Raw genomic sequence first — 112,661 nt, 5'->3', positions numbered from 1 at the left:
CCCGCCACCGCGGGGCCACTCGACCACCACCGACACACCTGATCAGCCGGTCCACGAGGCACGACCCCGTCACCGGGCCGACCTTTCCCCCGATCAGTCCTCCGCCGGCTCGCCCGCCGGCCGACCCATCCCAGGAGCCCATGTGCTTCCCCGCTCTGGTGACGTACTGCACGTGACTCGCGCGGCGAGTGTCCAGTTCTTCCGACCGATCATGTTCCGGGTGATCCGGGTACTCGACTGGCCGACCTACGACGGTTGGCTCTGGCTCGACGGCTACGAGTTGAACGCGGCGGGGGACGCGGTCAACCGGCGGTCGATCTTCGTACAGCAGGACGGGCTGCGGCAGCATCAGGCCGCGCCGGCACCACGTCAGCACACCGTCCGGACCAGCCGCCGTCCGGTCGTCCGCACCCCGGTCCGGGTCGGCTGACCCCACGAATTACCCGGTCGGGGGGCGTGCCGCCGCCATAGAATCGGTACGCCCACCCCGGCGAAGTCTCCACCCCGTGCGTCCCTGACCCTGAACCTGGGATGGTCATGGTCAATCTGCCCGCAGCACGGCGGCACCACCGGTCCCCAATCACCTACGCCCTCGGGCTCCTGGCGCTCCTCGGCACCGCGACCGCGCTCGCGCTCCTGGTACGCCATCCCGCCTTCTCCTCCACCGAGCAGTTGAGCGAACCCGTGCCCGCTCCGGAGATCACCGTGGTCGGGGAGGGCACCGACCCGCCGGCCACGCCGACGGACGAACGCGGCTGGGCCGGGGCGCCGGAGGACGACAGGCTCGGGGCATCATCCAGCCCGGACGAGGCGGGCGCCGGCGCCGGGCAGGGCGCGCTGGCCGACCCGGAGGGCGTCGGCGGCACCGAGGACGTGACGAGGTCGCTGTTCTACTCGGGGCTGCTCGGCCTCGCCATCTCGCTGGCCGGGTTGGGCCTGGTCGGCACGAGACGTCGGCAGTGGTGACGGTCAGGGCGTGGCGGTGGCCGTCGGGCCGGCGGTCGCCGTGCCGGCACCGGTCGTCGGCGCCACAGGTTCGGCCACCACGAGGGTGACCTGGTCCCCGTCCCCGATCGGCTCGCCGGCCGCCGGGTCGGTCTCGAGCACCGTGCCGGCCGGGCGGTCGGACTCCCGGGTCTCCACCCGGTAGTCCACGCCGAGCCGGTCGAGGATCGCCCGGGCGGCGGACTGGGGCAGCCCCACCAGGGGCGGCATGGCAACTCCGGCACTGGTCGGGCTGGCTGGCGTGGTCGGCGGGGAGGTGCTTGGCGCCGTGGTGGTCGGTGCGGCGCTGGTCCGCGGGGCGGTGGTCGGCACGGCGGTGAACGACGGCGCGGGCCCCGGGTTCCGCTCGGCGGCGCGGAGCGCCAGCCACACCCCCAGGCCGATCAGGGCGATCAGCAGCAGGGCGAGGATTCCCAGCAGGATCGGCATCCACCAGCGCCGGCCCGCCTGCTCCTCGGCGTACCACTCGGCGCCGGGCTCCTGGTAGGCGGCCGGTCGTGTCGGCACCCCGGCCCGCCCCGACCAGGCCGGCGGGGTGGGCGGCAGCGGAGCGGTGGCGCCACCGGGCTCCCGGCGAGTGCTGGCCTCGCCCTGGCCGGCACCGGGCATCGTCCGGGTCTCGTCCTCCCGGTCCGACCCACCCGTCGCCGGCATCGCCCGGGTGGCGTCGGCGTCCGGGCGGCCCGCCGGGGGCATCGCCCGGGTGGCGTCGGCGCCACCGGTCGGCGGACGGTCCGGCGGCAGTGCCCGGGTGGCGTCCGGGTCACCGCCGGGCGGCATGGCCCGGGTGGCGTCCGGGTCGCTGTCCCCGCCCGTCGGACGCTCGGGGGGCAGCGCCCGGGTCGCGTCGGCGTCCCCGGCGGGTGGCTCCTGGCGGTCGTCGCTCATCGCACGTCCTTTCCCCGCCGGGGTCGGGCGGCCTGGCCCTCGGTCGTCCACGGTATCGGCCCGGGCAACCATCGGCGCGGATCAGCGCGGTGAGCCGCCTGTCACGCAGTCGGCGACGGGGTTTCCACCGGCCCCGCCGATGGCGCGGCGCCGCAGGTGAGGGCGACCGGGTCGTTCCAGTGCGCCGGCGCGCCCGCGACCGGATCCTGGGCGGTGACCTCGCCCTTCCGGCCGGCGCGGTAGCGCGGATAGAGGCCCGCCTCGACCAGGTCGTCCGCGGCGTCGCCGCAGTCCAGCGCGGCCAGATCCGGTACGGAGACGGCCGGCGCGGACCCGGCGACCCAGAGGGTGACGGTGACGCCGCGCCGCACCGGCGTACCCGGCTCCGGGGAGGTGCGCAGGACCGACCGGTCGGAGCCGGTGCCGAAGACCAGCCGCCAGCCGAGCTTCCGGTCGCGCAACTGCTGGCGGGCGTCCTCGAAGTCGATGCCCACCAGTTCCGGGACGGTCAACCCGGCCGCGGTGGTGGTCCGCGTACCGGTGGGGCGCTCCGACGGCGTGCTGGGGGGCGCGGCGGTCGAGACCTCCGCAACGGGGGCCGGCGGCGTGCTGGCGGTCGACACCGGACGCTCCGGTTCCCCGGCGAGCATCCAGCCGCCGCTCGCCCCGATCACCGCGAGCAGCACCACGGCCAGGCCACCGCCGAGGAGCAGCCTCGTCCGGTCCGGCCCCTGCTCGTCGCGTACCCCGGCCTGCTGGTCCGGGTGCCCGTCGTCCGTCAATGCGTCCACCGCCTCAGTCACCGGCGACCGTATCCGCCGCCACCAACCAGTCGTCGGCCCGCAGCAGGCGTCCCGCCGAGGCTCGCCGCGCCGACCCTGGGACGCTACGCTCCCCGGCATGGCCAGACTGGGCTGGGGAGGATCGGTCGCCACCGCGCTCGGCGTCGCCGCCGGAACGGGAGCGGCACAGTTGGGCTTCGGCTACGGCCTGGGCATCATCAACTGGGCGTCGGCGGGCGGCACCCGGGTCGAGGCGGCCTGGGCGGCGAGCCTGGCCTGGGCCACCTGGATCTCGGCCACCTCGGTGGTCGCCGGCGCCGTCTGCGCCCACCGGCTCCGCGCCGACGACGACGAGCCCGGGCGTACGCTGCGGAATCTCGCCCTGGCGGTGGCGGCCGGAGTGGGTGCGCTGATCACCGTGCTGCTGGTCGCCGTGCCGGCCCGCGCCGCCCGGGTGCCGGACACCTCCTCCCCACAGACCGTCGCCGCCGGGTACGCCGCCGTCGGGCTGCTCGCCGGGGTGCTGCTGGCGATCTGGGCGCTGCACTCCGGGGCGGCGGCCGGCAATCTCGTCGCCACCAGCGGCTGGCTCTGGCTGCTCGCCGTGGTGTCGGTGGTGGACGGGGTGCTCTCCGGCCGGGGCCTGACCACCGCACAGCTGGGCATCTGGCAGATCAGCGCGGACAGCGACCACTTCTGGATCCGCGACTACTTCTACTGGCCCGGGGCCCTGCTCGCGCTGGGCTCCGCCCTGGTGATCGGCGTCCTGGCCGCCCGGCGTACCGCCCGGCTGCCGGAGCGGCGGGTCGGGGCGGCGGCCTCCGGTGCGGCCGGCCCGGTCCTCGTCGCGCTGGCCTACCTGCTGGCGGTGCCGAGGCTCGCCGCGATCGCTCCCGAGCAGATGTCCGCCCACCTGATCGCCCCGTACGCGGTGATCGCCGGGTTCGGCGGCTCGATGCTGGTGGCCGCGCTGGCCCAGCGGGCCGAGTTGCAGGCCGCCGTGCGGGCCACGGTGGCCCTGCCCCACCAGCGCACCGACGAGCCGGCCGACCTGCCCGGCCCGGATGCCGACCAGCCGGCCGCCGTGGCACCGGTGGACGAGGTGCCCGCGGTGGGGAAGCCGGCCCGAGCGATCCCGCCCCAGCGAACGCCGTCGGACCCGCCGGTCCTCGCCGGCACCCCCGGAGACGACGTCACGGCGGACGCACCCGACGCCGCTTCGGAGAGCGACGCGACGCCGCCGACCACCGGGGCCAGGGCGCGCCGCCGTAGCCGCTGACCACCGGCGACGGCTCGCGCCGCGCCGTTCCGCACACTGCGACAGGAAAGTAGTGGTCTCCCGGCGCACTGGAGGCGACTACTTCGAGGATCGAGCGCGACCTTGCGGGGGCGGCACGGGCGGTGGGCGCAACAGGTCAGTCGACCGGCCAGGTGTGCACGGGCTCGTTGCTGCGCTGGAGTTCGGCGTAGCGCTGGACCATGTGGTGCAGCGCGGCCTCCCGGTCCATGCCGCGGTGCCGCTCGGCCGCCCAGACCGTCTCGGTCTGCCAGACCGCCCCGTTACGGCCGGTACGGCAGCGCTGCTCGATGACGCCGAGCAGGCGGTCCCGCTCGGCCGGGGCGACACCGAACCGGTCGAGGCCCTGCGCGGCCTTCGGCAGCAGGACGTCGAGCACCAGCTTGGTCACCGGCACCTCGCCGAGCCGGGGCCAGTGCAGCACCGCGTCCATCCCCCGCCGGGCGGCGGCGTGGAAGTTCTCCTCGGCGGAGCTGAAGGTGAGCTGGCTCCAGATGGGCCGGTCCGCCTCGGCGAGACCGCGGGCGAGCCCGAAGTAGAAGGCCGCGTTGGCGAGCATGTCCACCACGGTCGGCCCGGCCGGTAGCACCCGGTTCTCCACCCGTAGGTGGGGACGGCCGTTCATGATGTCGTAGACCGGCCGGTTCCAGCGGTAGACGGTGCCGTTGTGCAGCCGCAGCTCGGCGAGCTCGGGCACCCCGCCGGCGTGCAGCACCGCCACCGGGTCCTCGTCCTCGACGATCGGAAGCAGCGGCGGAAAGTAGCGGACGTTCTCCTCGAAGAGGTCGAAGATCGAGGTGATCCAGCGCTCCCCGAACCACACCCGGGGCCGTACGCCCTGGGCCTTCAGCTCGTCGGGACGGGTGTCGGTGGCCTGCTCGAACAGGGCGATCCGGGTCTCCGCCCAGAGTTGGCGGCCGTAGAGGAACGGCGAGTTGGCCCCGATGGCCACCTGCACCCCGGCGATGGCCTGGGAGGCGTTCCAGTAGTCGGCGAAGCTGTCCGGCGCGACCTGGAGGTGGAACTGGAGGCTGGTGCAGGCCGACTCCGGAGCGATCGAGTCGGTGGCCGTACGGAGCCGCTCGACGCCCCGGATGTCCAGCTCGAAGGCCTCGCCCCGGGCGCCGACGATCTGGTCGTTGAGCGCCCGGTAGCGCTCGTCGGTGGAGAGGTTGTCCGCGACGAGGTGGCGCTCGGTGAGGGTGGGCAGGATACCGACCATGACAATCTTGGCGTCGGACTTGGCGGCGCGCTCGTCGGCCCGCGCCAGGCTGCCGCGCAGGTCCTGCTCGTAGTCGGAGAAGCCGGTGCCCTCGATGAGCCGGGGCGAGGCGTTCAGCTCCAGGTTGAACTGCCCCAGTTCGGTCTGGAAGAGCGGGTCGGCGATGTCGGCGAGGATCTGGTCGTTGCGCATGGCCGGCTCGGCCGCCGAGTCGACCAGGTTCAGCTCGATCTCCAGGCCGGTCATCGGGCGGTCGGCGTCGAAGCCGAAGTCGTCCAGCATCAGCGCGAAGACGTCCAGGCACCGCCGGACCTTCTGCCGGTACCGGACCCGGTCCTCCCGGGAGAAGGCGCCCTGCTCGACGTCTCTGCCCATCTGTCCTCCCGGCGCGAGGCGCAACGGAACCGTACCGTTCCGGAACGCATTGTGAACCATTCACGTTAAGTGCGCCCCACCCCGCGGGCCAGAGGGGCCGGGCGCAGGTCTGCACTCCTACCCAGCCGGCCCAGGTCACACCACAGGTGACCCGCGAACAAGCCGTGACAATTCGCACCCGAATACGCCGAACGGGCCCGGGCCGTCGGGTGACGGCACGGGCCCGTGTGACGTACGGGGAGATCAGGCCTGGCGGACGGCCTCGCCCTCGATCTCGATCTTGATCTTCTTGCCGACCAGGACGCCGCCGGTCTCCAGGGCGACGTTCCAGGTGAGGCCGAAGTCCTCACGGTCGATCTCGGTGCTCGCCGAGAAGCCGAAGATGTCCTGGCCGAACGGGCTGCGGCCGACGCCCTCGAACTCGACCTCCAGCTCCACCGGGCGGGTGACGTCCTTGATCGTCAGGTCGCCGGAGAGGATGAACTGGTTGCCGTTGCGGGACTTCACGCCGGTGCTACGGAACTCCAGCGTCGGGAACTTCTCCACGTCCAGGAAGTCCCCGCTGCGCAGGTGCGCGTCGCGGTCGGCCATCGCGGTGTGGATGCTGGCCGCCTGGATGGTGGCCGTCACCGAGGACTCCATGGGGTCCTCCGCCACGGTGATGGTGGCGGCCGCCTCGGCGAACTCACCGCGTACCTTGCTGACCATCATGTGCCGGGCCACGAACCCGACGCGCTTGTGAGCCGCGTCCAGCAGGTAGGTGCCGGCGGTCGGGATGGTGAGGCCCTCCCAGTCGCGGGTAACGGCTTCGGTGCTGCTGGTCATGGTGCTGTCCTCCAGGGGAGATTGTTTAGTAGGCCAACGGCTGCCTCAGCAACTATAGGCATAGCAATATTCCCTGTGTCAAGGACTGCTAGGATGGTGACGTGGACCAAAACGTGTTCGACGACCCCCGGATCACCGCCGTCGGCCTGCTCTTCGAGGCGTCCGCCGGGCTGTCGGCCCGGTTCGCCGCCCAGTTCGAGGAGCACGGCCTCTCCCCGGTCGAGTTCGAGGTGCTGACCCGACTCGCCCGCTCACCCGGCAACCAGCTGCGGATGACCGACCTCGCCGCCCAGACCTCCCTCTCCACCAGCGGGGTGACCCGGGTGGTGGACCGGATGGAACGGGACGGCCTGCTCCGCCGCCGGGCCTGCCCCTCCGACCGACGCAGCTCGTACGCGGTGGTCACCGCCGCCGGCCTGGCCCGGCTGGACGAGACCCTGCCCGGGCATCTGCAGATCATCGAGCAGTGGTTCACCGGTCAACTCGATCCGGCCGCCCTGGACTCCCTCCTCGACGGCCTGCGCCGGGTCCGCGACGCGGTCCACCCGGGCGCGACCGCCGGCAGCACCGAGCCGGCCCCGACCGCCGCCGGCTGCTGATCCGACCGGCAGCCCGGGTGCCGTACCCATCGGTGACCGGCAGAACGACCGGCAGAACGCACCAAGCATCCGCGCATAAGCCCACGGAATCGACCAAATCGCCTAGCGGCCCTGGATAGGCTTCCGGACGAGCGGGGGCGCACCGGGGGGTGCCGGCGCGAGCGATGAGCGAGGGGCAACACCAGGGGGCTTCTTCGCTCGCGCCACCCCCGCTCCCCTCGCCGGGCAGCCGGCGGCCGGATCAGCGGCGTCCGCGACCGGCCACCAGCGCGTAGAGCAGTTCCTCCTCGCGGGGCAGCAGGCTGATGCCGCTCGACCGGCGCGCCCGGTCCAGCCGATCGAGCACCGCCATGTCGGCGGTGCTCGCCGCAAGGCCCACCAACGCCTCGATCAGGTCCCGCCGGTCCCGGCCCTCGACCGCCGCCGCGGCGGCCGCCTCGAACCACTCGGCCGCCAGCTCCCGGTCACCCCGGCGCAGCGCGAGCTGCCCCTCGATCAGCGCACAGACCGCGTCCTCCGGCCGACGGGTCCGGGCCTCCTCGGCGGGGGTCACCCCGGCCGACGACCGCTGCCGGGGCACCGCGAGGGCGGGCCGCAGCTCGGCCACCACCGCCAGCGCCTCCGCCGCGCGGCCCTCCTCGGCCAGGGCCAGCCCGACCGTGCCGAGCGCCCGCCGGCGCTGCCCGGGGTCGCCCAGCTCGGCCAGGGCCGCCGCCACCCGCCGGCCCTGCTCGACGGCGTCGACGTGCCGGCCCTCGAGGCGGGTGACCTCGGCGAGGCTGGCCCGGGCCTGCAACCGGAGCCGCTGCTCCCCGCACTCGGCGGCCAGGCGGTCCACCGTGGCCAGTCGCCGGCGCGCCCCCGCCAGGTCGGCCACCCGTACGTCGTGCCAGGTCAGGTGCGTCTGGGCGACCGCCATCTCGCGTACCCGGCCGTGCCGGGTGGCCACCTCCAGCAGCGCCTGCGCCTGCTCCCGCGCCTCGTCGTGGGCACCGGCGGCGGGCAGCAGCGCACAGAGCACCGAACGGGCCGACAGCTCGCCGGTCACCTCCCCGGCCGCGCCGAAGACGGCCAGCGCCTCCCGTGCCCCCGACAGTTCCTCCGGACCCGCGCCGTGCTCGGCGGCCAGCCGGGCCGCCCCGAGCATCGCCCAGGCCCGGAGCACCGGGTCGGCGTCGGCGGTACGCGGGTCGGCCAGCAGCCGCCGCAGCCACCGGCGGCCGGAGACGTCCCGCCCGCGCAGCCGCCACCACCGGGGTAGCGCCGCCGCCAGCCGCAGCGCGGTCACCGGGTTGTGTTCGGCGGCGTACCCGAGCGCGGCGATGATGTCACTGGTCATCTCGTCCAGCACCCGCACCGCGCCGGGCACGTCCGCGCCGACCAGGTTCGGGGCGGTCCGGCGCACCAGCCCGGCGACGACGAGGGCGTGCCGGCGCCGGATCGGGGTGAGTTCACCCTCGCCGGCGGCCTGCTCGGCGGCGAAGTCCCGGACCGCGTCGATCAGGCGGAACCGGAACGGGCCGGTGCCCCGGACGCTGAGCAGGCCGAGTTCCCGCAGCCGGTCGAGCAACGGGACCGCGTCCTGCCGTTCGCCGCCGTCGGCGAGCACTTCCTCGGCCAGCTCCACGGACCAGCGGTTGCGGAACGCGGAAAGCCGGCGCAGTGCGGCCCGTTCCTCCCGCGCCAGCAGCCGGTAGCTGGTCGCCACCGCCTCCCGCAAGGTCACCGAGGCGGCGGGCCGGTCGGCGGGTCGCCAGCCGGGGCGGCCGCCGGTGGCGAGGTCGAGAACCCGGTCGCCGTACCGGTCGAGCAGCTCGTTGACGTCGAGGATGCGGCCCCGGGCCGCCATCAGCTCGATGGCCAGCGGCAGGCCGCCGAGGCGGCGGACCAGTGCGGCGAGCGCCGGCAGCTCGGCCGGAGTGGGTGGCTCGGGCCGCACCCGGGCGAGCCGGGCGGCGAAGAGCGCGGTGGCCGGCCAGCGGGCCAGCTCCGCCGGGTCCGCCGGGGCCACGCCGACCGGCGGTACGTCGAGCGGCGCGACCGGGCGCACCAGCTCGCCGGGCAGGCCGACCGGACGTCGACCGGTGACCAGCACCCGCAGGGTCGGCGCGGCGGCGACGAGCGCCGCGAGGGCGTCCGCCACCGGCTCCGGCGCCCGCTCCACCGCGTCCACCATCAGCAGGGCCGGCCGGTCGGCGAGGTGGCAGGAGAGGTCGGCCAGCCGGTTCACCCCGAGGACCGCGACCGAGGCGGCGAGCACGTCGGTGGCGTCGGAGCCCTCGCCGACCAGCACGCCGGCGACGCCGGCCGGGTAATCGGCGGCCGCCGCGTACCCGACGGCGAGGGCGAGCGCGGTCTTGCCGACCCCGGCCAGGCCGACCAGGCTCACCACCGGGTGCTCGCCGAGCAGGGCGGCCACCTCGGTGACGTCCCGATCCCGGCCGAGCAGCGGGACCGGCTGGGGCAGCATGATCGGCGTACCGGACCGGGGGGCGGGCGAACCGGCGGCCGGGAGGTGGGGCGCGGCCGCCGGGCCCGGCCGGGCGGCGGCGAGGAACTCCTGCCGGGCGGCGTCGGTCAGGCCGAGGGCCCCGGCGAGCAGGTCGACCGTGGTGCGCTGGGGACGCGCGGACCGGCCCCGCTCCAGATCGCGGACGGTCCGCACCCCGACGCCGGCCCGGGCCGCCAACTCGGCCTGCGTGAGCCCGGCGGCGAGCCGGTGCCCCCGCAGCAGATCGGGCAGCCGGCTTGGACCACCCGGGCTCCGCGAACGATCATGATCGGGAGTCATGGGCACGAAGAGTACGGATCGGGTCCGACGCCTCACAGGCGATCGTCGGCCAGCCGACCGTCCGGTGCGGATATCCGACAGACGGATGACCCGTCCGGGCCTGGACGGGCCCGGCCGGGTGCACCTCACATGCCCAGGTCGCGGGCGATGACCATGCGCTGCACCTCGCTGGTGCCCTCGCCGATCTCCAGGATCTTGGCGTCCCGCCAGAAGCGGGCCACCGGGTACTCGTTCATGAAGCCGTACCCACCGTGGATCTGGGTGGCCTCCCGGGCGTTGTCGACCGCGATGGTGCTCGCGTGCAGCTTGGCGATTGCGGCCTGCCGCTTGAACGGCTCACCGGCCAGCATCCGGGCCGCGGCGTCGTAGTAGGCCAGCCGGGCGGTGTGCGCCTTCAGCTCCATGTCGGCGATCTTGAACTGGATGGCCTGGTAGTTGCCGATCGGCTGGCCGAAGGCCTCGCGTTCCTTGGCGTACTTGATCGACTCGTCGACGCAGCCCTGGGCGAGGCCGACCGCGAGCGCGGCGATGGCGATCCGCCCCTCGTCGAGGATGCGCAGGAACTGGGCGAAGCCCCGGCCGCGCTGGCCGAGCAGGTTCTCCGCCGGGACCCGGCAGTCGTCGAAGGTCAGCTCGTGGGTGTCCGAGGCGGTCCAACCGACCTTGGAGTAGCCGGGCGCGACGCGGAAGCCGGGCGTGCCGGACGGGACGATGATGGTGGACAGCTCCTTGCCGCCGTCCGGCTTCGTCCCGGTGACCGCGGTGACCGTGACCAGCGTGGTGATGTCGGTGCCCGAGTTGGTGATGAACGCCTTCGACCCGTTGATCACCCACTCGTTGGTCTTCTCGTCCAGCACGGCGCGGGTCTGGGTGCCGCCGGCGTCCGAGCCGAAGCCCGGTTCGGTCAGCCCGAAGCCGGCGAGCGCCTCGCCGCTGAGCAGCTTGGGCAGCCACTGCGCCTTCTGCTCGTCGGTGCCGAACCGGTAGATCGGCATCGCGCCGAGCGAGACCGCCGCCTCCAGGGTGATCGCCACGCTGGAGTCGACCCGGGCCAACTCCTCCAGGGCCAGGCAGAGCGCGAAGTAGTCGCCGCCCATGCCACCGTGCTCCTCGGGGAAGGGGAGGCCGAACAGGCCCATCTTGCCCATCTGGCGGATGATCTCGTACGGGAAGGTGTGCCGCTCGTAGTGCTCGGCGATGGCCGGTGCCACCACCTCGCGGGCGAATTCCCGCACGCTCTCCCGCAGCGCCTCTTGTTCCTCGCTGAGCCGGAAGTCCATCTGCTCCTCCTGGTGGGACGCCTTCGTGGATCGGCCGCCGGGCGCTCGTGACGCCGGGACGGGTCGTGCTGCGGGATGTTCAGACCGGGGTGACGCCGTGCCGGCGCTTCGAGAAGTGCCGCTCCTTGCCACGGGCGGCGGTGAACCGGCGGATCAGTTCGGCGCGGAGCTCGTGCGGCTCGACGATCGCGTCGACCACCAGCTCGCTGGCGAGCCGGACGATGTCGATGTCCCGCTCGTACTCCTCGCGCTTCGCGGCGACGAAGGCGGCCCGTTCGGCCTCGTCCTCGATCGCGGCGATCTTGTTGGCGTAGACCGCGTTGACCGCGGCCTCCGCGCCCATCACCGCGATCTTCGCGGTGGGCAGCGCGATCGTCGCGTCCGGCTCGAAGCCGGGGCCGGCCATCGCGTAGAGGCCGGCGCCGTACGCCTTGCGGACCACCACACAGATCTTGGGTACGGTCGCCTCGGAGATCGCCGTGATCATCTTGGCGCCGTGCCGGATGATGCCCTGCTTCTCCACCGCGCTGCCGACCATGAACCCGGGCACGTCGCTGAGGAACAGCAGCGGCACGTTGAACGCGTCGCAGAGCTGCACGAACCGGGTGGCCTTGTCGGCCGAGTCGACGAAGAGCACGCCGCCCTTGAACATCGAGTTGTTGCCGACCACGCCGACGACCTCGCCGTTCAGCCGGCCGAAGCCGATGGTCAGCTCCTTGGCCCAGAGCGCCTGGATCTCGAAGAAGCTGTCCTCGTCGAGCAGGCCCTTGACGTACCGGCGCATGTCGAACGCCTGCCGCTCGCTGGCCGGGACCAGCGCGGCCAGGTCGGCCTTCTCCGGCGCGTCCTGGGCGGGCGCCGTCGGCGGCTGCTGCTGCCAGTTCGCCGGCAGGTACGACAGGTAGCGCTTGACCACGTCGAGCGCCTCGGCCTCGGTCTTGCAGAGGAAGTGCCCGACGCCGGACTCGGCGCAGTGCACCTTGGCCCCGCCCATCGCTTCGAGGGTGGTCTTCTCGCCGGTGACCATCTCGACCATCCGGTCGGAGCCGAGGTACATGCTGGCATTGCCGTCCACCATGGCGACCACGTCGCAGAACGCCGGGATGTACGCCCCGCCGGCCGCGCTCGGCCCGAAGAGGGCGCAGACCTGGGGGATGGAGCCGGACGCGCGTACCTGATTCCAGAAGATCTTGCCGGCGCCGCGCCGGCCGGGGAAGAGCTCGACCTGGTCGGTGATCCGGGCCCCGGCCGAGTCGACCAGGTAGACCATCGGCACGCCGGTCGCGTACGCCCGCTCGATGATCCGGATGATCTTCTCGACGGTCCGTGCGCCCCAGCTGCCCGCCTTGACCGTCGAGTCGTTCGCCATCAGGCAGACCTGCCGGCCGTCGATGGTGGCGGTGCCGGTGACCACGCCGTCCGCGGGCAGCCCCTCGGCCAGCGCGTTGGCGTAGAGGCCGTCCTCGACGAAGGAGCCCTCGTCGACCAGGAGCGCGACCCGCTCGCGGGCGAACAGCTTGCCCTTGGCGGCGTTCGCCGCATGGTACTTGTCCGCACCGCCGGCCTTGGCGCGCTTGCGCAGCTGCTCCAGTGCCTCACCGTCGAGCGTCACGCCGACTCCCTCGCCACCCGCGCCTCGTGAGCGCGCCGAACGACCTGAACGATCGTTAGGCTAGCGCATCGGCGCCTCCTCCGGCGAGCCCGCCGGGGTCAGCCGGCGAGGGCGTCGGCGAGGGCCAGCACGGCGGCCCGCAGCCGCTCGTCGCCCAGTTCCTCGCGTACCCCGCATACGTGCTCGGCGGCGAGGGGAGCGAGCAGGGTGTGCGCGTCGGCCCCCGGGTCCGCGCGCCCCGCCAGCAGCAGCGTGACGTGCCGGTGCCAGAACCGGTAGGCGCCGATCCGGTAGCGCGCGCCCGGTGCTGCGGTCTCCGATATCCGGACCAGGTCGAGGTGGGCCAGCAGGTAGTCGAGGTAGGCGGCGACGAAGGCCCGGAGCCGGTCGCGGGCGGGCGGCGGCGCGCCGGCGGGGCCGGGCCCGAGCGGGGGCGGGCCGAAGAGGATCGCCTCCTGAAGCGCCCGCTCCTGCTGGTCGAGGAGTGCCACGGCAAGACCGGCCTTGTCCCCGAACCGGCGGAACAGCGTCCCCTTGCCGACCCCGGCGGCGGCGGCCACGGCGTCCATCGAGACGGCTGCCACGCCCCGCTCCCGGAACAGGACCGCCGCCGCGTCCAGCACGGCCGCCCGGTTGCGCGCCGCGTCGGCCCGCTCCCGGGGCGGTGAGCTACGCAACTCCAGAAGTTCCGGCGGCGGGGTGGCAGAAGCGGACTGCGGTCCGCTAACGTCTTGAGGCATAACCGGACTGTAGTCCACTTCCCTAGGAGGATGCCATGACCGCCCTCATCACCCGGGACGAGTTGCGCGCCGCGATCGACGCCGGCACGGTGACCGTCGTCGACGCGCTCGGCGGCGAGTACTACGCCCGGCAGCACCTGCCCGGCGCGATCCCGCTGGTCGAGGCCGAGGTGGCCGAGCGGGCCGGTGAGCTGCTGCCGGACCGGGCCGCCGCCATCGTCACGTACTGCTCCAACCCCGCCTGCCCGAACAGCGGGCGGGTCGCCGACCGGCTCACCGCCCTCGGCTACACCGACGTCCGCAAGTACGCCGCGGGCATCGAGGACTGGGTCGCCGCCGGCCTCCCCACCGAGTCCGGCGCCCTCACCCGCTGACCCGCATCAGCGTTGTCGATCAAGGGGTTTGCGTCTCTCCGGGCCCGGATCCGGACGCAAACCCCTTGATCGACGCAGCTCTACGCGGGGAGGGGGGTGAGGCGGGTGCGGGGGCCGGCCCGGAGGACGCCGCTGGGGAGCTTCTTGCCGACCAGGTCCTCGGCCAGCTCGGCCGCCTCGATCAGGGCATCCAGGTCGATCCCGGTGTCGATGCCCATGTCGTGCAGCATGTGCACCGCCTCCTCGGTGGCCAGGTTGCCGCTGGCCCCGGGGGCGTACGGGCAGCCGCCCAGGCCGCCGACGCTGGCGTCGAACTCGGTGATCCCCAGCTCCATGGCGGTCAGCATGTTGGCCAGGGCGGTGCCCCGGGTGTTGTGGAAGTGCAGCAGCACCGGGATGTGGGCGTTCCGGTCCCGGACCGCGGTGACCAGTTCGCGGACCCGCCGGGGCGTACCCATGCCGGTGGTGTCGCCGAAGGCCACCCGGTCGGCGCCGTCGCGGACCACCCGGTCGACGATGCCCGCCACCCGCTGCGGGTCCACGTCCCCCTCGTACGGGCAGCCGAAGCTGGTCGCCACGATCACCTCGGCCCGCGCGCCGGCCCCGTGCAGCAGGTCGATCAGCTCGGCGATGTCGTCCAGCGACTCCTCGGTCGAGCGGTTGACGTTGCGCCGGTTGTGCGTGTCGCTGGCCGACACCACCACCTCGATCTCGGTGAACCCCGCCGCCAGGGCCCGCTGCGCGCCCCGGGTGTTCGGGACCAGGGCCGAGTAGCGCACCCCGTCGGCCTTCGTGGCCCGCTGCCACACCTCGTCGGCGTCGGCCATCTGCGGGATCGCCTTCGGGTGCACGAAGGAGACGGCCTCGATCCGCTGGACGCCGGTACGCGACAGCGCGTCGAGCAGCCGTACCTTGGCGTCCGTCGGGATCGGGTCCTCGTTCTGGAGCCCGTCCCGCGGCCCGACCTCCCGGATCGACACCGAAGCTGGCAGTTGAGTCATGGTCACCTCACTGTGACGTCGTGCTGTCCCCGACCAGCCTCCCACTCACCCGCCGCCACCGGCGAGTGGACCGGCCCGCCGCCGGCGGCCGGGAGCCGTTGGCGGAAACTTCGCCGGTCCGTGCAACCCGTCGGCGTCCGGCCGCACACCTACCGGTGAAGGGAGCGGGATGCGACGCGACGAGGACGAGGAGCGGCGCCAGTTCAGCGAGTACTTCGCGGCTCGGCGTGAGCTGGTGCGGCGGACCGCCTACCTGATGTGCGGGGACTGGCACTGGGCCGACGATCTGGCGCAGGCCGCCTTCATCCGGCTGGCCGCGAACTGGCACCGGATCCGGGATCCGCAGGCGGTGGACGCATTTCTGCGTACCTGTCTGGTCCGGGCGTACCTGTCGGAGACCCGGCGGGTGTGGCGGCGCCGCGAGCGCCCGGTCGCCGAGCCGCCCGACCTGGCCGGCCTGGACGACGACGCCGAGACGATGGCCCGCCGGCTGGCCTTCACCCAGGCGCTGCGGCAGGTGCCGCCGCGCCAGCGGGTGACCCTGATCTGCCGCTTCTACCAGGGCCTCGACGTGGCCGAGACCGCCGCCGCGCTGAAGTGCTCCGAAGGCACGGTCAAGAGCCAGACGGCCCGCGGTCTCGCGGCGCTCCGAAAGATCCTCGGCGATACCGTGCCGAGCCTCGTCAACGTGGCGGAGGGAAGGGCATGAGGGACCTGCGTGAGCTCTTCGAGGACGCCGTGGACCCGGCCCCGCCGCCGAACCGGCTGACCGCGGCGGAGGTGTACGACGCCGGCCGACGCCGGCACCACCGGCGACTCACCGCGGCGGCCGCCGCCGGCGCCACCGCCCTCGCGGTGGCGGCCGTCGCCGTGCACGTGCTGTCTCCGGCACCGCTGACCGGTGACCGGCCCCCGGTGGCCGGCCGGGCCACCACGACCGGGGAGACCGGCCCGATCCCCGCCGGTCTGATCGTGTGGGCCGGCGCCGCCGACCGGGACCACCTCTACCTCGCGCTGTCGAGCTGCCGCCCGGGCCCGCCCTGCCAGAAGCAGGACCTTGTGGTGGTGGGCTCCACGGACGGCGGACGGACCTGGCACGGGCGGGGGGAACCGGTCCCGGCCGGCCCGATGACGGTCGTCGGTCCCGACACCCTGGTCGCCGCCCCGATCACCGGCGCGGCGGGCACCGAACAGCAGCTGCTGTCCAGCCGGGACGGTGGTCGTACCTGGGTCCCCGCCCCGGCCGGCGCGCCGGTCGAGGCGGTACCGGACGGTGACGCGGTGATCTGCTGGTCCCCGCAGGCCGCCGAGCCGTGTGTCCTGTACGCGGTGGACCCGGCGACCGGCGCGGTGGGACCGCTGGCCAACCAGCCGAAGCTGGCCATGCGACGGGACGAGTTGCGGATCGACGAGGCCGCCGGCCGGCTCCAGGTCACGGGCACCGACTCGGCGACCGGCCGGCCCGCCGTCTCGACGAGCACGGACGCCGGCCGTACCTGGTTCACCCACGTCTTCACCGACGCGCCGCCCTGCGCCAAACCGCAGTGCGTGCCGCTGTTGCTGGCGGTGGCCGGGACGGCGACGGCCTACGCGGTGACCGCCGTCGGCCCCGACCGGATCGTCTACCGCTCCGACGACGCGGGCACCCGGTGGCAACGGTTGACGGCCGTCGTTCCGCCGGGTGCCGTGGCGAACACGTTCGTCACCGCCGACGGCAGCCACGTGCTCTGCCATCTCGTTGACGGCCGTGACGCGGACGTCCGTCGCTGCTGGGCGTTGCGGGGCGGCGGCGCGTACCAGGCGGTCGAACTCGACGGCCTGCCGACGAGCGCCGGGCCCGTACGCCGGGCGCCGGACGGCTGGTTCTACGCGCCCGATCCCGGCGGCGTCCTGTACGGCTCCACCGACGGCTGGCACTGGTCGCCGCTGACCCGCCGGTAGCACGCACATCCCCCACGGGCGTTCGGCGATGAGTCGCGCCCTCCGCAGCGCCAAAATGAGAGGAAAAGAGATGGTACGTCCTGTCTGGTCTCCCCGCCGATGGCCGTGGTTCGCCGGCCTCGCGGCGGCCACGTTGGTCGTCACGCTCGCCGGCTGCGCCGGGGACGAGCCGCCGGTGCGGGTCGCCACCGCGGGCGGCCAGAGTGCCCACCCGTCCGCATCGGAGACCACCGGCGTCGTCGCCGAGTACGTGGCGGCCCAGCGGCAGTGGGTCGGCTGCCTGCGCGAGCACGGCTTCCAACTGCCGGACCCCGACTCCCGGGGCAACGTCGATCTGCGCGCGCCGGGTGGCCCGAAGAAGTCCGACCCCAAGTGGACCGCCGCCCAGATGGCCTGCGCGAAGTACGCCGTGCCGGTGCCCGCGGAGCTGGAGGAGAAGCCGGAGCCGCTGACCGAGCAGGAGATCCAGTACCAACGGGCGTACGCCAGGTGCATGCGGGAGAGCGGCGCCACGAACTTCCCCGACCCGGACCCCAGCGGCTACTTCCCGCAGGGCAACAACGAGGGCGGCCCGGGGATGAGCGAGCAGGAGTCGGAGGCTCAGCTCCGCGCCAGCCTGATCTGCGAACCGGTCCAGCACGGCCAGCCCAGGAAGACGGCTCCCGGCCCGCTCCCGAGCGCCAAGGGGTGAGCGGCCCGATGGAACCGAGCACGCCGCGCCGTCGCCGGCCGGGTCGCCTCCGGGCCGTGGCCGTCGGCGGCCTGGTGCTGGCGACGCTCGCGCTGGCCGTGGTGGCGACCCTCGGCCTGGGCGGGCGCGACGGCAGGCAACCGGCGGCCGCCCGCAGCGCGCCCGCCGCGACCGCCCCGGTGACCCGGCAGACCCTGACCCGGTCCGTGACCCTGGCCGGCGAACTCGGCTACGGCGCGCCCGTCCCGCTCACCTCGCTCGCCACCGGCACGGTGACCTGGCTGCCGCGGGTGGGGGCGACCGTCCGGCGGGGCGAGGAACTGCTGCGCGCCGACGAGCAGCCGGTGGTGCTGCTGTACGGCGCACTGCCGATGTACCGGCCGTTGACCGTCGGCCTGCAGGGCACCGACGTACGGCAGTTCGAGCGGAACCTGGCCGCCCTCGGCTACCGGGGGTTCACCGTCGATGACGCCTTCTCCGCGAGCACCACGACGGCGGTGAAGCGCTGGCAGCACGACCTGGGGCTACCGGAGACCGGCACGGTCGACCGGACACGGGTGATCTACGCCGCCGGCCCGGTCCGCGTCGCCCAACGGCTGGTGCCCGTCGGGGCGAGCGCGACCGGCGCGGTGCTGGCGTACACCGGCGGCACGCGGGTCGTGACGGTTTCCGCGAGCGCCGGTGAGGCGAGCTGGGCGAAGAAGGGCACCCGGGTCACGATCACCCTGCCCACCGGCGCCTCCGTCACCGGCCAGGTCAGCACCGTGGCCGCGCCGGCCGCGCCGACGGCGCCGACCGCCGGTCAGGGACCGGCCGACGCGGAACGGCCGGGCACCGGCAACGCCACCGTGCAGGTGACCGTCGCGGTGGCCGACCAGCGCAAGCTGGGCCAGCTGAGCTACACCCCGGTCGACGTCCGGTACGTCGCGCAGCAGCGCAAGGACGTGCTCACCGTGCCGGTCGACGCGCTGCTCGCCCTGGCCGAGGGCGGCTACGGCGTCGAGCTGGCCGGGCCCGGCGGCAGCCGGATCCTGCCGGTCCGGACCGGACTGTACGCCGACGGCCGGGTCGAGGTGCAGGCCGACGGCCTGGCCGAGGGGCTCCTCGTGGGGGTGCCGGGATGAGCGGGTACGTGATCGAGCTGGCCGGGGTCGGCCGGACCTATCCGGGCGGGGTGACCGCGCTGCGCGGGGTCGACCTGCGGATCGGGTACGGCGAACTGGTCGCCGTCCTCGGGCCGTCCGGCTCCGGCAAATCGACCATGCTGCACCTGATGGGCACGCTGGACCAGCCGACGTCCGGCTCGGTACGCATCGACGGCCACGACGTCTCGACCCTCACCGACCGGCAACTGTCCGCCCTGCGCGGCCAGCGGATCGGCTTCGTGTTCCAGCAGTTCCACCTGGCGGCCGGCATGCCGGTGCTGGACAACGTGGCCGACGGCCTGCTCTACGCGGGCGTACCGCTGCGGCAGCGACGGCGGCGCGCGGCGGACGCGCTGGGCCGGGTCGGTCTCGACCACCGGCTCGACCACCGCCCGCACGAGCTGTCCGGGGGCGAGCGGCAGCGGGTGGCCATCGCCCGGGCGGTGGTCGGTGCACCGGCGGTGCTGCTCGCCGACGAGCCGACCGGCAACCTGGACTCGGCGTCCGGGGCGTCGGTGCTGGCGCTGTTGCGGGGGCTGCACGGGCAGGGCACCACCGTCGTGGTCATCACCCACGACCAGCAGGTCGCTGCCGGCCTGCCCCGCCAGGTCGTGCTGCGGGACGGCCGCGTCGTACACGATTCGGGCCGGACCCCGGCGGTGCCGGCGTGACCGGCCGCGCCGGCGCCGGGCCGGGCCGGCCACGGCCGGGTCGGCTCGGCCCGGCGGACGTCCTGCGGGTGGGCTCGGTCGGGCTGCGGACCCACCCGCTGCGAGTCGTGCTCACCGCCCTGGGCATCACCATCGGCATCGCGGCGATGCTGGCCGTGGTGGGCATCTCCACCTCCAGCCGGGCCGAGTTGGACCGGACCCTGGACCGGCTCGGCACCAACCTGCTCACGGTGTCGCCGGGCCGGAATCTGGCCGGGGAGAAGGCCGTCCTGCCCGAGCAGTCCGTGCCCATGATCGGCCGGATCGGGCCGGTCGAGTCGGTCAGCGCGACCGCCGCGCTCGACCGGGCCGTCTACCGGAACGACCTGGTGCCGCCCGGCCAGACGGGCAGCCTCGCGGTGCTCGCCGCGCAGCCGGACCTGCTCCGCACGGTCGGCGCCAGCGTCAGCTCCGGTTCCTGGTTCACCGCCGCGACCGCGGCCTTCCCGACCGTCGTCCTCGGGGCCACCGCCGCCAGGCGGCTCGACGTGCCGAAGGTCGGCTTCCGGGTGTGGCTGGGTGGCGAGTGGTTCACGGTGGTCGGCGTGCTCGCGCCCGTGCCGCTGGCCGAGGAACTGGACTCGGCCGCGCTGGTGGGCTGGCCGGCGGCCCGGACCTACCTCAGGTTCGACGGCCGCCCGACCCGGGTGTACGTCCGCAGCACGGAGAGCCAGGTCGCGGCGGTCCGTGCGGTGCTGGGCCGGACCGCCAACCCGTCGGCGCCGGAGGAGGTGTCCGTGTCCCGCCCCTCCGACGCGCTGGCCGCCCGGCAGGCCACCAACACCGCGCTCAACGGACTGCTGCTCGGCCTGGGCGCCGTCGCGCTCCTGGTCGGTGGCGTCGGCATCGCCAACACGATGGTCATCTCCGTGCTGCAACGGCGGGCGGAGGTGGGACTGCGGCGCGCACTGGGCGCCACCCGGGGGCAGATCCGCCTCCAGTTCCTCGCCGAGGCGCTGCTGCTCTCCGCCCTCGGCGGGGTCGGCGGCACCCTGCTCGGGGTGGGGATCACTGGGCTGTACGCGTACAGCCAGCGGTGGCCGACGGTGGTGCCGGCCTGGGCGCTGGCCGGCGGCCTGGGCGCGGTGGTGCTGGTCGGCACGGTCGCCGGTCTCTACCCGGCGATCCGGGCCAGCCGAGTCCCGCCCACCACGGCCCTGGCCGCGAGCTGATCGGGCCGCCCTGAGGTCGGCGGTGCGGTCCGCACCGCCGACCTCGGGTCGGGTCAGCGCATCCGGGAGACGATGCCCGTGTCGTAGTCGCCGGAGAGGAACTCCGCGTTCTCCAACAGCTCGGCGAAGAACGGCAGGTTGTTCTTCGGGCCGGCGATCTCGAACTGGGCCACCGCGGCCCTCGCCCGCTCCACCGCCTCCTCGCGGGTGGCCCCGCTGACGATCAGCTTCGCCATGAGGCTGTCGTAGAACGGGGTGACCGTGTTGCCGGCGACGTAGCCGGAGTCGACCCGTACGCCGGCACCGGCCGGCTCGTTCCAGGTGGTGATCGCCCCCGGACCGGGGAGGAACCGCTTCGGGTCCTCCGCGTTGATCCGCAGCTCGATGGCGTGCCCGTGCGGCGCGAGCGCGTCCGGGTCGAAGGTCGGGGCCAGGCCGGCGGCCACCCGCAACTGCTCCTCGACCAGGTCGACGCCGTAGACGTACTCGGTGACCGGGTGCTCGACCTGGAGGCGGGTGTTCATCTCCAGGAAGAAGAACTCCTGCGTAGCAGGATCCAACAGGCACTCGACCGTGCCCGCGTTGCGGTAGTTGACCGCCTCGCCGGCCCGGACCGCCGCCGCGAGGAAGCGCTCGCGCAGCTCCGGGGAGACCGCCGGCGAAGGGGACTCCTCGACCAGCTTCTGGTTGCGCCGCTGCACCGAGCACTCCCGCTCGCCGAGGGCCACCACCCGGCCGTCGGCCAGGCCGAGGATCTGCACCTCGACGTGGCGTACCCGGGGGAAGTAGCGCTCGATCAGCACCGAGCCGTCGCCGAACATCCGCTCGGCGAACGAACGGACCTTGTCGTACTCGGTGCGCAGCGCGGCCTCGTCGGTCGCCACGCCCATGCCCATGCCGCCGCCACCGGCCGCCGCCTTGACCATCACCGGGTAGCCGATCTCCGCGGCGGCGGCAACCGCCGCGTTCAGGTCCGCCGCCGGGTCGGTGGTGCCGGGCGCGACCGGGACTCCGGCCGCCGCCATCAGGTTCCGGGCGTTGATCTTGTCGCCCATCGCGGTGATCGCGTCCGCGCCGGGTCCGACCCAGATCAGGCCGCTGGCCTCGACGGTACGGGCGAAGTCCGAGTTCTCCGACAGGAAGCCGTAGCCGGGGTGGATCGCCTGGGCGCCGGTCTTCTTCGCGGCGGCGAGGATCGCCTCCACGTTCCGGTAGCTCTGCGCCGGGTTGGCCGGGCCGACGCAGACCGCCTCGTCGGCCTCGGTCACGAACGGCAGGCCGGCGTCGGCCTCCGAGTGCACCGCGATCGCCCGGATCCCGAGCTTCTTCGCGGTACGGATGATCCGGCGCGCGATCTCGCCACGGTTGGCCACCAACAGCGATTCGAACAAGGCAGGGTCCCTTCTTGACGCTTCTTGCATAGCAGGGGCCCCTTCTTAACACGCGGACGGCGCGCGCGCTTAACGGGCGTTAAGGAGCGCCGGGCGTCAGGCCGGGTCCGTGGGGGCGAGGAGCGCTGCCAGCGTCGCGCCCCGCAGCAGCTCGGCACGGCGGCGGCGGTCCACCTCGCCCCCGAGGAACGGGGTGGAGTTCATCAGGCCGAAGGCGGCGTGCGCGAGCACCCGCGCCTCGCCGTCCGGCAGCCCGGGGTGCAGCGCGGTCAGCACGGTGACCCACTCCTCGACGTACATCCGCTGGAGCCGGCGGATCCGGCGGCGCGGCTCGTCCGGGAGGCGGTCCAACTCGTGCAGGTGCAGGGCGATCACCGCCGGGTTGGCCAGCGCGAAGTCGACGTGGAAGTCGATCAGCGACTCCAGCGTGCCGCGCGGGTCGTCCGGGTGGTTGGCGGCCCGTTCCCGGCCGCCCGCCAGCAGCCCCTCGCTGACCGGGATCAGCGCGGCGACCAGCATCGCCTCCTTGCCGGCGAAGTGGTGGTAGAGGGCCGGGCCGGTGACGCCGGCGGCGGCGCCGATGTCGTCCATCGACACGCCGTGATAACCGCGGGCGGCGAAGAGCCCGACCGCGATCTCCAGGATCTCGTCCTTCCGGGACCGGCGTCGGCCCGCACCCGTCGCGCCGTGCGCCGCGCCCCGCGCCTGCTGTTCCACCGCCACCGGGCCAGCCTAGACCTCACCCGCGACGGGGTGGAGCCTCGGTTACCCGTCGGTCGCCCCACACCGGGTGCCCGGTCGGGCCCGCCCAGGGCCCCGACCGCCGCGCCAGCCCCGGTCAGTCCTCCTCGATGCCGTGCTCGGCGCGGAGCTTCGCCGCCTCGGCGGTGCGGCCCAGCTCGTCCAGCGCGCGGGCGAGTAGCCAGGCGGCCTGGGCGGCCGGGCGGGAACCGGCCGGCAGCCCGCCCAGCACCGGCCGCAGCAGCCGCTCGGCCGCCTCGGGCCGGCCGTCCCGCAGCAGCAGCTCGCCCGTGAAGACCTCGACCTGCGCCGCCTCGCCGAACGCCTCGATCGACCGGAGTCGCTCCGGCACCCCGGCCACCCGGTCCAGCGCGGCGGTCAGCCGGTCCTCGGTCATCAGCACCCGGGCCACCGCGTCGGCGGCCACCGCCCGCTCGTACGTCACCACGGGCGGCTCGTCGGGCAGGTTGGCGAGCGCCGCGCTGGCCTCGTCGACCCGCTCGATCGCGGCCACCGCGGCCGGCAGGTCACCCGACCAGTGCAGGGCGAGCAGCTCCCGCCGCCGCGCCCGCAGCTCGTCCACCGGGTGCCCGGCCAACCGCCAGGCGGACGCTGCCGCCGCGAACTTCTGCGCGGCCACCGCGTCCCGGTCGGCGTCGTAGAGGATCCCGCCGGCCTCCTCCAGCACCTGCGCCCGGTGCGGGAGATTGTCCGGCCCGTCCAGGTTCTCCGCCAACTGGTCGAGCAGCGCGAGCGCCGGGTCGATCTCGCCGAGCCCCTGGTAGACGCCGGCCAGCAGGTGCCGGCAGCGGTCCGCCTCGGCCTGCGCGCCCGCCCGGTCCAGCCCGAGCACCGCCTCCTCGGCCACCTCGGCGGCCTCGCCGAGCCGGCCGGCCAGCCGGTACGCGTTCGCCAGCTCCCAGCGGAGCAGCGCGTCCCCCGGCAGCCCCTGCTCGACGCAGAGGGTGACCGCCTCGGCGAGGTCCTCCACCGCCTCCCCGGCCCGGTCGGCGGCGAGCAGCGCCCGCCCCCGGGTGACGCGTACCGGGAGGCGGGCGTCGGCCGGGGCGGACGCCAGCGCCTCGTCGCAGGCGGCGACGGCCTCGGCCGGGTCGTCGACCGAGCGGGCGTACGCCAGGCACGCGGCGGTGATCATCTGGCCGTCACCCAGCTCCTGGGTGAGCCGACGGGCGTGCGCCGCCGCCTCCCGGAACTCCTCGGCCCGCTCCAACTGCTCCAGCACGTGTGCGCGGTGCAGCGCCACCCGGCCGGCCAGCCACGGGTCGACGGCGACCTCGGCGGTGGACCGGTCGAGCGCCTCCAGCGCGTCCGCCCAGCGCTCGCGGTGCGCGTACGCCATGGCCAGCCGGTCCCAGGCGGCGGCCCGCTCCCGCGGGTCGTCGTGGGCGGCGAGGCGCTCGGCCGACTCCTCGGCCAGGGCCAGCCCCTCCTCGGCGCCGTCGTCGGTGGTGCAGAGCAGGACGCCGAGCCGGCCGGCCACCACCTGCGCCCGGAGCGGCTCCGGCACCGCCCGCCAGGCGGCCAGGGCCGCACGGTTGGCCTCGATCGCCGCGCCCACCTCGTCGCCGTCCCGCTCGGACAGCTCGCCGGCCCGCAGCTCCAGCCGCCAGGCGCGGGTGGCCGCCGGCAGTTCGGCGTCGCCGTACCGCTCGTCGTACGCGCGCAGCGCGGCGACCAGCCCGTCCCGCCGGTGGGTACGCCAGCACTCGTCGGCCAGGGCCAGCAGCTCGTCGGCGCCGGCCTGGGCCGGCACGGTGACCGGCACCGGAGCCGCCCCACCGGCCGGGGCGGGCGACGACCCGCTGCCGGCGGCGGGCGACGATCCGCCGCTGCGCGGGGCGGGCACCGGCCGGCGGCGCAGGCTGGCGGAGAGCGGCAGGTGCTCGCCGACCGGGCCGGTCGCCAGCCGCCGCGCGACCAGCCCGGACTGGTGGTGGGTGTCGTTGCGCGCGTCGAACCGCTCGGCCAGCGCCGTGGCCGTGCCGGCCAACTCCTCGGCCAGCGCACCCGCCGGCACGTCGGCGGCCGGCCGGTCACCCGAGGCCCGCCGGTGCACGGTCAGCTCGGCCGGCACCTGACGGAGCGCCGCCGAGGCGGTGGCCGCGAAGTGCATGGCCGCGGCCGGCGTCGGCGCCCGGTCCAGCCAGTCCAGATGCCGTTCGACCAACTCCAGGGCGCGTGCCTCGTTGCCGGTCACCGTGCAGAACTCGACGTGGTCGGCGATCTCCCACAGGTCGGAGAGCCGCCCGCGCAGCCGCCGGTACGCCTCCCGGTGCGCGTTCCGCGCGGCGTCCTGCCGGCCGGTCTCCCGATAGGGCGTGAGCAGCGCGGTGAGGATCGCCTGCGGCTGCTCGGTGCAGCTCAGCCGGCCGGCGAGCACCGGCTCGGCGAGCGCCACCGCCTCGTCGTACCGGCCGCTGCGGGACAGGTGCTCGACCTGCGTGGTCGGGTCGCAGCCGGCGCAGTCGGAGAGGGCGTCCCGGGGCGTGGTCATCCAGCGCCGGTACCACTCCGCCGCCTCCTCCTCCGCGCCCAGGTGCGAGGCGACCAGGTAGCGGTGCTTGTACACGGCCTGGAGGGTGTGCCCGGACTCGCGGTAACGCCGTTCCATGTCGTCGAGGACCGCGTAGGTGCGGTCCAGCGGCAGCTCGGGGAACTTCAGCATGGCGGTGACCATGTACTTGAAGAACCAGAGCAGCTGGTGGGTGTAGCGCTGGTGGTAGGGCTGCGGGTCGCGGTCGTACTCGGCCAGGCACCAGGAGAAGGTGACGAAGGACTTCGCCGGCTCGCCGCCGTAGACGTACGCGGTGGTGCCGGTGATCCGGGCGGCGAAGGCCAAGTGCCGGTCGTCGCTCACGTCGGCCCGGCGCAGCAGTTGCTCCAGCGCGGCGATCTGCCCCGGCCCGTACGGCATGTTGTCGATCTGGTCGAGCATCCGCCAGAGGTCGTCGTCGCCCACGGCTCACTCCCGTCCCGGTACGGCCCGGCCGAGCAGGCCGAGGAAGGAACTGTTCAACAGGGCGGCGTCGGCCGCCCGGATCGGATGGTGCCCGAGCAGCAGGGCCTGCCCGTAGAGCGCCTCGACGGCGAGCCCGACCAGCTCCGGGTCGGTCAGCGTGGTGACCCGGCGCACCAGCGGGTTGCGGTGGTTGAGCACCAGCTGCGGCCGATCCGGCGGGGCGGAGGCGGCCAGCGCGTCGAGGACGCCGCCCCACAGCTCATCGGCCTTGTCACGGCTCGCGGCGAGCTGGTCGTGGAACGCGGCCGACCGGGAGACCAGGTAGAGCGCCGGCAGCGACACCGGGTCGTACGCCCGGACCACCACCTCGCAGCCGAGCCGCTCCAGGGCCCGCTGCGCCCCGGCGAGGAACGGCCGCAGGGCCAGCTCGACCTGCGGGTCGAGCACGTCGAAGCGGGTGGTGAGGTCGCTCGGCTCCAGCCGCTCGATGAGCACCGACCGGTCCACCGTGGGCAGTCGCTCGATCAGCTCGGTGTCGTACGTGTAGCCGCCGTTGACCACGGCCAGGTCCTGCGCGGCGGCCACAGCGGCGAGCTGGCGGAACTCGTCGAGGCTGGCGGCGTAGCGGATCAGGCCGTGCCGCTGGCGGAACTCGGCGAGGGTGAGCGTGCCGACGTTGGTGTCCATCGGCCACCACTGGTCGACCAGGCGGAGCATCTCGTCGTCGTGCAGGGCGAGCGCCTTGACCCCCAGGTGGTGCACCTGGAGGAACTCGGCGAGCCGGCGCGGGTCGTGCTTGGCCAGCCGGACCAGCCAGCCGCGGACCTGGTCGCCGAGGGCGTCCCGGGTGGCGGTGAGCAGGGCGTCCTCGTAGAGCGCCTCGCGGCTGGCGGTGGGCCGCAGCTCGCTGGCGTCGATCACGCAGTGGGCGAAGAACGCCCAGTCGGGCAGCAGCCCGTCGGCGTGCTCGGTGAGCAGCATCCGCTTGAGGTAGACCCGGTGCCCGGGCCGGGCCGCCGGGTTCACCGGGGTGGGCAGGATGAAGGCCACGCCGGTGAGCCCCGCCTCGGGCACCGCCAGCGGCACCACGTCGAACGGGATGAAGCCGAGCATGTCCTGCGCGTACCGCTGGAGGGCGGCGCGGTCGACCGGCGCGCCCGGCGTGGTCGGCCACGGCGGCGGGCCGGCGGTGGTCGGGGTGTCGCCGACCCGGACGTCGACCGGCAGCAGGCTGCCGTAGAGGCGGGCCAGCTCGGTCACGGTCGGCACGCCGAACCACTGGTCGGCGTCGCGCCGGGGCACCAGCGTCACCGTGGTGCCGGGCTCGTCGCGGGCCTGCTCGGGTGCGGCGACCTGGACCGAATACCGGCCGTCGGACCAGCCCGTCCAGAGCACGGTGGGCTGGTCGGCGTGCCGGGTGACCACCCGGATCTCGTCGGCGACCAGGAAGCAGGAGAGCAGGCCAATGCCGAACTGGCCGAGGAACTCGTGCCGGGAGAAGCCCAGCTCGTCCCGCTTGGAGCTGCGGCCGATGGTGGCCAGCAGCTCGTGCACCTGGGCCTCGGTGAGGCCGATGCCGGTGTCGTGCACGCGCAGCGTGCCGTCGCCGGTCAGCTCCGGCGGCTCGATCCGGACCCGGGCCGGGGCGTCCGGCTCGGCGGCGCGCCGCGCGGTGATCGCGTCGACGGCGTTCTGCAGCAGCTCCCGGACGTAGACCCGGGGGCTGCCGTAGAGGTGATGACTGAGCAGGTCGACCACGCCACGGAGGTCGACCTGGAAGGTGCGGTCCAATCGTGCTCCCCGTTCGATTCCGGCGCTCACCGTACCGGCCGCCGCCGACACTGTCCGTCCCCTTTCCGGCCGCTTGACCCTCGACCCGGTTCAGGCCGCAGGGTTCGTCGGCATGACCGCTCCCGCACTCGGCCGGCACTACCGGCTGCTCTGGTCCGCCGCCGTCTCCTCCCGGTTCGGCGACGCCCTGCGTACGCCGGCCCTGGCCCTGCTGGCCGCCACGCTGACCCGCGACCCCCGGGCGATCGCCGCGGTGACCGTGGCCGGGCAGCTTCCGCCGCTGCTGTTCGGCCTGCTCGGCGGCGCGTACGCCGACCGCTGGGACCGCCGCCGGACGATGGCGGGGGTGGACGCGGCGCGGGCGGTCGTGGTGGCCGGCCTGGCCGTGCTGGTCGCCACCGGCCGGGCCGGCGTCGCCGCCCTGGTGGCCGTCGCCTTCCTGCTCGCCGCCCTCGGCACGCTCTTCGACGCGGCCTCGTTCGCGCTGCTCCCGTCGCTGGTGTCGCCGGCGGCCCTGCCCGCCGCGAACGGCCGCCTCCAGGCCGGCACCGCGGTGGCCGGCGGCTTCCTCGGCGCTCCCCTGGCCGGCGTGTTGTTCGCCCTGGCCGCCGCTCTCCCCTTCACCGTCGACGCCCTCACCTTCGCCCTCGCCGCCCTGCTCGTCCTGGCCCTCCCCGCAGCTCCAACCCAGCCGGCGCCCACGGCCCGGGGTTCGGTGTGGGCGGAAGCGTGGGAGGGGGTGCGGTGGCTCCGCCGGGACCGGGTGTTGTGGGGGGTCACGGTGGCCACTGCCGGGTCGAACCTGGCGATCAGCGGGTTGATGGCGGTGCTCGTCCTCTACGCGCTGGAGGTGCTGCGGGTGCCACCGGCGGCGTACGGGCTGTTCGCGGCGGGGGCGGTGATCGGCGGACTGGTCGGTGCGCTCGCCGCCGGCCGGGTGGCGGCCCGGTTCGGCACGGTGCCCGCCCTGCGCGCGGTGCTTTTCTGGCAGACCCTGGCGCTGACCGGGTTCGCCGTGGCCCGGCACCCGCTGGCCGGGGGCGTCGCGCTGGCCTGCTTCGCCGCCGGCACCACGGTCTGGAACAGCCTCTGGGCCTCCTACGGCCAGCGGAACGTCCCGCCGGAGTTGCTCGGCCGGGTCGGCGCGGCGCAGCGGGTGGTCGGCCTGGCCAGCGCGCCGGTCGGTGCGGCGCTCGCCGGGTTCGCCGGCCAGGCGTACGGCGTGGCGCCGGTGGGCTGGGCGGCGGCGGGGATCTTCGCGCTGGTCACCTTCGCGGCGTGGCGGGTGCTGCGCCCTGCAACGTCAGCATCGACGGGCACCGACGCCGAGCCGGCCGCGGCGGTCACCGGTGGACTAGGCCGGACAGCCGCCAGGCCAGCCGGCGGCGGAACGCCGGAGCAGTAGCGAGCAGCCGGAGCGCGGCGTTGCGGAGCGGGCGGAGGGCAGCCGGAACGGTAGCCAGCCGGGTGAGCCGCCCGGCGAACTGGACGACCTCGCGGGCGACCGGGCGGCGGGCCGCGGCGTAGTCGCCGAGCACCGATTCGGGCTGGCCGGTCAGCACGCCGGCCAGCGCCTCACCGAGGGCGACGGCATCCTGCAGGCCGAGGTTCATGCCCTGTCCACCGGCGGGGCTGTGCACGTGGCCGGCGTCCCCGGCGAGCAGCACCGGACCCGCGTGGAAACGGTCCGCGACCCGGTGGTGGACGCGGAACCGGGAGCCCCAGACGATCCCGGTCACCGTGCTCCGGGCCGCCGCCGGGCCGCGTTCGTCCAGCAGCGCCTGTACGTAGTCCACGGTGGGCTGTTCCGGAGCGTGGTCGACGGCGGCGACGATGCGGACACTGCCGTCCGGCAGCGGCGCCCAGACCAGCACACCCGCGCCGGAGAAGAAGAGCGCGACCTCGTCACGCGGGAGCGGGCTGTCGACCCGGATGTCGGCCAGCGTGAACGACTCCCCGCTGTCCTCCCCGCTGAAGCCGATCCCGGCCAACTGCCGGACCGTGCTGTGCATCCCGTCGGCCGCGACCACGTACCGGGCGCGGATCGTCTCGCCGCCCGCGAAGCTGACCAGGCTGCCAGCCCCGTCCGTGGTCAGGCCGACCACCTGATACGGCCGCAGCACCCGACCGCCGAGCGTGGTGAGCCGGTCCAGCAGCACCGCTTCGGTGACCGACTGGGGGACCATCAGCGCGTAGGGAAACCGGGTGGGCAGGGTGTCGAAGCGTACCGGCACCAGGGTGCGGTCCCGGTCGCGGATGGTGAAGCGGGGGGCATGGATGCCCCGCTCGGTCAGGGGTTCGGCCGCGCCGATGGTGTCGAGGACCTCGAGCGTGCGGGCGTGCACCACGGCGGCGCGGGAGGTGTTGGCGCCCTCGGGGGCCTGGTCGACGACGGTCACCTCGATGCCGCGCTGGACGAGGGTGACGGCGGTGGCGAGCCCGACCGGGCCGGCTCCCACCACTAGGACATCGGTGCGCTCGGGCAACATGACCCACCTCCTGGATGCCAACAACTGTTTGCCAACGCCTGTTGACAACATTAGGCCCGGGTCGGCTTCGACGTCAACACTTGTTGGCCTACAGTTGTTGGCATGACTCAGACGCCGCCCGGCAGCCGTCGCTCGGACGCCACCCGGGCCGCCATCCTCCGCGCCGCCCGGGAACGCTTCGCCGCCGACGGCTACGACCGGGCCACCATCCGGGCCATCGCCGCCGAGGCCCGGATCGACCCGTCGATGGTGATGCGCTACTACGGCAGCAAGGAGGGCCTGTTCGCGGCGGCGGCCGAGTTCGACCTGCGCCTGCCCGACCTCGCCGACGTGCCGCCCGAGCGGCTCGGCGAGGCGCTGGTCCGGCACTTCCTCGACCGCTGGGAGGGCGACGAGACCCTCGCCGCGCTGGTCCGGACGGCCAGCACGAACCCCGTCGCCGCCGAGCGGATGCGGAGGGTCTTCGCCGACCAGCTCACCGCCGCGGTGACCCGGCTCGGCGGCGACCCCGCCGAGGCTCCCCACCGGGCCGGGCTGGTGGCCAGCCAGATCCTCGGGCTGGCGCTGACCCGGTACATCGTCCGCCTGCCGCCGGTGGTCGAGCTGGACCGGGCCGAGCTGACCGCCTGGGTCGGCCCGACCGTCCAGCGCTATCTCACCGGGCCCGCCCCGGCCTGACGCACGGTGGAAGAACGCCGACGGCCGCGGTCGCGCAAGGCGACCACGGCCGTCGGCGTGGCGGGCGGGACTCAGCCGGCGAGGCCGCCCGGCTGGTCGCCCTTCACGACGGGAGCCCGGACCAGGTTGCCCCACTCGGTCCACGAGCCGTCGTAGTTGCGGACCTGCGGGTAGCCGAGCAGGTGGTGCAGCACGAACCAGGTGTGGCTGGACCGCTCGCCGATCCGGCAGTACGCCACCACGTCGTCGGACGGGCTCAGCCCGAGCTGGTCGGTGTAGATGGCGCGCAACTCGTCGGCGGACTTGAAGGTGCCGTCGTCGTTCGCGGCGGACTTCCACGGCTTGCTCACCGCGCCCGGGATGTGCCCGCCGCGCAGCGCGCCCTCCTGCGGATAGTCCGGCATGTGCAGCATCTCGCCGGTGTACTCGCCGGGCGAGCGGACGTCGACCAGCGGCCGGCCGGCCGCGACGTGCGCCATCACCTGCTCGCGGTACGCCCGGATGGGCGTGTCGTTGCGCTCCGGCACCGGGTACTCGGCGCGCGGCCGGGTCACCTTCTCCCTGGTCAGCTCGCGCCCCTCGGCGATCCACTTCTGCCGGCCGCCGTCCAGCAGCCGTACGTCCGGGTGGCCGAAGAGGGAGAAGACCCAGAGGGCGTACGCGGCCCACCAGTTGAAGTTGTCGCCGTAGAAGACGACCGTGTCGTCCCGGCCGATGCCCTTCGCGGCGCAGAGTTCGGCGAAGCTCTTGGCGTCCAGGTAGTCCCGGGTCACCTGGTCGTTCAGCTCGGTGTGCCAGTCGACCTTGACGGCACCGGGGATGTGGCCGGTGTCGTAGAGGAGCACGTCCTCGTCGGACTCGACCACCACGAGACCCTCCTCGCCCAGGTGCTCGGCCAGCCACTCCGTGGTGACCAGGCGCTGCGGGTCGGCGTACGACTGGAGGCGGGGATTCGGATCGCTCGGCACAGGCATGATCCCCAAGGTACGCCCGATGCCGCCCGACGGCCCTCGAACGGGCGGCAGAACCCGGCGTCAGAAGCTCGGAAATCGATTGCCGGGGCCGCCGACGTGGACGGCCCCGGCAGAGCTGATCGTCAGGAGATCGTCACGTCGTCGATCTGGATCCAGGTGTCGGTCCCCGGCGCGACGAATCCGGCGTAGACGGTGAGGCTGGTGACCCCCGCCGGCACGGTGACCTGCACGGACCGTTCGGTGTAGTCCGCGGTCGCCCCGAACCGGCTCTCACCCAGCACCTCGCTGCCGTCCGGGCCGAGGCGTACCCCGAACCGGCCGTCCGTCAGTGCGGACGAGGAGCGTACCCAGGAGGCGAAGGTGTAGGTGCGGCCCGGCACGACCGGGACCGCCTGGCTGATCGCGCTCCAGCCGGTGCCCGAGGTACGGATCCAGGCGTTGTTCTGGCCGGAGTGCGCGAAGCCGAGGTTGCGGTCCACGCCGTGGTACGCGGCGCCCTCGAAGTCCCAGGCCGACGTGCCGCCGCCCGGCGCCTCGAAGCCACCGTCGACGACCTGGGTGCGGTAGGACGCGGCCAGCTCGGACACCGACGTGAAGGTCCGCGCCCCGCCCGGGAAGCCGATCACCCGCACCCCGTCCGCCACCGCCGGCTTGAAGCTGATCGTGTACGTCGTGAACGCGCCCGCGGTGCGGTCACCGGGGTAGTTCGGGCTGATCGTCTGGGCGGGGGCGTCCACCCACTGCCCGTTCTGGCGCAGCTGCACCCTCGGGCGGGCGGTGAACCAGCCGCCGTCGTCGAAGACCTGGCCGCTGGTGAAGTCGACCCGGTTCAGGTGGTACCGCCGCGGCCAGGTGTAGCCCCACCAGCTCGCTGACTTCACCTCGTCGTCGTAGTCGTCCTCGCTGACGGTCGTGTCGCCGTCGTTGAGGATGTCCAGGCGGCCGAAGTGCGTCGACTTGGAGATGGGTACCGCGCCGGTCTCCGGCGCGGCCAGGTTGATCGAGGCGTCCGGCTGGTTGGCCGGCTCGCTCGGTGTCGCCGGGGTGACCTGCAGTTTCCGCAGGCTGTAGCGGTAGGCGCCGGTGAAGCCGCCACCGCCGCACGGGCACACGTTGGACTGCACCCACATGGTGCGGCCGTCACCGCTGATGAACTTGGACGGGATGGTGGTCGCGTAGCCGCCGTGCTTGCCCGCGCTCCAGGGGTAGCCGCCGAAGTCCTTGCTGAGGAACGGCTGCCACGGCCCCCACGGGGTGGGAGACTCGTAGAACTCGAAGGTGTACTCGGTCCACGAGGTGTAGATGTAGCGGTCCAGCGCCCGGTTGTAGGTGACGCCGCCCTGGCTCAGCACCGACATGTTTCCGATGTTGCTGGAGTACAGCTGCTGGTACACCCGGCGCTCGTCGTGCAGCACCGGGTAGCGGTCCGCGATGTTCCTGCTCCAGGTCGGCTTGTCCTTGTCGACTCCGGTGAAGAACTGCCACGCCTTGCGGTCCTGGATCTTGTCGCGATCCACCCGCGCCAGGTAGAGGTCGGTCGGGTCGGCGACCGTGTCGTCGAACGAGTCCCGCCAGTTGTTGTCCAGGCCGTACGCGTACACGTAGTCGTCGGGGGCCCACTGGCTGTCCTTGCCGAAGTCGGCGAACCAGATCGTGGTGAACACGTGGTTGTCGAACATCGGCGCACGGCGATCCCACGACCAGGTGCGCCCGTGGTCGTCGGACCTGAGGATGGTCGCCGCCGGCACGTCGTTGAAGTCGAGTGCCAGATCCTGGACCGCAAGGTAGATCGCGCCGTTCACGCACAGCATGCCGGTCGGCTTGCGGTTGTAGCCGGCACCGCTCCAGATGCTGCCCAGCTGATCGCCGCGGGCCAGCGTCTGGCCAGACAGGTCGGGTGGCGTGCCCCGGATCTGGCTGACGGCGATGTCGGCGAACGGCTGGTCGAGGCTGAAGCCCTTGCCGTCGCCGTTGGCGGCGTAGAGGTTGTCGTCGTCCGCCCAGCACGACGGCCACAGGTCGCCGTCGCTGTCGCTGGGCGCGCTCTGCGCCTCCTCGATGCGGGCCGTGGAGAAGAACGTGCTGGTCGGGGCCGCTGCGCTGACGGCCTCGGGCTTCACCGCGGCGACGCCACTGGCCGGCACGTTGAGCGCGGCCACCAGGCCGGCCGTCAGGCTCGCGGCGGCGAGCAGGGTGGTACGTCGATGTCGTGGGGCCAGTCGGTCAGCCATGAGTTCTCCCATCGCCGGGAAATCGATTTCCAGACAAGCTAGGAGAACCCGGCGGGGCCGTCAAGGTTTGTCCCGCGTCTATCGGCGATGGGTGTCTGCGGCGATCAGTCGGTGATCGGGCCGAGCGTCGGACGCTTCGCGGTGACGAAGTCGCCGGAGGAGCGGCCGGTGAGCCGGCGCTTGATCCACGGGGCCAGGTGCTGGCCGGCCCAGCGCAGGTCGGCCGCACGGGCGGCGAGCCAGGGGGTCGGTGCCGGGTGCGGCGGCACCAGCAGCCACTCCTCGTCGCAGCCCACCCCGAGCGCGTTGAGCACCTGTGCGGCGACCCGCCGGTGCCCGGCCGCCGACAGGTGCAGCCGGTCCGTGCTCCAGAGCATCGGGTTGAGGTAGGTGTCGTCGGCGTACAGGTCGACCAGGATCGCGCCGTGCCGCTCGGCGACCTCGCCGACCACCCGGTTGAGCAGGGCGACCCGGGGGGCGACCAGCCGCTGCCCTGGCAGCCGGGCCATCACGTCGGCGAACCGGAAGAGGATCACGTCGGCGCCGCTCGCCCGCAGCTCGCCGATCACCCCGTCGAAGCGGGGGACGAAGGAGTCGGCGTCGAAGGTACGCCGCAGCACGTCGTTGCCGCCGGCCGCGAAGCTGATCAGGTCGGGCTTCATGGCCAGGGCCGCCGGCACCTGCTCGGCGACGATGTTCGGGAACAGCCGACCCCGGATGGCCAGGTTGGCGTACCCGAAGTCCGGGCCGGCCTCGGCGGCGAGCCGGGTGGCGACCAGGTCCGCCCAGCCCCGGTACGTGCCGTCCGGGTACGCGTCGTCCATGCCCTCGGTGAAGCTGTCGCCCACCGCCACGTAGCTGCGCCAGCGCACTGCGCCTCCCATTGACATCCCGGCAGAACCGCGTCGTTCAGTCTGTCACCGCCCCCGGTGTCACCGTGCGGCCCTGGAGTACGACGTGGCGGAGATGACAGCGGATACGAGAAGGGGGCGGACCACCGGTCGGTGGTCCGCCCCCGCTTTCCGCAGGTCTCAGGCCGCGTACGCCAGCAGCGTCAGATCCCGCACGGCGGCCGGCTCCTGCACGGTGCCGGCCGGCTGGAAGCCGGCGTCGAGGACCGTGATGCCGGTCGCCCGCTTGACGATGACCTTGTTGTCGGCGGTGAACAGGATGCTCCGGACCTCACCGGCGCCGGACAGCTCGACCACCTCGCTGGTGGTGGTGTCCACGATCGCGACGCTGCCGTCGACGCGGGACGGGTCGGTGCCGAGCCAGCCGACGGAGACGTACCGGCCGTCGGTCGAGATGCCGCGGGCCTGCCAGCCGTCGTGCTGCACAGCCTCGGCCTTCGGCGGGGTCCAGGTGTACTCGCGCGTCTGCGTCCCGTCGGTCACGTACGGCTTCCCGTCCCGGGTCGAGGCCAGCCACTTGCCGTCGACGGACCAGACCCCGCCGGTCACGTACCCCTGCGCGCCACCGTCGACCGGCTTGCCGGACGTCAGGTCGATCAGCACCGGCTTGCCGCCCTGGTGCGACATCAGCCGGTCGCCGCCCTGCCAGACCAGCGCCCGGGCACCGAGGCAGTTGATCCCCTTGCCCAGAGTCCGCCGCTGCGAGCCGTCGATGGCCGAGGTCATCAGGGTGCCGCTGTCGTCGCCGTTCTGCACCCAGGCGATCCGCTTGCCGTCCGGCGACACCGTGACGGTGTTGCCGGTGCACTCGCCGGTGCCGAGCGGGATGCGGGCGGTGACCTGGTCCGAGTCATCCCGGACAGCGTGGATCTCGGCCTCCTTGGCCGTGGTGCCGAGGTAGTACCGGCTGCCGGCGAGCGGGCTGGCGTCGGCGTTGCTGACCGGAGCCGCGGTGGTGACGGCGGCCGGGGCGGGGGAGGTGGGGGCAGCGGCCGGTGCCGGCTTGTCGTTGCCGCAGGCGCTGAGGCCCACCGTCGCGAGCGCGGCCGCGGAGAGAGCGAGCGCTTGGCGGAGGGTACGGAGGCGAGCGGTGCGGGCGGCGGGGGTGGCGGCAAAGACGCTCATGATTCCGGTCCTTGGGGGTGGCGGTGCGGTGTTTGACGCACTCCCAGACGTCAGGTTCCGAATGGAGGGTTGCCGCCCGGTCGAGAAAATTTCCGACGATGTTCAGCGATACGCCACAGGCCCCCGGCACCGAGTGCCGAGGGCCTGTGTGGATCGATGGATGGGCAGGTCAGGGCACGTACGCCAGGAGCCACTGCCCGCGCACGGAGGCCGGCTCGGTTACCGTCCCGACCTGCTGGAAGTCCGCATCGAGCACGGTCAGGGTCTTCTCCCGTTGGACGATCACCTTGCCGTCGAGGGTGAACAGGATGCTGCGCACAGTTCCGGAGCCGGGCAGGTCGACCAGTTTGCTGGTGGTGACGTCGACGACCGCGAAACTGCCGTCCTGGCGCGACGGGTCGGTGCCAACCCAACCGACGGCGACGTACCGGCCGTCAACTGAGACGCTGCGCGGCTGCCAGCCGTCGTGCAGCGCGGCCTCGTCCTTCGGCGGCGTGTAGGTGTACTGGCGCACCTCACCGTTGCCGGTCACCCAGTGCTTGCCGGCGTCGGAGTCGGTCGACGCCAACCACTCTCCGTCGGCGGACCAGCATCGATCCGTCTCCTGACCCGGGTCGCCGTTGTGCGGCTTGCCGGCCACCATGTCCATGAGCAGGGAGCGGGTGCCCGTGTTGGCCATCAGCAGGTCACCGCCCTGCCAGACCAGTGGCCGGGGTCCGAGACAGATGATGCCGGTGGCGACGGTCCGCTGCCGGGTGCCGTCGATCCGGGAGGTGACGAGCGTGCCGTTCATCCCGTCGGCGTTGGCGTCCTGCACCCAGGCCAGCCGCTTGCCGTCCGGGGAGATGGTGATCGAGTTGGCGACGCAGTCGTCCTTACCCAACGGCAGCACGTTCACCTCGTGCCGCCCGCTGCGGACCACGTGGATGCGGGCCTCGTTGTCGGTGAGCTCCAGGTAGTAGCGGGTGCCGCCGAGGACGGCCGGCTTGGCGGGCGGGGTGCTGTGGCTAGTGCTCGCCGAGGCGGTGGCGGACGACTCGGGGGTCGGGGTGACCTCGACCGGCGGTGAACTGCTGGTCACCGAGGTGGCCGGGGCGGGCAGGTTCGCCTGCCCGTCGGGGCGGATCGCCAGGGCGGTGCCGGTGGCGGCGGCGATCATCACCAGCGCGGCCACCGAGGTGGTGACGGTCCGCTGGATGCCCAGCCGCCGGGACGTACGCAGGGCGCGGTCCCGCAGGTCGACCGGGGTGACCTCGTCGGCCAGGTCGGCCAGGTCGAACCGGAGACGGTCCTCGTTCATCGGGCGCTCCCTTCCATGACGTACAGCTCGGCGAGTTCCGGGGCGACGGTGCGCAACTTGGCCAGGGCCTTCGAGGTCTGGCTCTTGACGGTGCCGACGGTCACGCCGAGCAGGTCGGCGGCCTCGGCTTCGGTGCGGTCCTCGAAGAACCGCAGGACGAGCACGGCCCGCTGCTTGGCGGAGAGCTTCGCCAGCGCGGCCCGCAGGGTGAGCCGGAGCGTGGTCTGGTGGGCGTGGTCGGGGGCCGAGTCGCCTCCGCGCGGCTCGGGCAGGTCGCCCGGCATCGACTCGGCCACCTTCCGGCGCCGCCACCACGACACCTGCAGGTGATACATGATTTTGCGGGTGTACGCCTCGGCGTTGCCGCTCTCGTGCAACCGGTTCCACGAGCGGTGGGTGCGGGCGAGGGCGGACTGGACGAGGTCCTCGGCCAGATGCTGGTCACCGGTCAGCAGATAGGCCGAGCGCAGCAGTGCGGGGGTACGGGTTCGCACGAACGAGTCGAACTCACTCAGGAGAGGGTCCACACGAGCCGATCCTTGGGGTCAGGTGGTGCATCAGCGTGACGCCTCCCCAGACGCCACCCCGTCGCTCCATGGTTGCCGTCGGGGTCACTGATTTCTCGGGCTCCACTTGACGCGTGACGGTTTCCAGCGCGGTGGACTGCCGCTCGTTACACCTAGTTACTCGTCAGCCGGACGCCGGGAAGGACTCGACAGTCCGTCACAGGCGCGGTCAGCGGTAGATGAGGATGCCGTGAGTCGCGGACCGCGGGCCTAGGCGGCCTCGCCGACCGATGGGAGGCGTCCCGGGGGCTATCGTGAACCATGCCCTGGTGCCGGATTCAAGGGCACTTCCTTCGCCAGTTCGGCAATCCGTGCCCAGGCCGGTGAGGAAGCGCCGGACGCCACGCCGGCCAGCCGGGTGATTGTCGGGTCGGGCGGCGGCCCGGCGTCGGCGCTGTCGTCCTGTCCGGCGTACCATCGCCGGGTCCGTTCGGCCACCGCGGGCAGGCGCGGATCGTCCGATGACCAGTCGAACGCGGCGTCGTAGTCCAGATACAGCGCGCGGAACTCGGGATCGGCGATGGCCGCCAGTTTGTCGGCGATCCATGCCGCCGCCTGCTCCGGCGCCACCGACTGCAGCAGAATCCACAGGTCGCGCTCGAGCAGTACGCTGCGCTCGCTGACGCCTATCTGGCGCAGCCGCTCCAGATAGCCGGCGACCTCTGCCGAGACGAACAGCCGGTCCCCGCTGTGGAGCTGGGCGATCCGCTGCCGGGTCCGGCGGATCTCCTCGGCTCGCTTCCGTAGGTTGCGGTCGATCTCGTCGATCGCCGCGGTGAACCGCTCCGGGCCGGCCCCGAGCAGCTCCTTGATCCGGGCCAGCGGCACCCCGGCCTCGACCAGCGTCCTGATCTTGACGAGCTGGATCGCGTGCTCGGCACCGTACCGTCGGTAACCAGACGAGTCGCGTGGCGGCTCGGGCAGCAGACCCCGGTCGTGATAGACCCGCACCGCCTTGATCGTCACGCCGGCGTAGTCGGCGAGCTGGCCGATGGTCAACAGGTGCCGCCCGTCGGCCAGCTCGTCGCTCATGAACCGCATCGTGTCAGACGGACGCGCTGCGGGTCATCCGGCCGCCGGCGCACCGATACGCTGCCCCGCCGTGGAAGGACACCAGATAGTGCGACGGCAGCCCCTCCAACGGGATCCCGGCCGGGGCGAAGAGATCCTTCCCGACCGGCACGTAACGCAGCGGCGGCGCCGTGAACGAGCCACCAACGAAGCCGGTGAAGATCCGCTCCTGCACCTCGTCCGCCGGCTCGTAGGTCACCTGCTCCTCCAGTCCGCCGTCCACGACGCGTACGTCGACCCGGAGCTGGTTCGAGCGGTACGTCCCCGCGTACGGCTGAAGATCGACTGCGTCCGGTGCGTAGGCCGGCGTCTGCACCGTGCCGAACAGCCCGGCGAGCCAGAGCAGCAGCTCGTCGTGCAGCGCAAGCGCCCGCGAATCGTTGCCGTACGCGGCGAACACCAAATCGTGCTCCGGCACGACGACCAGCACCGCCACTCCGCCAGGCGAGCCCCCGGACATGGTCAGCACCGTCGTGCCGCCGAGTGACCGCACCAGCCAGCCGAGGCCGACGGGCGACGTGTTCGGCGTACCCAGGTCGTGCGTGACCGACTGCATACGCGCGACCGACCTCGCCGACAGCACCCGCGTGCCTGACGGCGCCAAGCCGTCGCCGAGATGGACCCGCCCGAAGGCGAGCAGGTCCTCGATGGTGCCGATCGGCGTGCCGCCGGCCGGCCCCCACGTCTGGGGCAGCATGAACATGTCGGTCGGCCGGACGCCACCGGTGGTCGGATCGGGAAAGTGCCCGACCGCGGTGGAGCGCAGGATCGCCCGCTCAGCGGAGGTGCAGGCGCCGGTCATCCCGGCGGCGGCGAAGACGTCACGCTCGAGCAGCTCGTGGTACGGCAGGCCGGTCACCACCTCCAGCAGCCGGCCGGCGACGATCATGCCGCCGTTGGAGTAGCTGACGTACTCGCCCGGCTCGAAGAGAACGCCGCACTCGCGACTGAGCCGCTCCAGGTAGATCTTGAGGGCGTCGCGGCCGACCGCGTCCGGGAAGAACAGGTCGGCGTCGATGCCGCTGGTGTGGGTGACGAGGTGGCGGACACGGATCTTCTCGGCCGCGCCGGGCGTGGCCAGCCGGAACTCCGGCAGGTAGTCAACGACCGGCGCGTCGAGGTCGAGAGCGCCCCGCTCGACCTGCTGGAGCACCAGCGTCGTTGTCATGATCTTGGTGATGGACCCGAACAGGAAGCTGGTGTCCTCGCTCATCGGCGCTCCGGTGGCGGCGTTCGCCACACCGTGAGCGACGACGGCCTGCTCTCCGGCGTGGTACATGCCGGCGAGGAATCCGGGAACCTGGGTGGCCTCGCAGAAGTCGGCGGCCCGCTTGCTGATGTGTGCGATCTCGTTCATGTCATCGATCCTCGAACCCTGCCCCAGGGGCAAGGTCAAGCCCCATTTTTGGCGGCGTCGCCGTGCTGGTCGCGCTCACTTGGCCGAACTACGGGTCATGCCTGGAGCCCTCTGGGTCACCGTTTTTCGGTGATGCTTTTTCGGTACGGCCCCCAGCCCACGAACCGCTCGAACAGCTCGCGCGGAGTGGGCCCGTCGTGCGGGTTCAGCCGGAACAGGTCATGGGTCGCCTCGTGGTAGAGCCCTGACAGGTAGATGGCCAGGTCAACGTGGCTGTCCTCGTACTCGATCTTGAGCAGCAGGCGGGCCTCGGCGCACGGCCACGGCGCCCCGCAGGCCCGGCACACCCACAGCGGCCGGATCGGCAGATGCGGCGGGTGGTCGGGCGGATAGGCCCGCGGCCGATCGGGGTACGGCCCGAGGCGCGGCACCGGAAGCATGGTGCCCCGCCGATCACCAGCGACCGCCGTTGGCCCGCCACTCCTGCGCCCGGGTCAGCCGGCCGGGACTGCCCGCCCGCATGGTCGGGATGACCCGGGTGGGCTCGCGCATCCAGTCCGGCAGGTTCTCGCCCTTGGCCCGGCGGGGCAGCGGCGGCGGGGGCACGGTGGTGCGGCACCGGAACCAGCGCAGCGGGTTGCGCATCAAGACCTTCCTTCACGGGTACGGGCCGGGGCCGCCCCGGCACCGGGGGATACCGGGGGCGGCCCGGCAGCGGGCCGGACGGGAGGCGGCCCGCTGCGTGACAGTCTGCTGAGGACGTCACTACCCTCGGAAGGCGTTGACGCCGGCTCGGGCGAGGCCAGGTCGGCTGTTCCGTCCACACGAGAGAGTCGTGGAGACGCCGGGAGAAATCGTGGAGGAAGCGTTGGATGGTGAGCCGACCGTCGAGCTGATCCGGGCGCAGCTGCGCCGGCTGCGGATGAATGCCGGGCTGAGTCAGGAGGAGTTCGGGAAGCTCGTCCACTTCTCGGGTTCCCAGGTGTCCGCCATCGAGCTGGGGCAACGGCCGTTCGACCGGTTCTTCCTCAAGCGGGCCGACGAGGTGCTGAACACGGGCGGGCTGTTGATCGCGCTACTCAAGATTGCCGAGCGCGACAAAGAGCCGAGCTGGTTCCTGTCGTGGCTGGACGCCGTCCGGCAGGCACAGCAGTTGCGCTGCTACCAGCCCTTACTGGTTCATGGCCTGCTACAGACGGAGAACTACGCCCGCGCCGTGATCCGCGCGAACGACATGCTCAGCGATGACGAGGTGGAGAAGCGCGTGGCGGCCCGGATGGACCGGCAGTCGATCCTCTTCAGTCCCGACCCGCCGCTGTATGTCGCAGTGATCGAGGAGACCGCGCTCCGCCGGGCCGATGAAAGCTTCCGTGGGCTGATGCTGGAGCAGATCGCGCGAGTGATCGAGTACGCCCAGCACCCGCACATTCACGTCCACGTCATTCCGGCCACCGTCGCCGTGCACGTCGGGCTGTCCGGCCCCTTCTCGTTGGCCCGCTGCCGGGATGGCGGCTGGGTCGGCAGTCAAGAGACCCAACTCGGTGGCGACGTGGTCGACAAAGATGAGGATGTGGCGATCCTGCTGGCGAGGTGGGAGAGCGTCCGCAGCGAGGCATTGTCTCGTCAGCAGTCGATCGAGCTGATGAAGGAATTGATGACGTCATGGAGCTGACCGGCGCGATCTGGCGCAAGTCCACCCGCAGTTCCCAGCACGACTGTGTCGAGGTGGCTGACAACCTGCCTGGCGTCGTCGGCGTACGCGACAGCAAGGACCCCTCCGGCCCGGTCCTCACCTTCACCCCCGCCACCTGGCGCGCCTTCATCCAGCGCACCAAGCGCCACTGAGGGGATTCCCGCGCGCAGGTCGGCACCTACCCGGTCGACGCGAACTCTGGTCTTGTCGCCGTCAATCGGGATCAGATGGCGCCACCGTGAGGCCCTGGTGCAAGGGGCGTGTCAACCCGCCAGCGCGCCGATGACGTCGTCGGTGCTGGCCACCTCACCGAGCAGGCCCAACGTTGCCAAGCCCGCCTGGTGCGCGTCATCGGTTGCTGCGGTGCACGCGTCGGCGACGATCACGATGCGGTAACCGTGGTTGATCGCCTCGAAGGCGGTGCCGGTTACCGAGATGTTGGTGGCCACACCCGTGAACAGGAGCGTTTCGATGCCTCTGCCCCGCAGGACTGTGTCAAGCTCCGTGCCGAAGAAGCCGGTGAGCCGGGCGTGGGTGATGATGACGTCGCCGGCCTTCGGCGCGACCTCGTCGATGATCCGGGTTTTCGGTGTGCCTTCGAGGTAGGCCTGCTGCTCGGGGATCATGGCGAAGGTCGGTGTGTTGGGGATGAGGTCTGGATAGCCGGGTCGGTAGGCGACGCGCGTGTAGATGACAAGGCCGCCGCTCGACCGCGCGGCGGCGGAGACCCGTGCCGCGTACGTGGCGACGTGGTGTCGGGAGACCTGTTCGGCGAAGAGGGGGCCGAAGATCCCGTCGGGGCTGACGGCCTCGTGCTGCCAGTGGAGGCCGACGACGGCCGTGCGCTTCGGGTCGAGTTTTCGCATGGTCCCTCCCGTCATGGCGCGGAGAGCTGTTGCGGTGCCGGATGGTATCCGCGAACGCCGGCGGCGGCCGGCCCTCTGCCGTAGGCGTCGAGGCGCCCCCATCGGCCGGGAATGTCGAGCAGCGCCACGAAGTCGAGGTTAGCGGGAAGGGCGGGTCTGATGACGAGGTCTTCGCCGACCGGCTGGAGGCCGAGCATCGTCCTCAACAGGAGGAGCGGGGTCCCCGCGGACCACGCTTGCGGGCTGCACGCGGTGGGGTAGTTGACGGGGTACCTGGTGTCGGAGCGGTTGGATCCGGCGAACGCCTCCGGGAGCCGGCCGTCGTAGAAGGCCGCCGCGTCCAGGATCCCGGCGGCGATTCGCGCTGCTTCATCGGGGTACCCGTAGCGTCTCAGTCCCCAGGCGATGAAGGAGTTGTCGAACGGCCAGATGGTGCCTACGTGGTATCCGATCGGGTTGTAGCGGGCCTCGCTGTCGGCGAGCGTGCGGATGCCCCATCCGCTGAACATGGCTGGTGACATCAGGTGCCGTACCAGGGCTTTGGCCTTCGGCTCTTCGACGATGCCGCTCCACAGCAGGTGGCCCATGTTCGACGACAGGGCGTCCACCTGTTGGCCGTCCCCGTCGAGGGCGAGGGCCATGTACTCGCCGTCGGCGACCCAGAAGTCGTGGTTGAAGCGTTGCTTGAGGTCTGCGGCTTCCCGCTCCAGCCGGTCGGCATATGCCTGGTCGTTCCAGAAGGTGCGGGCGAGGCGGGCGGTGCGCATCTTCGCGTCGTACGCGTAGCCTTGCAGCTCACAGGTGGCGCGGGGGAAGCCCGGCAGCCGGCCGTCGCGGTACGAGATGCTGTCCCAGGAGTCCTTCCAGCACTGGTTCTCCAGGCCGTTCTTCGTGTTCCGCCGCTCATAGGAGATGTAGCCGTTGCCGGTCAGGTCGGCGTAGACATTGATCCAGTCGATCGCCGCGCGTGCCTCCTGCTCCACGGCGCGGACGAGGTCGGCGTCGCCGGTCCACCGTTCGTACTCGTCGAGGAGCACGAGGAACAGGGGAGTGGCGTCTGCACTGCCGAAGTAGGGAGTGTGCGGGGTTTCCTCGAAGATGCTCATCTCGCCGTAGCGCATCTCGTGCAGGATCCGACCGGGTTCCTCCTCCCGGAAGTCGTCGACTCGGCTGCCCTGCCGAAACGCGAGCACTCGCAGGGTGGTGGCGGCGAGCTCGGGGGCAAACGGCAGCGCCTGCAGGCTGGTGAAGATGCTGTCCCGGCCGAACAGGCTCATGAACCAGGGCAGGCCGGCGGCCGGCACGCTTCTGGCCTCGGCGAGGAAAGGGCTGAAGCGCAGCGCGGCCAGGTCGATGAGGCTCTGCCGGTACGTGGTGCGCAGTGGCTCCCACCCTGTCTCCAGCCGTGGTGCCTGGTCCAGCCACTCCAGGAGGTCGCGTTGCTTGTCCCGGCCCGTGCGAGCTGCTCGTCCAGGGATCGTCAGCCGCTCCAGCCCTCTTGGCATCGGCAGGTCCGGCAGGGCGCTGAGTCTGGCTGACCATCGGCTGTGTGGTTCGATGTGAACCTTGAGCGTCAAGCCGTCATCGTCCAATTCCGCCGGTGCTGATACGGAGACGATGGTTTCCCGTAGGAACCGCTCCCGTTCATAGCCGAGGACGAGGCGCCCGTCGTCAATTCGCCGGTAGTGCCGGCCCTTCTTCCTCGCCGCGGCGTCCTTGACCTCGAAGAGGTCCGCGAAGTCGGCGTCCACCTCGACCCGCAGAGTCAAATCGACGGGTCGCCGATCGTTGTTGAGGATGGTGAGGTCCTCGTGGAGGCCGGTGTCCAGGGTGTGCCTGCGCCGCACGGAAAGGGTGCTGTTGACATAGACGTCCTGGCGGCCCGGGACGAGGAAGAACCGGTTCTCAAAGTAGTGGACATCGTCGACAGAAAGGCAGGTCAGCCGTTCCCCGTTGACCGTCAGCACCCATTTCGACAGCAGCCGTGTGTCGTGCGCGAACAGGCCCTGGGGCGTGTCGGGCGACGCGTCGATGTCGCCCGACCGGTCGCAGACCATGAACGTGGTTCCGTCGAGGATGTCGGCTTGGTGCTCACTCATCGTCGCCTCCTCGGTGTCGGGCCTGCTGTGAGGTGGGCGGTGGCGGAAACAGCCTTCGGACGGTCGCGAACAGTCGTGGGCTGCCCTCCACGGTCGCCTCGCCGCGCAGCACGGTGGTCAGGAAATACGCCTCCCCGCCGGCGATCCGGTCGAATACCGCGCGATCCGCTCGGACCACGGCGTCTCCGCCCGTCGCCTGCTCCGAGACGGTGATGCCGCCCTTGGCGATGGAGACCAGCCAGTGGTCGGTCTGCCCGTCCTGGCTGATGTCGAAGCGAACACTGCCCTCGTGGATCGCCGTCAGCCGGCGATCGCGACCCCGCCGTGCAAGGTCGCGGAAGAATTCCTCGGTGACATCCGCCATCGCGAGCCCTCCTCAAGGCCACCATGCCCCCGCCGGACGGACTGCGCCTCATCCGGAACGGGTGAACTTCGCAGGCAGGCCCGGGCCACTGCGCCGTGGCACCGACATCCCTCAGCCAGCCAGCTGGACGGCGTCCCGTCGGATGGACAACCCACTAGCCTGAGAGTCGATGGCTCCCATGCAGGCAACGCTGCTCTTTGCCGCCGGTCTCCTCACGGGCGCCTTCAACGCGGTCGCTGGCGGTGGCTCCCTGATCGGATTTTCCGCGCTGATCGGTGCCGGTATACCGCCTCTTACCGCCAAGTTGACCAGCACCGTCGCCGTGTTTCCCGGAAATATGGCGAGCGTGGCGGGGGGCTACCGGGACCTGCCGCCACGGAGGGACGCCACCCGCATCCTGCCGGCAGCCATCCTCGGCGGCGTCGCCGGTTCTGTGCTGCTCCTGCTGACACCCCCGCGCGTCTTCGCCATGATCGTGCCGTTCCTGGTGCTCGCCGCATCCGCCGTCGTCGGCCTGCAGAACCGCCTGGAAAAAATCATCAGACGCTTCACTGGCCGTGGCCAACGACGACATCCGGCAACCCTGCAGACGCTTGTCGCCGTGGGCGGCGTCTACGGCGGGTACATCGGCGCCGGATTCGGCATCGTCCTCGTTGCTACCCTGGCGCTCCTCCAGCACGAACCGCTCACCCGAACGGTCGCGCTGAAGAACCTGCTGTCGGCCGCAGTGTCATTGACGGCTGTCGCGCTCTATGTCTTCTTCGGCACCGTCAACTGGACGGGAGTCGCGATCCTGGTCCCGGCAACCGTCATCGGCGGCTACGGCGGGGCTCGGCTTCTCCGCAAGCTCCCCGGCAGAGTGCTCAGGGCGGCGATCGTCACGTTCGGGACGATCTTCGGTCTGGTTCTCCTGTGGCAAAACCTCTCGTAGACAGATCTTGCTGCCGGGGCGGACGCGAGACGGCCAGATGATCCACGCGAATGGGATCGCCCGAGCCGATGCCTCGGGCTTACGCTGCGGCAATGCTGCTGCGTACGTCGACTCTGCTGCTCCGGACCCTGCGCGAGGACCCGGCCGACGCGGAGGTGCCGAGCCACCGGCTCCTGCTCCGCGCCGGCTACATCCGTCGCGCCGCTCCGGGCGGCTACACCTGGCTGCCGCTCGGCAAGCTGGTGCTGGACCGGGTGACCGAGATCGTCCGCGATGAGATGGTGGCGATCGGCGACCAGGAGGTGCACTTCCCGGCGCTGCTCCCGGCCGAGCCGTACCGGGCCAGCGGGCGGTGGACGGAGTACGGCGACGACATCTTCACCTTCGAGGACCGGAGGGGCGCCGAGCACCTGCTCGCCCCGACCCACGAGGAGATGGCCGCGCTGCTGGTGAAGGACCTCTTCACCTCGTACCGGGACTTCCCGGTGACGCTCTTCCAGATTCAGACGAAGTTCCGGGACGAAGCCCGGCCGCGGGCCGGCCTGCTGCGCGGGCGCGAGTTCCTGATGAAGGACGCGTACTCCTTCGACCTGGACGAGGCGGGGCTGCGGAATGCCTACGCCCGGCACCGGGCGGCGTACCAGAAGGTCTTCACGGCACTCGGGCTGGACTTCACCGTGGTGCACGCGATGTCCGGGGCGATGGGCGGGTCGGCGTCGGAGGAGTTCCTGGCCGCCACCCCGGTCGGCGAGGACACCTTCGTCGGCTGCACCGCCTGCGACTACGCCGCCAACACGGAGGCGGTGGTGACCCGCGCCCCGGCCGCTGGCGACCCCGACGCGCCCCTGGCGACCGAGGTGCACGACACCCCGGAGACGCCGACCATCGCGTCCCTGGTCGAGCTGGCGAACGAGCGCGCGCTCGCCGGCCGGACCGACTGGACGGCCGCCGACACCCTGAAGAACGTGGTGCTGACCGTACGCCGGCCGGGGGCCGAGCAGGCGGAGCTGCTGGTCATCGGCCTGCCCGGCGACCGCGAGGTGGACCTGAAGCGGGTCGAGGCGGCGCTGGCCCCGGCCACCGTGGCGGTCTTCGACGACTGGCCGGCCCACCCCGAGCTGGTCCGCGGCTACATCGGTCCGCAGATCCTCGCCAAGCACGCCGTCCGCTACCTGGTCGACCCCCGGGTGGTCACCGGCACGAGCTGGCTGACCGGCGCCAACGAGCCGGGCCGGCACGCCACCAACGTGGTCTGCGGGCGGGACTTCACCCCGGACGGCACGATCGAGGCCGCCGAGGTGCGCCCCGGTGACCCCTGCCCGGCCTGCGACGACGGTGAGCTGACCATCCGCCGGGGCATCGAGGTGGGGCACATCTTCCAGCTCGGCCGCCGGTACACCGACGCCTTCGCGGTCGACGTGCTCGGCCCGGAGGGCAAGCCGGTCCGGCCCACCATGGGCTGCTACGGCATCGGCGTGTCCCGGCTGGTCGCGTCGATCGCTGAGCAGCACCACGACGACCGGGGGCTGGTCTGGCCGGCGGCGGTCGCGCCGTGCGACGTACACCTGATCGCCGCCGGGAAGGGGCCGCAGCTCGACGCGGCGCTCGACCTCGGCGGCCGCCTGTCCGACGCCGGCCTGCGGGTGCTGGTCGACGACCGGACGAACGTCTCCGCCGGGGTGAAGTTCACCGACGCCGAGCTGATCGGCATCCCGCGCGCCGTCGTGGTCGGCCGCCGGCTCGCCGAGGGGTACGTCGAGCTGCGCGACCGGGCCTCCGGCGAGCGGGTCGAGCTGCCGGTGGCGGGTCTGGTCGAGCGACTGTCCGGCGAGGTGGTCGCGGCACGCCGCGACCGGGTGTAGCGAACGCGCCACGGGGTACCGCCCCGGGATCGACCGAAGGTGTTTCGGAGGCTCTCATGTACCGGGTCAGCGACGTGATGACGAAGCAGGTGGTCTACCTGCCGGCGGAGACCCCGCTGGACGAGGCGGCCAGGGTGATGAAGGAGTCGGACATCGGCGACGTGGTGGTCACCGACGGGGCCACCCTCGCCGGCATGCTGACCGACCGCGACATCGTGGTGCGGGCCGTGGCCGAGCGGGCCGACCCGGCGAGCACCACGATCGGCTCGATCGTCACCCGCGAGGTGGTGATGATCGAGCAGCACTGCACCGCCAACGAGGCGGCCGCGCTGATGCGCGAGCGCAACATCCGGCGGGTGCTGGTCTGCGACAACGACCGCAAGCTGGTCGGCATCATCTCCCTGGGCGACCTGGCCATGCAACTCGACCCGAACTCCGCCCTCAGCGACATCAGCGAAGCCGCCCCGAACATGTGAAAGGAGGGGCCCCTTCTTAACGCCTTCGGTAGCGAAGGGGCCCCCTTTTAACAGCCCGGGCCGAGCCTCGCGGCCCCCGCCGAGCCCGGGCGATCCGGACACAGCTGGCGGTAGCCTGGCGGTCATGCCCGAGATGCCGAGCAAGCTGGCCGAGATCGTCGACGAGTTCGCCGCCGCGCCGCGCGACGTGGTGCTGGAGATGCTGCTGGAGTTCGCCGACGTGATCCCGCCGCTGCCCGAGGGGGTGGACCGGGCCGAGCTGGAGCAGGTACCGGAGTGCCAGACGGCATTCTTCCTGCGGGCCGAGGTCAACCCGGACAAGACGGTGAGCACCATCTTCGACTGCCCGCCGGAGGCGCCCACCACCCGCGCGTTCGCCGGCATCCTCGCCCAGGGCCTGGCCGGGGCGAGCGCCGACGAGGTGCTGGCCGTGCCGGACGACCTCTACCAGCGGATGGGGCTGGCCCAGGCGATCAGCCCGTTGCGGGTACGCGGTGGCACGGCGATCCTGGCCCGGCTGAAGCGCCAGGTCCGGGAACAGATCTCCTGATCAACGGGTTGTCGCTGGTCATGGAGATCGAGATCTACGCCGACGTGGTGTGCCCCTGGTGCTGGATCGGCAAGCGCCGGCTGGAGCAGGCGCTGGAGTCGTACCACGGTGAGGTGACCGTCCGGTACCGGCCGTTCCAGCTCGACCCGACGCCGGTGACCGAGCCGAAGCCGCTCATCGAGGCGCTGGGCGCGAAGTTCGGCGGCCGGGAGCGGGCCGAGGGGATGGCCGCCCACGTCACCCAGGTCGCCGCCGGCGCGGGAATCGACATGCACTTCGAGCGCGCGGTGGCCGCCAACACCTTCGAGGCGCACCGGCTGGTCCGGTTCGCCACCGAGCGGGGGCGGGCCGCCGAACTGGTGGAGCGGCTCTACCGGGCGCACTTCCAGGACGGGATCGACGTCGGGTCGAAGGACGCCCTGGTCAAGCTCGCCACCGAGGTCGGCCTGGACGGGACCGAGGCCCGGGAGTACCTGGAGTCGAACCTCGGCCGGCGCGAGGTGGCCGCCGACCTGTCGGCCGCGCACCAGCTCGGCGTCTCCAGCGTGCCGACCTTCGTGCTCGCCGGGAAGTACGCCGTCACCGGCGCCCAGGAGCCGGAGACCCTGCTCGCCGCCCTGCGCGAGGTGGAGCAGCGCGAATCCGCCGCGTGATGTTTCACGTGGAACAAGATCGATGCGAGTGATGGCCTAGGCCGGCCTGGCCAGGTCCTCCACCACCGTTGCCCCGGGCAGCGCGCCGAGCGCGGGCCCGGGCAGCGCGATCTTGCTGTGCCGTACGCCCGACCCGATGATCACGTGCGGCGTGGCGATCACCCGCGAGTCGACCAGGATCGGCCACTCCTCCGGCAGGCCGATCGGGGTGATCCCGCCGTACTCCATCCCGGTCAGCTCGACCGCGTCGGCCATCGGCGCGAAGCTCGCCTTGCGCACGTCGAGCATCCGGCGGACCACGCCGTTCACGTCGGCCCGGGTGGTGGCGAGCACGACGCATGCCGCGTACCGGGTCTCACCGCCCCGCTTGCCGGCGACCACCACGCAGTTCGCCGACTCGTCCAGCCTCACCTCGTACGCCGCGCAGAACGCCGCCGTGTCGGCCAGGTCGGCGTCGATCGGGGCGACCAGTACGTCGTCCACGTCCACCGGCGCCTCGTCCGGCCACCGCTCGATCGCGGCGGCAACCGGCGGGGCCAGCAGGTCCAGTCGGGTACGGGCAGGCTCGGTCCTCAGCGTCCCCATCACGGGAGCGATCCTCGCACCCGCCGCCCGCCTCCGCTCGCCAACCTGCCACCGGCCCACCAGCCGGAACGGTCAGTTGTTGTTGGACAGGAAGGCGTTCTCGCGGTGGAACTCCTGGTCGTGGGCGGCGGCGAGTTGGGCCCGCCGCAGCACCTCGGGGCGGTTCGCCTCGGCGTCCTCGATGCCGTGCCGGACGCCGATCCGGATCACGCCGTAGAGGAAGACGAAGCCGAACACGTACAGGATCACCGTGGTGACGAAAACCAGCATGCGGCCACGGTAGGACGGCGAGGAATCGCAGAAGCTTTCATTTTCGGCCGGTTCCCCCGTACGTGTCGGCGAGGTGGTCGGCCCAGGTCCGGGTGCCGGTCGGGGTCGCGGTGGTGGTGAGCCCGCCGGCGCGCAGCGCCCGGCCCAGCCGGCCCGGGATCCGCACCGGCAGCAGGGGGCGGTGCGAGCGACGGGCGGAGCGCCAGGCGCGTACCGCCTCGTCGAAGCGGAGCACCTGCGGACCGCCGAACTCCTCCACCCGGCCCGACGGGCCGGCGGCCAGGATCGCGACCAGACGCGCCGCCACCTCGCCGGGATCGACCGGCTGGGCGAGCACCGCCCGGTCCCCGAGGGTCGGGCCGAACCGGCTGGCGCTGCGCAGCAACTCCTCCAGGAACTCCGGGAACTGCGTCGCCCGCAGCACGCTCCACGGCACCTCGCCGGCCGCCACGACCTGCTCGGCGGCGAGCTTGTGCCGGTAGTAGCCGAACGGCACCCGGTCCACGCCGACGATCGAGACGTACACCAGGTGCCCGACACCGGCGTGGCCGGCGGCGACGACCAGCCGGCGGGTGCCGAGCACGTCGATCTGGTGGGTCCGCCGGGTCGGCGAGGACGCCAGGTGCAGCACCGCGTCGACCCCGGCCACCGCCGCGGCCAGCCCCTCGCCGGTGGACAGGTCAGCCGCCACCCACTCCACCGTGGAGTCCGCCCGGGATCGCCGGCTGACCGCGCGTACGGCCCAGCCCTCGTCCCGCAGCCGGGGCAGCACCACCCGCCCGAGCCGTCCGCTCGCCCCGGTCACCAGCACCCGCATCGCCCGCTCCTCTCCGTAGCCTCCGATCGGACGGGACGGCGGCGCGGATCGTGACGTCGGCGCCCCGACGGCCCGACGTCCCGGCGTCCCGACGGCCCTGCGGACCGACAGTGGCCGCGAGACGCTGTCGAGCTGATGCCATCCGACCACTCGGCCACGGCCGGAAGGGTCTCTCGCCGGCACTCCGGCAGAGCGACAGTGGTCACGGGACGCTTTGGAGCTGATATCACAGACGACTCAGCCACGGCCCGGGGCTGGCCCGATCGCCGTTTTCCCGGCGAATCGTCGGGCGCTGGAGGCCGATACCGGCCCACCTGAGTCGTTGGCGATATCAGCTCCAAAGCGTCCCGAGGAACAGCGGTCGCCCGGGCAACATCGGCCACGGGTAACCGGCAGAACCAGGGCAGCAGGCGGCGGCCGCGCTGGGCGGGATCGCCCCGGCCCGCCAGTCCCGCCGGTCAGGGCCCGGATCAAACCCGGAGGCAACGCCGGGCAGCCCCGGCAACGCCCGGTCGGCGCGGCAGGACCGGCACGGCCAAGGGCGGGCATGGGCCCGGGCCGGGTCAGGCCGGGCGGACCACCACCCGGCCGGCGAGCAGCAGGCCGAGCACCGCGCAGCCGGCGGCCACGGCCAGGGTGACCGCGTAGTTCACCGGACCGGGGGCCGCCCCGGCGGCCAGCACCGCGCCGGTCAACGCCAGCACGGTGGCGACGGAGAGCGAGTCGCCCAGTTGCAGCGCGGAGCTGTTCCGGCCCTGCTCGTCGGGGGCCGAGAGGGCCAGGGTGAGCACCGACAGGGACGGGAAGAGCAGCCCCATGCCGAGGCCCGCCACCACCCAGGCGAGCACGGCGAGGACCACCGGCACACCGGGCAGCACGGCCAGCGTGACGCCCGCCGTACCGGCGGCGACGCAGGCCAGGCCGGCCCGGGGCAGGGTGGCGGCCGATCGGGGCGCATCGAGCCGGCCCTGGATCCAGGAGCCCACCGACCAGGCGAGCGCCCCGACGGTCAGCACCAGGCCGGCCGCCGTCGGCGAGAAGCCCCGCTCCCGGGAGAGCATCAGCGGAATCACCACCTCCGCCCCGGCGAACGCCGCCGAGCCCAGGCCGCGCAGGCCGATCACCGTGGGCAGCCCGCGAGCGGCGCGCAGGAAGCCGGCCGGCAGCAGGTGCGGCACGCAGACCAGCAGCCCGACCAGCGCCGCTCCAGCCAGGACGATCGCGAGCACGCCGCGCTGCTGCCCCCCGTAGTGCAGCAGTGCGGCGCTCGCCCCGGCCCCGCAGGCCCAGCCGATCCGGGCCACCGCGCCGGCCGGCGGCGGGACCTGGCTCGCCGGGCCCAGCGAGCGCAGCCCGGGCTGGATCAGCAGCGCGGCCGGCACCGCCACCACCGGCACCGCGAGGAAGACCCAGCGCCAGCCCAGGTGCTCCACGATCAGGCCGGCGACCGCCGGACCGACCAGCGAGGGCACCACCCAGGCCGCCGCGAACGCGGCGAAGATCCGGCGCCGCAACTCCTCCGGGTACGCCTGGCCGACGATCACGTACAACGCGACCGAGAGCAGGCCGGAGCCGAAACCCTGCACCACCCGACCGGCGACCAGCACTCCCATGGTCGGGGCGACGCCGGCCACGGCGAGTCCCGCGACGAACCAGGCCACGCCGTGCCACATCGGCGCGCGCGGTCCCCGGGCGTCGCACCAGATGCCGGAGAGGACCATCGCCACCACGCCCGAGGCGAACGGGCCGGCGAAGGCCAGCGCGTACAGGGGCAGCCCGTCCAGGCTGCGGGCGACCGTGGGCATCGCGGTGCCGACCGCGAGAGCCTCGAAGGCGAGCAGCGAGACCAGGGCGACGCTGCCCACGGTCATCGCCCGCAGGGACGGGACGAAGAGGTGTGCGGGTGGGGCCGCAGGCGCGGCGGTGGCGGTCGACATGGGCTCAAGCTTCGGACCTCAACCCGGATTGAGGTCAACGGTGAGCCCGGTCTCGTCAGGCCGACTCGATCGCCTCGCCGAACCCCTTCACCACCCCGGAGAGATGCTGGTCGGCCAGCAGGTGCCCGGCGGTGATCACCAGGGCCATCGGCCACTCGATCACCTTGAGCGCGGCGAGCATCCCCAGCCCCGCGTAGTAGGCGACCTTGTCCGGCGGGGGCACCGCCACCTCGCCGAGTATCGGGATCTCCACCCGCCGGCAGTAGGTCCGCATCGACTCCCGCCCTCCGCTGAGGTGCCGTGTCAACGTGCTCATCTCCGCCTCCCCCGGTTGCGACCACGACATCGAGTCCGAGCGGCATTCCACCGGCCGCCCGGTCCATGCCCCGGTCAGCGGGGAAACTTCCCCCGACCAGGGGGCATAACGGACGCCACGCTGGGAAGTCGGGCCGCCGGACGGAACGCGGGAGGCGACGATGGCGTACGGCTACGACGGGCGCACCGGGGAGCGGGGCCGACTGCTCGGCCATACGACTCGATGACCTCGCTGGGCCGGTACGCCGGTCTCCTGCTGTCGCCGGCCGCCCTGCCGGACGTCGTCGCACGGGTCGCCCGTACCGTCGCCACCGCAGTGCCGGACGCGGCCCGCAACGCGGCCTCGGCGGCCTCGGACGCCGCCCCCCGCTCGGTCGGTGAGGCGGCGGGGAGCGCGGGCGCGGCGGCGGCCCGGCTGGCCCGCCTCGCCGGGCTGACCCGCCGCCGGGTCTGGACCCGGGACGGCCGCCACCATATCGAGGTGCACGGCGTCTGCCAGGACGGCGGGGACCGGCTGGCCCGGCAGGTCGAGGAGGCGCTGGAGCGGATGCCCGGGGTGGCCTGGGCCCGGGTGAACGCGCCCACCGGCCGGGTGGTCGTCGCCGTCGAGGAGCCCAAGCCGAAGCTGCGCGACCTGATCGCCACGGTGGCACGTACCGAGCGGGTCTGCCCGCACGAACCGGACCCGGAGATCGCACCGCCGCACCCGCCCGAGGAGGGCCCGCGTACCCCCCGCACCCTGGGCGCACTGGTCTCCGACGGGCTCGGCCTGACCATCTCGGCGGCCACCCGGATCCTGCCGTTCACCCCCGTCCCCGGCGAGGTGGCCGGCTTTCTCGGCGCGGTCGACCTGCACCCGAGGCTGCACGCGCTGGCCGGCCGGGGGCTGCGCGCCGACCCCCGCGCCGACGTGCTCTTCCCGCTCGCCGAGGCGGTCGTGCAGGGCCTCACGGGTGGCTGGGCCGGCATCGTCCTGGACGGTGCGCAGCGGGTGGTGCAGTGGGGCGAGGCGCGCGCCCAGCTCGTCGCCTGGTCCCGGGCCGAGCCGAGGCTGACCGGCACGCCGGAGCGGGCCGTCGCCCGGGCGCCCGCGGACGAGCGGCCCTGCCCGGTCCCGGACGGCCCCGCCGAGCGGTACATCTCCCGGGTCCTCGCCGCCGGGGCGGTGGCCGGCGCGGCGGCGGTGCCGGTGGTCGGCCCGAAACGCGCCGCGTCGGTGGCGCTCTCCGCGCTGCCCAAGGCGCCCGGGAGCGGGCGCGAGGGGTACGCCGCCCAGCTCGGCCGGATGCTGGCCCGGCGCGGCGTCATCGCCATGGACCGCAGCGTGCTGCGCGAACTGGACCGGATCGACACGGTGCTGCTGGACAGCCGGGTGCTCGGATCGGACCGGGGGGTGCTGGCCGACCTGGCGCCGCTGCCCGGCGCGGACACCGGGCAGGTCGCCGCCCGGGCGTTCGCCCTCTTCGACCCCGCCGACCCCGACGGGGTACGCCAGGCCGACGGCTGGCGGCTCGGGCCGCTGGAGCGGATCGACGCCCGGAACCCCGGCGACACCGAGGACAGCCGGCGGTTGCGCGCGGACGGTGGCCAACTGCTCGGCCTGGCGGACGGCGACCGGCTCGCCGCGGTGCTGCGGGTGGAGCCGGAGCCCGCGCCCGGGGTGGACGCCCTGCCCACCGCCATCCGCCAGGCCGGCCTGCGGCTCGTGGTGGCCGGCGACGACGACCGGTACGGCTACGCCGACCGCCTGATGCCCGGCGGCGCCCAGCTCGCCGACTCGGTACGCACCCTGCAACGCGAGGGCGCCGTCGTCATGGTGGTCTCCGGCGATCGGGCCGCGCTCGGCGTCGCCGACTGCGGGATCGGCGTCTCCGCCCCGGACGACCTGCCGCCCTGGGGCGCCCACCTGCTGGTCGGCGACGACCTGCGGATCCCCGCGCTGCTGATCGACGCCACCGGGGTGGCCCGCCGGATGACCGAACAGAACATCCGGATCGCGATGGCCGGCAGTGGCCTGGGCGCGCTGGGCGCGTTCACCGCCGACCCGCAGCAGCTCCCCGGCCGGACCCTCGGCGCGGTGAACGGTGCCGCCGCGCTCGCCTTCGCGCACGGCGTGTGGCGGGCCCATCGGCTGCCGGACCGGACCCGTACCCCGGTGCCGGCGCTGACCGCCTGGCACCTGATGCCGGTACAGACCGTGCTCGATCAGCTCGGCACCGACCAGGACGGGCTGACCAGCGAGGAGGCGGCCCGCCGGCGACGGGCCGCGACCGGCGACCACGGCGGCCCTGCCGGGCTGCTCCGGGCGTTCGTGGCGGAGCTGTCGAACCCGCTCACCCCGGTGCTCGCCGCCGGGGCAGCGCTCTCCGCCGCGTTCGGCTCGCTGGTCGACGCCGCCCTGGTCGGCGGGGTGGTGGGCGGGTCCGCGCTGGTCGGCGCGGTGCACCAGCGCAACACCGAGCGGTCCCTGGCCGAGTTGCTGTCCCGCTCGGCGGTGACCGCGCGGGTGCTCCGCGACGGCGCCGAGCAGATCCTGCCGGCCGAGGAACTGGTGCCCGGGGACGTGGTCATGGTGGGCCCCGGCGACGCGATCCCGGCCGACTGCCGGCTGCTCAGCTCGGACGGGCTGGAGGCCGACGAGTCGTCCCTAACCGGCGAGTCGCTGCCGGTGGCCAAGAGCCCCGAGCCGGCGGTCGCGGCAGCCGTCGCCGAACGGCACTCGATGCTGTACGAGGGGACCACCGTCGCCGCCGGTCACGGCACTGCCGTGGTGGTGGCGACCGGCGAGGAGACCGAGGCCGGGCGGAGCCTCGCCCTGGCCCGGCAGGCCCCGCCGGCCAGCGGGGTCGAGACGCGACTCGGGAAGCTGACCAACGCCGCCGTCCCGCTGGCGGCCGGCTCGGCGATCGCGGTGGCGGGGGCGGGACTGCTCCGGGGCGTACCCCTGGCGGAGACGGCGGCGACCGCCGCGAACCTGGCCGTGGCCTCGGTGCCGGAGGGGTTGCCGTTCCTGGTCAGCGCCGCGCAGCTGGCGGCGGCGCGCCGGCTGGCCGAGCACGGCGCGCTGGTCCGCAACCCGCGGACGATCGAGGCGCTGGGCCGGGTCGACGTGCTCTGCTTCGACAAGACCGGCACCCTCACCGAGGGCAAGCTGCTGCTGGCCGGGGTGGGCTCCGGCGACGACCGGTACGCCCCGCCGGACCGGCTGGACGAGCCGCTGCGGCTGACCCTGGCCACGGCGCTGCGGGCCACCCCGGCGGCGGCCGACCCGGACGAGCTCCCCCAGCAGACCGACCGGGCGGTACGCCGGGGCGCGGGCACGGCCGGGGTGGTGGAGCAGACCGGCGCGGCCGACTGGGTCACGGTGAGCGGCCTGCCGTTCGAGCCGTCCCGGGGTTACCACGCCACCGTCGGGCGGGACGCCGACGGGCTGCTGCTCAGCGTCAAGGGCGCACCCGAGTCCGTGCTGCCGCGCTGCACGGCCCGGCGTACCGCCGAGGGCGACCGGCCGTTGGACGGCGCCGGCCAGGAGGCCCTGCACGCGATGCTCGCCGACCGGGCCCGGGCCGGGCACCGGATCCTCGCCGTGGCCGAGTGCCGGATCGGCGCGGAGTCGGTCACCGACGAGCAGGTCGAGGGGCTGGTCTTCGTCGGCTTCCTGGCGCTCGCCGACGGGGTACGGCGGAGCGCGGCGCCGGCGGTCCGCCGGATCCGGCAGGCCGGCGTGCACACCATCATGATCACCGGAGACCATCCGGCCACCGCCGAGGCGATCGCCGCGACGATCAGTCCCGACCACGGCGAGCAGCGGGTGGTCACCGCGACCGACCTGAACCGGCTCGACGACGAGGCGCTGGCCGCCCGGCTGATGGCCACCGACGTGGTGGCCCGCTGCACGCCGGCGCACAAGGTGCGGATCATCCAGGCACTGCAACGGCAGGGCCGCACGGTGGCGATGACCGGTGACGGCGCCAACGACGCCCCGGCCATCCGGCTGGCCGACGTGGGCATCGCGCTCGGCCAGCGGGGCACCCCGGCAGCCCGGGCCGCCGCCGACCTGGTGGTCACCGACGACCGGCTGGAGACGATCATCGCCACCCTGGTGGAGGGGCGGGCGATGTGGTCGTCGGTCCGCCACGCGCTGAGCATCCTGGTCGGCGGCAACCTCGGCGAGATCGCCTTCAGCGTGCTGACCGCCGCCAGCACCGGCCGGTCGGCGCTCAACGGCCGACAGTTGCTCCTGGTCAACCTGCTCACCGACCTCGCGCCGGCGCTGGCCATCGCGGTCCGCCCGCCCGCCTCCGACCGGGCCGACCACCTGCTGCGGGAAGGGCCGGACACCTCCCTCGGCGAGACGATGACCCGGGAGATCGCGCTCCGGGCGGGGGCCACCACGCTGGGGGCGACCGCCGGCTGGACGCTCGCCCGGTACATGGGACGGGAGCGGTGGGCCGGCACGGTCGCCCTCGCCTCGCTGGTCGGCACCCAGCTCGGCCAGACGGTGCTGGCCGGCGGCACCGGCCCGACCGTGCTGGCCTCCACCGCCGTCTCGGTGGGGGTGCTGGTGGGGGTGGTGCAGACGCCCGGGGTCAGCCAGTTCTTCGGCTGCACCCCGCTCGGTCCGGTGGGCTGGACCATCGCCACCGGCTCCGCGCTCGGCGCCACCTTCGCCAACGGCGTGCTCACCCGGCTGGTCGACCGCCTCCCGCAGCACGGCCTCCGCCGCTGAAGTGAGCCGGCGATGACCCGGCCCTACGGATCGCGGCAGGTCGTGGTGTCTCGGCTCGATGACGGCCCGACCTGCCGCGGAGCGAGTCGATCTCCGGTCCCGGACGGCGACCACCGCCCTCCCGGCAGGGCCGGAGCAGGGCGGCGGTCGGCGTCGGGCTCGCTCGTCGGGTCAGGCGCGCTCGGAGATGGCCTCGATGAGATCGCCCACCGGGCGTTCCGGCAGGGACCGGGCCACGTCGGCGACGGCCACGATGCCGACGAGGTCGTGCCCGTCGATCACCGGCAGCCGACGTACCTTGTGCTCGCCCATGGTCCGCAGGATCTCGGCCGCGTCGTCGTCCGCGCCGATGGTCACCGCCTCGCCCTGGGCCAGCTCACCCGCGGTCACGCTGCCCGGGTCGCGACCCTGGGCGAGCACCTTCACCACGATGTCCCGGTCGGTCAGCATGCCCCGGAGGCGGTTGTCGTCGCCGCAGATCGGCAGCGAGCCCACCCCGAGCTCCGCCATCCGCCGGGCGGCGGTACGCAGGTCGTCCTGTTCGCGGACGCAGCTCACATTGCTGGTCATGATGTCGCGTGCGGTCGGCATTGGGTGACACCTCACTTTCGGGGGGTTGTTACCCGTACCTCCTACCCGCGTCCCGGGCCGCCAATCCGGCACATGGCCACCGGCCTGGCGGGAACACCGTCCGTGGAGGTGATCGAAATGCCCTTCATCCAGACCGTCGAGTACCAGACCGACCGCCCCGACGAGGTGCGCCAGCTCATGGAGGAGTGGGGTCGCCAGCACCCGGCCCCAGGACCGGCCCGGCTCACCCTCGCCGAGGACCGGGACCAGCCCGGCCACATGATGGTGGTCGCCGAGTTCGACAGCTACGAGCAGGCCATGGAGCACAGCGCCCAACCCGAGACCGGCGCGTACGCCGAGCGGATGCGGCACCTGGCCAAGGGGGAGCCCCGCTACATCAACCTGGAGGTCGCCCACCAGGAGACCTGATGGGCGGAACGGTGCCGGTGGGCCGGGATGCGGCATCCCCCGGCCTGCCGCCGCGCCCAGGTGAACCGGATCCCCGCCGGGGCGCGAGGTCGATCAGTGCCAGGTGGCCGCGGCCCGCCGCAACCGGTCGTTGATCGCCCGGCCCACCCCGACCTCGGGGACCGGCTCCGCGACGATCTCGGTCACCGCGGCCGCGTCCAGCCGGTGCAGCGCGTCGAAGAGCCGCGCCGCGGCCAGGGTCAGGTCGCCGTCCGGCGACAGCACCTCGACCGCCGCCCACCCGCCGTCCGCCGGCCGCTCGCGGAAGGCCAGGAACCCGCGCCGGCCGTCGCCGGGCGCCGGCTCCGCCGTCGCCAACCGCAGCGGGGTACGCGGGGCGTAGTGCGCGGCCAGCGTCCCGGGGGCCACCGGCTGGCCCGAGCTGCCCGGCCGTACCTCGACCGGCCCGACCGCCTCGACCAACGCCTCCACCGGAAGCGCGCCCAGCCGGAGCACCACCGGGCGCTCGCCCCGAGCGTCCACGATGGTCGACTCGATGCCGCACCGGGTGGGTCCGCCGTCGAGCACCACGTCCACCGCGTCGCCCAGCCCGGCCACGACGTGCTCGGCCCGGGTCGGGCTGAGCTGCCCGAACCGGTTGGCGCTGGGCGCGGCGACGGGCACCCCGGCGGCGGCGATCAGGGCCCGGGCGGACGGCTCGTCGGGGACCCGGACCGCCATGGTGTCCAGCCCCGAGGTGACGATCGGCGGGATCGCCGCCGGCCGGTCCACGATCAGGGTGAGCGGGCCGGGCCAGAAGCGCTCCACCAGCGCGGCGACCGCCGGCGGCACCTCGCCGACCAGCCCGGGCAGGTCGGCGGCGTCGGCCAGGTGGCTGATCAGCGGGTCGAAACTGGGTCGGGCCTTGGCCGCGAAGATCCGGGCCGCCGCCTCCGCGTCGAGCGCGTTCGCGCCCAGCCCGTAGACCGTCTCGGTGGGAAAGGCGACCAGCCCGCCGGCACGCAGGACGGAGGCGGCCTCGGCGATGCCGCTGTCGGCCGGCAGGACGCGCGGGGATCCGGTGCTCACGCCCCGACGCTAGCCTGCCGCCCGGCACCCGGTACGGCCGGCCGCCGGTAACCGGTTTGCTGACCGGAGTCGCCGGGGCACAGGATGGCCGGCATGGCCCGGAAGAGGATGCACACCGACGAGGTACATACCGACGAGGAACTGGTCCGGCGACTGCTCGCCGGGCAGTTCCCGCACTGGGCCGAGCTGCCGCTGCGGCTGGTCCCCTCGTACGGCACCGACCACGACGTCTACCGGCTCGGCCCGGACCTGGCGGTGCGGCTGCCCCGGATCGGCTGGGCCACGAAGCAGGCGGCCCGGGAGGCCGAGTGGCTGCCCCGGCTCGCCCCGCACCTGCCGCTCGCCCTGCCCGTCCCCCTCGCGATCGGCCACCCCGCCGAGGACTACCCCTTCGACTGGTCGGTCTACGAGTGGCTGCCGGGGGAGAACGCCGACGGCACCCTGGCCGACCTGGACCGGGCGGCCGTCGACCTCGCCGCGTTCGTCGCCGCGCTGCGCCGGGTCGACACCGCCGGGGCGTACCCCCGTCCGGGCCGCGCCCGGGGCGGCGACCTGGCCGAGTTCGACGACGGGGTACGCGCGGCCGTCCGGGAGCTCGGCGACCGGATCGACGGCGCCGCGGCGCTGCGCGCCTGGCAGGAGTCGCTGGACGCCCCGGCGTGGGACGGCCCGGGCGTGTGGGTGCACGGCGACCTGCTGCCGGGCAACCTGCTGGTGGTCGACGGTCGACTCTCCGCCGTCATCGACTTCGGCGGCCTCAACGTCGGCGACCCGGCGTGCGACCTGCAACCGGCCTGGAACATCTTCGCCGGCCGCAGCCGTGACCGGTTCCGTGCCGAACTGGCCGTGGACGACGCCTCCTGGCTGCGGGGACGAGGGTGGTCGCTGCTCCAGGCGGTGATCGCCCTGCCGTACTACTGGGACACCAATCCCGGCATGGTCCGCCAGACCTCGCACGCGCTGGCCCAGGTCCTCGCCGACGCGTCCCGCTGACCCCTGCCCGACGGGGTAGACACGGCTTGTGTCCGCCGACCGGCGCGGACGCCGGAGGGAGGGATGATGACCGAGGACCGCCCGCGCAAGCGCGTCGACAACGTCGACGACCTGGTCACCTGGCTGCAGTGGCTCGCCGACGACGTGGCCCGTGCGCCCGACGCGGTGGTGAACCTGGAACTCGACCAGTTCCTGGCCGCCTGCGCCACCCAGCTACGCGACCGAACGCGGATGGAGCGCCGGGCCGGCCGGCCCGGTCCCGCGCAGCCGTCCTGGCAGCTCGTGGCCGACGTGCTGTACGACGCCGCCCACCACTACTGAGTTTCTTCTTGTTGACCATGTCGTGCTGGATAACGTAAGCGCCGTGGCTACGGACGAGCCGGCCCCAGCGGCGTGGGAGGCGGGATATGCCGCCGCCCTGGACACCGCGGAACGCCTGTTGGGCTTCCGCCTGGAACGCTTCCTCGGCACGACGCCCGACGAGCCGGCGAACGGCGCCGACTTCAAAAGGATCGCGACGGTGCACGCCTTCGGTGACGTCTGGCCGCGCACCGAGCATCTGGAGACGCCGACCCGAGCATTGACGTCCGTCGCCATCGCGGCGGCTCTGGGCGTCGGGGAGCCGCTTCGCGGCCAGCTCCGCATCGCGCTCAACGTCGGCGCAACCAAGGAAGCCATCGCCGAGGTCTTCCTTCAGGTCGCGGTCTACGCGGGCGTGGCCCGCGCGTTCGAGGGCTACCAGATCGCGACCGAAGTCTTCGCGGAGCGCACGGAAAGCTGACCCGCGGTGCCCTCACCCTGCCGGGGCGCCTTGCCTCGGATCTTCCACTTTCCTGAGGGCTTGGTAGCGTCTCGTCGCTCGGACCTGCCAACGGGCGTGGCACCCATTCTGTCGCCGACGTCTCTCGATTGATCAATCAAGCTCATCGGAGGTGCCGTGGACTCCTGGGCCACGAGTAGATGCCCGGAACACAGAGCTTCGGTTTGGAGGCGCATGCTCGGCCGGTCGTGGTGCCCGAAACGCCTGCGGCCAGCAGCCGATTCGGTTACGTCTCGTACCCGCTCGTGACCGCTGCGCGCAACGTGCTTCTACCGAAGCCGTCGCACCTCGTCAGGAGGGGCGTCCGGGAAGCGAGGTACGGCTTCGGCGATTTCCTCCACCCTCTTCTCACCGATCACCTGGCTGACGGCATCCCACAGGACTGTCCGCGCCCGAGAAACCTGAGGGCCGATCAGCCACTCGGTGATGAAGCGGTCGAGGGTGTCGGCGTCTGCGTCCCCGCCCGCCATCCGTGAACCGATCCGATCAAGCGAGACGGTGAGGCACTCAAGCAAGCGAGCTACCTCGATCGCCTGAGCGAGTGGGACCATCACCGTTGGTTCGCCGCTGTCCGCCTTCAAGCCTGCCCCTTCTGATCGACATGACCCGTCCAGCAGTCTGCCCCCATCCTCTCGGACAGGTGCCAAGGACTGCGGCGCGCCCGGTCGAGGTCAAGGGCGTCGCCGTAGTCCGTCGGCGCGCCGACGCGCAGCGCCCTTGACGCCGGCCCGGGGGCGTAAAGGATGGGCACCCAGGGATGGGTCACGCCCTGATCCTCGTCGCCTCGGACCGCGGGCAGTTCCCAGGAAAGCCCGGGGCAAGCAGCTCTGCTGCGCTGAAGCCGATCGCCTTAGCCCCTATGCCCCTTGGTTCCTACGCCAGCAGGCCGAGGCCGGCCGGACCTGGTCGCGAGAGTGGGCGGACTGGCGGGATGCGGCCGGCGCGCTCGCCACAAGATCACGTCTGATCTGTATTGACGTCGTACCAGTCGATCAAGCGGAACGATAAACCGCAGGTGAGAAGTGGAGATGGTGGAGCCCAGGGGACTTGAACCCCTAACCCCTGCCTTGCAAAGGCAGTGCTCTGCCAGTTGAGCTAGGGCCCCGAGGCGGGCGGAGCCGCCCGGTGCTGGCAGTCGGAGGGACGGTCAGCGAAGGTCGGGAGCGGTGGTCGCCTCGTGCCAGAGGGCGCGCTCGTCGTTCGAGGCCTTCACCTTCTTGGCCACGAGCGCGGCCACGCCGACGACGCCGGCCAGGATCAGGAGCTTCTTGAACATGGGGCGACCCCTCGCGCTCGGCTACCGTCCGACGGTGTGCGGTGGGGCTAGCTGGAATCGAACCAGCGACCTCAGAGTTATCAGCTCTGCGCTCTAACCGACTGAGCTATAGCCCCGCGTAGCGACGAGCAAGGTTAACCCATTGCCGCCGCCGCGCCCAAATCGGGGGGTCCGTGGCGGCGCTCACCCGTGCTGTCTCGAACCTACCGGGATATGCGACGCCGGGGCGACCGCTTTACGCGGTGCCCCGGCGTCGTCGGTCGTTCAGTCCCGCTCGGCGAGCGTCAGCTCGATCCCGCCGACCAGGTCGGCGCAGACGTTGTAGACGAAGGCGCCGAGCGTGGCGAGGGCGGTGAAGAGCACGACGTTGACCAGGCCGATCAGCGCGGAGCTCAGGATGACGCCCTTGGCGGTGATCCGGAAGCCGCCGCCGCCCTGGCCGCCGCCGGCGTTCACCAGGTCGGTCAGGCTGTCGTTGACGCTCTTGAACACGCCCATGGCGTCCAGGGCCAGGTAGAGCACCGAGGTCGCGACGACCACCACGATGAAGAGCACCACCGACACGGCGAACGCGAACTTCATCACGGACCACGGGTCGATCCGCTTCAGGTTCAGCCGGGCCCGGCGCGGCCCGCGGGACGCGGCGGAGGTCACCGAGGTACGCGCGGCGCGTACCGCCTCACCGACGCGCGCGGCCCCGACGGCGGCCGCGCCACTGATGCCCGGGGGCAGGCCCCCGCCGTTGGCGGGACGGCCCGTCGTGCCGGGACGGGCGCCGTCCGGCGAGGGCTTCGGCGCGGTGCCCACGCCCAGTCCCCCACGCGGCGGGGTGCCGGTGGCGCCGGGCGCCGTACCCGTCTTGATCGGCTGTGTCGTCGTGGCGGCGGGCTTGGCGGCGGCCGTGCCCCCGACGGAGGTCGGGACGTCGGCCTTGGCCTGCTCGGTCTTCTCGCTCGTCCCCGAGTCCTCCGCCGGCTTGTCCGGCGGAGGGGCCATGCCGGGGGCCCGGGTGAACTTCGGGGCAGGCGCGTCGGCGGGGACGGTGGCCCGGCCCACGGCCGCGCGGCCGGTCGCTGGTGTACCGCTCTTCGCGGCCTCCTCGTCGACCGGGTTGGCCGAGGTCCCCGTGTTCCCCGACTTCGCCTGTGTCTCCGTCATCAACTAGTCCTGTTCGTCAGGCTCGTCGGCATTGCGAGCAATCGCCACGATAGTCACGCCGTCCGGGAGGTCCATCAGCTTAACCCCCATTGTGTTCCGGTCCCGCGTACGGCGTACAGGCTTCACCGGAGTCCGGATGACGCCGCCGTTGCTGGTGATGGCGAACAGTTCGTCGTCCGGGCTGATCACCACCGCACCGACCAGACCACCGCGTCGCTCGGTGATCTTCGCAGTCAGCACGCCCTTACCTCCCCGGCCCTGGACCGGGTATTCCTCGATCGGCGTACGTTTCGCGTACCCGCCGTTCGTTGCGACCAGCACATCCATGTCCATGCCCTCGCGGACAACCTCCATGGCAAGGAGAACATCGTCCTCGCTGAAGCGCATGCCGATGACACCGGAGGTGGCCCGGCCCATCGGGCGCAGCGCCTCGTCGGTGGCGTTGAAGCGGATCGCCTGGGCGTTCTTGGACACCAGCAGCAGGTCGTCCTCCGGGCCCACCAGGGCAGCGCCGACCAGCTCGTCCTCATCGCGCAGGTTGATCGCGATGATGCCGCCGGAACGGTTGGAGTCGAACTCCTCGAGCCGCGTCTTCTTCACCAGGCCGTTCTTCGTGGCCAGTACCAGGTAGGGGGCCACCTGGTAGTTCGGGATTTCGATGATCTGCGCGATCTGCTCGTCCGCTTGGAAGGCGAGCAGATTGGCCACGTGCTGGCCCTTGGCCACCCTACTGGCTTCCGGAAGCTCGTAGGCCTTGGCCCGGTATACCCGTCCCTTGTTCGTGAAGAACAGGATCCAGTCGTGCGTCGAGCAGACGAAGAAGTGGCTGACGATGTCGTCCTGCCGCAGGGTGGCGCCGCTGACGCCCTTGCCGCCCCGCCGCTGCGAGCGGTAGAGGTCGACCTTGGTGCGCTTGGCGTAGCCGGTGCGGGTGATGGTGACGACGACATCCTCGCGGGCGATGAGGTCCTCCATGGAGACCTCGCCGTCGAACGGGATGATCTTGGTGCGCCGGTCGTCGCCCCACTTCGCGACGATCTCGCCCAGCTCCTCGGAGACGATCTTCCGCTGCCGCTCCGGCTTGGCGAGGATGTCCTTGAGGTCGGCGATCTCCAGCTCGAGCTTGGCCAGGTCGTCGAGGATCCGCTGGCGCTCCAGGGCGGCCAGGCGGCGCAGCTGCATGTCCAGGATCGCGGTCGCCTGGACCTCGTCGATCTCCAGCAGCTGGATCAGGCCCTGGCGGGCGTCCTCGACCGTGGGCGAGCGCCGGATCAGGGCGATCACCTCGTCGAGCGCGTCGAGCGCCTTGGCCAGACCGCGCAGGATGTGCGCCCGCTCCTCGGCCTTGCGCAGCCGGAACGCGGTCCGCCGGCGGATGACCTCGATCTGGTGCTCGACGTAGTAGCGGATGAACTGGGCCAGGTTGAGCGTGCGCGGGACGCCGTCGACGAGCGCCAGCATGTTGGCGCCGAAGGTCTCCTGGAGCTGGGTGTGCTTGTAGAGGTTGTTCAGCACCACCTTGGCGACCGCGTCGCGCTTGAGCACGAGCACGATGCGCATACCCGTACGCCCGGAGGACTCGTCGCGGATGTCGGCGATGCCGGCGAGCTTGCCCTCCTTGATCAGCTCGGCGATCCGCTCGGCGAGGTTGTCCGGGTTGACCTGGTACGGCAGCTCGCTGACCACCAGCGCCGGGCGGCCCCGCTTGTCCTCCTCGACCTCGACCACCGCGCGCATCCGGATCGAGCCGCGCCCGGTCCGGTACGCGTCCTGGATGCCGGCCTGGCCGACGATCAGGCCGTGGGTCGGGAAGTCGGGGCCCTTGACGATCTCCAGCAGCGCCTCGAGGGTGGTGGCCTCGTCGGCGTCCGGATTCTCCAGGCACCACTGCACGGCCGCGCCGATCTCGCGCAGGTTGTGCGGCGGGATCTTGGTGGCCATGCCGACCGCGATGCCCTCGGAACCGTTGATCAGCAGGTTGGGGATCCGGGACGGCAGGATGGTGGGCTCCTTGGCCCGGCCGTCGTAGTTGTCCTGCAGGTCGACGGTGTCCTCGTCGATGTCCCGCAGCATCTCCATGGCCAGCGGGTCGAGCTTGCACTCGGTGTACCGCATGGCCGCGGCCGGGTCGTTGCCCGGGGAGCCGAAGTTGCCGTTGCCGTCGACCAGCGGGTAGCGCAGCGACCAGGGCTGCGCCATCCGGACCAGCGCGTCGTAGATGGCCGAGTCGCCGTGCGGGTGGAACTGACCCATCACGTCACCGACGACGCGGGAGCACTTCACGTAGCCGCGGTCCGGCCGGTAGCCGGAATCGAACATGGCGTAGAGAATCTTGCGGTGAACCGGCTTGAGCCCGTCCCGGACGTCCGGCAGGGCCCGCCCGACGATGACGCTCATCGCGTAGTCGAGGTACGAGCGCTGCATCTCGACCTCGAGGCCCACCGGTTCGATGCGGTCGTGCGCCACGACCGCGGCCAGTGTCTCCGGGGTCTCCGGCTCGTTCGGGGTGGACTCGGGAGTATCGGTCACTGTTAACCCTTATCAGACTCAGAGTCGTGTTCGTGCTGTGGATAACGGCTGTGGAAACCGGCCGGACTGTGGATAACCCTGTGGAGAGCCGGGCCGCCCGGTGGATCTCCGGCCGGCCCGGCGTCCGTCAGATGTCGAGGAACCGCACGTCCTTGGCGTTGCGCTGGATGAACGACCGGCGGGCCTCGACGTCCTCACCCATCAACACGCTGAACAGCTCGTCGGCGGTTGCGGCGTCGTCGAGCGTCACCTGGCGGAGCGTACGGGTGGCCGGGTTCATCGTGGTCTCCCACAGCTCGGGGTAGTTCATCTCACCGAGACCCTTGAACCGCTGGATGTCGTCCGGCCTGGCGTTGGGCTTCTTCTGCTGGCGCAGGGCGATCAGCCCGTCCCGCTCCCGGTCCGAGTACGCGTACTGGGCGTCGTCGCCCTTCTTGTTCCACTTGATCTTGTAGAGCGGCGGCGCGGCCAGGTAGACGTGCCCCAGCTCGACCAGCGGCCGCATGAAGCGGAACAGCAGGGTGAGCAGGAGCGTCTGGATGTGCTGGCCGTCGACGTCGGCGTCGGCCATCAGCACGATCTTGTGGTAGCGCAGCTTCTCGATGTCGAAGTCGTCGTGGATGCCGGTGCCCAGCGCCGTGATCAGCGCCTGGACCTCGTTGTTCTTGAGCACCCGGTCGATCCGGGCCTTCTCCACGTTGAGGATCTTGCCGCGAATCGGCAGGATCGCCTGGGTACGCGGGTCGCGGCCCTGCTTGGCCGAGCCGCCCGCCGAGTCACCCTCGACGATGAAGACCTCGGACTCGCGCGGGTCGGTGGACTGGCAGTCGGCCAGCTTGCCGGGCATCGACCCGGACTCCAGCAGTGACTTGCGCCGGGCCAGCTTCCGCGCCTGCTGGGCGGCGATCCGGGCCCGGGCGGCCTGGGAGGCCTTCTGGATGATGATCTTCGCTTCGGCCGGGTTCCGGTCGAACCAGTCGACCAGCCACTCGTTGCAGACCCGCTGCACGAAGCTCTTCACCGGGGTGTTGCCGAGCTTGGTCTTGGTCTGGCCCTCGAACTGCGGGTTGGCCAGCTTGACCGAGATGATCGCGGCCAGGCCCTCGCGGATGTCCTCGCCGGAGAGCTTCTCGTCGCCCTTGAGCAGCTTCTTGTCCGCGCCGTACCGGTTGACGACGCTGGTCAGCGCGGCCCGGAAGCCCTCCTCATGGGTGCCGCCCTCGTGGGTGTTGATCGTGTTGGCGAAGGTGTAGACCGACTCGCCGTACGACTCGTTCCACTGCATGGCGATCTCGACCGACATGCCCTCCTCCTCGGCGCCGAACTCGACCACCGTCTTGTGGATCGGGTTCTTCGAGGCGTTGAGGTGCCGGACAAAGTCGGCGATACCGCCCTTGTAGAGGAAGGTCACCTCGCGCGGCTTGCCGTCCTCGCCCTCCGCGCGCTCGTCGAGCAGGTGGATCGTGAGGCCGCGGTTGAGGAAGGCCATCTCCTGCAGGCGCCGGTAGATGGTCTGGAAGTCGAGGTCGACGGTCTCGAAGACGTCCGGGTCGGGCCAGAAGGAGACCGCCGAACCGGTGCGGTTGGTCGGCTCGCCCTTCTCCAGCGGGCTCGGCTTGGAGTTGGTGTACTGCTGCCGCCAGACGAAGCCGTCCTTGTGGATCTCGACGGCCATCCGGGTGGAGAGGGCGTTCACCACGGAGACGCCGACGCCGTGCAGACCGCCGGAGACGGCGTACGCCTTGCCGTCGAACTTGCCGCCGGCGTGCAGCACGGTCAGCGCGACCTCGACACCGGGCTTCTTCAGCTTCGGGTGGAGGTCGACGGGGAAGCCACGCCCGTTGTCGGTGACCCGTACGCCGCCGTCGGCCAGCAGCACCACGTCGATGGTGTCGCAGTATCCGGCCAGCGCCTCGTCCACCGCGTTGTCGACGACCTCCCACACGAGGTGGTGCAGACCGCGTTCGCCGGTGGACCCGATGTACATACCGGGCCGCTTCCGGACCGCCTCCAACCCCTCGAGAACGGTGATCGACTCGGCGCCGTACTTCTTGTTGTCCTCCGCTGCCACCCTCGGCCACTTTCTCGCACCGGCCGCGCCAGGGCGCGGGGCGCGGGTTCGGCGGACAGGACGCGACGTCGGCGCGCACGGTCCGGTCCCCGGAGGTCCAGGTCACGGATCGCGTACGCCGGTCGCCGCGGTTGCCCGCGGATCGCGATCGGCTCAGACCCGATGCGGGACAATGATCAAGGGCCCTGGGGCCCTTGTCCGCCGCTCCGTGTCGGGTCTTTCGTCTTGCCGTCAATCTTACTCTGCGCAGCCGACCAAACCGCCACTCGGCACCCCTGCGCGGCGGCTGAGAACTCCGTAGCCGGCCGAACCCCGCTGTCCGCGACTCCCCCTACACGCGACCCGCGGCTTTTGGTCGCGGCGCGGCGTCAGACCGGCCTTCATCCGGTTCGGGGACGCCACCCGGCGGCGCGCCAACCGAAATTATCCCCGCCCGCCGAGCTGACGCCGTCGTAGCCCTGATCGGGGACGCTCCGGCTCGGCGGGTGCGACGCCACGCCGCGACCCGGAGCAGTCCCCGGCCACCGGATCGGTATCGGCACGTGTCCGACCGGGGGGTCGCGGCGGGATCCGCCGTGCCGTACCTTTGCGGCGCCGTCGCTGCGGTCTTGATCTTTCGCGGCCGGAACCGGGACGATCGACCCGATCGGTCCGACATCGCGCTTGGTGAGAGGTGACGCCAGATGGGGCTGGACAACGTCGCGGTGCACTGGCCGCGTACCGGCCGCTTCTACGATCCGGTCGCGCCGGCCGAGTTCGTCGACTTCGGCGAGATCGTGGACATGCCACGCATCTCCGCTCCGACGGCGGCGCTCGCCGAGTTGATCGCGAAGACCGGCACGGTGCGCGCGACCGCGTACACCGAACTGGTCGACCTGATCCTCGGGCTGGAAAATGTGCTCTACGCCACGGAGAACGCGGCCGAGGACGAGGATCCGGTGATCGACCCGGACGGCTGCTCGTGGATCGCCGACGGGGTGGAGAAGTTCGTGGCCCGGCACCGGCCGATCGGCGAGGCGGTGACCTTCGAGTCGGTCAGCGAGGTGCTGCGCTCCCTGCTGGGCGACGGCCGCCTGGCCGAGCAGCAGCTTCGCTGGCTGGACAGCCGGCTGGACAAGCTGCGCGACGAGAACGGCGATCCGCCGCAGTGGAACTTCACCTGCGCCGAGCTGAGCGTGCTCGCCGCCTTCTACCGGCGCTGCGCGGACCGCGGCTTCGCCGTCTACGCCGACGCCTGACCGGCGCCGGGGAGGCCGCGGAATGCGGCAACTCGCGGTGTCCGACGCGGGAGAGGCCGCGGATTGCCGCAGGCCGAGCCGGCCCGCGGAGGGTCAGCCGTAGGTGTCGCGCGGGCCGCGGCCGCGGACCCGGCGCGGGCCCCGCGACCAGGAGGGCGCGGCGGGGCCGTGGATGTGCAGCTTGCGCACCACGTTGTGGCCCACCTCGCGGGCGATCTGCTGGAGCAGTGAACCGGCGAGCAGCCGCAGTTGCGTGGCCCACGCCGTGGAGCGGGCCTCCACGGTCAGCTCGCCGTTCTCCAGCTTGACCGGGCGGCTGTGCTGCGCCACCTCCGGCCCGACCACCCGCTCCCAGGCGCCGAAGACCGTCGCCTCGGCCGCTGGCTGCTGCCAGCCGCGCGCCTTGACCAGCTTCTCCAGCACCGCGCCGAGCAACTGTGGATCACGCGGGTCCGGCCCGGGACCGGAGTAGCCGCGCAGCCGCCGCTCGCCGTCGCCCCGTACCGCGCTGCGCCGCCGGGCCGGGGGCGCCTGCCGGCGGGCCTTCGCCGCGTCCAGCACCGCCCGCGCCAGCTCCGGGCCGGACGCCCCGGCCGGCAGGTCACCCGCCTCGCTGCCCGCGTCCCCGCTCGCCGAGCCGCGGGCGGTGGACCGACCGCTCCCGCCGTCGGCCGGAGTGGTGCCCGATCCGCCGTCCGGGGTCGCGGCGGCGGCACCGTCCGGGGCCGGCCGGCGGCCACGACCGGCCGCAGCCGCGCCGTCGCCCCGAGCCCGGCCCGACGTGCCGGTTGAGCCGTCCGCGGCGTCCGACCCCCCAGGGGTACGGCCACCGCGTCCCGGCCCCAACCGGGCGGGCGGGAGCTGAACCTCGTCATCCGACACGGCGCACCGTCCCCTCGCCCACCTCGTACCGGGCACCGCGCAGGGCCGCCGGCACGTCGTCGTCGACCGCGCAGGTCACCAGGAGCTGGCTGGCCCCGCCGACCAACTCGGCCAGGCGCTCCCGGCGGCCGGCGTCCAGCTCGGCGAAGACGTCGTCGAGCACCAGCACCGGCTCGATGCCGTCGGCGCGCAGCAGGTCGTACCCGGCCAGCCGCAGCGCGAGCGCGAACGACCAGGACTCGCCGTGGCTGGCGTACCCCTTGGCGGGGAGCGGGCCGAGGGTGAGGGCGAGGTCGTCGCGGTGCGGGCCGACCAGGGTGGTGCCGCGTTCGATCTCCGCCGAACGCTGCTCGGCCAGCGCGGCGGCCAACGCCTCGGTGAGCACCGTGCGGTCGGTGGTCGGCTCGGGCAGCTCCACCGACGGCCGGTACGCGATCCCGGCCGCGCCCTTGCCCGCCGCCACCGCGTCGTACGCCTTGGCCACGTGCGGGGCGAGCGCGGCGACCAGCTCCAGCCGGCCGGCGAGCAGCTCCGCGCCGTGGTGCGCCAGGTGGGTGTCCCAGACGGCGAGCGTGGACAGGTCCCCGCCCCGCGAGCCACCCGTCTTGCGGGCCAGGTACGCCGTGCGCAGCAGGGCGTTGCGCTGCTTGACCACCCGCTCGTAGTCGGCGCGCACACCGGCGTACCGGGGCTGGCGGGTCACCAGCAGGTCGTCGAGGTAGCGGCGGCGCTCGGCCGGGTCCCCGCGGACCAGCTCCAGGTCCTCCGGGGCGAAGAGCACCAGCCGCAGCGCGCCCAGCACGTCCCGGGCGCGGCGGGCCGGTGAGCGGCCCAGCCGGGCCCGGTTGGCCTTGCCCGGCACGATCTCCAGCTCCACCAGGAGCTCCCGGCCCTCGTGCACCACCGCGCAACGGATCACCGCCGAGGAGGCGCCCATCCGGACCAGGGGGGCGTCCGTGGCGACCCGGTGCGAGTCCAGGGTCGCCACGTAGCCCAACGCCTCGACGAGGTTGGTCTTGCCGACGCCGTTGGCGCCGATCAGCACGTTCGGGCCGGGCTCCAGGTCGACGCCGACCCGCTCGTACGAGCGGAAGTCGACCAGTTCGAGCCGGCGGACGTACACAGGCTGTGGATACCGGTCAGCTCGTACGCTTGACGACGGCGTGCCCGCCGAACTGCTGGCGCAGCGCGGCGACGGCCTTCATCGCCGGCGAGTCGTCCTGGCGGGACGCGAACCGGGCGAACAGGGAGGCGGTGATGACGTTCAGCGGCACGGCTAGCCGGACCGCCTCGTCAACGGTCCACCGGCCCTCGCCGGTGTCCTCGGTGTAGCCGCTCAGCTCGGCCAGCTCCGGGTCCTCGTCCAGCGCGCGGTCGAGCAGGTCGAGCAGCCAGGACCGGACCACGGTGCCCTCGCGCCAGGACTTGAAGACCCCCGGCACGTTGGTCACCAGCTCGGACTTGGCCAGCAGCTCGTAGCCCTCGGCGTAGGCGTGCATCAGGCCGTACTCGATGCCGTTGTGCACCATCTTGGCGTAGTGGCCGGCGCCGACCGGGCCGGCGTGCACGAAGCCGAACTCGCCGGCCGGCTTGAGTGACTCGAAGATCGGCATCAGGCGCTCGACGTGCTCCTGGGCGCCGCCGACCATCAGGGCGTACCCGTTCTGCTTGCCCCAGACACCGCCGGAGACGCCGACGTCGATGTAGCCGATGCCCTGCTCGTTCAGGCGCTCGGCGCGCGGGGCGTCGTCGCTGAACCGGGAGTTGCCGCCGTCGATGATGATGTCGCCCTCGCCGAGGACACCGGCCAGCTCGTCGATCGTGGCGTCGGTGACCCCGGCCGGGACCATCACCCAGACCGCGCGGGGCGACTCGAGCTTCTCGGCCAGCTCCGCGAGGCTCGCGACGTCGCTCAGCTCCGCGTTGCGGTCGTAGCCGACCACCTCGTGCCCGGCGGCGCGCAACCGCTCGCGCATGTTGCCGCCCATCCGGCCGAGTCCTACCAGGCCGAGCTGCATCTGCTCCTACCTCCGTACGTCTGGGTCTTGCTGGTCGCGATCAGCGGGACACGCGGATCGGCATGATGAGGTACCGGTACCCCGGGATGACCTCGCCATCCTCGCCGGCGGGGGAAATCACCGCGGGCTTGAAGGCGTCGACGAACGAGAGCAGGGCGTACTGGGCGCCCAGGTTGGCCAGGCCGTCGATCAGGTACTGCGGGTTGAAGCCGATGGTCAGCGGCTCGCCGGTGAAGGTGGCCTCCATGGCCTCGCTGGCCCGGGCCTCCTCGGTGCCGCCGGCCTCGACGACCAGCCCGTCCGCGCTGAAGCTGAGCAGGACCGGGGTGGTCCGCTCGGCGACCAGGGCGACCCGCTTGACCACCTCGATCAGGGTGCTGACCGGGACCCGCGCCTCGGCGTTGTGGGTGGCCGGGAAGAGCGAGCGGACCGGCGGGTAGTTCGCCCCGTCCAGCAGCCGGCTGGTGGTCCGCCGGGTGCCGCCGGAGAAGCCGATCATGCCCTCGCCGGCGCCGCCCGCGGAGAGCGCCATGGTCACCTGGCCGCCGAGCGGGCCGAGGGCCTTGGCGGTGTCGTGCAGGGTCCGGGCGGGCACCAGCGCGTTGAGGCTGATCTCCGGGTCGTCCGGGTTCCACTCCATCTCGCGCAGGGCGAGGCGGTATCGGTCGGTGGCGAGCATCGCCAGGGTGCTGCCGGAGAGCTCGATGCGTACGCCGGTCATCATCGGCAGCGTCTCGTCCCGGCCGGCGGCGACGGCCACCTGGGCCACCGCGGCGGCGAAGGCCGCGGCGTCGATGGTGCCGGCGCTCTCCGGCATCTCGGGCAGCGCCGGGTAGTCCTCGACCGGCATGGTCGGCAGGGTGAAGCGGGCGCTGCCACAGACCAGCTCGAGGTGGGCGCCGACCGCGGCGATGTCCACCGGCTTGGCCGGGAGCGCCTTGGTGATCTCGGCCAGTAGGCGGCCGGAGACCAGGGCGGCGCCGTCCGCGTCACCCTGCACCTCGACGGTGACCTGGCTGGAGACCTCGTAGTCGAAGCCGGAAACCTGCAGGTTGCCGTCGGTGACCCGGAGCATCACTCCGGCCAGCACCGGTACGGAGGGTCGGTTGGGCAGGCTCTTGGCGGTCCACGCGACCGCCTCGGCGAGCGCGTCGCGCTCCACTCGGAACTTCATCAATGCCTCCGCGTCGACGTCAGCGACAACTCTCTCATGCCGACCGCTGCCACCCGTCCCGCCCGACCGTGCGGGTACCCATCGCACCTTAGGGCGCGCGGGCATCGGCTGTGCGCCCGACCCCGTGGATCCAGGCGCCGGGCGGACCGCCGACGGCGGCGCTCCGGCCCGATCCACAGGAAGTCCAACGGTGATGATTGGTTTTTGTTGTTTAGAAGAGATAACTCATCGTCTTCATCGCACCTGTGCAAACTGTGGAGAACCGACGTCCGCGCAGGTCAGACAGGTTATCCACCGGTGGTTTGACTGTGGAGAACCAGGGGTACAACCCGTGTCCCGGTCCACAGCCACCGGCTGCCCCCAGGTTGTCCACGGTTGTCCACCGGTTGTCCACCGCTAATCCACCGGGTTTCTCCCCAGCGCTGTGGACGGGCCGCGCGACGTCGATCGACGTCATCCCCAGAACCTTCAACAGGCAACCCACAGGTCGACCGTCGTCGGTGGACAACGCGCCCGTCGTCCCCAGGCGTCCACAGCACTGTCCCCAGGAGTTGTCCACAGTCTGTGGGTAACCGGCTCCGAACGGAGCGTGGTTTTCCACCGGCTGTGGAACAGGGGGTGTGGACAACGGGGTCGAGTTGTGGACGAACACGACGCCGATCGTGGGCCCTCCACCGGGTCGAGGGTCAAGCTCCGGCGGTCCGCCGGCACGAAAAAGCCCGGCCGGTGGATCCGGCCGGGCACCGCGTCAACGGGTACGAGTTACGTGGTCTGCTTGATCCGGTTGGTCAGCTCGGCGATCTGGTTGTAGAGCGAGCGCCGCTCCGCCATCTGCTGGCGGATCTTCCGGTCGGCGTGCATGACCGTGGTGTGGTCCCGGCCGCCGAACGCCTGGCCGATCCGGGGCAGCGACAGGTCGGTCAGCTCCCGGCACAGGTACATGGCGACCTGGCGGGCGTTGACCAGCACCCGGGACCGGGAGTGACCGCGCAGGTCCTCCAGGCTCACCCCGAAGTAGTCGGCGGTGGAGACCATGATCTGGTCGGCGGTGATCTCCGGGCCGGCGCCGTCGGGGATGAAGTCGCGCAGCACCTCCTCGGCGAGCGACAGCTCCACCGACGAGCGGGTCAGGCTGGCGAACGCGGTGACCCGGATCAGCGCGCCCTCCAGCTCCCGGATCGAGTTCGACACCCGCGAGGCGATGAACTCCAGCACGTCCGGCGGGGCGAACAGCCGCTCCTGCGCCGCCTTCTTCTGCAGGATCGCGATCCGGGTCTCCAGGTCCGGCGGCTGGATGTCGGCCAGCAGGCCCCACTCGAACCGGGTACGCAGCCGGTCCTCCAGCGTCGCCAGCTGCTTCGGCGAGCGGTCGGAGGTGATCACGATCTGCTTGTTGGCGTTGTGGAGGGTGTTGAAGGTGTGGAAGAACTCCTCCTGGGTCCGCTCCCGGTTCTCCAGGAACTGGATGTCGTCGATCAGGAGGATGTCGACGTCCCGGTAGCGGCGCTGGAACGCGCTGGTCTTGTCGTCCCGCAGCGAGTTGATGAAGTCGTTGGTGAACTCCTCGGTCGAGACGTACCGGACCGAGCGGGCGTTGCCCAACGTGGTGGCGTAGTGCCCGATGGCGTGCAGCAGGTGGGTCTTGCCCAGTCCGGAGCTGCCGTAGATGAAGAGCGGGTTGTACGCCTTCGCGGGCGACTCGGCCACCGCGACGCTCGCCGCGTGCGCGAAGCGGTTCGAGGAGCCGATGACGAACGTCTCGAACATGTACTTCGGGTTGAGCCGGTTGCCGCCGGTCTCCGCCCCGCCGGGCAGCCGGCGGTCGGGCGACGTGCCGGGACGGAGATCCGGGCCGCCGCGCCCGGGGCCCGAGTCGGTGCCGCCGTCCCGGGGCAGGCCGCGCAGGGGCGCGTCCGCCGGGCGGGCGGTCTCGCGGTAGCGGGGCGGCTCGTAGCCGCGGCCGTCGGGGCTCGGCGCGTCGGCCGGCTCGTCGAAGACCCGGCGCTCGGGGGCGGCCCGCAGCGGCTCGGCGAAGGCGGCGCTGAACAGGTCGTCCTGACCGTCCCGGCTGGCCGGGATGAGCTGCGGCCGGCCGCCGTCGGGCGTCCGCTGCCGGGGGGCCGGTTCCTCGGCCGGCGGCTCCGGCAGCGGCTCGGCGTACGCGGGGGTGTCCGGGCGCGCCGGGAAGCCCAGATCGGGGAAGCCGGGGGCGTCAACCGACGGGCCGGGCTGGTCGAAGCCGGTCAGCAGGTCCCGGGGGCCGTCGGGCTCGACGGGCGGCTCGGGGGTGCTCCGGTAGACGGTGCCGGCGGGGCGACCCGCGGGGTCCTCGGCGACCCGTACGGTCACGGCCACCTGGATCGGCCGGCCGAGCCGCCGGCTCAGCGCCTCGGTGATGGCCGGGCGGAGGCGGGACTCGATCACGTCCCGGGTGAAGGCGTCCGGTACGGAGAGCAGGGCGGTGTCCTCGACGATCGCCCGCAACCGGGTGAGCCGGAGGTACGCGCGCTGCTGCGCGGAGATGATCTCGTCGGCGAGTTCCTCGGTCGTCGCCGTCCACACCGCGGCAAGGTCGGTCGCTCCGGTCACCGTCGTGCCACCCCCTCGCCTACTCACGCCCGCCCGGACGGCTGACCGGTCGTCATCCACAAGTTATCCACAGCCTGTGTGTACCGACCGATTGTGGCCGCCCACCGGACGCGGGTCGGACCTGCCCCCCTGATTCCAGAGGCGTTGAAGCGGGTTCACCGTGCCGAACGATTCACTACCTTGTCCGGTCTTGCCTGTCAGCGACAACCGACACTCCAGCTCGGCGCGTCTGACGCCGCGCTGCGACCTGGAGCCGTCGTCCCGGACCCCCGACGCTGACCGCAATCGGGCACGCTAACAGCGCGGACCCCGCGCCATCAACCGTCGACACCGGGGCAGCCTTGTCAACATCAGTGAAAAGCGCCCCTTCGGTCGTGCTTCGGGCGGGATCATGGCCCGGGGTGTGATGTTTGACGGTCATTGCCCCCCTGCGTAGGCTGGAGCGGCTGCTCTCTCGCCCTCTGCTAGGGTGATGGGTGCTTGCTGTCCGCGGTCGCTTCCCCGCATCGCCGAGGACCCGCGTCGTCGGGCAGCACCGATCGGAGGCCACCGCCGAGGTGGCCTGGACCACCACACCCCGGGCGATCCGCCGCGCGGGGCGTACGACAACGGAGAGCCTGACGTGAGCAAGCGCACCTACCAGCCGAACAACCGCCGGCGCGCGAAGACCCACGGCTTCCGGCTGCGCATGCGCACCCGTGCCGGCCGCGCCATCATCTCGACCCGTCGCGCCAAGGGCCGCGCCCGCCTGTCGGCCTGAGGCCGACCGGTCCGGTCCGGGGACGTGGGCAGTCGTGCTGGCCGCCGCACAGCGACTGCGGCGCAGTAGTGACTTCGCCGCGGCGGTCCGGGGTGGCCGACGCGTCGGACGTGGTGCCGTCGTGGTCCACCTGACCATCCCCGAGCAGACCGGACACCCCGCGACAACCTCGCCGGAGCCGGCGCGGAAAAGCGGTGCGGAGACCTCCGTGCCGAGCCGCGCCGGCTTCGTCGTGTCCAAGGCCGTCGGCAACGCCGTGGTCCGCAACAAGGTCCGGCGCCGCCTCCGCCACCTGGTCCGCGAGCGCCTGGCCGACCTGCCCGCCGGGAGCACCCTGGTGGTCCGGGCCCTGCCGCAGGCCGCCGAGGCGTCGTACGCCCGACTCGGGGCCGACCTGGACGCGGCCGTCGCCGCCGCGCGGGCCCCTCGGGGTCGGCGGTCCCGGTGAACGGTGGGACCGCGCCGCGGCCGACAACCGGTGCCCGCATGCTGCTGGTGGCCATCAACGGGTACCGTCGGTGGATAAGTCCGGCACTGCCGGCCCGCTGCCGGTTCTACCCGTCGTGCAGTGCCTACGCCGTCGAGGCGGTGTCCCGGCACGGTGCGCTCCGGGGGGCCTGGCTGACGGTCCGGCGGCTGTCGCGCTGCCACCCCTTCCACCCAGGTGGACACGACCCGGTGCCGGAGCCGGGCGACCGCCGCCGTGCCGACGTGACTGGAGCCTGAGTGTTTAGTCTCGACTGGATCTACTACGCGATCTCGTGGATCCTGCTGACCTGGCACTCGGCCTGGGACGCCATCGGAGTTCCGGTCGAGGCCGTGATCGGTACGAACTGGTCCTGGATCCTCGCCATTATCTTCCTGGTGGTCACGGTCCGGGTGATCCTCTTCCCGGTCTTCGTCAAGCAGATCAAGTCCCAGCGGGCCATGCAGGCGCTCCAGCCCAAGGTCAAGGAGCTCCAGGAGAAGCACAAGGGCGACCGGGAGACGCTCCAGAAGGAGATGATGGAGCTCTACCGGAAGGAAAAGGCCAACCCGCTGATGGGCTGCCTTCCGATGTTCCTCCAGATCCCGGTCTTCCTCGGTCTGTTCCACACGCTGCGGCGGCTCGACCCCGGCAAGACCCAGAAGACCCTCTACGGCTGGACCGTGGAGCAGTTCGACAGCGCCGCACACGCCAAGCTCTTCAGCGCCCCGATCGCCGGCAAGTTCGGTTCCACCGCGGACGAACTGGCCCGGCTGGGCGCCAACGGGCACACCGTCAAGATCGTCGCCGGTGTCCTGGTGCTCATCATGATCGCCACCACCTACCTGACCAGCCGCCAGATGATCCTGAAGACCGGCTGGGCGGAGGACCCGCAGCAGCGCATGGTCCAGCGGCTGATGCTCTACGGCATCCCGGTCTCGCTGCTGGTCTCCGGCTCGATCTTCCCGATCGGTGTGATCATCTACTGGGTCACCAACAACCTCTTCACCCTCGGCCAGCAGCAGTGGGTGCTGCGCAAGTTCCCGCCGCTGGTGCCCCAGAAGACCGGCACCGCGGCCAAGAACGGCCAGCCGGTCGCCAAGAGCGGCGGCCTGCTCGGCCGCAAGACGACCCAGCCGGCGGCGAAGGCCCCGGCGACCGCCCCGAAGGTTGCCGCCCCGAAGCCCGGCGCCAAGCCGGTCAACCCGAAGAAGGGCCGCCCCGCCAAGCGGCAGGGCTGAGCCTCCGGGCCGCCGCCGGACTCCCGGTGGCGGCCCGTTCCGGCCCCCGAGCTGCCGCCGTACGGTCGGCGCCGGGCCGGAACCGCCGCGCGGAGCGCGGTCACGGGCGAAACTGGCCCGTACAGACGTGCCCGAGGGCACCGGCGAAACCTCCCGCCGGCCCCCGGGAGACCAGCGGACCCGACGGTCCGGCCGAGCGAGTACGGAGATGACACCGTGACCGACACCAGCATCCCCAGCGCCGATCCGTCCGTGGACGAGGAGAGCGCGCCGGCCGCCACGGACGAGGCCGAGGAGACCGAGGCCGAGTCGGGGGCCCGGGAGAAGAAGGCCCCGGCGGACAGCGACCTGTTCCGGCAGAGCGAGATCGCGGCCGACTACGTCGAGGGCCTGCTCGACATCCTCGACTACGACGGCGACATCGACGAGTTGGTCTCCGGCGGCCGCCCGGTCGTCGAGGTGGTCGGCGGTCGCCTGCAGAACCTGGTCGGCCAGCGCGGCGCCACCCTGGAGGCGCTCCAGGAGCTGGCCCGGCTGGCGGTCTTCCGGCAGACCGGTTCGCCGAGCCGCCTGTTGCTCGACGTCGGCGGCTACCGGGCCGCCCGGCGCAAGGAGCTCGCGGCCGTCGCCCGCAACGCGGTGGAGAAGGTCAAGGAGTACGGCGAGCCGGTGCGCCTGGAGCCGATGTCCGCGTTCGAGCGCAAGTGCGTGCACGACGTGGTGAACGCGATGAGCGGTGTGGAGAGCGAGTCGGAGGGCGTCGAACCGAACCGCCGTATCGTCGTCCGGCCGGTGGCGGACTGACTTAGGTGGCCTCCGACGAGACGACGGCGGGTGCCGGCTCCGGCCCGGGCGGTACGCCGCCCGGGCCGTCGCCTGTGCAGCCGGATCCCGCCGTCGACCCGGTCTTCTCCGACGTCGACCCGGCCCCGCCGGCGGACCCGTCCTTCGCCGGCACCCCGTCGACGTCGGTCGACCCTGCCTTCTCCGCCGAGCCGGCGGCCGTGACCCCGGTCGCCCCGGTGGGCTCTGTGGATCCGGTGTTCGCCGAGCCGGACCCGGCCGCCGCCGTGGCGGCTCCGTCCTTCGTGGACGGTGCCGACCGGCCCGCCGGCCCGGAGCCGGGCGACCGCCCCGCTCCGGCCGATGTGACCTTGCCGCCGGAGTTGGCGGGCGCCGCCCGTACTCTCTTCGGCGACCGGCTCGACGTGGCCGCCGCGTACGCCGAACTGCTGGCGACGGAGGGCGTGGTACGCGGCCTGATCGGCCCCCGTGAGACGCCGCGGATCTGGGAGCGGCACCTGCTCAACTGCGCGGCGATGGCCGAGCGGGTCCCGGAGGGCGCGAGCGTCATCGACGTCGGCTCCGGCGCCGGGCTGCCCGGCCTGGTGCTGGCGATCGCCCGGCCCGACCTCACCGTCACGCTTGTCGAGCCGCTCGCCCGGCGGACCGCGTTCCTCGTCGAAACGGTGGAGCAGCTCGGGCTGACCAGGTCGGTCCGGGTGTTCCGGGGGCGGGCCGAGGAGGCCGCCGCCGGTACGCCCGACACGGAACCGCTCAGCGCCGACATCGTGACCGCCCGCGCGGTGGCCGCGCTGGACCGGCTCGCCGCCTGGTGCCTGCCGCTGGCGGTGCCGGGCGGGAGACTGGTGGCGCTCAAGGGCGCCTCGGCGGCCGAGGAGATCGCGGAGCACGGCGCGGCCGTGGCCCGGCTCGGTGGCGGTGAGCCGGAAGTCCACCGGTGCGGGGTGGGCGTGATCGACCCGCCGGCGACGGTGGTCGAGGTGGTCCGGGAGCGGGTGGTCGGGCCGGTACGGAAGAAGGGCTCGAAGAAGCGCTCGCGAGGCGGTCGCCGCCGGGGCGGCCGCGACCGGGATCGCTGATCCCGTAACGGCTTCCACGCGCCGGCTCGGCCGTGGAACCGGGTGCGAAAACGCGGACCGATGAGAACCCGACGTGGACCGGCTGCGCCCGTCCGCCGTAGGCTGACCGCGCGTCGATAGTGTGGAACGGCGGTGCCGGGCGGCACCCGAACCCGACCGTTCCCACCGGGCCGTGACGCCGCGCCGAGAGCGCGGGGGCCCTGATTGGCGGGTGCGGACCGACCATCCGGAGCGGGCAGGGATGACAGGTGCATGACGACGGCAGGTATGACGATCCACGGGTGACCGGACCGGAAGGGCGACCCTCCTCGGGCGATCCCGTTTCACGTGAAACCAACTACCAGGGCTGGCCGGTGAGCGACGACTCGCGGGGCCCGTCCACGCGTTCCCCGGAGGGTGATGCGATGGCCCGCCAGGACGTGCCCGGCCGGCCGACCTCCTCCGTGCCGGCGAACGTCCCGCTGTCGCGCGAGCCACACGACCCGACCGGTGGACCGGCGAACGCGCCCAGCGCCCGCCCGGCCCCGGTGCGCGGCAACGCGGCCGTCCCCGGACGGTACGAACCGCAGCCGCCGGTGTCGGGCGTGCCGCACCAGCCGACGGCGCAGGCGGCCCCGGACGCGGTGGCCGGAGTGGTTCGCCCGGCCGACACGCCACCAGCCACCGGCTACGGTGCCGAACCCGCCGACAGCACGTACGTTTCACGTGAAACCCCGACGCGCGAAGAGGATGACCCACCGTTGGCTATGGAGGCTATGCGCGCCGTGCAGATCCTGAATCCCAGTGGCGAGGTGACCATGCCGCGCCCCGAACGGACCCGGGTGATGTGCGTCGCCAACCAGAAGGGCGGCGTGGGTAAGACCACGACCACGGTGAACCTGGCGGTGGCGCTCGCCCTGCACGGCAACCGGGTCCTGGTGGTCGACCTCGACCCGCAGGGCAATGCCTCCACCGGGCTGAACGTCCCGCACCACACCGGCATCCCGGATGTCTACGACTGCCTGATCGACAGCGTGCCACTGGAGGAGGTGGCCCAGGCGGTCGAGGGCATCCCCAACCTGTGGTGCGTACCGGCCACCATCGACCTGGCCGGCGCCGAGATCGAGTTGGTCTCGGTGGTCGCCCGGGAGTCCCGGCTGGCCCGGGCCATCGCCGCCTACCCGGGGCACTTCGACTACGTCTTCATCGACTGCCCGCCGTCGCTCGGCCTGCTGACGGTCAACGCGCTGGTCGCCGCGCAGGAGGTGCTGATCCCGATCCAGTGCGAGTACTACGCGCTGGAGGGTCTCAACCAGCTGATCAACAACATCAACCTGGTCCGGCAGCACCTCAACCCGCGGCTCGAGGTCTCCACCATCCTGCTCACCATGTACGACCGGCGTACCCGGCTGGCCGACGCCGTGGAGCAGGATGTCCGGAACCACTTCGGCGACAAGGTGCTCCAGTCCGTCATCCCCCGGAACGTGCGGGTTTCCGAGGCGCCGAGCTACGGCCAGTCGGTGATGACCTACGATCCCGGTTCGCGGGGGGCGACGAGCTACTTCGAGGCCGCCCAGGAGATCGCCGAGCGAGGTGTCAAGGAGCCGGTGAGCCGGAATGCGTAGTGCGAAGAAGTCGCTGGGAGGCGTCGCATGAAGAACCGTCCTCGCGGCGGTCTGGGCCGGGGGCTCGGTGCCCTCATCCCCACCGGGCCGGTGCCGGGCAGCGCCCCGACGGCCGCCGAGACCGAGAGCGGTGCGGCGACGACCGCCCCGGCCGTGCCGGTGGCCGGCGCGGCAGCCGCCATCGGGGTGCCCGCCCCGACCGCGGAGCCGGAGTCGCACCTGAGCCCGGTGCCGGGGGCACGGTTCGCCGAGATCCCGGTCGACGCCATCGTGCCGAACCCGAAGCAGCCCCGGCAGGTCTTCGACGAGGAGGCGCTGGAGGAGCTGAAGACCTCGATCCAGGAGGTCGGCTTCCTCCAGCCGATCGTCGTCCGCCAGCTCGACGGCGAGAAGTACGAACTCGTCATGGGTGAGCGGCGCTGGCGGGCCGCCCAGGCGGTGGGCCGGGAGAGCATCCCGGCGATCGTCCGGGACACCAGGGACGACGCGATGCTCCGCGACGCGCTGCTGGAGAACATCCACCGGGCCAACCTCAACCCGCTGGAAGAGGCGGCCGCGTACCAGCAGCTGCTGGAGGAGTTCGGCGCCACCCACGAGGAGCTGGCCCGCCGGATCGGCCGGAGCCGGCCGCAGATCTCCAACACCATCCGCTTGATGAACCTGCCCGCCCAGGTGCAGCGGCGGGTCGCGGCCGGGGTGCTGTCCGCCGGCCACGCCCGCGCACTGCTAAGCCTGGATGACGCCGAGGCGCAGGAGCAGCTCGCCAAGCGGATCGTCGCGGAGGGTATCTCCGTACGCGCCACCGAGGAGCTGGTGGCCCTGGCGCTGTCGGACGGCCCGGCCAAGACCCCGGCCGCCAAGCGCCGCCCGAAGCCGCACGCGCCGGCGCTGTCGGACCTGGCGGACCGGCTCTCCGACCGGTTCGACACCCGGGTGAAGGTCGACATCGGCCGGAGCAAGGGGAAGATCACCATCGAGTTCGCCACGGTCGACGACCTCGAGCGGATCGTGGGCATCATCGGCGTGGGCCAGGAGGACCAGCCCGAGCAGTGACGCCCCTTGTCGGCCTCGGCCGCGTCGTTCCCGCAGCGGGCGACGCGGCCGAGTCGTTTCCGGGGCCCGACACCGGGCACCGGTCGCGACCCTCGGAGGCACTCGGCCCGGCGAACGGCTTCTGCGGGCTTCTCCGGCGTTCGTTGTGGCGGACGCCTACTCGGGGAGCCGTTCTCTCCGCCGGGCGGGTGACGGACGCTTCAGGGCCCCTGCGGGGGTGGGGTGGTCGTCGTTCGGCTGCTGCTGCGGGCTCGGCTCTTCGAGGGAGGCTCGATCCAGCTTCACGGGCGGTACCAGGGCTCCGCCCACTCCGCCATCCAGAGACGGCTGGGGTGACGGCGAGGCTGGCGAGCCGGGGCACGAGGGCCGAGGTTTCACGTGAAACGGTGGGCGAGGCTGCCCGACTGGCTAAGGGCCCACCACGCCGACGTCGGCGCGCTGCTCCGGCCATTCGGAGAGCGGGTGCTGACGGCTCCGTTTGTGGCGGTGCCGGTGTGGTGGAGATGGGATGGCGGTCCATGCGCCGCAGTGGACCCTCGGGCGTCGTTCACGGGAAACCGCGTGGAGAGGTTGTGGTTTCACGTGAAACGGATGACCGGCTGACGGCCAGTTCCGAATGTGGCGACTGCTGCCAGGCGTCGGCTGGCCGTCAACCCCCCTGGCGTCCGTCTCTGAAGAGCCTGCCGGCCCCGGCCAAGGTTCTGCCTGGCGGCTGACCCTCAGCTTCGACCGCCGTCTCCGGCTTTCATCCCTTCTCAGCTCCGTGTCGGAGACGATCGAGGTGTGCCCGAATTCTCGGCGTCGGCCGTCGACGCCCAAGCATCTGCCCGCCGACGCCTCCCTAACCCGCCACCGCCACCGCCACTGCCGGCCGGTCGGTCACACGGGGCTGCCATGCCGTGTCGAGCCGGAGAGGGAGACCCGGCCGCGAAGGCGAGGCGCCGTTGCCCCGCAGCGAAGGGCAGGCCGGTGATGGCGGCCCGGTGCGGGGGACTGAGTCGAAGGGCCGGACGCGGGCGGCCGGAGCGGTGGGGCGCAGAACGGAAGGCGGAGAGAACGGAGGGCGGGGAGGGAGGAGAGCGGAGAGGGAGGAGAGCGGAGAGGGAGGAGAGCGGAGAGGGCAGAGGCAGAGAGAAGGAGGACGTTGTTTCCTTGCGAGCCCGACAAGTGGCGGCGAAGGACATCGGCCAGTCGGCGTACCCGGCCGGGCCGCGAGCCGAACCCGAGCGACTGCACCCGCCCGCTCCTGCCGCGGATTGTCTGGCACCCCTCCCTCGATCCGCCGCGAGGCGAGGTACCTCCGCTGACAGCTCTCCCGAGCCTTCTGCTTGGTACCGACACCCGCCAGTAGAGGCTCGACGAGTTCCGGCAACAACCGGGCTGACTCTCCCACGCACCGCACCGCGCCGACGGAAGTTCGGCGAGGGGAAGGTTCGGTGTCCCGAGGCGACCCGCCCCGGCGAGGCGATGACCGGACACGCCTGGGGACCCGGCCGACGGTCGCGGCGCACTCCCCGTTTCACGTGAAACACCGTGCCGGCACTCCGCAGCAAGCCACGCCCCCGAGGCGGTCGGCCGGACACAACGCCGCCGTATTTCTGAGGCAGAGGACCACGAGCCACCGGGGCGGCTCGCCGGATCGTCAAGCCGCAGAGACCCACGCCCGATGACAACTGGACCGGAGGTGGGCCGGAGCGGCCCGCGAGGAGACCAGAAATGCCGGTCGAGGGCCGCCGCCGATCGGCGGTTCGGTCGTTAGGAGGAGAGGGTCGGACCGGTGGACAACCCCGTCCGCCCCCCGGCAGGTTATCCACAGTTGTTTTCCACAGGGCATCTTCGTTTCACGTGAAACAGCGCGGCGAAAGCCTTGCTGAGCTGTGGATGACGCGGCGTGGTGGTGATCTCAGCGGCCTGTGGACAACCCCGTGGACAACCGCTTGGCGAGCCGCGCCGGGTCAGCCACAGCCACCGGTGATCACCGATGAATCAGGTAGGGACAGGCGTCGCCGACTCGGTTAGGGTCAGCGTCGTGCAGGACACCCCTCCCTCAGTCCCGGACTTCACGCAATGGCCCTCCTTCCCCTTCGAGGGCGACCTTCGTGTCAAGCAACTCGACGAGCCGGTCCCGGTCGAACCTCCCCGCCGTGGGGAGGGAAACCGGGAGTGCACCGCCTGCAACGCCCCGGATGAGGCGTACATCTGGGTGGGTGAGCGGTGGCGGGTACGCGCGATGGACCGCCCCACCGGTCTCCCGATGGTGCTGATCCTGGAGTCCCGCTCCCACCTTGATCTCGGCGACCTCCCGAACCTGCTCGCCGCCGAGCTGGGCGTGATGACCGTCCGGCTCGAACGCGCCATCCGGTCCCTGGACGGTGTCGCCCGGGTGCACGTGAACCGCTGGGGCGACGGCTCCGCGCACCTGCACATGTGGTTCCTGGCGCGGCCGTACGGGCGGCTGCAGCTGCGGGGCACCTTCCTGTCCCTGTGGGACTCGATCCTGCCGCCCATCTCCGAGTCGCAGTGGCGGGAGAATTTGGCCCTGGTCGCCGCCTGGCTGGCCGAGTTCGGTGGTCGTCCGCTCGCCGAACCGCCGCGGATCCAGTGGCAGGCACCGTCGAGCCTGTCCGCGTCCCCCGCGGAGAGCGCGGCGCCGGCCGCCGAGGAGGAGGCCGCCTCCGTGATCGAGGCGGCCGACGAGATCCCGGAGCCCCAGCAGGACCAGCCGGCGACGGAGGATCCGGAGACCGAGGCCGAGGCGTCGGAGACCGGGGCGGACGAGCCGAGGGCGGAGCAGCCCCAGGCCGGTTGAGGACGGACCGGGCGGAGCTACCGGCGGCGGGCGGCGGCTCGGCTCACCAGCGAGCCGAGCACCCGGCCGAAGTCCAGCCCGGCCGCCTGCACCGCCAGCGGCAGCAGCGAGGTCTCGGTCATGCCCGGGGAGACGTTGACCTCCAGCACGTGCGGCTGTCCCTCCGCGTCGACGATCAGGTCGACGCGGGACAGGTCGCGCAGGCCGAGCGCGTTGTGCGCGGCGAGCGCCACGTCGGCCACCCGGTCGGTCGTCTCCCGGTCCAGCCGGGCGGGCGCGTGCCAGGTGGTCCGGCCGGCGGTGTAGCGGGCGGCGTAGTCGTACACCCCGTTGCGGGGCACGATCTCGACCGGGGGCAGCGCCTCCGGCCCTTCGCCCAGGTCCACGACCGAGACCGCCACGTCCATGCCGGGCACGTACCGCTCTACCAGCGCCGTCTGGTCGTACGCGAAACAGCCGACCATCGCGGCCGGCAGCGACGCGGCGTCCCGGACCACGGCGGCGCCCAGCCCGGAGCCGCCCTGGGCCGGCTTCACCATCAGCGGCAGGCCGAGCCGGTCGGCGATCCGGTCCAGCACGGCCACCGCGCCCAGTTCCGAGAAACGGTCGTGCGGCAGGGCCACCCAGTCCGGAGTCGGGATGCCTGCCTCGCGCAGCACCGCCTTCGCGGACGGCTTGTCCCAGGCCAGCCGGGAGGCGCGGGCGTCGCAGCCGACGTACGGCACGTCGCAGAGGTCGAGCACGCCACGCAGCGAGCCGTCCTCGCCGGTGGCGCCGTGCAGGGCGATCACCACCGCGTCCGGCGGGTCGGCGGCCAGCGCGGGCAGCAGGGCCACGTCCGCGTCCCGCAGTTCGGCGTCGAAGCCGACCGCACGCAGCGCGTCGAGCACCCGGCGGCCGGAGCGCAGCGAGACGTCCCGCTCGTACGAGAGCCCGCCGGCGAGCACCAGCACGTGCAGCTCGTCGGTGGCGGCGGAGTCGGTCACGGAAGCGTGGGCGGCAGGGCTGTCGGCCATGCGGGAATCATGCCAAGTCGGGACCGGGCGCGTCCGAGCCGCCCTGCCGGCGCCGCGGCCCCGCGCCGCCGACCGCGCCGAAGACCTTGCGCATGGCGATCTCCTGTTCCATCACGCCGGACAGCCGGCGGATGCCCTCGCGGATCCGCTCCGGCGGCGGGAAGGAGAAGTTCAGCCGCATGTTGCCGCTGCCCGCGCCGTCGGCGTAGAAGCCGGTGCCGGGCACGTACGCGACCCGGGCGGCGATGGCACGCGGCATCATCGCCTTGGAGTCGAGGCCGTCGGGGAGGGTCGCCCAGACGAACAGGCCGCCGCCCGGTGTGGTCCAGGTGGTGCCCTCCGGCATCAGGTCCGCCAGCGCGTCGAGCATCGCGTCCCGGCGCTCCCGGTAGACCTCGCGGTAGACCTTCAGCTGCTGCCGCCAGGGCATGGTGCCGAGGTACGTCGACACGGCGGCCTGCGCGTAGCCGCTGGGGCAGAGGATCTGCGCCTCGCTGGCGATGACCAACTTGTCGCGGACCGCATGCGGGGCGAGGATCCAGCCCACCCGCAGGCCGGGGGCGAAGGTCTTGGAGAAGGTGCTCAGGTAGAAGACCCCGTCGCGGCGCCGGGCCCGCAGCGGCGCGGGCGCCTCCCCCTCGAAACCGAGCTGACCGTACGGGTCGTCCTCGACCACCAGCAGGCCGGCGCGCTCGCAGATGTCGAGCACGCGTTCCCGCCGCTCCTCGCTCAGCGTCACGCCGGTCGGGTTCTGGTACGTGGGGATGGTGTAGAGGAACTTCACCCGCCGGCCGGCCCGGGCCAGGTCGGCGATGGCCGCCTCCAGCGCCTCCGGGATCAGCCCGTCGGAGTCCATCGGCACGTGCGCCACCTGGGCCTGGGCGGCCTGGAACACCCCGAGTGCGCCGACGTACGTCGGGCCCTCGGCGAGCACCACGTCACCCGGGTCCAGGAAGAGCCGGGCCACCAGGTCGAGCGCCTGCTGGCCGCCGACGGTGACCACCACGTCCTCCGGCGAGGCGCCGCAGGACGCGTCGATCCCGGAGAGGGACATCACCTCGCAGATCCGCTCGCGCAGCTCCATGGTGCCCTGGCCGATGCCGTACTGGAGGGTGGTCGCGCCGTGTTCGGCGCCGAGCCGGCCAAGCATCTCGCCCACCGCGTCGAGCGGCAGTGCCGCGATGTACGGGGCCCCACCGGCGAGCGACACGACCTCCGGCCGGCTGGCCACCGCGAAGAGCGCCCGGATCTCGGAGGCGGTCATCCCCCGGACCCGGCGGGCGTACCGGTCGGTGTAGTCGTCGAGCGTCGTGCCGGTCATGACATCACCTCGATCGGGTGTCGGCGGGGCTGCCGCCCGGTGTGGTACCCGCGATGCCGGCATCCATGGCGGCGCGGGACGGCCGGTTGGTCGATCGTAGTCCCCGCTCACCAGGGACGGACCCGCCATGTGGGTACGTCCACATCCCGGACCGGCCCGTCCCCGCCCTGGGTGGCGGTATGCGCGTCCTCTCCCGAACCGCCCGGCGGCGGCGTACGATCGCTCGTCGGGGGCAGAAAGAGGCACGAATGTGGCTTCGCTCCGAGCCTATTGGTGGGGATGCGCTCATGTCGCGACGTCTGGTCAGTCTGACCCTCGACACCCTCGAGGACCTGCCCGGCCCGTGCCGCCAGTGCGTCTACTGGGAGCTGGACCCGGTCTCCGCCGACCGGGCGTGCGCCGCCGGCGACCCGGGGCTGGAGAAGGAGGCCTGGGTTTCCCAGACCCTGCTGGAGTGGGGTTCCTGCGGCAAGCTCGCGTACGTCGACGGCATGCCCGCCGGTTTCGTCATGTACGCCCCGCCCGCGTACGTCCCGCGCTCGATGGCCTTCCCCACCTCGCCGGTCTCCGCGGACGCCGCGCTGCTGATGACGGCCACCGTGGTGCCCGCGTTCGCCGGCGGCGGCCTGGGCCGGATGCTGGTCCAGGGCGTGGCCCGGGACCTCACCAAGCGTGGCATCAAGGCCATCGAGGCGTTCGGTGACGCGAAGTTCGGGGACGGCGCGGAGGAGGACCCCACCCGGGCCTGCGTCGCGCCGGCCGACTTCTTCCTCTCGGTGGGCTTCAAGACCGTCCGCCCACACCCCCGCTACCCCCGCCTGCGCCTGGAGCTGCGGACCGCGCTCAGCTGGAAGTCGGATGTCGAGTACGCGCTGGAGAAGCTGCTCGGCTCGATGAGCCCGGAGACGCTGCTCCGTCCGGTCCGCCCGGCCCCGGCGACCCGCGCCACGAGCTGACCGGCCGACCGCGGCCGGCCGCGCGGGTGGACCGACCCCTGACCGGGTCAGTCCACCACATTGCCGGCGGCGACGGTCGCCCGCAGCTCGCTCACGTCGATCGAACCGGTCGGGACGTCCCGCTCGACCGGGAAGTACATCCGCTGCACGGCGGCGACGATCGCCTCCACGACCCGGTCCCGGAACCGGGGATCGACGAGCCGGCCCCGGTCCGCCGGTGAGGTCAGGTAGCCGACCTCGACCCGGACGGCGGGCATCTTCGTCAGCCGTAGCAGGTCCCACGACTTCGCGTGGGTACGGCAGTCGCGCAGCCCGGTCCGGGCCACAATCTCCCGCTGCACCAGCCCGGCCAGCCGTTCCCCGGTGGCCGAGGTGACGCCGTTGTCGGTGCCGTAGTGGTAGGTGGCCACCCCGTCCGCGGCCGGGTTGGCGTGCCCGTCGGTGTGCAGCGAGATGAAGACGTCGGCGCCGAGGGAGTTGGCCAACTGGGCGCGCTCGGCGTCCGGCAGACAGGTCTGCGGGGACGGGCCGCGGGTGAGCTGCACCCGTACCCCGACCGCGGCGAGCCGCCCCTCCAGCCGGCTGGCCAGGTCGTACACGATGTCGGCCTCGGTCCAGCGCAGCGGGCCGTCGGGGACCACCTCGCCCGGGTCGGTGCCGCCGTGCCCGGGATCGATCACGACGGTCCGCCCGACCAGGGCGGGCCCGGCCTGGCGGATGGCGTCGGATTCGCGGAGCCACTGCGGGCGACCGCCGACCACCTTGCGGCCGAGGCGGCGCAGCGCGTTCATGGTGTGCGGGCCGCACGCCCCGTCCGGCTTCAGCCCCATCTCCCGTTGGAACTGGGCGACTGCGCGGGAGGTGCGGATCCCGTAGATGGCGTCGGCGCGGCCCACGTTGTAGCCCATCTCCAGGAGGCGTTCCTGGAGCGTCCGGACGTCCTCGCCGATCAGCGGCTCGGGCACGGCGTGGTAGAGGGTGCGGGCGCCGAGCCGCCACCGGGCGGCGTCCAACGCCCGCCAGGTCTCCGCGCCGACCCGCCCGTCCACGCTGAGGCCACGGGACTGCTGGAACGCCCGCACGGCCCGCTCGGTCGCGGCGTCGAAGTCGTCGCCCCGACCGCCGGAGGAAAGCAGGTCCAGGCCGGTGAGGACGGTACGGATCTCCGCCACCGCAGGTCCCCGGTCACCGGGTCGGATCGGACGCACGACGACCCCCTCTGCACGGATGCTGGCTGGCCGGAGACTCCGACGGAGGTGCTCGCCCCCCACTGGGGACGCTTACGGAGCGTACCGTGGCCGGTTACCGGCGGGCTTCATGTTCGCCCAGGTCAGGAAAAGCCGGAACCCCCGTACCCGAAACGGGCTACGGGGGTTCCAGAGGTGTCCGGCGGTCGGCTCAGAGCGCGGACTGGATGAGCCGGACCAGCTCACCCTTCGGCTTGGCGCCGGCGATGGACTGCACCGGCTCACCGTTCTTGAAGATGGTGAGGGTCGGCACGGACATCACCCGGTAGGCGCGCGCGGTCTCGGGGTTCTCGTCGATGTTGAGCTTGACGATGCTGACCTGGTCGCCCATCTCGCCGGCGATCTCCTCCAGCAGCGGCGAGACCTTGCGGCACGGCCCGCACCACTCCGCCCAGAAGTCCACCAGGACCGGCTTGTCCGACTTGAGCACGTCACTCGCGAAGCTCGCGTCGGTGACCGCCTTGGTTGCTCCCACTATGAACCCCTCCTCCGGGACCTGTTTCTGAAGATGTTTCAGCCTTGCAGGGTGGCGATGAAGCGCTCGGCGTCCAGCGCGGCGGCACAGCCGGTGCCGGCGGCGGTGATCGCCTGCCGGTAGGTGTGGTCCACCAGGTCGCCGGCCGCGAAGACACCCGGGATGTTGGTCCGGGTGCTCGGCGCCTGCACCTTCACGTACCCCTCGTCGTCGAGTTCCACCTGGCCGCGGAAGAGTTCACTGCGCGGGTCGTGGCCGATCGCCACGAACACGCCGGTGACGTCGAGCACCTTGCTCTCGCCGGTGTGCACGTTGCGGACCCGGACACCGCTGACCTTGCCGTCCTCGCCGAGGATCTCCTCGATCACGGTGTTCCACTCGACCTTGATCTTGTCGTTGCCCAGCGCGCGCGCGGCCATGATCTTGCTGGCCCGGAACGAGTCCCGCCGGTGGATGATGGTGACCGACTCCGCGAACCGGGTGAGGAAGCTGGCCTCCTCCATCGCCGAGTCACCGCCGCCGACCACCACGATGTGCTGGTTGCGGAAGAAGAAGCCGTCGCAGGTGGCGCAGGACGACACCCCGTGGCCCAGGTACTCCTGCTCGCCCGGCACGCCCAGCGGGCGCCAGGCCGAGCCGGTGGAGAGGATGACGGCCTTGGCCCGGTACGCGGTGTCGCCGACCCAGACGGTGCTGACCGCGTCGGAGCCGACCTCGCCGGTGTCCTTGAGCTCGACCCGGGTCACGTCGTCGGTCAGGAACTCGGCGCCGAACCGTTCGGCCTGCTTGCGCATGTTGTCCATCAGCTCGGGGCCGAGAATGCCGTCCGCGAAACCGGGGAAGTTCTCCACCTCGGTGGTGGTCATCAGCGCGCCGCCGGACTGTACGCCCTCGATCACGAGCGGATTGAGGTTGGCGCGCGCGGCGTAGACCGCCGCCGTGTAACCGGCCGGCCCGGAGCCGATGATGATCAGGTTGCGGACCTCGTCCACTGCCGTCTCCCGATGTGTGTGTTCGCCACCGGCGCGCACCGATGTCGATCCCGAGTGCCGACGGACCATGGCGGCGTCGGCGCCTGACTTGCAGAACGTCATCGTACGAAGCGGAGATTCCCGAACCGGTCATCCGGTGGGTCACGTCACGCGGGACGACAGCCGCCGATGACCGCGTCCTCACCCTACCCGCGTACGGAACCGGGTGTCCGCGCCGGAGCCCGGCACCCCGCACTCCGGTCCGCTCGCCCACGCCCAGCGGGCGCCCGCCGCGTCGACGAAGGTCACGATCAGGGCGGGTTGCCCCTGGAACGACGCGTAGTCGACCAGGTCGACGGTGATCGGCCCGGAGCCGTGCTCGGCGTCGATCGCGGTGAGGCAGGCGTCCAGGGCGTCGGGCGGGGAGAGTCGCGCCAGCCCGGCGAGAGCCGAGAGCCGCTGGCTGTCCGGGGCCAGCCCGGGCCCCACGCCGCTGCGTTCGGCCGAGGGCTTGGCGTACGTGGTCGCGAGGCCGCCGGACAGCCGCTCCGGGGTGTAGTCGGTACCGCTGCTCATGGCCGGTGCGCTGGTCCGGTAGGCGCCGGCGCCCTCCCGGGGGGCGGCTGCCGGTGCCCCCGCGTCCTTGCCTGACAGGTCCGCGCCGCCGGTGCCGACCAGGTTGCCCAGCCCGAGCCCGACTGCGGCGAGCGAGGCGGCCGCCACGGCCACCGGCGCGGCGATCCGGGCCCAGCGCCGCGTGCGCCGACCGGGCCCGGTGTGGCGATCCGGGCCGTCCGCCGGCCGGGTCGTCCCCCCGGTCCGTCGGCCTCCCCCGATCGCCTGCGCCGGCACCACCACCGGCGTCGCTCCCGGAGCGGTGTGGCGACCGTCGGCGGCGGCGTCGGTTCCGGGTACGACGAGCGGTACGTCACCGGTCGGGGCCGGTCCGGCCCCGGCGAGCGCCGCCGTGATCCGGTCCGCCACGGCCAGCGGCATCTCCGGTGCGGGCTCGCCCGCCCAGTCGGCCAGCTCGGCGTGGACCAGGTCGATCGCCCGCGTCAGCTCGGCGTACGCAGCGCCCCAGGCCCGGTCCGCCTCGACCAGCCGGGCCACCGTGTCCTGCTCCGGGGTGCCTTCCAGCGCCCCACCGACGTAGTCGGCGAGCAGGTCGTGGTCGACCCCGCTGAACTCCCGGGCAGTCACGTCTCCTCCTGGCTGGCGTCCCGCCGGGACCACCCCGACGTGGATCCGACGCCCTCGGGCGGCCGGGGGTTCCCCCCGGTGACCCGGCGCACGTCCGGCACCTCGTCCGACCCGGTACGCAGGTGCCCGAGGAGCACGGCCAGCCGGGCCCGACCCCGGGCGCACCGGCTCTTCACCGTCCCCTCGGCGACGCCGAGGATCCGGGCCACCTCGGCCACCGGGTAGCCCTGCACGTCCACCAGCACCAGGGCGGCCCGCTGCTCGGCGGGCAGTTCGGCCAGGGCCTGCCGGACCACCAGGGCGGTCTCGTGGTCGCGCGCCGGCGCGGCCGGCTCCACCCCGCCGGTGTGCCGGCTGGGCTCGCCGTCGGTGTGCACGCCGTCCGGCAGCGGGACGGTGGCGTGGGTCTGCCGCCGCCGGATCCGGTCCAGGCAGGCGTTCACCACGATCCGGTGCAGCCAGGTGGTCACCGCCGAGTCGCCACGGAACCGGGCGGCGGCGCGGTGCGCCGAGAGCAGCGCGTCCTGGAGCGCGTCCGCGGCCTCCTCGCGGTCGCCGACGGTACGCAGCGCCACCGCCCAGAGCCGGTCCCGGTGCCGGTGGAACAGCTCGGTGAACGCGTCCCGGTCGCCGGCGACGTGCGCGCGCAGCAGGTCGAGGTCGGAGGTCCCGGCCGGCGTGCCGTCCCCGGTCACCGGCTCGGGCGTACGCCCGCCGCGACCGGTCATCACCACGTCCGAGGGAGGCGGTGCGGACGTCGCGGCGGACGGTTCACGAGCCCTGGACCGTGATCTCCTGGACCCCCACCTTGTAGCCGCTGCCGCCTTCCTTCTGCGGCAGCTCGGTGATCCAGAAGAGGAGGTACCGGTACTTCTTCTCCGGGTCGAATCCGTCGAAGGTCATCTTGGTGCCGTCGTGCTCCTCGAACGGCTGCCCGATCGCGGTCTTGTAGCTCGCGACGAGCTGCTTGTCACCGGCGGAGGTGGAGGGGAACTCCGCGGCGCCCGCGAAGAGCTCGGCGGAGGCGCCGGTGGCGGAGAGGACGGCCTGCACCGACTTGACGGTGTGCGGGGAGCCGAGGTCGACCCAGACCCCCATGCCCTTCTTGAGCCTGCCGAACTCGGGACCCTTGTAGGTGTCGGTCTCCCAGCCCTTGTCCAGATTGCCGTCGATCACCAGCTCGGCGTCGTCCAGCTCGTCGCGGGTCTTGCTGTCCGGGTCGATGATCCGGACGTCCTCGATGGCGAGCTGTCGGACCGCCGGAGCGGCCGGCGTGGCGTCGCCGGAGGCCGGGGCGCTGCTGGAGGGGCGGGCCACCGGCTCGGTCTTCGGGTTCTTGTCGCCGCCGAGGGCGCTGATCCCGATGAGCAGCCCGACCAGGGCCACCGCCAGCAGGGCAGCGATGCCCAGGGCGACCTTGCGGCCGCCGACCGAGGCCAGCGGCGACGGCTCCTCGCCGGGCTCGGCGGTGAACCGGAGCGGGCCGGCCTGGTCGAGGAAGTGGTCCTCGACGGGGATGTCCAGCCGGCTCAGCTCGGCCGCGAGGACGTCCGACGACGGCGGGGCGATCTCCGGGTCGAGCAGGTCCATGGTGAGGTCGTCGAGGTAGGCCGGCACGCCGGCGCGTACCTGGCGGGGCGCGGCGATCGAGCCGGCGGCGTCCCGGACGGCGTCGGGGAGGGCGGCCCGGCCGTGCCCCGCGGTGGCCCCGTGCAGCGGGGCCTCACCGTGCGGCCAGTGCCCGGTCAGCGCGAAGTAGAGCACGCCGCCGACCGCCCGGAGGTCGGTCTCCTGGCTGTCCGCGCCGTCGGTACGCGCGTCGGCCAGCACCACCCGGCCGTCGTCGCTGATCATCACCGTGCCGGGGTGGACGTTGCCGTGCACCATGCCGGTGGCGTGCACCGCGGCGAGGGCGCTGGCCACCGCGTTGCCGATGGCGGTCGCCCGGCCCGGGTCCAGCGGCCCGTCCTCGGCCACCAGCTCGCGCAGGGACTGGCCGTCCACCCACTCGCGGACGACGTACGCCCGGTCGGCCTCGTCGATCGCGTCGTAGACGCCGACCAGGTTGGGGTGGATCACCCGGCTGGCCGCCACCGCGGCCTGGAGCATCTCGGTGGCGGAGTCGCCACCCGGGTAGCGGAGGACCACCGCGACGGGACGGCGCAGCACGACGTCGACCCCGCGCCAGACCAGCCGGCCCGCGCTGTCGTTGTTGATGTGCTCGACCAGCTCGTACCGATCGGCAAGGATCTCACCGGCCGTGGGAGCACCGAAGGTCATGACCGGAGGTGCGTTCTCCTCCGCCTCCTGACCCTCGCCGACCTGGGTCACCCGTCCTCCCTCGGTGATCGTGTCGATCGATGGACCCGTGCTGCTGGGCATGTGGCTTTCCGCTCTGCCTTCGAAGGAACCTGGCAGACCGGTGTCGACGCCCGCGTCGGCACCTGCCGTACCCGTCGAGAGCGACCTTACCCGGGATGCCCGGTTCTCCGACATGTCATCTTCCCGCCCGAGCCGGTGAGACGCCAGTGACCACGGCGGTCGGCCGGGTCACGGCCGTTTTCCAGCCCCGTCACTGACAACACGCTCCAGCCAATCTAGAGGTTGACGGCAAGTAGTCGGCGCAGGGGCTTCGACGACTCCAGCTCGGCTGGCGGCCATAATTTCGGCCTCCGCGCCGCTTGGCGGCGCTCCGGACCGAATGAAGGCCGGTCTGGCGCCGTCGCCCGGGTGGCGGGCCGTGCGACCTACCTGCGGATTCCCCCGGTTCGGTCAGCCACCCTCATCCGTACGGCTGGTTGTCCACAGGCCGAGAGGCTGGCTGGGCGGCGGAAGCCAGAGTTATCCACAGCCGTATCCCCAGGCTGGTGATCGTCGTTCACCGTCCGTCATCGGGGCGGGTCAGCGGCCCAGGCGCCGCCGCACCATGCCGACCACCTCGGTGATCTCGCCGATCCGCAGCACCATGGCCAGCCCGAGGTACGTCGCGCCGATCACCGCGCCGCCGATCACCAACTGGACCGCCGCGGCCGTCCAGCTCAGGTGCGCCGGGTCGCCGGGGAGCAGCTTGACCACCACGAGGCCGACCAGGGCCGCGCCCAGCGCGGCGACGACCACCCGGCCCATGGTGCGCATGATCCCGCCCAGCCCGATCCGGCCCACCCGGGGCCGGAGCAGCATCGCCGAGATCACCGCCGCGGCCACGTACGAGACGGCGTTGCCGAGCATCATGCCGGCCGCCGCGAAGGTGGCCGACAAGGCGAGGAAGAGGCCGACCTGGAGGAGCACCCGCAGCGCCACCACCGGGATGTTGACCAGGGCCGGCGTCCGGGTGTCCGGCAGCGCGTAGAAGGCAAAGGTGAAGAGCTGGCTGATCGCGAACGGGACCAGCCCGACCGCCGCCACCAGCAGCACCGTCGAGGTGGCGCGGGCGTTGTCCCCGTTGAATGCGCCGTACTGGAAGACCACCCGGGCGATCGGGCCGGCGAGCACCGCGTAGCAGACCGCGACCGGGGCGAGTACCGCGGTGACCATGCGGGTGCCCCGGGAGAGGTCGGCGGTGACGTCGCGGAACCGGCCCTCGGCGGCGGCGGCGCTCATCCGCGGCATCAGCGCGGTGATGATCGAGACGGCGATGATGCCGTGCGCCATCATCAGCAGGAGGAAGACGTTGTTGTAGATCAGCAGGCCGGCGCGGGTCTTGCCGTCCCCGCCGGACCCGGACACCCGCAGCAGCAGGTTGACCACCACGAAGAGGCCCAGCTGGTTGACCCCCACGTAGCAGAACATCCAGCCGCCGAGCCGGGCCAGCTCGCGCAGGCCCAGCTCGCGGAAGTCGAAGCGCCACTTCCACCGGAAGCCGACCTTGCGCAGCGCGGGTAGCAGTCCGGCGGACTGCACTGCCACGCCGAGCAGGGTGCCACCGCCGGCCAGCAGGATCCGGCCGGCGTCCATCTGGTCCGGCTGGAGCGCCCGCGCCCCGTAGAGGACGATGTACAGGCCGAAGGTGCCGATGACGACCAGGTTGTTCAGGATCGGCGCCCACATCGGGGCGGCGAAGTGCCCCCGGGTGTTCAACACGGCCGCGATCAGCGCGCTCACGCCGGTGAAGAAAAGCATCGGCAACATCAGGTAGGACAGGTCGTTGACCAGTCCCTTGTACGCGGCGTCCTTGCCGCTGGCGTAGATCGCGGTGATCACCGGGGCGAGGAGCACCGCGATCAGCGCGGCGGCGGCCAGGGCGAGCACCGCCAGGCTGAGCAGCCGCTGGGCGTACGCCTCGCCCCGGTCCGGGTCGGCGTTGCGGCGGCGGACCAGCACCGGGATCAGCACACTGGTGAGCACCCCGCCAAGCAGGAACTCGTACACCTGGTTCGGCAGGAACTGGGCGGTGGTGTACACGTCGCCCACCGCGTTGCCGAGGGCGGCACCGACCATCAGGTTGCGGATGAAGCCCGTACCCCGGCTGACCAGGCTGCCGACCGCCATCACCGCGCTGTTCGCCGCAGCGCTGGTCTCCGCCACCACCTCCTGCGGCGGCGCGGTGGCCTCCACACCCGGCTGGTTGAGCGGCTCGGCCGAGATGAAGGTCGCCCCGTCGTCCGGCGGCAGGCCGCCGCCGTGCGCGTTGGCGCTGCGGTAGAGCCCGCCGCTCATCTCCAGCCTCCCAGGGGTACGTCCGAGCCGGACCTCCGGGCCCGCACGCCCAAGACGATAGTCAACCTCGGTGGCTTACCCGCGCCCGGCGCGGTTGACCCCGCTCCGGCCCGATAGGCTGGCGATCCCATGTCCGAAGCCTCCGCATCCCACGCCGCCGAACGCCGTGAGCTGACCGCCGCGCAGCGCAACGCCGTCGCCGAACTGCTCCGCGTCTCGCCGGTCGCCGACGAGCTGGGCCGGCGCTTCGCCCGGGCCGGTCACGAACTGCACCTGGTGGGTGGATCGGTACGGGACGCGCTGCTCGGCCGGCTCGGCCACGACCTCGACTTCTGCACCGACGCCCACCCGGACGAGACCTTGAAGATCATCCGGGGTTGGGCGGAGTCGATCTGGGAGACCGGGCGGGAGTTCGGCACCATCGCCTGCCAGCGCGAGGGTCTCAGCCTGGAGATCACCACCTTCCGCGCGGAGGCGTACGACCAGGTCAGCCGGAACCCGGTCGTCGAGTACGGCACCAGCCTGGAAGAGGACCTGAAGCGCCGCGACTTCACCGTCAACGCGATGGCGGTCAGCGTCCCCGACCACCGGTTCACCGACCCGTACGGCGGCCTGGCCGACCTGGCCGCCAAGATCATTCGTACTCCCGGCACGCCGCAGGAGTCCTTCCGCGACGACCCGCTACGGATGCTGCGCGCGGCCCGGTTCGCCGCCCAGCTGCGCTTCACGGTGCACCCCGAGGTCCGCGAGGCGATGACCCGGATGGCCCCGGACCTCGACCGGATCACCGCCGAGCGGATCCGGGACGAGTTCACCAAGCTGCTCTGCGGCGCCGACCCGATCACCGGGCTGCGGCTGCTGGTCGACACCGGGCTGGCCGAGCGGTTCATCCCGGAGCTGACCGGGCTCAAGCTGGAGATCGACGAGCACGCCCAGCACAAGGACGTCTACGAGCACACCCTGACCGTGGTCAGCAACGCCATGTCGATGGAGGAGGACGGCTGCGACTTCGTGCTGCGGATGGCCGCGCTGATGCACGACGTCGGCAAGCCGGCGACCAAGGCGGTCGGCCCGGACGGCCGGGTCAGCTTCCACCACCACGAGCTGGTCGGCGCCCGGCTGACCAAGGCCCGGATGAAGGCGATGCGCTACCCCAAGGACGTGACGTCCCAGGTGGTCAAGCTGGTCGGCCTGCATCTGCGTTTCTACGGGTACGGCCGGGGCGAGTGGACCGACTCGGCGGTCCGCCGGTACGTCACCGACGCCGGTGACCTCCTGCCCCGGCTGCACAAGCTCACCCGCTCCGACTGCACCACCCGCAACCGGCGGAAGGCGGCCCAGCTCGCGGCCGACTACGACGCGCTGGAGGAGCGGATCGCCCGGATCGCCGCCGAGGAGGACCTGGCTCGGGTCCGCCCCGACCTGGACGGCAACGCGATCATGGAGCTGCTCGGCGTACCGCCGGGGCCGATCGTGGGGAGGGCCTGGCAGTACCTCAAGGAGCTGCGGCTGGAACGCGGCCCGCTGGACCGCGACGAGGCCGAGGCGGAGCTGCTCCGCTGGGCCCGGGAACAGGGCATCATCACGTCCTGACCGCGAGCCGTGGCGAGCACCGCGTGGATCCAGGTGTCAAGAAGGGCCCCTCGTCCAACGCCCGGCGTTGACAAGGGGCCCTTCCTTACCGCTCAGGCTTCGACGGCGGGCTTGGTGCTGCCGTTGCTGCTCGCGCTGCCCAGCTTGGCGAGCAGGCCGGCCAGGTCGATGCCGGTCAGATCGCTGCCGAGCTGGAGGCCCTGCGCCACGTTCCCGGCCACGGACTTGGTCAGCGAGGACGCGCCGTCGGTCGAGATGACCGTCATCTTGTCGATCGCGCCGATCGGGGCGCTCGCCGCCTCGACCACCTGCGGCAGCACCTTGACCAGCAGGTCCAGCACCGCCGCCTCGCCGTACGCGGCGAACGCCTCGGCCTTGCGGGCCATCGCGTCGGCCTCGGCCTGCCCCTTGGCCAGGATGGCCGCCGCCTCGGCCTGGCCCTCCCGCTCGACCGCCTCGGCGATCGCGCTCCGCCGGCGCTGCTCGGCCTCACCCTCCTTGGCGCCCTCGATCGCGTTCGCCTCGGCCAGCGCGGCGCGGCGGGCCCGCTCGCCCTCACCGGTGAGCCGAGCCTGCTCGGCGGCGGCCTGCGCGGCGGCGATGGTCGCCTGGCGCTGCGCGTCCGCGTTGAGCACCGCCGCGTTGCGGGCCGCCTCGGCCTCCTGCTCGACCTTGTAACGGGCCGCGTCGGCCGGCTTGCGCACCTCGGTGTCGAGCTGCCGCTGCTTCAGCTCGGCGTTCCGCTCGGCCACCTTCTGCTGCTCGGAGAGGATCGCCTGGTCCCGCTCGGCCTGGGCGAGCGGGCCGGCCGCCGCCGACTTCGCCTTGGCCGCGTCGATCTCGGCCTGGATGGCGGCCTGCTTGAGCGCCAGGTTCCGGTTCGCCTCGGCGATCGCCTCCTCGGCCAGCAGTCGCTCCTGCTCGGCCTGCTGTCGGGCCCGCGCCTCGGCGATGGCGGCGTCCTTGAGCACCCGGGCCGCCTCCGGCCGACCCAGGTCCTGCAGGTACGAACCCTCGGCCAGGATGTCCTGGAGCTGGAAGGTGTCCAGCACCAGGCCCTGGTTGGTCATCGAGTGCTCGGCCTCCTCGGCGACCGCGCTGGCGAACGCCGCCCGGTCCCGGATGATCTCCTCGACGGTGAGCCGCCCGACGATCGAGCGGAGCGCGCCGGCCAGCACCTCCCGGGTGAAGTTGTCGATCTCCTCCTGCTGGTTCAGGAAGCGCTGGGCGGCGGCGCGGATCGCGTCCTCGGTGCCGCCGACCTTGACGATCGCGACGCCGTGCAGCTCGGTACGGATGCCCTGCTTGCTCACCGCGCCCCGGATGCTGACGTCGATCCGGCGGCTGGACAGGTCGAGGGACTGGAGCTTCTGCACCACCGGCAGGACGAAGACCGAGGCGCCGAGCACCACCTTCTGCCCGGACATGTCGGTGGCGCGCCCGCCGTCGGCGGTCTGCGTGGTCCGGCCCTTGCGGCCGGTGACGATGAACGCCTGGTTCGGGCCGGCCACCTTGATCCGGGAGAGCACGAACAGGACGAGGAGGACGGCGAGGAGGACCGCGCCGCCGATGGCGACGAGCAGGGGCATGTGGGTTCCCGTCTGTGCGAAGGGGAATCAGTAGGTCTCGACGTGGACGCTGGTCTCGCTGAGTGCTTCGACCACGAAGATCCGGGTGCCGGCCGGGAGCGGACGGTCGGCGCGGGCGTTGAGCTTCACCGGCTGGCCGGCGAGGCGTACCCGCACCTCGCCGTAGCCGCCGGCCGGGACCGGGGTGACCACCAGGCCGGTCGCGCCGACCAGATGGCTGCGGGTGGGTGTGGGGTCGGTCCGCATGTTGCGGGCCGCCCGGCTGAGCCGGGCCGCCAGCCACGCGGTGGGCACCGCGGCGACCGCGCCGCCGGCCACCGCCGCCGCGATCATCCCCGGGGTACGCCCACCGAGCAGCTCGTTGACGATCGCGGCGCCGAAGCCGAAGGCCCCGGTGAACCCGGCGACCGCCTCCAGCGACACCGGACCGTCGACGTCCGGATGGCCGATGTGCAGCAGCCCCGAGCCGACCAGAGCGAGGGCGAGTACGCCGACCCCGGCCCCGCCGATGATCAGGAAGAGGAACGTCCCCGTGGCCACGACCCGCACGGTATCGACATTGCGCAACGTCGCGGGCCGGCCGAACGGTCAGCGCGGGGCGACGGTCACCTCAAGATCGACCAGCTCCCTCGGCAGCGGCTGGCGGACCAGCTCCCGCCCGGTCGGGTCGGCGAGGACGAAGTCCCCCGTGCCGAGCGGCCGGCGGTAGAGCAGCCGGTCGTCGGAGACCCAGACGACCTCGGCGCTCGGCAGCGGGTTCAGCACCCGGCCGGTCGCCGTCTCGACCAGCAGCGGCTCCTCCTGCCCCTGGACGACGACGAGCTTCCCGTCCGGCGACCAGGCATCCGGGCCGGCCGGACCGCCGGGTACCGACACGAAACGGGTCGGCCGGCCGTCCTCGACGGAGAACAGCTGCACGCCTCTGGCGCGATCCCGGGGCGATGACTCGGGGGCCTTGTGGCCGGTCAGTGTGAGGGCCACCTCCCGACCGTCCCTGGTCCAGGTGAAATCGCAGAAGTCGGTGCAGAACCAGACCCGGCGGTCCACCAGGTGCGTCTGTTTGGCGCCGTCCGTGTCCAGCACGACGAAGCCGAAGTGGTCCACCCGGTGGGTGGTGAGGAGCAGGCGCCGGCCGTCCGGTGACCAGTGCGGCACGGAGAGCGCGCCGTCCACCTGGTACCAGCGGGTCTTTCCGCTGGTCAGATCGATCAGGCCGACTTCCCGCGGCCGGTCGTCGTCGTGGACCGCGACGAGCGAGCCGGTGGGCGCGGGAAAGATGCCGTCGTAGCGGTCGGTGGCGATGTAGCTACCCCGTCCCCGGTCCAGCAGGAAACCGTTGCCGGAACCGCCCTTGACCTGCGCCCGCGTCACCACCCAGCCGCCGGGCAGCACCAACGGCTTCCTGGTCCAGTTCGCCCCCGGGGTGGCCAGCATGGTCGGCGAGGGGGTTGCCGTCGGGGTTGGTGTCGCCGGGGGTGCGGCCGGATCGGGCCGGAGTAGCGCGAAGGGCAGGGTCACCCCGACGATCGCCACCAGGACGGCACTCGTGGCGGCGACCCGCCGACGGCGACGCAGCCGCCGGCCCCGATTGAGGGCCCGGGTGGCGAGGTCGGGTGCCGAGCCCACCCCGTCCGCGAGGTCCCGCACCGCCGCGCGGAGCGTCTCGTCCAGCATTCCGCTCATCGCGTCACCTCTGCACGGCTCGTCAGCTCGTCCAGCGCCGGCACCAACTGCCGGAGCCGGGCCAGCGCCTTGGCGGTCTGGCTGGCCACCGTGCCGGACCGGCAGCCGAGCAGCGCGGCGGTCTGTTCGACGCTGAGGTCCTCCAGGTAGCGCAGGGTCAGCACGGCCCGCTGGCGGGGCGGCAGGGCCCGCAGCGCGTCCCGCAACAGCAGCCGCAGGTCGTGGTCGGGGCCGATCGTCGCCCGGTCCGGCAGCTCCGCGACCGGGACCTCCGCCCGCCGTGCGCGTCGTCGCCAGCCGGAGACCTGGTCGTGGTAGAGGATCCGTTTCACGTACGGCTCGGCGTCGCCGCGGATCCGCGGCCAGCGCGCGTACGCCTTGGCGAGCGCGTTCTGCAGCAGGTCCTCCGCAGCGTGCTGGTTCCCGGCGAGCGCGTACGCGACGCGCAACAGGGCGCCTCCTCGTTCGTTGACGAACGCGGTGAACTCCCCGTCGGTCACCTCTGCCACTCCGCACCTCCGTACCGAAGACGCGCGCCGATCGCGGAAGTTTGCCCCACTGGACGGAGAAAACGGCCGCGACGAGAATCTAGCCGTTGACAAGATTCGCCCACAGGAGGAATCTTGACATTGACAAGACGGAGGTATCGATGTCATCGGACACACTCACCACGGCCGGAATCCTGCTGATCACCGTCGTCGCGGTCGCGTACGGCGGACTGACCCTGCTCACCCACCTGGCCCGCCGCAAGCCCGGCTACCTGGACAACCCGGTCCGCCGCGGATTGTGGACGGCGGGCCATGCGCACGCCGGCGTCCTGGTCCTGTTCGCCCTCGTCGCGCTGCCCTACATCGACCAGGCCGACGCGTCGTCCGGGATGCGGACGCTGATCCGCACGCTGTTCGTCGCGGCGCCGATCCTGATGCCGCTCGGCTTCTTCCTCTCCGTCGCGCGTCCCACCGACACCCGACCCAACAAGCTGATCTGGCTGACGGTCGCGGGCGGGGCGAGCCTGAGCCTCGGTGCGGTGCTGCTCGGCATCGCCCTGCTCTGATCGGCCGCGGTGCCGCCGGCGTCGGCCGGTGTCGTAGCGGCCGGGCAGAATGGCCGCATGCGCTGGACCGTGCTCGATTCGCCGATCGGTGAGTTCTCCGTCGCCACCGACGGCGGGGCGGTCCGGGCGGCGCACTTCGGGCGGGTGGCGTCGGCGACCGAGGAACCGGGCGACGAGCTGGCCCGGCTCGTCCTGACCGAGCTGCGGGCCTACTTCGCCGGGGAGCTGACCGAGTTCACCGTCCCGGTCGCGGTGCTGCGCGGCTCGGAGTTCGAGCGCGCGGTGTGGCGGGAGATGACCCGCATCCCGTACGGGGAGACGCTGACCTACGGCGAGGTGGCGCGGGCGGTCGGGGATCCGGGGGCGGCCCGGGCGGTCGGGGTGGCCTGCAACCGCAACCCGGTGCCGGTGATCGTGCCCTGCCACCGGATCGTCGGCGCGGGCGGCAAGCTGGTCGGCTTCGGTGGGGGGCTGCCGCGCAAGGTGACCCTGCTGGAGCTGGAGGCGGCGGTGGCGCTGCGCCGCGCCTGGTCCTGACGTACGCGGACGAAGGAGGCCGGGTCCGCGCGGACCCGGCCTCCTTCCCTGCTGGTCAGCGCGTCAGCGCTCGACCTCGCCCTTGATGAACGCCTCGACGGCGGCGTGCGCGTCGTGGTCGGCGTACTGCTTGGGCGGGGACTTCATGAAGTACGAGGAGGCGGAGAGGATCGGGCCACCGATCTTCCGGTCCAGCGCGATCTTCGCGGCGCGGACGGCGTCGATGATGACGCCGGCCGAGTTCGGCGAGTCCCACACCTCGAGCTTGAGCTCGGCGTTGAGCGGGGTGTCACCGAAGGAGCGGCCCTCCAGGCGGATGTAGGCCCACTTCCGGTCGTCGAGCCACGGCACGTGGTCCGACGGGCCGATGTGCACGTCGCTCTTCTGCATCTCGTGCGGGATCTGGGAGGTCACCGACTGGGTCTTCGAGATCTTCTTCGAGACCAGGCGGTTGCGCTCCAGCATGTTCATGAAGTCCATGTTGCCGCCGAAGTTGAGCTGGTACGTGCGCAGCAGCTCGACCCCGCGGTCCTCGAAGAGCTTCGCCAGGGCGCGGTGCACGATGGTGGCGCCCACCTGGCTCTTGATGTCGTCACCGACGATCGGCAGGCCGGCGTCGGAGAACTTCTTGGCCCACTCCGGGTCGGAGGCGATGAAGACCGGCAGGGCGTTCACGAACGCGCAGCCGGCGTCGATCGCGGCCTGGGCGTAGAACTTGTCGGCCTGCTCGGACCCGACCGGCAGGTAGGAGACGACCACGTCGACCTGCGCGTCGCGCAGCGCCTGCGCCACGTCGACCGGCTCGACGTCCGACTCCTCGATGATCTCGCGGTAGTACTGGCCGAGACCGTCGAAGGTCGGGCCGCGCTGCACGGTGACGCCGGTCGGCGGCACGTCGCAGAGCTTGATGGTGTTGTTCTCGCTGGCCACGATCGCCTCGGCGAGGTCCATGCCCACCTTCTTGGCGTCCACGTCGAACGCCGCGACGAACTTCACGTCCGAGACGTGGTAGTCGCCGAAGGTGACGTGCATGAGACCCGGGACGCGGTCGTTCGGGTCGGCGTTCCGGTAGTACTCCACGCCCTGCACGAGGGACGAGGCGCAGTTACCCACACCGACGATGGCGACGCGGACGGAGCCCATAGCGTCTGCCTCCTTCTTCTTTCATCACGGCCGCTCTTTCCTGGACTCTCCAGGCGGGGGCGGGCTGTCGTTTTCTCGTCGGCCGCCGGCCGTCCCGGGTGCCGGGACCGTCGGGGCTCGGCCGGAGCGCTCGTTGGCAATGAGCTCCTCCAGCCAGCGAACCTCGCGTTCACAGGCGTCGAGCCCGTGGCGCTGCAGTTCCAGGGTGTACGCGTCGAGCCGCTCGGCTGCCCGGCCGAGCACGTCACGAAGGCCTTCGCGACGTTCCTCGATCTTCCGACGGCGACCTTCCAGGATCCGGAGCCGGGTGGCCTGGTCGGTCCGGGCGAAGAACGCGAAGTGCACCCCGAAGCCCGTGTCGTCGTACGTCTCCGGCCCAGCCTGCGCTATCAGCTGGGCGAAGCGTTCCTTGCCCTCCGCGGTAATGGTGTAGACCACCCGTCCACGTCGGCTGGTCAGGGCGGGAACCTCCTCGGCGGTCGCGGGCGTCTCGGCGGCTTCGGCGATCCATCCCGCCGCCTGCAGCCGGCGCAGGGTCGGGTAGAGGGAGCCGTAGCTGATCGCCGCCCGGATGGCGCCGAGCTTGGCGGTCAACTCCTTGCGCAGCTCGTAGCCGTGCATCGGAGCCTCCTGCAGGAGGCCCAGGATGGCGAACTCGAGCATGGGCCACCCCTTCTTACCCCCGGCGCGGAGGCGTAACCGCCGCGATGTATCGGACCGATACATCGCACGTTAGCGGACACCCATGATCAGGGCAAACCCTCGTTTACGCACTCCTGCCCTCACGGATCGTGACGATGGTCGCCTCGCCCCGCCGGACCGCGTACCCTTTGCCGCATGCGTACGCAGCGCCAGGTCGTCGACTACTCGCTCCAGAAGCGAGCAGTGCTGCGTGAGCTCCTCGCCGGCCGGATCGGCACGTACGACGTCTGCGACGCCTCGCCGTACCTGAAGAACGCCGCCCGGTTCCACGGCGAGCCCACCGAGGAGCGCTGCCCGATCTGCCGCAGCGAGAACCTCATTCACGTCCACTACATTTACGGGGACGAGCTCAAGCAGTCCGCCGGCCAGGCGCGTACCCGGGCCGAGTTGCCCGTCCTGGCGATGACGCTGCGTGAGTTCCAAGTCTTCGTGGTGGAGGTGTGCCCCGGCTGCGACTGGAACCATCTCGTCGAGCAGTTCCTGCTCGGGCGGGACGGCCTGGCCGGTGGCATGGAGGACGGGTCGGAGCAGGAGGCGGTGAGCGGCTCGTCCGCGCCGACCGGCTCCACCCCTCGTCGAAGGCGAGAGGCGCAACGGTGAATTCGGCTGTCCGGGTCGAGCCCCCCAGGATTGGCGGGTGGCGTATCCGACGGCAGCGGAGTCTGATTAGTCCGAATAAATCGGATTTGACGGCAACACCCTGGCGCGCCCGGGGTGTAGCGTCTCGTGTTCCAGCTCACGGCAACCCGGTGGCGGCGCCCCCGCGCCCCACCGCGACCGGCAGGGTGTGAGGAATGAACTACGGCGATCCCAGTTCTTCGCGTGGGCGGGCCCAGATCCCGGGCCCGAACGGCGACCCCGGTTCCGGAGGGAGCCCGCGCGGGAACGGTTGGTCATCCGGCTCCGAGGGCAGGGCCTCCGTGACGCCGCGCGGCACGTCCGGCGGGCGCGCCTCGGTCGGTGGCGCGGCCCCGACGCTCCGCGGCGGCTCGGGTTCGGCCTCCGTCGGTAGGGCCGGCGCAGGCCGCGCCTCAGTCCCGGTCTCGCCGGCTCCCGGCGGCGCCACCGGGCGGGCCGGTGCCGGCCGCGCGTCGGTCCCGGTGTCCCCGGCGGGTCCCGCCGGCCGCGCCTCGGTCGGCGCGGCGAGCGTGGGTTCGGCCGGTCGGGCGAGCGTCGGCTCGGCGGCCGTGGGTGGCCGGGCCAGCGTGGCCCGCGCGGGTGTGCCCGGCATGGTGGGCGGCGGCCCCGGCGGGCCAGGTGGCCCGACCGGGCCCGGCCGGGGTGGTCGGGGCGGTCGCGGTGACGACCCGGCGGCGGCGGCCCGGGCGAAGAAGCGCCGGCGGATCAACATGCTGATCGCCGGCTTCGCCGTCTTCATCATGCTCGCCGGCATCGGCGTGGTTGGCTTCACCTACTACTCGACCAACGTCATCCTGCCCGAGGACACCATTCCGCCGCTGTCCACCACCATCTACTCGGCGGACAAGAAGGTCATCGCCAAGGTGGGTGACCAGAACCGCCAGCTGGTCACCATCAACCAGATCCCGGAGTGGGTCCAGCACGCGGTCGCCGCGGCGGAGGACCGGAACTTCTACCGGCACTCCGGCGTGGACTACAAGGGCATCGCCCGTGCCGCCTGGAACAACCTCACCGGTGGCGACAAGCAGGGCGCCTCGACCATCACCCAGCAGTACGCCCGCAACGCGTTCGACAACCTGAACCAGGACACGTACGGCCGCAAGGTGAAGGAGGCGATCCTCGCCTCCAAGCTGAACGACAAGTACGACAAGCCGACGATCATGCAGCACTACCTGAACGTGATCTACTTCGGCCGGGGCGCGTACGGCATCCAGGCGGCGGCGCAGACCTACTTCGGCAAGGACGTGTCGAAGCTGACCGTGGCGGAGGCCGCAGTGCTCGCCGCGCTGATCAAGCAGCCCGAGCCAAGCCTCACGCCGGGCGGTCACAAGGGCTACGACCCGGCGATCAACCCGCAGGCCGCGCTGGACCGGTGGAACTACGTCATCAACGGCATGATCACCGAGGGGTGGCTCGACGCGCCGAACAAGCCGGCGCACCCCACCGAGTACCCGAAGACGATCAAGAAGCCGTCGAAGAACAACGGCGCGGACTTCGGCGTCAACACGCCGTACGGCAACGTGATCAACTACGTCTCGCAGGAGATGCGGGACATGAAGCTGTGCACCGACGACGAGGCCCAGGCCACCCCGGACAAGCCACTCTGCTCGCAGGCGCTGAGCCGGGGCGGTTACAGGATCACCACCACCATCGACACCCGGATGCAGGAGGCGGCGCTCGAGGCGGCCCAGCGCGCCCGGAAGGGCTCCGAGCTCTACGGCCAGCCGAAGAACCTGATGGCCGCGGTGGTGTCGATCGATCCGAGGACCGGCGCCGTGAAGGCCTACTACGGCGGTGACAACGGCACCGGTACCGACTACGCCGGCAAGAACATCGACGGCGGGGTGCTCAGCGGCGGCCATTCCCCGGGTTCGAGCTTCAAGATCTACACGCTGGCCGCGGCGCTGAAGGAAGGCATTTCCGTCAAGTCGCGGTGGAAGGGCTCGGCGTTCACGCCGGAAGGGGTCGAGTTCAAGGTCAGCAACGCCGGCGCCGACAAGGTCTCCTGCGGCGACTCCTGCACCCTGGAGATCTCGACGCTGAAGTCGCTGAACGTGCCGTTCTACTACATCACCGAGAAGATCGGCGCGGACAAGGTGCTGGCGATGGCCAAGCAGGCGGGCGTTACCACCATGTGGCGGACCGACACCAACCCGGCCAAGGCGTACGACCTGACCAAGTCGGACCCGAAGGACCTGACGCCCTCGCCCTTCTTCAACGTCATCGGCTACGGTCAGTACCCGATCACCGTGCTGGACCACGCCAACGGTGTCGCCACCTTCGCCAACCAGGGCATCTACAACAAGGCGCACTTCGTGAAGAAGGTGGAGAAGCAGAACCCCAACACCGGCAAGTGGGACACGGTGGGCACCGAGAAGCTCAAGCCGCTGCGACGCATCGACAAGGACATCGTCGCGGACGTGACCTCGGTGCTGGAGAAGTACCCGGGTCAGGTGGACCGGCGCCTCGACGACGGCCGGAAGGCCGCCGAGAAGACCGGCACCTGGGAGCTCGGCGACGGCAGCGAGCGCAACGGTGACGCCTGGATGATCGGCTACACGCCGCAGCTGGCCACCGCCGTCTGGGTCGGCAACGTCGACAAGCGACTGGCGATCAAGTACAAGGACGGCCGGGACATCAGCGGTGCCCGGATGCCCGGCGCCATCTTCCAGCGCTTCATGAACGACGCGCTCAAGGGCCAGGACAAGATGGACTTCCCGCCCGCTGCGCACATCGGCGACGACAACGCCGGCAACGGAGCCCCGCCGCCGGTCGAGAACCCGCTGCCCGGCTCCAGCTGCGACCCGCTCGGCCTGTTCTGCCAGGATGGCAACAACGGCGGTGGCAACAACGGCGGCACCACCGGCCCGGGCTTCCCGCCGGGTCCGGGCAACGGTGGTGGCGGTGGTGGCCTCCTGCCGAGCACACCACCACGGCAGACGTACTGACGCAGTGCCGCGCGACGGCGGTCGGACCAGCGGGTCCGGCCGCCGTCGGCGTTTTCCGCGTACGGAATTCTGCTGTCCAGGCGGGACGCAGAGGCCCGAGGTACGGCAGGATGCCTCTTCATGAGCACCCAGTCGACGGCAGGCATCGACGACAACGGAACCATCGACCATCCGTCCCGCTCGGACCGCTTCGTCCGCGGCGCGTCGGAGCTGATCGGCGGTCCGCTCGGCGACCACGCCGCCGCCCTGGACCGACCGGCGGGCCGGGAGCGGCGCTTCTGGAGCCCGGCCCGGATCGTCCTGGCGCTGGTCTGCCTGACGCTGGCGCTGCACTGGGTGCAGAAGTCGCCCTGCCAGGACGGCGCCTGGCAGAACAACGTGCAGTACACGCGGATGTGCTACACCGACGTGCTGGCGCTCTACTACGCCGAGGGACTCAACGAGGGCAAGGTGCCCTACGCGGACCACCCGGTCGAGTATCCGGTGCTGACGGGCTACTTCATGGGGGCGCTCGGGCTGCCGGTGCACGCCCTCGGTGTCGACGACCCGGCGATCAACCAGGGGCGGTGGTTCTACAACCTCAACGCGCTGGTGCTCAGCGCCCTCGCCGTGGCCACCGTCGCCGTCATCCTCAACCTGCGGCGTCGACGACCATGGGACGCGGCGTTGTTCGCGCTGGCTCCCGCCCTGCTGCTGACCGCCACCGTCAACTGGGACCTGCTCGCCGTCGGCCTGGCCGCGTTCGGATTGCTGGCCTGGGCGCGCCGGCGGCCGGCCACGGCCGGCGTCCTGCTCGGCCTCGCCGGGGCGGCGAAGATGTGGCCGCTCTTCCTGCTCGGCCCGGTGCTGGTGCTCGGGCTGCGGGCCGGTCGGCTGCGCGCCGCCCTCACCGCCACCGGCACCGCCCTGGTGGCGCTCGTCGTGGTCAACCTGCCGGTGGCGGTCCCGTACCGGGAGAGCTGGAACCGGTTCTTCGACCTGAACACCACCCGTCCCATCGACTGGGGCACCCTCTGGTACATCGGGCGGTACCTCGACGGCAAGGTCAGCCCGTCAGCACCCGGTGACCTCGGGCCGTTCGAGTGGCTGAACGCGCACATCCCCACCCTCAACTGGGTGTCGTACCTGCTCTTCGGCCTGGCCTGCCTGGGGGTGGCGGCGCTGGGGCTGTTCGCCCCCCGCCGGCCCCGGCTCGCGCAGCTCGCCTTCCTGGTGGTCGCCGCCTTCCTGATCTTCAGCAAGGTCTGGTCCCAGCAGTTCGTGCTCTGGCTGCTTCCGCTCGCGGTGCTCGCCCGGCCGCGCTGGGGAGCCTTCCTGGCCTGGCAGTTCGCCGAGGTGTGCTACTTCGTCGCGTTCTACGGCGAGCTGCTCGGCGCGGCCACCAGCCGGCCGGTCTTCCCCGAGGGCGTGTTCGTGCTCGCCGCCAGCCTCCGGCTGGTCACCGTCGCGGTGCTGTGCGGCTTCGTGATCCGGGACATCCTGCGCCCGGAGCGGGACGCGGTCCGGTCCACCTATGTGGACGACCCGGACGGCGGCGTCCTCGACGGCGCCGCCGACGCCGGCTGGCTCCGCCGCCGCCACCGTGACGCGACGGCACCCGAGCCCGTCACCGCCTGACCCGAACCAGAGAGGACTCGACTCGATTCGAATCGCCCCGGCGCCGCGCAACTCCAGGACGGCCGGTGAGACGAAGGGTTGGCGGGAGCCCAGCCGGCGGAGGGATCAAGCCTGACCGCCCGGAGCCGGCTGGGCTCCCGCCAACCCAACTAGCCAGCGAGGTGGAAGACGATCGCCCCGCCGACGTCCTCCCGGGTCACCCCCAGCCCGTCGATCGGCTTGTCGAGCATCCGCTCCCACGGCGTCCCGCCGAGCCGATCAGGGAGCACCACCACGTTCTTCACGCCGAGTTGGCGCAGGTAGTCGATGCTGGGCTGGTCGGGGAAGTCGACGCTCACGTCGCGTACCTTCGCCTGGCTCTCCGGGGTGAAGCCGCTCCCGCCGTTGACCATCTGCTGGAACCGGCCGGTCGACCAGACCATCACCGGCTGGTCCAGGTTCTGGCTGCTGGGCAGGACCAGCAGCGGCCCGTCCACCG

General features: G+C 72.5%; 102 protein-coding genes and 2 tRNA genes (1 of these 104 only partly in view). 42 read left to right on the top strand and 62 right to left on the bottom strand.

Annotated elements, in window-relative coordinates:
- The first annotated feature begins 142 nt into the window (after nt 1-142).
- Together ACGFI9_RS20505 and ACGFI9_RS20500 are read left to right on the top strand one after the other, a co-directional pair.
- Nucleotides 143-430: a hypothetical protein gene (locus ACGFI9_RS20505; RefSeq protein WP_393179871.1), complete on the top strand. Its 288-nt coding sequence runs from the start codon at nt 143-145 to the stop codon at nt 428-430.
- A 101-nt stretch (nt 431-531) separates the two neighbouring features.
- Nucleotides 532-966, top strand: a complete 435-nt coding sequence (locus ACGFI9_RS20500) for a hypothetical protein (RefSeq protein WP_393179870.1) — start codon at nt 532-534, stop codon at nt 964-966.
- A 3-nt stretch (nt 967-969) separates the two neighbouring features.
- On the opposite strand, the gene ACGFI9_RS20495 is transcribed toward ACGFI9_RS20500, so the two are convergent.
- Together ACGFI9_RS20495 and ACGFI9_RS20490 are read right to left on the bottom strand one after the other, a co-directional pair.
- Nucleotides 970-1,893, bottom strand: a complete 924-nt coding sequence (locus ACGFI9_RS20495) for a PASTA domain-containing protein (protein WP_393179868.1) — start codon at nt 1,891-1,893, stop codon at nt 970-972.
- Between the two features lie 101 nt (nt 1,894-1,994).
- Nucleotides 1,995-2,696, bottom strand: a complete 702-nt coding sequence (locus ACGFI9_RS20490; RefSeq protein WP_393179866.1) for a PASTA domain-containing protein — start codon at nt 2,694-2,696, stop codon at nt 1,995-1,997.
- Between the two features lie 97 nt (nt 2,697-2,793).
- Here ACGFI9_RS20490 and ACGFI9_RS20485 point away from each other — a divergent pair, with 97 nt between their 5' ends.
- Nucleotides 2,794-3,954: a hypothetical protein gene (locus ACGFI9_RS20485; RefSeq protein ID WP_393179864.1), complete on the top strand. Its 1,161-nt coding sequence runs from the start codon at nt 2,794-2,796 to the stop codon at nt 3,952-3,954.
- Between the two features lie 136 nt (nt 3,955-4,090).
- Here ACGFI9_RS20485 and ACGFI9_RS20480 read toward each other — a convergent pair whose 3' ends face one another.
- Nucleotides 4,091-5,569 carry a glutamate--cysteine ligase gene (locus tag ACGFI9_RS20480; RefSeq protein WP_393179862.1) on the bottom strand — a complete coding sequence of 493 codons (1,479 nt, stop codon included), beginning with the start codon at nt 5,567-5,569 and terminating at the stop codon, nt 4,091-4,093.
- Between the two features lie 243 nt (nt 5,570-5,812).
- Nucleotides 5,813-6,394: a YceI family protein gene (locus ACGFI9_RS20475; RefSeq protein WP_393179861.1), complete on the bottom strand. Its 582-nt coding sequence runs from the start codon at nt 6,392-6,394 to the stop codon at nt 5,813-5,815.
- Nucleotides 6,395-6,495: 101 nt separating this feature from the next.
- On the opposite strand from ACGFI9_RS20475, the gene ACGFI9_RS20470 reads away from it, so the two are divergent.
- Nucleotides 6,496-6,993 (top strand): MarR family winged helix-turn-helix transcriptional regulator, encoded by a 498-nt coding sequence (locus ACGFI9_RS20470; RefSeq protein ID WP_393179859.1) that lies wholly within the window; start codon nt 6,496-6,498, stop codon nt 6,991-6,993.
- Nucleotides 6,994-7,234: 241 nt separating this feature from the next.
- Here the strand turns inward: ACGFI9_RS20470 and ACGFI9_RS20465 are convergent, their stop codons facing one another.
- The 4 genes from ACGFI9_RS20465 to ACGFI9_RS20450 form a co-directional block, all read right to left on the bottom strand.
- Nucleotides 7,235-9,784 carry an ATP-binding protein gene (locus ACGFI9_RS20465; RefSeq protein WP_393179857.1) on the bottom strand — a complete coding sequence of 850 codons (2,550 nt, stop codon included), beginning with the start codon at nt 9,782-9,784 and terminating at the stop codon, nt 7,235-7,237.
- 125 nt (nt 9,785-9,909) lie between these two features.
- Nucleotides 9,910-11,064 carry an acyl-CoA dehydrogenase family protein gene (locus ACGFI9_RS20460; RefSeq protein ID WP_393179855.1) on the bottom strand — a complete coding sequence of 385 codons (1,155 nt, stop codon included), beginning with the start codon at nt 11,062-11,064 and terminating at the stop codon, nt 9,910-9,912.
- A gap of 79 nt (nt 11,065-11,143) precedes the next feature.
- Nucleotides 11,144-12,676, bottom strand: a complete 1,533-nt coding sequence (locus ACGFI9_RS20455) for an acyl-CoA carboxylase subunit beta (RefSeq protein WP_393179853.1) — start codon at nt 12,674-12,676, stop codon at nt 11,144-11,146.
- Between the two features lie 98 nt (nt 12,677-12,774).
- On the bottom strand, nt 12,775-13,353 hold the full coding sequence (locus tag ACGFI9_RS20450) for a TetR/AcrR family transcriptional regulator (RefSeq protein ID WP_393179851.1): 579 nt from the start codon (nt 13,351-13,353) through the stop codon (nt 12,775-12,777).
- 98 nt (nt 13,354-13,451) lie between these two features.
- Between ACGFI9_RS20450 and ACGFI9_RS20445 the strand changes: the two genes are divergently transcribed.
- Nucleotides 13,452-13,790, top strand: a complete 339-nt coding sequence (locus tag ACGFI9_RS20445; RefSeq protein ID WP_393179849.1) for a rhodanese-like domain-containing protein — start codon at nt 13,452-13,454, stop codon at nt 13,788-13,790.
- Nucleotides 13,791-13,870: 80 nt separating this feature from the next.
- On the opposite strand, the gene ACGFI9_RS20440 is transcribed toward ACGFI9_RS20445, so the two are convergent.
- Nucleotides 13,871-14,791 carry a hydroxymethylglutaryl-CoA lyase gene (locus tag ACGFI9_RS20440; protein ID WP_393179848.1) on the bottom strand — a complete coding sequence of 307 codons (921 nt, stop codon included), beginning with the start codon at nt 14,789-14,791 and terminating at the stop codon, nt 13,871-13,873.
- 169 nt (nt 14,792-14,960) lie between these two features.
- On the opposite strand from ACGFI9_RS20440, the gene ACGFI9_RS20435 reads away from it, so the two are divergent.
- From ACGFI9_RS20435 to ACGFI9_RS20410, 6 genes are all read left to right on the top strand, one after another.
- Nucleotides 14,961-15,500, top strand: coding sequence for a SigE family RNA polymerase sigma factor (locus ACGFI9_RS20435; protein ID WP_393179846.1), 540 nt, complete (start codon nt 14,961-14,963; stop codon nt 15,498-15,500).
- Nucleotides 15,497-16,732, top strand: a complete 1,236-nt coding sequence (locus tag ACGFI9_RS20430; RefSeq protein ID WP_393179845.1) for a hypothetical protein — start codon at nt 15,497-15,499, stop codon at nt 16,730-16,732. Before ACGFI9_RS20435 ends, ACGFI9_RS20430 begins: the two co-directional genes overlap by 4 nt.
- 70 nt (nt 16,733-16,802) lie before the next feature.
- Entirely contained in the window at nt 16,803-17,423 is a 621-nt protein-coding gene (locus tag ACGFI9_RS20425; RefSeq protein ID WP_393179844.1) for a hypothetical protein, read from the top strand.
- An 8-nt stretch (nt 17,424-17,431) separates the two neighbouring features.
- Nucleotides 17,432-18,547, top strand: coding sequence for a peptidoglycan-binding protein (locus ACGFI9_RS20420; protein WP_393179842.1), 1,116 nt, complete (start codon nt 17,432-17,434; stop codon nt 18,545-18,547).
- On the top strand, nt 18,544-19,239 hold the full coding sequence (locus ACGFI9_RS20415) for an ABC transporter ATP-binding protein (protein WP_393179840.1): 696 nt from the start codon (nt 18,544-18,546) through the stop codon (nt 19,237-19,239). The genes ACGFI9_RS20420 and ACGFI9_RS20415 overlap by 4 nt, the downstream gene beginning before the upstream one ends.
- Nucleotides 19,236-20,450 (top strand): ABC transporter permease, encoded by a 1,215-nt coding sequence (locus ACGFI9_RS20410; protein ID WP_393179838.1) that lies wholly within the window; start codon nt 19,236-19,238, stop codon nt 20,448-20,450. The genes ACGFI9_RS20415 and ACGFI9_RS20410 overlap by 4 nt, the downstream gene beginning before the upstream one ends.
- Before the next feature lie 53 nt (nt 20,451-20,503).
- Here the strand turns inward: ACGFI9_RS20410 and ACGFI9_RS20405 are convergent, their stop codons facing one another.
- From ACGFI9_RS20405 to ACGFI9_RS20390, 4 genes are all read right to left on the bottom strand, one after another.
- The gene (locus ACGFI9_RS20405) at nt 20,504-21,841 is read right to left on the bottom strand and encodes an acetyl/propionyl/methylcrotonyl-CoA carboxylase subunit alpha (RefSeq protein WP_393179837.1); all 1,338 of its coding nucleotides are present in this window, start codon (nt 21,839-21,841) and stop codon (nt 20,504-20,506) included.
- 96 nt (nt 21,842-21,937) lie between these two features.
- Nucleotides 21,938-22,564, bottom strand: coding sequence for a TetR/AcrR family transcriptional regulator (locus tag ACGFI9_RS20400; RefSeq protein WP_393179835.1), 627 nt, complete (start codon nt 22,562-22,564; stop codon nt 21,938-21,940).
- 115 nt (nt 22,565-22,679) lie between these two features.
- Nucleotides 22,680-25,562: a hypothetical protein gene (locus tag ACGFI9_RS20395; RefSeq protein ID WP_393179833.1), complete on the bottom strand. Its 2,883-nt coding sequence runs from the start codon at nt 25,560-25,562 to the stop codon at nt 22,680-22,682.
- Between the two features lie 3 nt (nt 25,563-25,565).
- Nucleotides 25,566-27,353: an HSP90 family protein gene (locus ACGFI9_RS20390; RefSeq protein WP_393179831.1), complete on the bottom strand. Its 1,788-nt coding sequence runs from the start codon at nt 27,351-27,353 to the stop codon at nt 25,566-25,568.
- 112 nt (nt 27,354-27,465) lie between these two features.
- Between ACGFI9_RS20390 and ACGFI9_RS20385 the strand changes: the two genes are divergently transcribed.
- Entirely contained in the window at nt 27,466-28,758 is a 1,293-nt protein-coding gene (locus ACGFI9_RS20385; RefSeq protein ID WP_393179829.1) for an MFS transporter, read from the top strand.
- Here ACGFI9_RS20385 and ACGFI9_RS20380 read toward each other — a convergent pair.
- Nucleotides 28,697-29,842 carry an FAD-dependent oxidoreductase gene (locus ACGFI9_RS20380; RefSeq protein WP_393179828.1) on the bottom strand — a complete coding sequence of 382 codons (1,146 nt, stop codon included), beginning with the start codon at nt 29,840-29,842 and terminating at the stop codon, nt 28,697-28,699. The two genes, ACGFI9_RS20385 and ACGFI9_RS20380, sit on opposite strands and share 62 nt — an antisense overlap.
- A gap of 102 nt (nt 29,843-29,944) precedes the next feature.
- Between ACGFI9_RS20380 and ACGFI9_RS20375 the strand changes: the two genes are divergently transcribed.
- Nucleotides 29,945-30,520, top strand: a complete 576-nt coding sequence (locus ACGFI9_RS20375) for a TetR family transcriptional regulator (protein WP_393179826.1) — start codon at nt 29,945-29,947, stop codon at nt 30,518-30,520.
- Nucleotides 30,521-30,591: 71 nt separating this feature from the next.
- Here ACGFI9_RS20375 and ACGFI9_RS20370 read toward each other — a convergent pair whose 3' ends face one another.
- The 10 genes from ACGFI9_RS20370 to ACGFI9_RS20325 form a co-directional block, all read right to left on the bottom strand.
- Nucleotides 30,592-31,494 (bottom strand): sulfurtransferase, encoded by a 903-nt coding sequence (locus ACGFI9_RS20370; RefSeq protein ID WP_393179824.1) that lies wholly within the window; start codon nt 31,492-31,494, stop codon nt 30,592-30,594.
- Between the two features lie 122 nt (nt 31,495-31,616).
- Nucleotides 31,617-33,725, bottom strand: a complete 2,109-nt coding sequence (locus ACGFI9_RS20365) for a carbohydrate binding domain-containing protein (RefSeq protein WP_393179822.1) — start codon at nt 33,723-33,725, stop codon at nt 31,617-31,619.
- A 104-nt stretch (nt 33,726-33,829) separates the two neighbouring features.
- Complete coding sequence (locus ACGFI9_RS20360) at nt 33,830-34,597, bottom strand: SGNH/GDSL hydrolase family protein (RefSeq protein ID WP_393179820.1); 768 nt, start codon at nt 34,595-34,597, stop codon at nt 33,830-33,832.
- Nucleotides 34,598-34,756: 159 nt separating this feature from the next.
- A complete protein-coding gene (locus tag ACGFI9_RS20355) occupies nt 34,757-35,761 on the bottom strand; it encodes a hypothetical protein (protein ID WP_393179818.1) in 1,005 nt (334 codons plus the stop codon).
- Nucleotides 35,762-35,930: 169 nt separating this feature from the next.
- Entirely contained in the window at nt 35,931-37,061 is a 1,131-nt protein-coding gene (locus tag ACGFI9_RS20350) for a hypothetical protein (RefSeq protein WP_393179817.1), read from the bottom strand.
- Complete coding sequence (locus ACGFI9_RS20345) at nt 37,058-37,588, bottom strand: SigE family RNA polymerase sigma factor (protein WP_393179815.1); 531 nt, start codon at nt 37,586-37,588, stop codon at nt 37,058-37,060. Before ACGFI9_RS20345 ends, ACGFI9_RS20350 begins: the two co-directional genes overlap by 4 nt.
- A 288-nt stretch (nt 37,589-37,876) precedes the next feature.
- Nucleotides 37,877-38,659, bottom strand: a complete 783-nt coding sequence (locus ACGFI9_RS20340) for a MerR family transcriptional regulator (RefSeq protein WP_393179813.1) — start codon at nt 38,657-38,659, stop codon at nt 37,877-37,879.
- Nucleotides 38,660-38,672: 13 nt separating this feature from the next.
- Nucleotides 38,673-40,055, bottom strand: coding sequence for a serine hydrolase domain-containing protein (locus ACGFI9_RS20335; RefSeq protein ID WP_393179811.1), 1,383 nt, complete (start codon nt 40,053-40,055; stop codon nt 38,673-38,675).
- A gap of 116 nt (nt 40,056-40,171) precedes the next feature.
- A complete protein-coding gene (locus ACGFI9_RS20330) occupies nt 40,172-40,495 on the bottom strand; it encodes a hypothetical protein (RefSeq protein WP_393179810.1) in 324 nt (107 codons plus the stop codon).
- A 13-nt stretch (nt 40,496-40,508) separates the two neighbouring features.
- Nucleotides 40,509-40,700, bottom strand: coding sequence for a hypothetical protein (locus ACGFI9_RS20325; protein ID WP_393179808.1), 192 nt, complete (start codon nt 40,698-40,700; stop codon nt 40,509-40,511).
- A gap of 223 nt (nt 40,701-40,923) precedes the next feature.
- On the opposite strand from ACGFI9_RS20325, the gene ACGFI9_RS20320 reads away from it, so the two are divergent.
- Together ACGFI9_RS20320 and ACGFI9_RS20315 are read left to right on the top strand one after the other, a co-directional pair.
- Nucleotides 40,924-41,727, top strand: a complete 804-nt coding sequence (locus ACGFI9_RS20320) for a helix-turn-helix domain-containing protein (RefSeq protein ID WP_393180152.1) — start codon at nt 40,924-40,926, stop codon at nt 41,725-41,727.
- Nucleotides 41,718-41,900 carry a DUF397 domain-containing protein gene (locus ACGFI9_RS20315; RefSeq protein WP_393179806.1) on the top strand — a complete coding sequence of 61 codons (183 nt, stop codon included), beginning with the start codon at nt 41,718-41,720 and terminating at the stop codon, nt 41,898-41,900. The genes ACGFI9_RS20320 and ACGFI9_RS20315 overlap by 10 nt, the downstream gene beginning before the upstream one ends.
- A 111-nt stretch (nt 41,901-42,011) precedes the next feature.
- Here the strand turns inward: ACGFI9_RS20315 and ACGFI9_RS20310 are convergent, their stop codons facing one another.
- From ACGFI9_RS20310 to ACGFI9_RS20300, 3 genes are read right to left on the bottom strand one after another with little or no spacing between them, the layout of a single operon-like run.
- Entirely contained in the window at nt 42,012-42,614 is a 603-nt protein-coding gene (locus ACGFI9_RS20310; protein ID WP_393179804.1) for a cysteine hydrolase family protein, read from the bottom strand.
- A gap of 11 nt (nt 42,615-42,625) precedes the next feature.
- Nucleotides 42,626-44,713 carry a glycogen debranching N-terminal domain-containing protein gene (locus ACGFI9_RS20305; RefSeq protein ID WP_393179802.1) on the bottom strand — a complete coding sequence of 696 codons (2,088 nt, stop codon included), beginning with the start codon at nt 44,711-44,713 and terminating at the stop codon, nt 42,626-42,628.
- A complete protein-coding gene (locus ACGFI9_RS20300; RefSeq protein WP_393179800.1) occupies nt 44,706-45,077 on the bottom strand; it encodes an SCP2 sterol-binding domain-containing protein in 372 nt (123 codons plus the stop codon). The genes ACGFI9_RS20305 and ACGFI9_RS20300 overlap by 8 nt, the downstream gene beginning before the upstream one ends.
- 169 nt (nt 45,078-45,246) lie before the next feature.
- On the opposite strand from ACGFI9_RS20300, the gene ACGFI9_RS20295 reads away from it, so the two are divergent.
- The 5 genes from ACGFI9_RS20295 (at nt 45,247) to ACGFI9_RS20275 (ending at nt 49,549) form a co-directional block, all read left to right on the top strand.
- The gene (locus ACGFI9_RS20295; RefSeq protein WP_393179798.1) at nt 45,247-46,008 is read left to right on the top strand and encodes a sulfite exporter TauE/SafE family protein; all 762 of its coding nucleotides are present in this window, start codon (nt 45,247-45,249) and stop codon (nt 46,006-46,008) included.
- A 92-nt stretch (nt 46,009-46,100) separates the two neighbouring features.
- The gene (locus tag ACGFI9_RS20290; protein ID WP_393179796.1) at nt 46,101-47,870 is read left to right on the top strand and encodes a proline--tRNA ligase; all 1,770 of its coding nucleotides are present in this window, start codon (nt 46,101-46,103) and stop codon (nt 47,868-47,870) included.
- Nucleotides 47,871-47,926: 56 nt separating this feature from the next.
- Nucleotides 47,927-48,346, top strand: coding sequence for a CBS domain-containing protein (locus ACGFI9_RS20285; RefSeq protein WP_393179794.1), 420 nt, complete (start codon nt 47,927-47,929; stop codon nt 48,344-48,346).
- A 124-nt stretch (nt 48,347-48,470) separates the two neighbouring features.
- Nucleotides 48,471-48,896 (top strand): SufE family protein, encoded by a 426-nt coding sequence (locus ACGFI9_RS20280; RefSeq protein ID WP_393179792.1) that lies wholly within the window; start codon nt 48,471-48,473, stop codon nt 48,894-48,896.
- 20 nt (nt 48,897-48,916) lie between these two features.
- Complete coding sequence (locus ACGFI9_RS20275) at nt 48,917-49,549, top strand: DsbA family protein (RefSeq protein ID WP_393179790.1); 633 nt, start codon at nt 48,917-48,919, stop codon at nt 49,547-49,549.
- A gap of 36 nt (nt 49,550-49,585) precedes the next feature.
- On the opposite strand, the gene ACGFI9_RS20270 is transcribed toward ACGFI9_RS20275, so the two are convergent.
- From ACGFI9_RS20270 to ACGFI9_RS20250, 5 genes are all read right to left on the bottom strand, one after another.
- Nucleotides 49,586-50,134 (bottom strand): YbaK/EbsC family protein, encoded by a 549-nt coding sequence (locus tag ACGFI9_RS20270; RefSeq protein WP_393179788.1) that lies wholly within the window; start codon nt 50,132-50,134, stop codon nt 49,586-49,588.
- A gap of 72 nt (nt 50,135-50,206) precedes the next feature.
- Entirely contained in the window at nt 50,207-50,404 is a 198-nt protein-coding gene (locus ACGFI9_RS20265; RefSeq protein WP_393179787.1) for a hypothetical protein, read from the bottom strand.
- Between the two features lie 37 nt (nt 50,405-50,441).
- Nucleotides 50,442-51,221, bottom strand: coding sequence for an SDR family oxidoreductase (locus ACGFI9_RS20260; RefSeq protein WP_393179785.1), 780 nt, complete (start codon nt 51,219-51,221; stop codon nt 50,442-50,444).
- A gap of 563 nt (nt 51,222-51,784) precedes the next feature.
- Nucleotides 51,785-53,158 carry an MFS transporter gene (locus ACGFI9_RS20255; RefSeq protein ID WP_393179783.1) on the bottom strand — a complete coding sequence of 458 codons (1,374 nt, stop codon included), beginning with the start codon at nt 53,156-53,158 and terminating at the stop codon, nt 51,785-51,787.
- Between the two features lie 55 nt (nt 53,159-53,213).
- The gene (locus tag ACGFI9_RS20250) at nt 53,214-53,474 is read right to left on the bottom strand and encodes a hypothetical protein (RefSeq protein WP_393179781.1); all 261 of its coding nucleotides are present in this window, start codon (nt 53,472-53,474) and stop codon (nt 53,214-53,216) included.
- A gap of 222 nt (nt 53,475-53,696) precedes the next feature.
- Here ACGFI9_RS20250 and ACGFI9_RS20245 point away from each other — a divergent pair, with 222 nt between their 5' ends.
- On the top strand, nt 53,697-58,202 hold the full coding sequence (locus ACGFI9_RS20245; protein WP_393179780.1) for an HAD-IC family P-type ATPase: 4,506 nt from the start codon (nt 53,697-53,699) through the stop codon (nt 58,200-58,202).
- A 171-nt stretch (nt 58,203-58,373) separates the two neighbouring features.
- On the opposite strand, the gene ACGFI9_RS20240 is transcribed toward ACGFI9_RS20245, so the two are convergent.
- Entirely contained in the window at nt 58,374-58,793 is a 420-nt protein-coding gene (locus ACGFI9_RS20240) for a CBS domain-containing protein (RefSeq protein ID WP_393179778.1), read from the bottom strand.
- 117 nt (nt 58,794-58,910) lie between these two features.
- On the opposite strand from ACGFI9_RS20240, the gene ACGFI9_RS20235 reads away from it, so the two are divergent.
- Entirely contained in the window at nt 58,911-59,201 is a 291-nt protein-coding gene (locus ACGFI9_RS20235; RefSeq protein WP_393179776.1) for a hypothetical protein, read from the top strand.
- Between the two features lie 93 nt (nt 59,202-59,294).
- Here the strand turns inward: ACGFI9_RS20235 and ACGFI9_RS20230 are convergent, their stop codons facing one another.
- On the bottom strand, nt 59,295-60,245 hold the full coding sequence (locus ACGFI9_RS20230) for an L-threonylcarbamoyladenylate synthase (protein WP_393180150.1): 951 nt from the start codon (nt 60,243-60,245) through the stop codon (nt 59,295-59,297).
- A 117-nt stretch (nt 60,246-60,362) separates the two neighbouring features.
- On the opposite strand from ACGFI9_RS20230, the gene ACGFI9_RS20225 reads away from it, so the two are divergent.
- The 3 genes from ACGFI9_RS20225 (at nt 60,363) to ACGFI9_RS20215 (ending at nt 62,043) form a co-directional block, all read left to right on the top strand.
- Nucleotides 60,363-61,262, top strand: coding sequence for an aminoglycoside phosphotransferase family protein (locus tag ACGFI9_RS20225; protein ID WP_393179774.1), 900 nt, complete (start codon nt 60,363-60,365; stop codon nt 61,260-61,262).
- 66 nt (nt 61,263-61,328) lie between these two features.
- Nucleotides 61,329-61,583, top strand: a complete 255-nt coding sequence (locus tag ACGFI9_RS20220; RefSeq protein ID WP_393179772.1) for a hypothetical protein — start codon at nt 61,329-61,331, stop codon at nt 61,581-61,583.
- A 43-nt stretch (nt 61,584-61,626) separates the two neighbouring features.
- Nucleotides 61,627-62,043, top strand: a complete 417-nt coding sequence (locus tag ACGFI9_RS20215) for a carboxymuconolactone decarboxylase family protein (protein WP_393179770.1) — start codon at nt 61,627-61,629, stop codon at nt 62,041-62,043.
- Between the two features lie 308 nt (nt 62,044-62,351).
- On the opposite strand, the gene ACGFI9_RS20210 is transcribed toward ACGFI9_RS20215, so the two are convergent.
- The 7 genes from ACGFI9_RS20210 to gyrB form a co-directional block, all read right to left on the bottom strand.
- Nucleotides 62,352-62,663: a hypothetical protein gene (locus ACGFI9_RS20210; RefSeq protein WP_393179768.1), complete on the bottom strand. Its 312-nt coding sequence runs from the start codon at nt 62,661-62,663 to the stop codon at nt 62,352-62,354.
- Nucleotides 62,664-63,111: 448 nt separating this feature from the next.
- A tRNA-Ala gene (locus ACGFI9_RS20205) sits at nt 63,112-63,187 on the bottom strand.
- A gap of 42 nt (nt 63,188-63,229) precedes the next feature.
- Nucleotides 63,230-63,358 carry a DLW-39 family protein gene (locus ACGFI9_RS20200; protein ID WP_265009727.1) on the bottom strand — a complete coding sequence of 43 codons (129 nt, stop codon included), beginning with the start codon at nt 63,356-63,358 and terminating at the stop codon, nt 63,230-63,232.
- A 42-nt stretch (nt 63,359-63,400) separates the two neighbouring features.
- Nucleotides 63,401-63,474, bottom strand: a tRNA-Ile gene (locus tag ACGFI9_RS20195).
- A gap of 148 nt (nt 63,475-63,622) precedes the next feature.
- Nucleotides 63,623-64,516 carry a DUF3566 domain-containing protein gene (locus ACGFI9_RS20190; RefSeq protein WP_393179766.1) on the bottom strand — a complete coding sequence of 298 codons (894 nt, stop codon included), beginning with the start codon at nt 64,514-64,516 and terminating at the stop codon, nt 63,623-63,625.
- A 3-nt stretch (nt 64,517-64,519) separates the two neighbouring features.
- Nucleotides 64,520-67,045, bottom strand: coding sequence for a DNA gyrase subunit A (gene gyrA / locus ACGFI9_RS20185; protein WP_393179764.1), 2,526 nt, complete (start codon nt 67,043-67,045; stop codon nt 64,520-64,522).
- Between the two features lie 127 nt (nt 67,046-67,172).
- Entirely contained in the window at nt 67,173-69,116 is a 1,944-nt protein-coding gene (gene gyrB / locus ACGFI9_RS20180; protein ID WP_393179762.1) for a DNA topoisomerase (ATP-hydrolyzing) subunit B, read from the bottom strand.
- 683 nt (nt 69,117-69,799) lie between these two features.
- Here gyrB and ACGFI9_RS20175 point away from each other — a divergent pair.
- Complete coding sequence (locus ACGFI9_RS20175) at nt 69,800-70,354, top strand: hypothetical protein (protein WP_393179760.1); 555 nt, start codon at nt 69,800-69,802, stop codon at nt 70,352-70,354.
- A 93-nt stretch (nt 70,355-70,447) separates the two neighbouring features.
- Here the strand turns inward: ACGFI9_RS20175 and ACGFI9_RS20170 are convergent, their stop codons facing one another.
- The 5 genes from ACGFI9_RS20170 to dnaA form a co-directional block, all read right to left on the bottom strand.
- Nucleotides 70,448-70,954 (bottom strand): DUF721 domain-containing protein, encoded by a 507-nt coding sequence (locus ACGFI9_RS20170; RefSeq protein ID WP_393180148.1) that lies wholly within the window; start codon nt 70,952-70,954, stop codon nt 70,448-70,450.
- Nucleotides 70,955-71,225: 271 nt separating this feature from the next.
- The gene (gene recF, locus ACGFI9_RS20165) at nt 71,226-72,359 is read right to left on the bottom strand and encodes a DNA replication/repair protein RecF (protein ID WP_393179758.1); all 1,134 of its coding nucleotides are present in this window, start codon (nt 72,357-72,359) and stop codon (nt 71,226-71,228) included.
- A 16-nt stretch (nt 72,360-72,375) separates the two neighbouring features.
- A complete protein-coding gene (gene gnd, locus ACGFI9_RS20160; RefSeq protein WP_393179756.1) occupies nt 72,376-73,254 on the bottom strand; it encodes a phosphogluconate dehydrogenase (NAD(+)-dependent, decarboxylating) in 879 nt (292 codons plus the stop codon).
- A 40-nt stretch (nt 73,255-73,294) separates the two neighbouring features.
- Nucleotides 73,295-74,428, bottom strand: a complete 1,134-nt coding sequence (gene dnaN / locus ACGFI9_RS20155; protein WP_393179754.1) for a DNA polymerase III subunit beta — start codon at nt 74,426-74,428, stop codon at nt 73,295-73,297.
- A gap of 762 nt (nt 74,429-75,190) precedes the next feature.
- Complete coding sequence (gene dnaA, locus ACGFI9_RS20150) at nt 75,191-77,017, bottom strand: chromosomal replication initiator protein DnaA (RefSeq protein ID WP_393179752.1); 1,827 nt, start codon at nt 77,015-77,017, stop codon at nt 75,191-75,193.
- Nucleotides 77,018-77,639: 622 nt separating this feature from the next.
- Here dnaA and rpmH point away from each other — a divergent pair.
- The 9 genes from rpmH to ACGFI9_RS20105 all read left to right on the top strand — a co-directional run bounded on the left by rpmH (nt 77,640) and on the right by ACGFI9_RS20105 (nt 86,833).
- Nucleotides 77,640-77,777, top strand: coding sequence for a 50S ribosomal protein L34 (gene rpmH / locus ACGFI9_RS20145; RefSeq protein ID WP_013736606.1), 138 nt, complete (start codon nt 77,640-77,642; stop codon nt 77,775-77,777).
- Between the two features lie 34 nt (nt 77,778-77,811).
- Nucleotides 77,812-78,225, top strand: a complete 414-nt coding sequence (gene rnpA / locus ACGFI9_RS20140; RefSeq protein WP_393179750.1) for a ribonuclease P protein component — start codon at nt 77,812-77,814, stop codon at nt 78,223-78,225.
- A 38-nt stretch (nt 78,226-78,263) separates the two neighbouring features.
- Nucleotides 78,264-78,503 carry a membrane protein insertion efficiency factor YidD gene (gene yidD / locus ACGFI9_RS20135; protein WP_393179748.1) on the top strand — a complete coding sequence of 80 codons (240 nt, stop codon included), beginning with the start codon at nt 78,264-78,266 and terminating at the stop codon, nt 78,501-78,503.
- Entirely contained in the window at nt 78,504-79,484 is a 981-nt protein-coding gene (gene yidC / locus ACGFI9_RS20130) for a membrane protein insertase YidC (RefSeq protein WP_393179746.1), read from the top strand.
- Nucleotides 79,485-79,700: 216 nt separating this feature from the next.
- Entirely contained in the window at nt 79,701-80,288 is a 588-nt protein-coding gene (locus ACGFI9_RS20125) for a protein jag (protein WP_393179744.1), read from the top strand.
- Nucleotides 80,289-80,632: 344 nt separating this feature from the next.
- Complete coding sequence (gene rsmG, locus ACGFI9_RS20120; RefSeq protein ID WP_393180146.1) at nt 80,633-81,367, top strand: 16S rRNA (guanine(527)-N(7))-methyltransferase RsmG; 735 nt, start codon at nt 80,633-80,635, stop codon at nt 81,365-81,367.
- Between the two features lie 248 nt (nt 81,368-81,615).
- Complete coding sequence (locus ACGFI9_RS20115; RefSeq protein WP_393179743.1) at nt 81,616-82,971, top strand: AAA family ATPase; 1,356 nt, start codon at nt 81,616-81,618, stop codon at nt 82,969-82,971.
- A 27-nt stretch (nt 82,972-82,998) separates the two neighbouring features.
- Nucleotides 82,999-84,024, top strand: coding sequence for a ParB/RepB/Spo0J family partition protein (locus ACGFI9_RS20110; RefSeq protein WP_393179741.1), 1,026 nt, complete (start codon nt 82,999-83,001; stop codon nt 84,022-84,024).
- A 2,029-nt stretch (nt 84,025-86,053) separates the two neighbouring features.
- Nucleotides 86,054-86,833, top strand: a complete 780-nt coding sequence (locus ACGFI9_RS20105; protein ID WP_393179739.1) for a hypothetical protein — start codon at nt 86,054-86,056, stop codon at nt 86,831-86,833.
- A gap of 17 nt (nt 86,834-86,850) precedes the next feature.
- Here ACGFI9_RS20105 and ACGFI9_RS20100 read toward each other — a convergent pair whose 3' ends face one another.
- Together ACGFI9_RS20100 and ACGFI9_RS20095 are read right to left on the bottom strand one after the other, a co-directional pair.
- Nucleotides 86,851-87,849 (bottom strand): D-alanine--D-alanine ligase, encoded by a 999-nt coding sequence (locus ACGFI9_RS20100; protein WP_393179737.1) that lies wholly within the window; start codon nt 87,847-87,849, stop codon nt 86,851-86,853.
- 7 nt (nt 87,850-87,856) lie between these two features.
- Entirely contained in the window at nt 87,857-89,170 is a 1,314-nt protein-coding gene (locus ACGFI9_RS20095; RefSeq protein WP_393179735.1) for a PLP-dependent aminotransferase family protein, read from the bottom strand.
- A gap of 287 nt (nt 89,171-89,457) precedes the next feature.
- Here ACGFI9_RS20095 and ACGFI9_RS20090 point away from each other — a divergent pair, with 287 nt between their 5' ends.
- Nucleotides 89,458-90,126 carry a GNAT family N-acetyltransferase gene (locus ACGFI9_RS20090; RefSeq protein ID WP_393179733.1) on the top strand — a complete coding sequence of 223 codons (669 nt, stop codon included), beginning with the start codon at nt 89,458-89,460 and terminating at the stop codon, nt 90,124-90,126.
- Between the two features lie 47 nt (nt 90,127-90,173).
- On the opposite strand, the gene ACGFI9_RS20085 is transcribed toward ACGFI9_RS20090, so the two are convergent.
- The 7 genes from ACGFI9_RS20085 to murJ all read right to left on the bottom strand — a co-directional run bounded on the left by ACGFI9_RS20085 (nt 90,174) and on the right by murJ (nt 98,678).
- Complete coding sequence (locus tag ACGFI9_RS20085; RefSeq protein ID WP_393179731.1) at nt 90,174-91,334, bottom strand: N-acetylmuramoyl-L-alanine amidase; 1,161 nt, start codon at nt 91,332-91,334, stop codon at nt 90,174-90,176.
- Nucleotides 91,335-91,524: 190 nt separating this feature from the next.
- Nucleotides 91,525-91,848, bottom strand: a complete 324-nt coding sequence (trxA, locus tag ACGFI9_RS20080) for a thioredoxin (RefSeq protein WP_393179729.1) — start codon at nt 91,846-91,848, stop codon at nt 91,525-91,527.
- A gap of 38 nt (nt 91,849-91,886) precedes the next feature.
- Nucleotides 91,887-92,840, bottom strand: coding sequence for a thioredoxin-disulfide reductase (gene trxB / locus ACGFI9_RS20075; RefSeq protein ID WP_393179727.1), 954 nt, complete (start codon nt 92,838-92,840; stop codon nt 91,887-91,889).
- Nucleotides 92,841-93,020: 180 nt separating this feature from the next.
- The gene (locus ACGFI9_RS20070) at nt 93,021-94,022 is read right to left on the bottom strand and encodes a hypothetical protein (protein WP_393179725.1); all 1,002 of its coding nucleotides are present in this window, start codon (nt 94,020-94,022) and stop codon (nt 93,021-93,023) included.
- A complete protein-coding gene (gene sigM, locus ACGFI9_RS20065; RefSeq protein WP_393179723.1) occupies nt 94,019-94,750 on the bottom strand; it encodes an RNA polymerase sigma factor SigM in 732 nt (243 codons plus the stop codon). The genes ACGFI9_RS20070 and sigM overlap by 4 nt, the downstream gene beginning before the upstream one ends.
- Nucleotides 94,751-94,793: 43 nt before the next feature.
- Nucleotides 94,794-96,404, bottom strand: coding sequence for a protein kinase family protein (locus tag ACGFI9_RS20060; RefSeq protein WP_393179721.1), 1,611 nt, complete (start codon nt 96,402-96,404; stop codon nt 94,794-94,796).
- A gap of 519 nt (nt 96,405-96,923) precedes the next feature.
- Nucleotides 96,924-98,678, bottom strand: a complete 1,755-nt coding sequence (gene murJ / locus ACGFI9_RS20055) for a murein biosynthesis integral membrane protein MurJ (protein WP_393179719.1) — start codon at nt 98,676-98,678, stop codon at nt 96,924-96,926.
- A gap of 129 nt (nt 98,679-98,807) precedes the next feature.
- Here murJ and ACGFI9_RS20050 point away from each other — a divergent pair, with 129 nt between their 5' ends.
- Complete coding sequence (locus ACGFI9_RS20050; RefSeq protein ID WP_393179718.1) at nt 98,808-100,271, top strand: CCA tRNA nucleotidyltransferase; 1,464 nt, start codon at nt 98,808-98,810, stop codon at nt 100,269-100,271.
- A 92-nt stretch (nt 100,272-100,363) separates the two neighbouring features.
- On the opposite strand, the gene ACGFI9_RS20045 is transcribed toward ACGFI9_RS20050, so the two are convergent.
- Genes ACGFI9_RS20045 through ACGFI9_RS20030 form a run of 4 tightly spaced genes read right to left on the bottom strand, consistent with a single transcriptional unit; the run spans nt 100,364 to nt 104,052 of the window.
- On the bottom strand, nt 100,364-101,860 hold the full coding sequence (locus tag ACGFI9_RS20045; RefSeq protein ID WP_393179716.1) for a flotillin family protein: 1,497 nt from the start codon (nt 101,858-101,860) through the stop codon (nt 100,364-100,366).
- Between the two features lie 27 nt (nt 101,861-101,887).
- Nucleotides 101,888-102,409 carry a hypothetical protein gene (locus ACGFI9_RS20040; RefSeq protein ID WP_393179714.1) on the bottom strand — a complete coding sequence of 174 codons (522 nt, stop codon included), beginning with the start codon at nt 102,407-102,409 and terminating at the stop codon, nt 101,888-101,890.
- Between the two features lie 39 nt (nt 102,410-102,448).
- A complete protein-coding gene (locus tag ACGFI9_RS20035; protein WP_393179713.1) occupies nt 102,449-103,543 on the bottom strand; it encodes a hypothetical protein in 1,095 nt (364 codons plus the stop codon).
- Nucleotides 103,540-104,052, bottom strand: a complete 513-nt coding sequence (locus tag ACGFI9_RS20030; protein ID WP_393179711.1) for a SigE family RNA polymerase sigma factor — start codon at nt 104,050-104,052, stop codon at nt 103,540-103,542. The genes ACGFI9_RS20035 and ACGFI9_RS20030 overlap by 4 nt, the downstream gene beginning before the upstream one ends.
- 140 nt (nt 104,053-104,192) lie before the next feature.
- Between ACGFI9_RS20030 and ACGFI9_RS20025 the strand changes: the two genes are divergently transcribed.
- Both ACGFI9_RS20025 and ACGFI9_RS20020 read left to right on the top strand, forming a co-directional pair.
- Complete coding sequence (locus tag ACGFI9_RS20025) at nt 104,193-104,597, top strand: hypothetical protein (RefSeq protein WP_393179709.1); 405 nt, start codon at nt 104,193-104,195, stop codon at nt 104,595-104,597.
- A 57-nt stretch (nt 104,598-104,654) separates the two neighbouring features.
- Nucleotides 104,655-105,134, top strand: coding sequence for a methylated-DNA--[protein]-cysteine S-methyltransferase (locus ACGFI9_RS20020; protein WP_393179707.1), 480 nt, complete (start codon nt 104,655-104,657; stop codon nt 105,132-105,134).
- Nucleotides 105,135-105,197: 63 nt separating this feature from the next.
- On the opposite strand, the gene ACGFI9_RS20015 is transcribed toward ACGFI9_RS20020, so the two are convergent.
- Entirely contained in the window at nt 105,198-106,277 is a 1,080-nt protein-coding gene (locus ACGFI9_RS20015; protein WP_393179705.1) for an inositol-3-phosphate synthase, read from the bottom strand.
- 24 nt (nt 106,278-106,301) lie between these two features.
- The gene (locus ACGFI9_RS20010; RefSeq protein WP_393179703.1) at nt 106,302-106,940 is read right to left on the bottom strand and encodes a PadR family transcriptional regulator; all 639 of its coding nucleotides are present in this window, start codon (nt 106,938-106,940) and stop codon (nt 106,302-106,304) included.
- A 174-nt stretch (nt 106,941-107,114) separates the two neighbouring features.
- Between ACGFI9_RS20010 and ACGFI9_RS20005 the strand changes: the two genes are divergently transcribed.
- The 3 genes from ACGFI9_RS20005 (at nt 107,115) to ACGFI9_RS19995 (ending at nt 112,183) form a co-directional block, all read left to right on the top strand.
- Nucleotides 107,115-107,579, top strand: coding sequence for a DUF5318 domain-containing protein (locus ACGFI9_RS20005; protein WP_393179701.1), 465 nt, complete (start codon nt 107,115-107,117; stop codon nt 107,577-107,579).
- Between the two features lie 194 nt (nt 107,580-107,773).
- Nucleotides 107,774-110,566: a transglycosylase domain-containing protein gene (locus tag ACGFI9_RS20000; RefSeq protein ID WP_393179699.1), complete on the top strand. Its 2,793-nt coding sequence runs from the start codon at nt 107,774-107,776 to the stop codon at nt 110,564-110,566.
- Between the two features lie 120 nt (nt 110,567-110,686).
- Nucleotides 110,687-112,183: a glycosyltransferase family 87 protein gene (locus tag ACGFI9_RS19995; protein ID WP_393179697.1), complete on the top strand. Its 1,497-nt coding sequence runs from the start codon at nt 110,687-110,689 to the stop codon at nt 112,181-112,183.
- Nucleotides 112,184-112,332: 149 nt separating this feature from the next.
- On the opposite strand, the gene ACGFI9_RS19990 is transcribed toward ACGFI9_RS19995, so the two are convergent.
- Nucleotides 112,333-112,661, bottom strand: the 3' portion of a protein-coding gene (locus ACGFI9_RS19990; protein WP_393179695.1) for a hypothetical protein. The gene runs 1,996 nt beyond the window's last position; only the last 329 of its 2,325 coding nucleotides appear in the window; its start codon lies off the right edge, out of view — the gene reads right to left on this strand; it ends in the stop codon at nt 112,333-112,335.

The sequence above is a fragment of the Micromonospora sp. NPDC048930 genome, from assembly GCF_043197935.1.
GTDB lineage: Bacteria > Actinomycetota > Actinomycetes > Mycobacteriales > Micromonosporaceae > Micromonospora.
Note: the sequence above shows the minus strand (reverse complement) of the source record. Positions and strands in the feature narration are given on the sequence as shown.

Excerpts from the sequence above, each read along its gene's own strand:
- ACGFI9_RS20280 (WP_393179792.1), top strand. The coding sequence starts at position 48,471 with ATGCCCGAGATGCCGAGCAAGCTGGCCGAGATCGTCGACGAGTTCGCC.
- ACGFI9_RS19995 (WP_393179697.1), top strand. The coding sequence starts at position 110,687 with ATGAGCACCCAGTCGACGGCAGGCATCGACGACAACGGAACCATCGAC.
- yidD (WP_393179748.1), top strand. The coding sequence starts at position 78,264 with ATGCTGCTGGTGGCCATCAACGGGTACCGTCGGTGGATAAGTCCGGCA.
- murJ (WP_393179719.1), bottom strand. The coding sequence starts at position 98,678 with ATGAGCGGCGGGCTCTACCGCAGCGCCAACGCGCACGGCGGCGGCCTG.
- ACGFI9_RS20240 (WP_393179778.1), bottom strand. The coding sequence starts at position 58,793 with ATGCCGACCGCACGCGACATCATGACCAGCAATGTGAGCTGCGTCCGC.
- ACGFI9_RS20440 (WP_393179848.1), bottom strand. The coding sequence starts at position 14,791 with ATGACTCAACTGCCAGCTTCGGTGTCGATCCGGGAGGTCGGGCCGCGG.
- ACGFI9_RS20225 (WP_393179774.1), top strand. The coding sequence starts at position 60,363 with ATGGCCCGGAAGAGGATGCACACCGACGAGGTACATACCGACGAGGAA.
- ACGFI9_RS20005 (WP_393179701.1), top strand. The coding sequence starts at position 107,115 with ATGCGTACGCAGCGCCAGGTCGTCGACTACTCGCTCCAGAAGCGAGCA.
- ACGFI9_RS20275 (WP_393179790.1), top strand. The coding sequence starts at position 48,917 with ATGGAGATCGAGATCTACGCCGACGTGGTGTGCCCCTGGTGCTGGATC.
- ACGFI9_RS20020 (WP_393179707.1), top strand. The coding sequence starts at position 104,655 with ATGCGCTGGACCGTGCTCGATTCGCCGATCGGTGAGTTCTCCGTCGCC.
- ACGFI9_RS20035 (WP_393179713.1), bottom strand. The coding sequence starts at position 103,543 with ATGAGCGGAATGCTGGACGAGACGCTCCGCGCGGCGGTGCGGGACCTC.
- ACGFI9_RS20295 (WP_393179798.1), top strand. The coding sequence starts at position 45,247 with ATGGCTCCCATGCAGGCAACGCTGCTCTTTGCCGCCGGTCTCCTCACG.
- ACGFI9_RS20350 (WP_393179817.1), bottom strand. The coding sequence starts at position 37,061 with ATGAACGAGGACCGTCTCCGGTTCGACCTGGCCGACCTGGCCGACGAG.
- ACGFI9_RS20260 (WP_393179785.1), bottom strand. The coding sequence starts at position 51,221 with ATGCGGGTGCTGGTGACCGGGGCGAGCGGACGGCTCGGGCGGGTGGTG.
- ACGFI9_RS20050 (WP_393179718.1), top strand. The coding sequence starts at position 98,808 with ATGTCCGAAGCCTCCGCATCCCACGCCGCCGAACGCCGTGAGCTGACC.
- ACGFI9_RS20235 (WP_393179776.1), top strand. The coding sequence starts at position 58,911 with ATGCCCTTCATCCAGACCGTCGAGTACCAGACCGACCGCCCCGACGAG.
- ACGFI9_RS20010 (WP_393179703.1), bottom strand. The coding sequence starts at position 106,940 with ATGCTCGAGTTCGCCATCCTGGGCCTCCTGCAGGAGGCTCCGATGCAC.
- ACGFI9_RS20015 (WP_393179705.1), bottom strand. The coding sequence starts at position 106,277 with ATGGGCTCCGTCCGCGTCGCCATCGTCGGTGTGGGTAACTGCGCCTCG.
- ACGFI9_RS20485 (WP_393179864.1), top strand. The coding sequence starts at position 2,794 with ATGGCCAGACTGGGCTGGGGAGGATCGGTCGCCACCGCGCTCGGCGTC.
- ACGFI9_RS20200 (WP_265009727.1), bottom strand. The coding sequence starts at position 63,358 with ATGTTCAAGAAGCTCCTGATCCTGGCCGGCGTCGTCGGCGTGGCCGCG.
- ACGFI9_RS20370 (WP_393179824.1), bottom strand. The coding sequence starts at position 31,494 with ATGCCTGTGCCGAGCGATCCGAATCCCCGCCTCCAGTCGTACGCCGAC.
- ACGFI9_RS20095 (WP_393179735.1), bottom strand. The coding sequence starts at position 89,170 with ATGACCGGCACGACGCTCGACGACTACACCGACCGGTACGCCCGCCGG.
- ACGFI9_RS20480 (WP_393179862.1), bottom strand. The coding sequence starts at position 5,569 with ATGGGCAGAGACGTCGAGCAGGGCGCCTTCTCCCGGGAGGACCGGGTC.
- ACGFI9_RS20300 (WP_393179800.1), bottom strand. The coding sequence starts at position 45,077 with ATGGCGGATGTCACCGAGGAATTCTTCCGCGACCTTGCACGGCGGGGT.
- ACGFI9_RS20245 (WP_393179780.1), top strand. The coding sequence starts at position 53,697 with ATGACCTCGCTGGGCCGGTACGCCGGTCTCCTGCTGTCGCCGGCCGCC.
- ACGFI9_RS20250 (WP_393179781.1), bottom strand. The coding sequence starts at position 53,474 with ATGAGCACGTTGACACGGCACCTCAGCGGAGGGCGGGAGTCGATGCGG.
- ACGFI9_RS20000 (WP_393179699.1), top strand. The coding sequence starts at position 107,774 with ATGAACTACGGCGATCCCAGTTCTTCGCGTGGGCGGGCCCAGATCCCG.
- ACGFI9_RS20380 (WP_393179828.1), bottom strand. The coding sequence starts at position 29,842 with ATGTTGCCCGAGCGCACCGATGTCCTAGTGGTGGGAGCCGGCCCGGTC.
- ACGFI9_RS20340 (WP_393179813.1), bottom strand. The coding sequence starts at position 38,659 with ATGAGCGACGAGCTGGCCGACGGGCGGCACCTGTTGACCATCGGCCAG.
- ACGFI9_RS20375 (WP_393179826.1), top strand. The coding sequence starts at position 29,945 with ATGACTCAGACGCCGCCCGGCAGCCGTCGCTCGGACGCCACCCGGGCC.
- ACGFI9_RS20460 (WP_393179855.1), bottom strand. The coding sequence starts at position 11,064 with ATGGACTTCCGGCTCAGCGAGGAACAAGAGGCGCTGCGGGAGAGCGTG.
- ACGFI9_RS20415 (WP_393179840.1), top strand. The coding sequence starts at position 18,544 with ATGAGCGGGTACGTGATCGAGCTGGCCGGGGTCGGCCGGACCTATCCG.
- ACGFI9_RS20445 (WP_393179849.1), top strand. The coding sequence starts at position 13,452 with ATGACCGCCCTCATCACCCGGGACGAGTTGCGCGCCGCGATCGACGCC.
- ACGFI9_RS20330 (WP_393179810.1), bottom strand. The coding sequence starts at position 40,495 with ATGCTTCCGGTGCCGCGCCTCGGGCCGTACCCCGATCGGCCGCGGGCC.
- ACGFI9_RS20425 (WP_393179844.1), top strand. The coding sequence starts at position 16,803 with ATGGTACGTCCTGTCTGGTCTCCCCGCCGATGGCCGTGGTTCGCCGGC.
- ACGFI9_RS20175 (WP_393179760.1), top strand. The coding sequence starts at position 69,800 with ATGGGGCTGGACAACGTCGCGGTGCACTGGCCGCGTACCGGCCGCTTC.
- ACGFI9_RS20420 (WP_393179842.1), top strand. The coding sequence starts at position 17,432 with ATGGAACCGAGCACGCCGCGCCGTCGCCGGCCGGGTCGCCTCCGGGCC.
- gnd (WP_393179756.1), bottom strand. The coding sequence starts at position 73,254 with ATGCAGCTCGGCCTGGTAGGACTCGGCCGGATGGGCGGCAACATGCGC.
- ACGFI9_RS20465 (WP_393179857.1), bottom strand. The coding sequence starts at position 9,784 with ATGACTCCCGATCATGATCGTTCGCGGAGCCCGGGTGGTCCAAGCCGG.
- ACGFI9_RS20285 (WP_393179794.1), top strand. The coding sequence starts at position 47,927 with ATGTACCGGGTCAGCGACGTGATGACGAAGCAGGTGGTCTACCTGCCG.
- ACGFI9_RS20265 (WP_393179787.1), bottom strand. The coding sequence starts at position 50,404 with ATGCTGGTTTTCGTCACCACGGTGATCCTGTACGTGTTCGGCTTCGTC.
- ACGFI9_RS20365 (WP_393179822.1), bottom strand. The coding sequence starts at position 33,725 with ATGGCTGACCGACTGGCCCCACGACATCGACGTACCACCCTGCTCGCC.
- ACGFI9_RS20220 (WP_393179772.1), top strand. The coding sequence starts at position 61,329 with ATGACCGAGGACCGCCCGCGCAAGCGCGTCGACAACGTCGACGACCTG.
- ACGFI9_RS20435 (WP_393179846.1), top strand. The coding sequence starts at position 14,961 with ATGCGACGCGACGAGGACGAGGAGCGGCGCCAGTTCAGCGAGTACTTC.
- ACGFI9_RS20355 (WP_393179818.1), bottom strand. The coding sequence starts at position 35,761 with ATGAGCGTCTTTGCCGCCACCCCCGCCGCCCGCACCGCTCGCCTCCGT.
- ACGFI9_RS20060 (WP_393179721.1), bottom strand. The coding sequence starts at position 96,404 with ATGCCCAGCAGCACGGGTCCATCGATCGACACGATCACCGAGGGAGGA.
- ACGFI9_RS20495 (WP_393179868.1), bottom strand. The coding sequence starts at position 1,893 with ATGAGCGACGACCGCCAGGAGCCACCCGCCGGGGACGCCGACGCGACC.
- dnaN (WP_393179754.1), bottom strand. The coding sequence starts at position 74,428 with ATGAAGTTCCGAGTGGAGCGCGACGCGCTCGCCGAGGCGGTCGCGTGG.
- sigM (WP_393179723.1), bottom strand. The coding sequence starts at position 94,750 with ATGACCGGTCGCGGCGGGCGTACGCCCGAGCCGGTGACCGGGGACGGC.
- ACGFI9_RS20025 (WP_393179709.1), top strand. The coding sequence starts at position 104,193 with ATGTCATCGGACACACTCACCACGGCCGGAATCCTGCTGATCACCGTC.
- ACGFI9_RS20110 (WP_393179741.1), top strand. The coding sequence starts at position 82,999 with ATGAAGAACCGTCCTCGCGGCGGTCTGGGCCGGGGGCTCGGTGCCCTC.
- ACGFI9_RS20500 (WP_393179870.1), top strand. The coding sequence starts at position 532 with ATGGTCATGGTCAATCTGCCCGCAGCACGGCGGCACCACCGGTCCCCA.
- ACGFI9_RS20270 (WP_393179788.1), bottom strand. The coding sequence starts at position 50,134 with ATGGGGACGCTGAGGACCGAGCCTGCCCGTACCCGACTGGACCTGCTG.
- ACGFI9_RS20335 (WP_393179811.1), bottom strand. The coding sequence starts at position 40,055 with ATGAACGAGATCGCACACATCAGCAAGCGGGCCGCCGACTTCTGCGAG.
- ACGFI9_RS20090 (WP_393179733.1), top strand. The coding sequence starts at position 89,458 with ATGTCGCGACGTCTGGTCAGTCTGACCCTCGACACCCTCGAGGACCTG.
- ACGFI9_RS20290 (WP_393179796.1), top strand. The coding sequence starts at position 46,101 with ATGCTGCTGCGTACGTCGACTCTGCTGCTCCGGACCCTGCGCGAGGAC.
- ACGFI9_RS20430 (WP_393179845.1), top strand. The coding sequence starts at position 15,497 with ATGAGGGACCTGCGTGAGCTCTTCGAGGACGCCGTGGACCCGGCCCCG.
- ACGFI9_RS20385 (WP_393179829.1), top strand. The coding sequence starts at position 27,466 with ATGACCGCTCCCGCACTCGGCCGGCACTACCGGCTGCTCTGGTCCGCC.
- ACGFI9_RS20475 (WP_393179861.1), bottom strand. The coding sequence starts at position 6,394 with ATGACCAGCAGCACCGAAGCCGTTACCCGCGACTGGGAGGGCCTCACC.
- ACGFI9_RS20045 (WP_393179716.1), bottom strand. The coding sequence starts at position 101,860 with ATGCCCCTGCTCGTCGCCATCGGCGGCGCGGTCCTCCTCGCCGTCCTC.
- ACGFI9_RS20255 (WP_393179783.1), bottom strand. The coding sequence starts at position 53,158 with ATGTCGACCGCCACCGCCGCGCCTGCGGCCCCACCCGCACACCTCTTC.
- ACGFI9_RS20325 (WP_393179808.1), bottom strand. The coding sequence starts at position 40,700 with ATGCGCAACCCGCTGCGCTGGTTCCGGTGCCGCACCACCGTGCCCCCG.
- ACGFI9_RS20315 (WP_393179806.1), top strand. The coding sequence starts at position 41,718 with ATGGAGCTGACCGGCGCGATCTGGCGCAAGTCCACCCGCAGTTCCCAG.
- ACGFI9_RS20305 (WP_393179802.1), bottom strand. The coding sequence starts at position 44,713 with ATGAGTGAGCACCAAGCCGACATCCTCGACGGAACCACGTTCATGGTC.
- ACGFI9_RS20190 (WP_393179766.1), bottom strand. The coding sequence starts at position 64,516 with ATGACGGAGACACAGGCGAAGTCGGGGAACACGGGGACCTCGGCCAAC.
- ACGFI9_RS20310 (WP_393179804.1), bottom strand. The coding sequence starts at position 42,614 with ATGCGAAAACTCGACCCGAAGCGCACGGCCGTCGTCGGCCTCCACTGG.
- ACGFI9_RS20100 (WP_393179737.1), bottom strand. The coding sequence starts at position 87,849 with ATGGCCGACAGCCCTGCCGCCCACGCTTCCGTGACCGACTCCGCCGCC.